This is a genomic window from Vibrio sp. V09_P4A23P171 (assembly GCF_963875615.1).
Lineage (GTDB): Bacteria > Pseudomonadota > Gammaproteobacteria > Enterobacterales > Vibrionaceae > Vibrio > Vibrio anguillarum.
This window is the reverse complement of sequence record NZ_CAWNMR010000011.1, coordinates 230,563-314,502: the sequence shown is the minus strand read 5'-3', so window position 1 is coordinate 314,502 and position 83,940 is coordinate 230,563. Positions and strand designations below refer to the sequence as shown.

Here is an 83,940-nt window from a genome sequence, read left to right as displayed (position 1 = left end):
TCGTGAGACAGTTCGGTCCCTATCTGCCGTGGGCGTTGGAAGATTGAAGGGGGCTGCTCCTAGTACGAGAGGACCGGAGTGGACGAACCGCTGGTGTTCGGGTTGTCATGCCAATGGCATTGCCCGGTAGCTAAGTTCGGAATTGATAAGCGCTGAAAGCATCTAAGCGCGAAGCGAGCCCTGAGATGAGTCTTCCCTGGCACTTTAAGTGTCCTAAAGGGTTGTTCGAGACTAGAACGTTGATAGGTTGGGTGTGTAAGCGCTGCGAGGCGTTGAGCTAACCAATACTAATTGCCCGTGAGGCTTAACCATACAACACCGAAGGGGTTTTGTGGGCTCAATTGAAGAACATTGAATGTGTGAATGAGAACGAAACAGCTTTCCGAATTAAGAAATTTGCTTGGCGACCATAGCGTTGTGGACCCACCTGACTCCATGCCGAACTCAGAAGTGAAACACAACAGCGCCGATGGTAGTGTGGGGTCTCCCCATGTGAGAGTAGGACATCGCCAGGCTTTGAATTTATAAGAGCCCGTTTGTAAGAGCGGGCTTTTTAGTCACTTGTGACACAAGATACAGTGTGCTGATATGGCTCAGTCGGTAGAGCGCATCCTTGGTAAGGATGAGGTCCCCAGTTCGATTCTGGGTATCAGCACCAGTTTTATAGCTCTGTAAGCTAAAAGAATTTGCTTGGCGACCATAGCGTTGTGGACCCACCTGAACCCATGCCGAACTCAGAAGTGAAACACAACAGCGCCGATGGTAGTGTGGGGTCTCCCCATGTGAGAGTAGGACATCGCCAGGTCTGAATTACGAAACCTCAGCAGAAATGCTGAGGTTTTTTTCTATCTATTCGTATCATTCAATGTCCAATCATAGTGATAGCTGATACTCTTTTTCTCGCTTTTTAGTGCCTTGTTGTACTGCACTAAGTGCTCAAATAATTGCTGTTTCGTTCCAAAATCTTCAGCAAACCAGTCATAAATAGAAGACAGAACCCATTTATCATTGGTGACCTTTACTCCTTTTTCGCTATTGATAAACTCAGTGGCTGATTTCTCCAGTAATAATTCAGTATTTTCTGCTGTGAAAGCCTGCTTTTGTAAGTTTGGGCAGCCAAGGCTTGCGCAGTTGACCGCATAATGGGTTCGAGGATCTTTCCAAATGGGTCTTAAAATTCGATGTTCAATATCATTGAGAGTCAGCTCTTTTTGATTGATGGTAATGATCTTTTGTTCCCAAGGGCCAAATGAGAAAAATCCTCCCAGTTTAGTGATGGATGGTATTGGATAATGATCGACGATTAAGTTAACTGTTAAGGCATTATATAAGTTGACCCAGTAAGCATATTGTTCCAGCTTTGCATACTCTCTTGGATCAAGGGCTGATAATTGTGAAATATAGAGCTCTAATTGCTCTTTATCTTTTGAGTTGACCCTTTGATAATCGAAGAGGTTGTTGTGATTTTCTTGGATTAGATAAGTATCAAGTGTTGTCTGCCAAATTTGATGTGAAATGGCTTGTGTATTTTCTTCATTACTAGAGTTCCAATAATCCCATAGCTGTGATTTAGGAGCAGAAAATACATTCGTTGACCCGAGTGTCAAACATAGCGTTAATAGATATTTCATCGTTTACCTCTCATCTCATAGGTTATATGACCTAGGTAGGGATTGATAAATTTCAGATAAAATAAAAGGTTGGTGCATCTACACCAACCTCTGGAAATTAAATCGATACTCGCTATTTCAAAAAGCTAGGAATTTTTGTTTCATAATCAGCGATTTTATCTTCGTGCTGTAGCGTCAAACCGATATTGTCTAATCCATTAAGTAAGCAATGGCGACGAAATTCATCAATTTCAAATGAGTATGTTTTTCCATTGGCTTTAACTTCCATTCGTTCAAGATCTACAGTTAGTTGAGCCCCTTCATTTCCTTCAACAAATTGGAATATTTCATCAACTTCTTGCTCTGTAAGGCGGACTGGAACCATTTGGTTATTGATTGAGTTACCATAAAAAATATCCGCAAAACTGGGTGCAATCATGGCTTTGATGCCGTAATCCGCTAAAGCCCAAGGGGCATGTTCTCGTGAAGAACCACACCCAAAGTTTTCACGAGCAAGTAGAATGCTCGCTCCTTCATAGCGAGGTTTATTCATGACAAAATTTGGATTTGGTTGCTGACCTGCGTCATCTAGAAAACGCCAATCATGAAAAAGGTGTTTGCCAAAACCAGTGCGATTTACTTTCTGTAAAAATTGCTTAGGGATAATGGCATCTGTATCGACGTTCGCTGCATCAAGAGGAACGACCAAACCTGTGTGCTGTTTAAAACCTGACATTGGTGATCCCCTGTTTAGTTGAGTGTTGAAGAATGAATATTACGGATATCGACAAAGTGTCCAGCGATGGCGGCGGCGGCGGCCATTGCAGGACTGACTAAATGTGTACGTCCATCTCGACCTTGGCGGCCTTCAAAATTGCGGTTGGATGTTGATGCACAACGCTCACCTGCACCGAGCCTGTCATTGTTCATAGCCAAGCACATTGAACAGCCCGGCAAGCGCCATTCAAAACCCGCTTCAATAAATATTTTATCCAAGCCTTCCGCTTCCGCTTGCGCCTTAACTTGCTCTGAACCTGGAACAATCAATGCTTGAACATGTGGTGCGACTTTTTTACCTTTCGCGACTTGAGCTGCTGCTCGCATATCTTCAATGCGAGAGTTTGTGCAAGAACCGACAAAGACTTTATCCACTTTATAGTCTGACAAGGATTTACCTGCTTCCAGTCCCATATACGCCAGTGCTTTTTCTGCTGATGCTTTTTCGACAGGATCACTAAAGCTATCAGGAGATGGAATAGTTTCGTCGACAGCAATTACTTGCCCTGGGTTTGTGCCCCACGTTACTTGTGGTTTGATGTCCGCGGCATTTAGGGTAACGACTGCATCGAATTTGGCATTATCATCGGTTTTTAGCGTTGCCCAGTACTCAATGGCGGCTTCTAAATCGCTTCCTTGAGGAGAAAATTTGCGACCTTTAATGTAGTCGAAAGTAGTCTGATCAGGGGCGATAAGACCGGCTTTTGCTCCAAGCTCAATCGCCATATTGCACACCGTCATACGACCTTCCATTGAAAGATCGGTAATCGCTTCACCACAAAATTCAACGACATAGCCTGTACCACCGGCCGCCGTTGTTTTACCTATAATGGCTAGCACGATATCTTTAGCGGTGATGCCTGGAGCGACTTTGCCTGTTACCTCAATTTTCATCGTTTTCGCGCGAGCTTGTTTCAATGTTTGGGTTGCAAGTACGTGCTCAACTTCTGACGTACCGATGCCAAACGCTAACGAGCCAAATGCGCCATGTGTTGCTGTGTGTGAGTCACCGCAGACAATGGTCATACCGGGAAGAGTAATACCTAATTCTGGCCCCATGACATGAACGATGCCTTGGTATTTATGATTTAAGTCGTAGAGTGTTACGCCAAACTCAGCACAGTTCTTTGACAGTGTTTCCATTTGGATTCGAGCCATCTCACCCGAGGCATCAATGTCTTTTGTGGTGGTTGAAACGTTATGGTCCATGGTAGCGAATGTTTTACTCGTCTGACGAACTTTACGTCCCTTTTCGCGTAAACCATCAAATGCTTGCGGTGATGTCACTTCATGAACGAGATGACGATCGATATAAAGGATGGGGGTTTCCCCTTCAGCTGACACCGCAATGTGGGCATCATAAATTTTTTCGTATAAGGTTTTTGCTTGCGACATTGCTTCTTCCTTGAGCTCTTTGAGCTTTATAAAGGACTAGGCGAGCCTAGTCCTACTAATTATGAGTTTAAAATATAGCTGGCAATTTTATCGCCCATTTCAGAGGTTGAAAGTGCCGCTTTACCACTGGCAAGATCTGCGGTGAGTTCGCCTGCGGTAAGCGCTTTTGATACGGCATTTTCGATAGCTTGAGCGGCACTTTCTTCGCCTAAGCTATAACGTAGCATTAAAGCGGCGGAAAGAATTTGTGCAACTGGGTTAGCAATGTTCTTTCCTGCGATATCAGGTGCAGAGCCACCTGCTGGCTCATAGAGACCGAAATTGCTTTCATTAAGGCTAGCGGAAGGTAGCATACCCATTGAGCCTGTGATCATGGCGCATTCATCGGAAATGATGTCACCAAAAATATTAGAGCACAGCATGACATCAAATTGAGAGGGATCTTTAATGAGCTGCATAGTGGCATTATCGATATAAATGTGTGAAAGCTCGACGTCCGGATAATCTTTTGCGATCTCTTCCACGACCTCACGCCATAAGATAGAGCTTTGTAATACGTTCGCTTTATCGACTGAGCATACTTTTTTACGACGTAATCGTGCGGACTCAAACGCTATTTTTGCAATGCGTTCGATTTCGTAGCGGTGGTAAACTTCGGTATCAAATGCTTTTTCATTTGCCCCTTCGCCTTCTCGTCCTTTGGGTTGGCCAAAATAAATACCACCAGTCAATTCCCGAACAACCACAATATCGAAGCCACGATCGGAGATATCGGATCGTAAAGGAGAAAAGCTTTCTAAGCCTGAGTGAATTTGAGCAGGACGCAAGTTACAAAACAGTTGAAAATGTTTGCGAAGCGGTAGGAGAGCGCCGCGTTCTGGTTGGTCGTTGGGTGGTAAATGCTCCCATTTAGGACCGCCTACGGAACCAAACAATACGGCGTCTGCCTCTTCACATCCTTTAATGGTGCTTTCAGGTAGCGGGCAACCGTGGTTATCAATCGCAATCCCGCCGACATCATGTTCTTCTCTGGCAAACCGGATAGCATGTTTTTTTTCAATCGCATCCAATACCTTGTGTGCTTGTTGCATTACTTCTGGGCCGATACCATCACCTGCAAGAACGGCAATTTTGTATGTTTTGTCTGTCATGTTAGTCCTTTACTATTTTTATATTTGCTTGCCCCAGTGAGCTCTAAAGACTGAAAGCTCTAATCTAGGTACGTTAAACGGTTGCCACTTTCTTTTGTTTAATTTCTGCAATTTGATCGGCACGATGAATGCTATTGATCACGTGCAATAAGGCTTGTCCTGATGCTTCGACAATATCCGTAGAGACGCCTGTACCGTGATATTTTCGCCCTTTGTAGTTGGCAATAATATCGGCTTGCCCGAGTCCATCTTCACCTTCGCCCTTGGCGGTAAGGTCAAATTTATCCAATACGATCTCATAGCCAGTTAGACGGTAAATACATTGGTAAAGCGCATCTACAGGGCCATTACCAACGGCAGCTTCACATTTTTCTTCATCACCACAAAGCAATTTAATACTGGTGGTCGCCATAACACTGCCTGATTGAACACTCAAATAGTTCAATTTGTAGAAATCGTCTTCATCACGCAGATTTGAAAAGTGCATCAACGCTTCTAAGTCATAGTCAAACACTTGGCCTTTACGATCTGCCAATTTTAAGAAATCTTCATACAAGGCATTGAGGTTGTATTCGTTTTCATTGTAACCCATGCTATCCATATGGCTTTTTACTGCGGCGCGGCCACTGCGGCTCGTTAAGTTCAGCGCTTGGTTTTTTAGGCCAATTGACTCTGGAGTCATGATTTCGTAAGTGTTTTTGTTTTTCAACATGCCATCTTGATGAATGCCTGACGAGTGGCTAAATGCGTTGGCACCGACAATCGCTTTGTTACTTTGAATCGGCATATTGCACAGTTGGCTAACCAACTTACTGGTGCGGTGGATCTCATCATGCTTTAAACCAGTATGTACGCCGAGGAATTCTTGACGAGTTTTGATGATCATCGCGATCTCTTCCAGTGAACAGTTACCAGCGCGCTCACCAATACCGTTGATGGTGCCTTCTATTTGCCTTGCGCCAGCCTGTACAGCGGCAATCGAGTTTGCGACTGACATTCCCAAGTCATCGTGGCAATGAACGGAAATAATGGCTTTATCTATGTTAGGGACTCGCTCAAACAGCATCTGAATAATGCCACCAAATTCGCTAGGAACAGTATAACCGACCGTGTCTGGAATATTGATGGTCTTAGCTCCGGCATTAATTGCGGCTTCGACCATTCTACAGAGATTATCAATGGGCGTTCGGCCCGCATCTTCACAGGAAAATTCGACGTCATCGGTGTAGTTACGGGCGTGTTTCACCGCACTGACTGCCATCTCGAGCACATCATCATAACTGCGGCGCAATTTATCTTGCACATGAATGGTTGAGGTTGAAATAAACGTATGGATACGAAAAGCATCAGCGACTTTCAGAGCTTCGGCTGCTGCATCAATATCTTTTGCTACCGCGCGAGAAAGCGCGCAGACGCGGCTGTTTTTAATGTGTTTGGCAATCGTTTTGACCGATTCAAAATCACCAGGGGAGGAAACTGGAAAACCTGCTTCAATAACATCAACACCAAGGCGCTCTAATGCGTAAGCAATCTGCAGTTTTTCTTTAACGGTTAAGCTTGCTGACAAAGCTTGTTCGCCATCACGTAATGTGGTGTCGAATATAATGACTTGATTATTCATGTTTGCTCCCTTGCACCGATGGTTAATCGTTTACTTCCTAAATATAGTTATAAAAAAACCCGCATCTCAGTGCGGGCTCTTGTCATCTTGTGTGGTGTTTTTCTTCCACAACCTACCCGCGCGAATGGTTCACGATAAGGAGCAGGCCCAGCAGGATAGAAAAACGGATAGTCATTCGTAACATTCCACAAGATTAAGTTAACAAATTAGTACCGTACTCGACTTAACTCGTCAACCATTAAGTTGTTTTTTTATTCATATCGGATCAGTTTTAGTCAAAAGCGGTAAAAATGAGCAGAATTGGTAGAGAGGATCACTTTTTGTAGCGCGGAATGTTTTCACGCAAGAACGTTTGTCATCGGTTAAATTCATTCATTCTCCAACAAACAGTCACGTATTTGTCATTTTAAACTTCTACGTTTAGAGCGTAAGAGGTTTATGGAATGACAGGAGTCGCTCATGCGTGCCATCGGACAAATTGTTAAGTTTGACGTAGCGTTTTCGCTATTTTGTTTACAGCATCGTTTTAATCAGCCTGTAGCGCAGATCAGCAAAGCTATTTCCCATACTGGGGATGGGCATTTGTACGCGTTGATTGGTGCTTTAGCTTGGTATTTAGACCCGCTTAATGGCCACCTATTCTTAATGGCTGGACTGGCCGCTTTCGCGATTGAACTCCCTATTTATTGGGGATTAAAAAATAGCTTTCAGCGTCGTCGCCCTGAAGAGTTTTCTCCTTCATTCATTGCCTTTATTACCCCTTCGGATCGCTACAGTTTGCCCTCTGGTCATACGGCTGCAGGGTTTGTTATGGCGACATTAATTGGCCACTTCTATCCTCATAGCGATGCTTTTGTTTTGGTTTGGGCTGGCTTAATTGGCGTATCTCGCATCCTACTTGGGGTTCACTTCTTGACGGATATCGTGATTGGCGCGCTGCTTGGTGTAAGCAGCGCAAGATTTGCTTTGTGGTTGGTGGAGAGAGGCTTTTGAAAATTCTGTATGGTGTCCAAGGCACCGGAAATGGCCATATTGCTCGTTCACGAGTGATGAGTGAAGCGTTGAAAGAAGCCAAAATTGATGTGCAATTTCTCTTTTCTGGACGTGAAAAAGAGAAATACTTTTCGATGGAAAGTTTCGGTGATTACCAAACTCGGCGCGGTTTTACTTTTGAAACTGAACAGGGGCACGTAAATTACGTTAAAACGGCGCTGAATAATAATTTGCTGACTTTCGTGAGTGAGACAAAAAACCTCGATTTGTCTCCGTATGATCTGGTCATTAATGACTTTGAACCAGTATCGGCATGGGCGGCTAAACAGCAAGGTATTCCGTGTATTGGGATAAGTCATCAAAATGCATTTCGTTATAATGTGCCTTTGAAAGGGGCAAGTTGGCTGGATAAACAGATTATTCAACAGTTTGCGCCTGCCAACTACCACGTCGGTTTACATTGGTATCATTTTGATCAACCGATCCTTCCTCCGATTATCTATCGTTCAGAGCAGCATACGTCTAGCGAGCATTTCATTTTGGTCTATCTTCCATTTGAGCATGTTGATGATATTCTTGAGTTGCTTTTTCGTTTTTCAAATCAAGCATTTATTTGTTATCACCCTTCTTTAATGGAAGCGCAATCCGTTGAAAATGTTGAGTTGCGTCCCTTATGTCATACCTATTTTCAATATCACTTACATCGCTGCGATGGCGTGATTGCTAATGGTGGCTTTGAATTACCATCAGAAGCACTTTCATTGGGTAAAAAGCTGCTACTTAAGCCACTATCAGGTCAATTTGAGCAGCAAAGTAACGTTGCCACTCTTGAGAATCTCGGGCTTGCTGCATCTATGGAGTTTTTGGACCCGTCGGAGTTACGCCGTTGGTTGGATGAAAAACAGGTCGAGCGCGTTGTCTATCCTAATGTAGCGAAAGCCTTGGTTGAATGGGTACAAAATGGCAAATGGGATAATCATAAAGAGCTGAGCCAGTCTTTATGGCGACAGGTTGATTTCCCTAGTTATGTGTCATTTAGCTAATATTGACGAAATGCTTTGAATTTTGACGTAATTAATTTATTTGGTGAATGTATCAAGGTGAAGGCTTGTTATTCATCACTTGATTCAATGTTTTGAATAAAATGCATAAATTTTTCTGTTTTATGGTTTTTTATAAAAATACATCGTACTGATAAATAAGGACAATCTTTTTGTTTGGATAAAAAAAACTGATATTTTATCAATCTTGTTGCCAATCGATAAATGCTTAGCAGATAGTAGCCTCCACCCAGTTGTGTCTGGGTAAATATAATAAATGGCAGGTTATCTATTCTAAAAAATTACTTTTACGGTATTGACGATAACAACAAGAGGCGTCCCAAAAATGTTAGATAAAAAAGATGCAATGAGCGCTATTGCTAGTTACCGCATGGAAAGCACATTACGTGGTGTAGATTTAAACCTGCTGACGGTTTTTGATGCAGTAATGCAAGAGCAAAATATTACCCGTGCCGCTCATAATTTGGGTATGTCTCAGCCAGCAGTCAGCAATGCTGTAGCGCGTTTGAAGGTAATGTTTAATGATGAACTGTTTATGCGACAAGGGCGAGGTATTCAACCTACTCAACGTGCACGTCAACTGTTCGGTCCGATGCGTCAAGCACTGCAATTAATCCGTAATGAACTGCCAAGTTCGGTGTTTTCTCCTGAAACATCAACCCGCTTATTTAAATTAGCGATTTGCAGTCCTTGTGATATGCGTTTCGCGCCGAAAATTATGTCATCAGTTCATGAACAAGCGCCTTTGGTCCAACTTCATCTTGATGCGGAATTTAACCGTTTGTTAGCCGAGCGTATGCGTTACCAAGAGATCGATTTTGTGATTGATTACGCGCGTTTTGATGAACAAGGGTTCTCCAGTACGGAAATTTTCCAAGATGAATTAGTGGTGGTGGCATCTAAGTCTCATCCACGCATCAATGGCTCTGTTAACGCTGATAGCCTAACAGCTGAAAAGCATGCGAAGTTATCTCGCATCCATGGGCAACGTAGTTTTTCTGAGCAAGCATATCGCGAATTAGACTGTGTTCCTTATTATGAAGGGACCAGTTTGAGCAACGTGCTTTATGTGGTCGGACAATCTGAGTTGGTGACGATTGCACCTCGTTGGATGGTTGAGAATGCGGCTAACCGAGATCAGTTACAAATCCTCGATTTCCCATTTGCAAATGGTCAAATCAGTGGTTATCTCAGTTGGCATGAGTCTAGTGAAAAAGACAAAGGCCATATTTGGCTGCGTGATCAGTTAATGATGATTTGCGGCGAAGTTGTTGCATTAAACTAACGTTTACCCGGTAGTTTGTACGGTGATCTAAACTTAGTGATACGCCTCTTTGAGCCTTGAATTGGTTATATCCATTCAGGGCTTTTTTGTCTGTAGAATTAATTGATAACTTTGACATCCGTCAGTTGCCTTTTTTGCTTCTAAATGTACACTTGTGCGCTCAAAAAGCTTACATGTGTAAGCTACAGGTAAAAAAGATGCCCAATTTAAATTTCCATATCGTAAAAAGAATTCGTGAACAGATTGTCAAAGGTGGCGAGTGCATTGCTCTAAAACACAAAATAGAGAAAGAGTGGCATGGGATAAGCTGGAAGCAATTTGGTCAACGTATCGATGCGATGTCACTTGCACTTTTAACGCAAGGTATAAAAATTCAAGATAAAGTCGGGATTTTTTCGAATAACATGCCGCAGTGGACAATAGCTGACTTGGCTACTTTGCAGTTAAGAGCCGTTACGGTACCTATTTATCCAACTAATACGCCAGCGCAGGCCAGTTACATTATTCAAGATGCTGATGTCAAAGTGCTCTTGGTCGGTGAACAGGCACAATACGATGCGGCACTGGATTTTTTTGATGAGTGCGAACAGCTTGAATTAATTGTCGCCATGAGTGATGGCATTGATCTAAAAAGTTTTCAACATGGCATCCATTGGCAGACTTTTATTGAACAAAATACAGATGGCCAGCAAGCGGAATTAGAGTCTCGCCTTGAACAGGCGAATATGGATGATCTGCTGACGCTCATCTATACCTCTGGCACCACAGGTCAACCTAAAGGCGTGATGCTTGATTACCGTAATATTGGCGCTCAGCTTGAAGGGCATGATGAGCGGTTAAACATCTCTAAGGATGATGTGTCACTCTGTTTTTTACCATTGTCACACGTGTTTGAACGGGCGTGGACTTTTTACATTCTTTACAGCGGTGCAACTAACTGTTATTTGCAGGATACGATGCAAGTACGTGATGCATTGAGTGAGCTAAAGCCAACGGTAATGTGTGCCGTTCCTCGCTTCTACGAGAAAATTTTCTCCGCTATTCACGAAAAAGTCTCGAAAGCGCCGTTACATCGAAAAGTGTTGTTTACTTGGGCGGTCAATATGGGGGCTAAGATGGCTCTTTGTCATCAAGAAAAGCGCCAGCCATCCTTCATGCTGAAAAAGAGCTACGCGTTAGCGGATAAAATCGTATTGTCTAAATTGCGTGCATTGCTTGGTGGGCGGATTAATTTTATGCCTTGCGGCGGCGCGAAATTAGATGAAACCATCGGCCGATTTTTCCATGCCATTGGCATTAACGTGAAGTTGGGTTATGGCATGACGGAAACCACAGCAACGGTTTCTTGTTGGGATGATCGGTGTTTTAATCCTGATTCAATAGGCATGTCGATGCCAGGAGCTCAGGTCAAAATCGGTGACAACAATGAAATTCTTGTTCGCGGACCAATGGTTATGCGCGGCTACTATAAAATGGCAGAAGAAACGGCGTTAGCATTCGATGAACAAGGTTTTCTCAAAACAGGAGATGCTGGACACATTGATGAGCAAGGTAATGTCTTCATTACTGATCGTATCAAAGAGCTGATGAAAACCTCCGGTGGTAAATACATTGCGCCACAAGTTATTGAGGGAGCGATTGGTAAAGATCACTTTATTGAACAGATTGCGGTGATTGCTGACACACGTAAATTTGTATCGGCTTTAATTGTACCTTGTTATGACAGCTTGGAGGTTTACGCCAAGGAGCTCAACATCAAATATCATGACAGATTAGATCTTATCAAGAACAACCAAGTGGTTGAGATGCTGGAAAAACGAGTCAATGATTTGCAAAAAGAGCTAGCCAAATTTGAGCAGGTGAAAAAGTTTAAATTATTACCTAAGGCTTTTTCAATGGACAAAGGTGAGCTGACGCCGACTCAGAAACTGCGTAGAAAAGTCATTAGTGATCGTTACCAAGATGAAATCGAGGAAATGTACAAAGAAAAGACTAAAGGTGAGTAAGATTATCTTAAGATAGTTTTTTCATTGTTTAAAAATCCTCCACTTGCTTTTCAGATAAAGCGTGGGGGATTTTTTATATTACGACGGAAGTTAAACCTCGCTTCCTCATAACGCTACATTGCTGCATGGTAATATTTTTTGCTTTATTTTTGCTAATTACTCATGGATTGAGCTGTTTTTAATGCCAGTTTTACGATAGTTACCTAATAAAATTCCATTTAACCAAACATTTGCCAAAGTGTGCGCTATTTGGCGTTCGACCCGATGATAAGAAAGAGTTACAGTTGTTGCGTTACCTTGTTTTTTGTTATGACAAAAGCAAGACATAGCCGAAAGTGGAAAGTTTTCGAATTAGGCTACAAATAAGCCCTAAACTATGTAAAACCAGGCCCATTGACTGACCATGTGTTGGGTACTGGTAAGGAGAAAAAATGGCAACGCAATCCAATCAACAGATGTTATCTGGCGCAGAGATGGTGGTTCAATCTCTGATCGAAGAAGGTGTAGAGCAAATATTTGGATACCCAGGTGGTTCCGTTCTTGATATTTACGATGCGCTGCACGCAAAAACCGACCAAATTAAACATGTCCTTGTTCGCCACGAGCAAGCGGCCACGCACATGGCAGATGGCTATGCTCGAGCAACCGGAAAAACGGGTGTGGTACTTGTTTGTTCTGGCCCAGGGGCGACGAATACCGTCACAGGGATTGCTACCGCTTACATGGACTCGATTCCAATGATTGTTATTTCAGGCAACGTGCCAAATAACCTCATTGGTAACGATGCGTTTCAAGAATGTGACATCGTTGGGGTTTCTCGTCCGATCGTCAAACACAGTTTTCTTGTAAAAAAAGCTGAAGATATTCCTGAAACCATTAAGAAAGCCTTTTATATTGCCTCAACAGGGCGCCCGGGGCCGGTCGTGATCGATCTGCCTAAAGATGTGATGAATCCTCAGATCAAACTCCCTTACACGTATCCTGAGTCGATCAAACTGCGCTCATACAACCCAACTACTTCTGGTCATAAAGGGCAAATTAAAAAGGCGCTAAAAGCGTTGTTAGAAGCCAAAAAACCCGTATTGTACATTGGTGGTGGCGCTGTTATTTCAGGCGCAGATCAGCACATTTTACAACTGGCTGAAACGCTCAATTTACCCGTAGTCAGCACGTTAATGGGGCTTGGTGCTTTCCCTGGAACTCATAAAAATGCGTTAGGCATGCTTGGAATGCATGGCATGTATGAAGCCAATATGGCGATGCACAATGCGGATTTGATTTTCGGTATTGGCGTGCGTTTTGATGACCGTACAACCAATAATCTAGAAAAGTATTGCCCGAACGCTAAGATCATGCACATTGACATTGATCCTTCGTCGATCTCTAAAAATGTGCCAGTCGATCTGCCGATAGTGGGATCAGCCGAACAAGTACTGGAAACTATGCTGCAATTGCTCTCTGAGCAAGGTGGTTGTAATGATTCGCAGGCGCTTGAACTATGGTGGCAAGATATCCAAAGCTGGCGCGACCGCCAATGCCTAGCTTATGAGAAATCCAGCGAACGCATTAAGCCGCAGCAAGTGATTGAAACTTTACATAAACTGACTAATGGAGACGCATATGTGGCCTCCGATGTTGGTCAGCACCAAATGTTCGCCGCACTTTATTATCCATTCAATAAGCCTCGTCGTTGGATCAACTCTGGCGGTTTGGGCACCATGGGGTTTGGTTTACCCGCTGGAATGGGGGTTAAATTTGCCATGCCAGAAGAAGAGGTAGTGATTGTCACTGGGGATGGTAGTATTCAAATGAATATCCAAGAGCTTTCCACTGCGTTGCAATATGATATTCCAGTGAAAATTATTAACTTAAACAACCGTTTTCTTGGCATGGTAAAACAGTGGCAAGATATTATTTATCAAGGACGCCACTCTAATTCTTATATGAGTTCTGTTCCCGATTTTGCAGCAATTGCAGAAGCTTATGGCCACGTTGGCATCCGTATCTCACAGCCTGATGAACTTGAAGCCGGGCTTAAAAAAGCACTCGATATGAAAGATCGATTGGTTTTTGTTGATATTAATGTGGATGAAACGGAGCACGTCTACCCAATGCAAATTAAAGGCGAAGGTATGGACAAAATGTGGTTAAGCAAAACGGAGAGAACATAATATGAGACACATTATTTCAATATTAATGGAAAACCAATCGGGTGCTTTGTCTCGCGTTGTTGGTCTATTTTCTCAACGTGGTTATAACATTGAATCACTAACGGTTTCGCCAACCGATGATGCAACATTGTCACGCTTAAACATCACCACTAAGACCGATGAAATGCAACTTGAACAAATTCAAAAGCAACTGCATAAGTTGATTGATGTGCTTAAAGTGCAAGAAGTGTCAGAGTGTGAACACATTGAACGTGAGCTGATGATGGTGAAAGTTAAAGCCAGCGGTTTTGCGCGCGCCGAAGTGAAACGTACGGCTGATATTTTCCGTGGGCAGATCGTGGATGTCACTGCGGCGCAATATACTGTGCAGCTTGCTGGAACCAGCGAAAAACTCGATGCCTTTATTCAAGCGTTGTCGGAAGTCACTGAAGTAATCGAAGTCGCGCGAAGTGGTGTGGTAGGTATTGCTCGCGGGGAGCGAGCGCTTAAAGCTTAATTTACTGAGCTCCCTATCGAAATAAGGAAGGCCACATTTTATGTGGCCTTTTTGTTGTTTGGTGCTTTTACTAGAGAAGTGCTTAGTGAAGAATACGCGCACGAATGGTGCCGCTGATGCTTTTCAGCTTAGTAAGAGCTTCCGCAGAGCGAGCGGTCTCTACGTCAATCACTACATAACCGATATCCGCTGACGTTTGTAAATATTGAGCGGCGATATTGATCCCTTCTTCGGCGAAGATGGTGTTGATTTGTGTCAGAATACCCGGACGGTTTTCGTGAATATGCAGTAAACGCGAACTATCACGGTGAATTGGCAGCGATACTTCAGGGAAGTTCACGCTTGATAAGGTTGAGCCGTTATCTGAATATTTTGCCAACTTACCGGCTACTTCAATACCGATATTTTCTTGTGCTTCTTGAGTTGAGCCACCAATGTGCGGTGTCAGAATGACATTATCAAAATGCATCAGTGGGGATTCAAAAGGTTCAGAGTTTGTGGCGGGTTCTTCTGGAAATACATCTATTGCCGCGCCAGCTAGATGGTTTGATGCCAATGCATCGCAGAGTGCGGGAATGTCGACTACCGTTCCGCGTGCTGCGTTGATAAAGATAGAGCCAGGCTTCATGCGTGCAAACTCTTCTTTACCCATCATATTTTTAGTATCTGGAGTTTCAGGCACATGCAGAGAAATGACATCACATTTATTCAGTAGCTCACTCATGGTATGTATTTGCGTTGCATTACCGAGTGAGAGTTTGTTTTCTATGTCATAGAAATAGACTTGCATACCGAGGTTTTCGGCAATGATACCGAGCTGGGTACCAATGTGGCCATAGCCAATAATACCTAAGCGTTTACCGCGTGCCTCATAAGAGTTATCAGCACTTTTTTTCCAAATACCACGATGTGCCAATGCATTTTTTTCAGGAATCCCACGCAGTAGTAGCAGTGTTTGGCCTAAAACGAGTTCAGCAACACTGCGAGTATTCGAAAATGGTGCATTAAAGACAGGAATCCCGCGTTTTGCGGCTGCATTCAGGTCAACTTGGTTGGTGCCAATGCAGAAGCAGCCGATAGCAACCAATTTCTCTGCCGCGTTGATTACCGTTTCAGTCAAATTAGTGCGCGAACGAATTCCGATGAAGTGAGCATCTTTCACCGCTTCGAGCAGTTGTTCATCACCCAGAGAACCTTTGTGATACTCAATATTGCTGTAACCGGCAGATTGCAGTACTTCAACCGTTGAAGGGTGTAGCCCTTCGAGGAGTAAGATTTTGATTTTGTCTTTTTCGAGTGAAACTTTGGCCATTATTCTCGTCCTTAAAAATGGGAAGGTGGGCAAACACGGCGCACATAAAGCAAAAAGGCTAATGTAAAGAGGAAGATTAACCATTTTGTTGGAAGACAAACGTTTTCCTTGTGCGTCTTCTGACCAATAAAGTAACAAACTTTTTTTGTTTTGGGTAAGAAAATTACGAAATAAGGCATGATTTTCTAGGGCATAGCGAAGAAAAACGGCACCCATGGGTGCCGTTTGTAATGAAATAACGGAAAGTAGCCTTATTTTGTGACTTACTCTTCGATTTTGGCACCATTTTCCGTGCCAGTGATGACGACATCAGCACCTCGGTGAGCGAATAAACCGACGGTTACTACGCCGACAATCCCATTAATTTTATCTTCTAATGCTTTGGCATCAGTAATTTTTAATCCGTGCACATCCAAGATAACGTTACCGTTATCCGTTATTACGCCATGGCGATAGGCTGGATCACCACCAAGTTTAACCAGTTGACGTGCCACATAAGAGCGCGCCATTGGGATCACTTCAACTGGAAGTGGGAATTGACCTAGAACATCGACCGCTTTTGTGCCATCAACGATACAAATGAATTTATCCGCAATCGCGGCAACGATTTTTTCTCGAGTGAGCGCAGCGCCGCCTCCTTTGATCATATCGCGCGCAGGGTTGATTTCATCTGCGCCATCAACATAAATATCGAGTTGATCAACATCATTGCAGTCGAACACTTCAATACCTAGGCCTTTTAGCTTCTCTGTTGAGGCGATAGAACTTGAAACCGCACCCTTAATATCATCTTTAATCGAACCCAGTGCATCAATGAAGTGATTCACCGTTGAACCCGTACCCACACCAACGATGCTGCCTTTTTCTACATATTTGAGTGCGGCCCAGCCGGCGGCTTTTTTCATTTCATCTTGAGTCATGCCAATCTCCTGATATCGATTTATAGTGACGGTAATGTTGCGGGGCGATTATAGCCTCAATAATTTATGATTCCCATTGCCAGATTTGGCTTGGAGTCACTATTTGAGGTAAAGGTATATCCCATGCTTCGCTCGGCAGATGAGTCACTTGTTGGCAATCATGAGCTAAGCCTATGGGTAGGGCACCTTTACCCGTTTTAAACCAAGCTTCTAACGTACGATCATAATAGCCGCCGCCCATCCCGAGCCTTTGCCCTGTTTGATCAAAGGCCACCAATGGTGTGCAGATGATATCTAGCTCATTTACTGGTTTGATCAATGTTTGGTTGAGCTTGGGTTCGGCAATGCCGTATTTATTTCGCGTCATTATGGTTTGAGCATCATAGCGCAAGAACAATAAATTCCCACTCGAGAAGGGGTGTAAAACGGGAAGATAGGTCTGTTTGCCTTGTTGCCATAACCACGCTATGAGCGGTTGTGTTTCAAGCTCACCATCGGTTGCCAAGTAGAGGGCAATGTGCTGACTCGTTAAAACTTCAGGCAGTGTTGAAAAACGAGAGACAAGTTCAATTGAAGCGTGTTTTTGCTGCGTAGGTGATAGCTGTTTACGCCGCTGGCGGATGACTTGACGAAGTGTGTGTCGAGTGTTTTGCATAAGGATACCCCAGAGTGCCGTTGCGGATTTTGGCCCTTGAACCAGCTGGTTCAAGGCGGATCAGCAATGGTAACCGCAGGCTTCTCGGTACGAGCCGAGCTTGCTCAATAGCTACCAAGTACTAACCCTTTGGTGTTGCTTATCGGCTCAGGGACTTAAATCCGGCTGACAAACACTCTAGGGTAAATTTGGTTACGCTGGTAAAGACTACTGCTGTCCTAGCTTCACTTTACTGATGGCATCTTCAAGAGATGCAGCGAGCTGTTCCATGCGCTCGGTTAATTGATTTTGTTGGCCTAGGCTCTCATTGTTTTTGGTTTGCAATTCATAACAAATGTTGAGCGCAGCAATCGTGAGTAGCTTTACCTCATTGGTAACTTTAGTACGCTCTGCCATCTCTTTCAATCGGTTATCAAGATCTTGCGCCGCTTGGATTAAAGACTGCTCTTGTCCCGCAGGGCAATTCACACGAGTCAATTTTCCTAAAATTTCTACGTCTACCGCTTGATTACTCATGATGGATGAACTCTTATCGCGCTGTCTAAGATGGTGCCACTCACATGCCCATCGAGGTGGAAACTATAGGTAAAGCGGCCCTAAGATTCAAGCTTTTCAAAGCGAGCAGTAAAAAATGAGGGACTAAAAACACAGTTATTAGGCAAATTGAGTAAAAGCTACCCACAATTAACGCTTTGAGCATTTTCGCATTGGAAGCTAAGTGGTAGGATCGCGCTTATTTGATTTTATTACGAGCTTCCCATGAGCGAAAAAAAACTACCGGATTATCTTTCTCTTGCCACTGCCCTTCAATCTGCAGCACTTGCGGTTAACCCTGCTGAGTTGCATGGGTTGCTAACGGGCATGCTGGCCGGTGGTCTGGGCTTAAATGATAAGAGCTGGCAGCCACTTATTTTTGATTACACTAACGAAGGTATGGGTTGGCCAGATCGTCCGTTGACATTGGCTGAACAAGTACTCACCTTTACAATCGAAGAGCTCACTGGTAGCGGGATGGAGTTGTCACTACTGTTGCCAGATGAAGAGGCGAGTGCCAGTGTATTTGATTTGGCTGATGGCGTAGCCGACTGGGTAAATCACTTTATTTCTGGGCTTGGCTTGATTGGGGTTGTTTTGAAAAAAGCGTCCGCAGAGACTAAAGAGGCCTTGGCTGATCTAGAAGAAATTGCCAAGCTCGGTATCGATGAAGAGGATGACTTGGATGAGCAAGCTCAACTTTTGGAACACGTCATCGAGCATATAAAAGCTTGTGTGTTAACAATTCATGCTGAATTTGGTATCAAACCTCTACAAGAAACTCAGCCGACCGTGCATTAAAGAGAGATGACTGTGAAGCAATTTGATGTGATTATCGCTGGTGGGGCGATGGCCGGTGCAACACTGGCGTTGGCCTTAGATACGCTTTCTCAAGGAAAGCTTGCGATTGCTGTGGTCGAAGCGCATCCGCTGGATGATAAGCTCGCCCATCCCGGCTTTGATTCGCGTTCAATTGCTTTATCCTACGGTAGCGTGCAAATTTTGCAAAATCTCTCCTTGTGGCAGTCGCTGCAAGAGGTCGCCACCCCAATTACACATATTCATGTGTCGGATCGGTCTCATATTGGGATGACCGATATCACTTGTCAGCAACTCGATTTAGAAGCATTAGGTTACGTGGTTGAATTAGCCGATGTTGGGCAGATTTACGCGCAAAAAATGCAGCAGAGCCCGCATATTGAGTTATTTTGCCCAAGCGCGGTTCAGCAAGTGGAACGCAGTATGGATAAGGTCACTGTCACCCTTAACGATCAACGAACGATCCAAGCTAAGTTATTGGTCGCAGCTGATGGGGCGATATCGACCTGCTGCGAGCAAATCGGCCTCATCCAACAAGAGCATGATTTTGAACAGGTCGCGGTTATTGCTAATGTTGTGAGCTCAAAAGCTCACCAAGGACGAGCGTTTGAACGATTTACCGCCGATGGTCCTGTCGCGTTATTACCAATGAGTGATAATCGACTCTCTTTAGTTTGGTGTTTACCTCCCGCGAAAGCCGAGCGAGTTTTTTCACTCAGTGATGAGGGTTTTTTAGCACAGCTTCAAGATGCGTTTGGTTGGCGTTTAGGGCGAATGAATAAAGTGGGCACTCGTGCCTGCTATCCATTACAACTGCGTTATCGAGAGCAGAACATTTCACATCGTTTTGCCATTGTGGGCAATGCCGCTCAGACATTACATCCGATTGCGGGACAAGGTTTTAACTTAGGTATTCGAGATGTGGCAAGTTTGGCGGATGAGCTTATCAAGCAGCAAGCCGATGTTGGCTGCTATCGCGGTTTACAAGCTTTTTCCCAACGCCGAGAAGCGGATCGTGATGCCACCATTAAGCTGACATCATCCCTGGTGCATCTCTTTTCCAATGATTGGTTAACCACTCGTATTGGTCGCAATGTAGGCCTCATGGTGATGGATAATTTACCGTGGCTGAAAATGCCGCTACTGCGCCGAACGCTTGGCGTAGTGAATAGATAAAAGGGTCTGTATATGATGCAAAGTGTCGATATTGTCATTGTGGGTGGCGGAATGGTTGGCCTTGCACTGGCCGCAGCATTAAAGCATAGCGAACTGCGCATCGCCGTGATTGAGGGCCGAGTACCCAGCCTTGAACTTGCAGAGCTGCCGGATGTGCGAGTCTCCGCCTTAAGCCGTTCCAGTGAAATCATGTTGCGAAACCTTGGTGCATGGCAAGGCATCATTTCTCGTCGCTCTGCGCCTTATTCGGCGATGGAAGTGTGGGAACGCGATAGTTTTGCGCGGATCGAATTTAGTGCCAATCAGATGACTCAGCCGGATCTGGGACACATTGTTGAGAACCGCGTCATTCAATTAGCCTTACTCGAACAAGTACAAAAGCAAGCGAATGTGACACTCTTTATGCCCGCTCAATGCCAATCGCTGGCTGTCGGAGAAAGTGAAGCGTGGCTAACGCTCGATAACGGTCAATCACTCACCGCAAAATTGATAGTAGGAGCCGATGGCGCAAACTCTTGGGTTCGTCAGCAGCAAGACATTCCATTAACCCATTGGGATTATGGACACAGTGCGCTGGTGGCAAATGTCCGCACGGTGGAACCACATCAATCGACGGCAAGGCAAGTGTTTACCCCACAAGGTCCGCTGGCCTTTTTACCTATGTCTGATCCTCATATGAGCTCAATCGTTTGGTCTACAGAGCCCAACCGAGCGCAGCGCTTGCTCAGCCTGTCTGAGCTCGAATTCAATAAGATACTGACCGCTGAGTTTGATCATCGTTTAGGTTTGTGTGAGGTGGTCGGTGAACGTGCTGCTTTCCCACTTAAAATGCGTTATGCCCGAGATTTTGCTTTACAACGAATCGCACTCGTTGGTGATGCGGCGCACACCATCCATCCGCTAGCCGGGCAAGGTGTTAATTTAGGTTTACTTGATGCTGCAAGCTTAGCTCAAGAACTACTCGCGTTGTGGCATCAAGGTGAAGACATTGGCTTGCTCAAAAATTTGCGAGGTTATGAACGTTGGCGAAAAACAGAAGCTGCCAAAATGATTGCCGCGATGCAAGGTTTCAAAGACCTTTTTGAAGGTGATAACCCGGCGAAGAAACTGATCCGTGGCATTGGCATGCAGTTGGCTGGACAACTTCCTGGAGCCAAAGATGAGATTATGAAAAGAGCACTGGGTTTAAAAGGTGATTTACCTGATCTTGCCAAGAGTAAAATGGTGCTGCTTGAGCCCTAACAGTGATTAACCTAATGATGGCAAAAGGGCTGGCTTATGGCCAACCCTTTTAAAATTCTTTAATGAAACTCGTATTATGCGTAGGCGCAGCGTAGTCTCATGATTTCCTGATTCACTTCCTTCACCGTCTGAAAGTGGCGCTTGTCTGCGCGCTCTGGCAAGATCAGTTTGCCATTATCGAATTCAAATTTTCCAACCCCGTAAATATAGATTCTTCCTTTAAAAAGCCGACTTACGTGTTTAGCTATCATACCTGGCGTATAGCGCTTAAACAGTCTCATACTTCGATCCTTCTGTTATTCTAACACTGCAAATTATAAATAAATTGCGCCTCTAATAGTGTGATTGCCATAGAGGAATATGCAGTTATTGGTGACTCTTTTGGATATTTGTGCTGCCGTAGGCAAAATGTTGGATAAATACCCATGTTTGCGTGATTATCTCCTCAAAATAGTGCTAACAAAAAATGCTCAGTGCACCATTCACTTGGTGCATATTAAGCACGACAAATATTACACTTTAAAGAATAGCTGCTGTTTATGGAAAGTGTTGAATTTTGGTTAAGAATAGCCTAAAAAAAAGCCCGCTTAAATAATAGGCGGGCGAATAGTCACAGATGCATTACACAAAAAGTGGATGTCCTGAAACAATCAGTGGATTCACTTTTTTGCTGGTCAGGGCAACTTCTCGTTTGTCCTGACCAGCATTGTTAGAGTACGTCAAAATAAACCTGATGACTATTTATGTTTCAATAATGACTAAAAATTCATCCCTAATGTTGTGTGATTTAGAGAGCGATCACGTGCCAATGTAATGGATTACATTATTGCATTCTTTTTCCTGAAATTTATTCGAGATAGGCGAGTGTTAGAAAGCATACGCCTCGTAAAGAGGCGCATGGTCAATATGAGGAAGAAGCTTATTCGTCAGTAAGAGAGTAGGGGAGAGCTTGCATAAACCAACGAGTGTTTGGTTGGCTTGCAAGACGAAACTCAGTTTCTGGCTCGAGATTGTTTGGTAAGACTACTAAACCGATAGCGGTATTATCAGCAAACGTGTAGTGAACCATTAATTGCCCAGCACTACGCCAGTTTTCTCCAACTGAGCGTTCGATCATGATTGGTTGATCATTACTTAGCGGTTGCTCAATATTGCCTTGAAGGATGTACATTGCACGTTTATTAATACCTCGATATTTAGCACGAGCGACGGTTTCTTGACCTGTATAACACCCTTTATTAAAGCTGATACCATTAAAGGCCTGAAGATTAACGGCTTGCGGTATGTGCTCATTTTGATCCGCTTGACCAAGGACGGGGACTGCTTCTTCGATATCAAAGCGAGTCCACGTTTCCTCGGTGACTTTCAGTGCTTCACTTTGCGTCATGAGCTGTTGCGCGGTTTGCTCTGAAACAAGTAATAGCCAACGTTGGGATGAAATTTTGATGGCGCTACCACCGTCAATCAAACGCACCTCACCTTCATCTGCCGTTAATGTGTTGATATATTGCTCAGCTTGTTCGCCCATAACACCCAGTGCGACGTCTTGGCTCTGGCTGATATTGACCTTAGAAAAAATAGCGTATTTTTTCAGCTCTCTTAATTCAGCTTCTATTGCTGATAAAGGCTGGAACATCGCATAACCATCGTGATGGTGGAACAGGCGAAAGACCGACCACACTTTGCCTTTCGCATCACAATGGGCACCTAAGGTTGACTGTGTTGGTTCAAGAGTGACGACATTACAGGTCACTTGGCCTTGCAAATAGGCTTTTTTATCATTGCCTGAAATGATGATAGCGCCCCAGGATGCAAGATGAGTCAGCATCAGTGGTGGAAGTGAGCCATTGGCGGTTACTGCGAGAGGTGTCAATGTGTTTTGCCAGTCCATAGTCGTTACCTAAAGAGAATCTTGAGCCCCATGTTAATCCGGAAATTTTTTTTTGTCAGCTTGAACAGGGACTGTGACTCATCTACTAGTTGTATCTTCATCCAGTTGATACACTCAACGCAAATAAACATAAGGTGAGGAAAACCGATGTACACCACTGAAGAAAAAGCAAGAATCAAGTGGGCATGCCGTCGTGGAATGTTAGAGCTCGATGTGGTTGTGATGCCGTTCTTTGAAGAGTGCTTTGATTCTCTGAATGAAAATGAGCAACGAGATTTCGTTTCCCTACTTGAGTCTGACGACCCTGATCTATTTACTTGGATCATGGGGCATGGTCGTAGCGAAAATCTTGGGCATGCGGCAATGGTGGATAAAATTGTTGCTCACAACCTCAGCAAAGTGCGTTAATTTCGTATTATTTCCTTCCCATTTTGCCCGCATTACTAACTTCATTTTTTTGATGATAGCCGTGTGGGCACTATTGATATCGCCCATTCCACTTGTAACGCTCCCCTTATTTTACGCACCTCTTATCACGGCGCAAAAGAGTACCTCACTGTTAGTCCCTAGCTTAATCGGCCAATTCAAGCTCACGAGTCACGGTGAGTGGCAATGTGCCGACCAGAACCTGTCCATTGAAAAGGTTTCTACACAGTTTGCGTTTATGGTGTTGATCATTTATGCACAACAAGGTAAGCGCTATCTAGTGTGGCGCGACAGTTGTGTGGAAGCGGATTATCGCCGTTTATTGGTGCAGCTTCGGCAGGTTACCCATAACCAATCACCAACAATAAAGGAGCGATAAACGCTCCTTTATTCATTCGGTCAACTTGACGCTAACAGATGATCGTTGGCGAGGTTACTCGTCTGGCGTTAGGATCGTTGGGCCACTATTTTCGGCTAACTCTGGATAATCGAGCGTGTAGTGCAAACCGCGGCTCTCTTTACGTTGCATAGCACAACGCACCATCAACTCTGCCACTTGCAGTAAGTTACGCAGCTCAAGCAGGTTATTTGAAACGCGGAAATGACTATAGTATTCGTGGGTTTCTTGTTGCAGTAATTGAATGCGGCGTAGTGCTCGCTCTAAGCGCTTATCTGTGCGGACAATCCCCATGTAATCCCACATAAATAGGCGCAGTTCATGCCAGTTATGTTGGATTACGACCTCTTCATCAGAGTTATTGACCTTACTTTCATCCCAACCGGGTAAGCTTGGTGGGAGCTGAGCCGTTGGTAATCCTTTTAAAATATCCTTTGCCGCTGACCAGGCATAAACGACGCATTCTAATAGAGAGTTCGACGCCATTCGGTTAGCACCGTGCAAACCGGTGTAGCTAACTTCGCCGATCGCATACAGGTTATGCAGATCCGTTTTACCTTGTTTATTGACAATAACGCCACCACAAGTGTAGTGCGCCGCAGGAACAATCGGAATCGGCTCTTTGGTCATATCAATGCCCAAATCCATCAAGCGTGTATAAATGGTTGGGAAATGTTTTTCAATAAAATCGGCCGGTTTGTGGCTGATGTCCAGATACATACAATCAGCACCTAAACGCTTCATCTCATAGTCGATGGCGCGAGCCACGATATCACGAGGAGCCAGTTCGGCACGTTCATCAAAATCGAGCATGAATCGTGAACCGTCTGGGCGTCTTAAAAAAGCGCCTTCGCCACGTAATGCTTCTGTCAGTAGGAAATTACGTGCTTCAGGGTGGAAAAGACAAGTTGGATGGAATTGATTGAACTCAAGGTTCGCCACTCGGCATCCTGCTCGCCACGCCATTGCGATACCATCACCTGAGGAAACATCAGGGTTAGAGGTATATTGATACACTTTTGAGGCGCCGCCCGTGGCTAAAACGACAAACTTAGCGCGGATCGTTTCAACGTGTTCCTCATTGCGGTTCCAAATATAAGCGCCAACCACTCTTTTTTTATCACCACCGATTTTATCTTCGGTGATTAAATCCAGCGCATTGTGACGTTCAAGGATAGTAATGTTGGGGTGATTATGAACATTGTCTTGCAAGGAGGTTTGCATTGCCATGCCAGTGGCGTCAGCCGCGTGCAAGATGCGGCGATGACTATGGCCGCCTTCACGAGTTAAGTGATAGCGAGGTGCTTCATCACTGTCATTCTCTTCTCTGTCAAAAGGAACGCCGCCATCGATAAGCCACTGAACACACTCTTTAGCATGCTCGGCGATGAAACGGACAGTATCCTCTTCACAGATCCCTGCGCCCGCAATTTGAGTGTCTTCGACGTGTGACTCAATACTGTCTGATTCGTCAAAAACAGCGGCAATCCCCCCTTGGGCGTAATAAGTGGCACCTTCACTGCGTGGTCCCTTACTCAGTACAATGACTTTACTGTGTTTTGCTACGCGTAGTGCGAGCGATAAACCCGCTGCGCCACTGCCTACGACTAATACATCGCATAGATGTTCACGGTTTGCGTTCATAAAACTTTTAAATTCCCGAACTAGAGTAGAGTTGTCCAACTCTCATTTTAAATATGCATTGCATGTATCTATACTCTTGAAGTGATTCAGCCGCAAGGTTTATCCACTAACGGTATCGCTATGGCTTCAAGCCAATAGCAGTAGAGAAAGATTTGATGCAATACTTTGTAAATGCCATTGTCTTTCGTCTTATCGACCCTCACTATATTGGGGATCCCCTATAGTGAAATTAGATCACATTTATTGAATAATGCTTGGCAAATATTTTTAGACAGAATGGAACTTTCTATTCTCCCTTGAGTCACAATAGTGCTCATGTAAGCGGTGGTGTCAATACTACATTTTGCATAATGAATGCCCATATCTGAGAAGGTAAGGGGAATAACAATAGGAGTACAGGCTCGAATGAACGAGCAGCTGACCGATCAAGTATTGATTGAGCGAGTTCAGAGTGGAGATAAGCAAGCATTTAACCTTTTGGTTTTAAGGTACCAAAATAAAGTCTGCAACCTTATTTCTCGGTATGTGAGCAATTCCGGAGATGTAGCCGATGTCGCACAAGAAGCGTTCATCAAAGCGTATCGGGCTATCCCAAGTTTTCGCGGAGAGAGTGCCTTTTACACTTGGCTATACCGTATTGCTGTTAATACCGCTAAGAATCACATTGTAGCCCAAAGTCGTAGACCGCCCGCTAGCGATGTTGATGCTGAAGATGCTGAATATTACGAAAGTGGCAACGCATTAAAAGAAATATCGAACCCTGAGAACATTACGTTGTCGAAAGAATTGCAGCGAGTCGTTTTTGGTGCGATAGAAGCGTTGCCTGAAGATTTGAAAACTGCGATGACCTTGCGTGAACTGGATGGTTTAAGTTACGAGGAAATAGCAGAAGTCATGGATTGTCCTGTAGGAACGGTGCGTTCTCGCATCTTCCGTGCTCGTGAAGCGGTAGAAAAGAAAATTAAACCTCTTTTATAGCGCTCAAACTGGTAACGAAAATGGTGAATAAATAATGGCTGACAAAGAAAGACTTTCAGCACTCATGGATGGGGAAATGGTCGATAAAGCGCTCATTCAAGAATTAGAGCTCGACCAAGAAAGTTTGCAAACGTGGAAAAATTACCATTTGGTTGGTGATGTGATGCGTGGAGATGCCCCAGTCCGAGCTGAGTGGGATATTGCACAGAGCGTTGCGCTAGCATTGGATGACGAACCCGCACACAGTCGTTTACAATCTGCTTCGGTTATTGATTTTCGTGATGCAAGCCGTGAGTCTCAGCCGACGCCAGCTCAAGCTCGTCGGCAGTTACCGGCTTGGCTTTCCCAATTTGGCCAGGTTGCGGTTGCTGCGTGTGTGTCGTTTGTGGTGATTTTAGGTGTTCAACAATACGGTGGCCGTGATTCAGGAGTGAATCAAAACGACCAATTACCCGTACTGCAAACCATTCCGTTGGCTGGCAGCGCAGAGCCAGTTAGTTTAACGCGTGATTCAGTAGAGCGCCAAACCAGCGAAAGCCGCGTGCAAGAACAACGTCGCCGCGTAAACGCATTATTGCAAGACTACGAGCTGCAACTTCGCCTGAACAGTGAAAGTGCAAGCCCACATAACGATGTACTTGAATCGGTAGTTGAATGAATAAATTCCTGATCAGTGCACTGGCGCTGTTCAGTTTGAACTCTACATTAGCCTTTGCAGAAGACCAACCTGCAGAGGCTTTGTTGCTTCAAATGAACGAGGCCAGTCAGCATTTAAATTATGAGCTGTCTTACATTCTGATTAAGAAAAACAGCATCGATCCACTGCTGTATCGTCATGCAAGTCAAGGCGATCAGCAATTTGCGCATCTCGTTTATCTCAGCGGCCCGATCCGTGAAGTGATTCGCCGTGGCAATGAAGTGAGTTACATTGAACCTGGGGTAGAACCGTTCACCATTGAGTCAAGCACTATGGTTGCGCCGACGATTCCGATGCTAACCAGCAATGTCACTGAATTAGGCCGTTACTACGATTTCGTCAAAGTTGGCCGTGCACGTGAAGCGGGCACGGCTTGCCAAGTGGTGCGAGTGGTGCCGAAAGATGGCTTACGCTATTCCTATATTTTGTGGGTAGATGAGACCAGTAACTTGCCATTGCGAGCTGATTTAGTCGATCGCGACGGCGAGGTGCTTGAGCAATATCGCACTATCTCTTACGCCATTAGCGACAAATTAGCGCAGGCGATGCAAGGGCTAAATGACGTTGAGTTACCCGAGGTATTAACGTTACCGAAAGGCAACCTCACGGAAAGTTTTTGGCAAGTGAGTTGGAAACCTGAAGGCTTTGAACCCAAAGAGCTTAACCGTTATCGTATGGCGATTACTGAGCGTTTGGTAGAGAGCCAGATGTTCAGTGATGGGCTATTTAGTTTTTCTGTCTATATTTCCGATAGTGACAACCATTCGCTGAAAGGCCAACTGGTTCGTCAAGGCCGCCGTACCCTGCATAGTGTGGTGAAAGGAAACAATGAAATCTCAGTGGTCGGTGATATTCCACCGGCAACGGCGCAGCGCATTGCTCAATCGGTGACGTTTGTCCAGCCTGCGGTGCCCTCAACAGAGGCAACCAAACCATGATGACGGCGTTAGCAACAGTCACCGCTGTTCAACCTGATGCTAAAGGGTTTCACGTTGAACTCAGTTGTCAGCAGCAGACAAGTTGCAGCAGTTGTTCGTCCTCCAAAAGCTGTGGTACTGGGATCGTATCGAAAGCGATTGGTAACAAAGCGCTGTTATGGCAACTCGATACGAAAAAACCAGTGAAGCAAGGCCAGACGGTTGAAATCGGTTTTCCCGAAAAAAGCTTGCTTCAATCGGCAGCCTTAGTGTATTTGGTGCCGCTTTTTATGATGATGTTTGGCGCTTGGCTGGGTGAGAGCCTCTTGGCCCCTTGGCTCGGTTTAGGTGAGGGCATCGTGATCATCACGGCCGCTGTTTTTATCGCGCTGGGGATCGGAATTGCCAAACGTTGCTCTGTGGTTCTTGAAAAACGATCGCAGCAAGAGGTGGTTTTGGTCCGAGTCCTTGGTGAACCTATCGCCTAATTTATGATGCGAACCCTACCGAAATTGGGTAGAATCGGCCAACTTTATGGAAACGCCGCTTGATGTGGCTTTCTTATGTCCCTTTTTTCAAGAGTTTAGTCATCCCAAATCTATGAAGCACATTCGTAACTTTTCGATTATCGCCCACATCGACCATGGTAAGTCGACCCTATCTGACCGTTTGATCCAAGTTTGTGGTGGATTAAGTGATCGTGAAATGGAATCTCAAGTTCTAGACTCTATGGACCTTGAGCGTGAGCGTGGCATCACCATCAAAGCACAGAGTGTGACGCTCGATTACAAAGCAAACGATGGCGAGACATACCAGCTCAACTTTATCGATACTCCTGGACACGTTGACTTTTCTTATGAAGTTTCCCGTTCTTTAGCCGCCTGTGAAGGTGCTCTATTGGTGGTGGATGCTGGTCAAGGCGTTGAAGCGCAAACATTGGCTAACTGTTATACCGCCATTGAAATGGACCTTGAAGTTGTCCCAATCCTAAATAAGATTGATTTGCCAGCCGCAGAGCCTGAACGCGTAGCGGAAGAAATTGAAGATATCGTCGGTATCGATGCTATTGACGCAGTGCGCTGCTCTGCGAAAACAGGCCTTGGCGTGGATGAAGTGCTAGAAAAAATCGTTTCTGGTATTCCGGCTCCTGAGGGCGATCCTGCTGCGCCGCTGCAAGCGTTAATCATCGATTCTTGGTTTGATAACTACTTAGGTGTTGTCTCTTTAGTGCGAGTGAAAAATGGTGCGCTGAAGAAAAATGACAAGATTAAAGTGATGAGCACAGGCCAAACTTGGGGTATTGACCGTTTAGGTATTTTTACGCCAAAACAAGTCGACAAAACCATGTTGAACACTGGTGAAGTGGGCTGGGTGGTTTGTGGTATTAAAGACATTCTCGGCGCTCCTGTGGGTGATACACTGACCAGCGCGAAAGATCCGTGTGAAAAAGCATTGCCAGGCTTTAAAAAAGTGAAACCGCAGGTGTATGCGGGGCTTTTCCCTGTCTCTTCTGATGATTACGAAAACTTTCGTGATGCGTTAGGTAAACTGAGCCTAAACGATGCCTCGTTATTCTATGAGCCAGAAAGTTCGGCCGCCCTTGGTTTTGGTTTCCGTTGTGGTTTCTTGGGTATGCTCCACATGGAGATTATTCAAGAGCGTTTAGAGCGCGAATACGATCTTGACCTTATCACCACTGCGCCAACGGTAGTCTATGAAGTGAAGAAGACCGATGGCACGATGCTTTATGTTGATAGCCCGGCTAAATTGCCTGCGGTGAACGACATTGAAGAGATTCGTGAACCGATTGCGCGTTGTAACATTTTGACCCCTTCTGAATATTTGGGTAACGTCATTATGTTGTGCGTTGAAAAACGTGGCGTGCAGGTTGATATGGTCTATCACGGTAACCAAGTAGCCTTGACTTATGATGTGCCGATGGCCGAAGTGGTGCTTGATTTCTTTGACCGCTTGAAGTCAACTTCTCGTGGTTATGCATCACTTGATTATGGTTTCCAACGCTTTGAAGCTTCAAGCATGGTCCGTGTGGATATCTTGCTAAATGGTGACAAAGTGGATGCGCTAGCCATCATCACTCACAAAGACAATTCGCAAACGCGTGGTCGTCAAGTGGTTGAGAAAATGAAAGAGTTTATCCCTCGCCAAATGTTTGATATTGCGATTCAAGCGGCGATCGGTAACCACATTATTGCTCGTTCAACCGTGAAGCAGCTGCGTAAAAACGTACTGGCGAAATGTTACGGTGGTGATATTAGCCGTAAGAAAAAACTGCTTAAGAAACAGAAAGAAGGTAAGAAGCGCATGAAGCAAATTGGTAATGTTGAGTTGCCACAAGAAGCCTTCCTTGCCATTTTGCACGTAGGTAAAGATTAAGCATTGCTTTGTTCTTATGCATGCAGCAGTCACCATTTAAGTGAAAGAGTTTCGGCTCTTTCACTTTCGTATTTTTAGATAAGGGAACTCCATGGCGAATACATTTTCACTCATCTTGGTGATCGTCACATTAGTGACCGGCATAGTTTGGGTGCTGGAGAAGTTGGTGTGGGCGAAAAAACGTCAACAGAAGATGGCCGCTATTGAAGCGCAAACCAACGGCTTGGATGACAAACTCAGCGCCAAAATTTCCGCGCAACCTTGGTGGATTGAAAACAGTGTTTCCATCTTCCCTGTGATTGCTTTTGTGCTGGTGCTACGCTCTTTTGTGTACGAACCTTTTCAGATTCCATCTGGCTCAATGATGCCAACGTTGCTGGTGGGCGACTTCATCTTAGTTGAGAAATACGCTTACGGTTTGAAAGACCCAGTATGGCGTACTCAACTGGTCGAAACTGGTAAACCAGAGCGTGGTGATGTCGTGGTCTTTAAATACCCGCCGCAACCAAGCATTGACTACATCAAGCGCGTGGTCGGCATGCCGGGCGACACAGTTCGTTATAGCAGCAACAAAGAGATTTGTATTCAAGCTCAAGGTTCAACAGAATGTAAACAGGTCAAACTGTCCAATGTTGAAGAGAGTGAGTTCAACCAAAATGGCATCCCTTTAATTCAAGTGAATGAAAAGTTAGGTCAGGTTGAACACCAGATTTTGATCAATCCATTGCGTCGTGATCGTGTTGATGCTTATCAGCCACGCCATGGCGTTAATGAATGGGTTGTTCCTCAAGGTCAGTATTTTGTGATGGGTGATAACCGTGACAACAGTGCTGATAGCCGTTACTGGGGCTTTGTTCCAGAAGCAAACTTAGTCGGTAAAGCGGTCGGTATTTGGATAAGTTTTGAGTTTGAACGTGGTGCCGATAGCGTTTTACCTTCGTGGATCCCAACTGGTGTGCGTTTTAACCGCATTGGTGGCATTAACTAGGCTAGCTTTGGCTAGCCATCACTACATCGAGAGAGCATGAATTCTCCAATTAGTAAATTAGAAACTAAACTCGGTTATTCATTTAATGATCCCGAGTTTATTTCCTTAGCACTGACACATCGCAGTGCAAATGGTAAGCACAATGAACGTCTTGAGTTTCTGGGCGATTCAATTTTAAGTTTTGTCATCGCTGATGAGCTGTACCACCGTTTCCCTAAAATTAACGAAGGGGATATGAGTCGTATGCGCGCTACGCTTGTGCGTGGTCACACATTGGCTGAACTGGGCAGAGAATTTTGCCTAGGAGATTACTTAAAATTAGGTCCAGGTGAGTTGAAAAGTGGTGGTTTCCGCCGTGATTCAATCCTTGCTGATGCCGTAGAAGCCATCATTGGTGCGATTTATTTAGACAGCGATACCGAAGTAGTACGACGTATTATTTTGAGCTGGTATCAAGAGCGCCTTGACGCCATTGAGCCGGGCGTATCGCAAAAAGACCCAAAAACTCGCCTACAAGAGTTTCTGCAAGGTAGAAGAAAGCAACTGCCTATCTACACAGTGACTAATATTAAAGGTGAAGCACACAACCAAGAATTTACGGTATCGTGTGATGTAGCAGGAATGGGAACGCCTGTAATTGGTAAAGGCACCAGTCGTCGTAAAGCTGAACAATCGGCGGCTGAAATTGCACTAGAGCAACTGACAAATGGCTGATAACGAATTTGATTTGGATGCGTACTTCGCATCAAACACCAACAGCAATGAAGCAACTCCGGAAAGTGGTGAGCAGCACTGTGGTTTTATCGCCATTGTGGGTCGCCCCAATGTCGGGAAATCAACCCTGCTGAATAACTTACTGGGACAAAAGATATCCATCACATCGCGCAAGCCTCAAACCACTCGTCACCGCATTATGGGTGTCGATACAGAGGGGCCGTACCAAGCGATTTACGTTGATACTCCGGGGTTACACATTGAAGAAAAGCGTGCGATTAACCGCTTGATGAACCGTGCGGCAAGTAGTTCACTCAGTGATGTTAACTTAGTGCTGTTTTTAGTCGATGGCACTCAGTGGACCGCCGATGATGAAATGGTGCTCAACAAACTACGTAATGCTAACTTCCCTGTAGTGTTGTGTGTCAATAAAGTCGATAACGTGAAAGATCGTAACGATGTAATGATGCATATGCTAGAGCTATCGAAGAAAATGGAATTTGTTGATGTCGTGCCGATTGCGGCAAAACATGGCAAAAACGTCGATGTATTGCGTAAACATGTGCGTGAGCATTTACCTCAAACCACGCATCACTTCCCTGAAGAGTATGTGACTGATCGCTCGCAGCGCTTCATGGCTTCCGAGATTGTGCGTGAAAAACTGATGCGCTTTACTGGTGAAGAGCTGCCGTATTCAGTAACCGTTGAAATTGAACGTTTTGACTATAACCCTGAAACCGATGGTTTTCATATCAACGCGTTGATCCTCGTTGAACGCAGCGGCCAGAAAAAAATGGTGATCGGCAAAGGTGGTGAAAAAATCAAAACCATCGGCCGTGAAGCGCGTTTAGACATGGAAGAGTTGTTTGGTCGCAAGGTTTACCTAGAAACTTGGGTGAAAGTGAAATCCGGGTGGGCAGATGATGAACGCGCCCTTCGTAGCCTTGGTTATATTGACGATCTATAACCTCTATTCGAGGTGGGCGAGAACATCGCTCACCTTTGAGTGCTGATATGTCAGACGGTTTACAGCGCTGTTTTGTCCTTCATCGACGTCCTTATAGCGAGTCGAGCCTAATCCTTGATGTGTTTAGCGAGGAGTATGGCCGCGTCACCTTAATGTCCAAAGGCGCACGCAGTAAACGATCGAACTTAAAAGGTGCACTGCAACCTTTTACCCCCTTATTGCTCAAATGGTCAGGCAACGGTTCAATGAAAACCTTGCGCCAAGCAGAACCGATTAGCCTTGGCTTACCGCTCAGTGGTATTCATCTCTATTCTGCCATGTACGTCAATGAGCTGATTGGCCGCGTGCTTGCGCAAGAAGTGCCTTGCCCAGGTCTGTTCCATGATTATCTGCATGCACTCACCGAGTTAGCTCAGTGTGAAAATCCAGAACCAGCACTGCGCCGTTTTGAACTCGCGTTGCTAGCTTCAATGGGTTATGGCGTTGATTTCTTGCATTGCGCCGGAACGGGAGAAGCCATCGATCCTCGCATGACTTATCGCTATCGCGAGCAAAAAGGTTTTATCGCTTCTGTTAGGCGCGATAACCTCACGTTTATGGGCGATGAGTTGATTGCCATTAGTGAGCGGCGCTTTGTCAGTAAAGAGCAGCTTCAAGCGGCAAAACGCTTTACACGCATAGCGTTAAAGCCGTATCTTGGCGGCAAACCTTTAAAAAGCAGGGAGCTTTTCCTGCCCATGTCTAGTTTTTCCAGAGTACGGAGTATAGGAAAATGAGCGCAATTTACTTAGGCGTTAATATCGATCACATCGCCACGTTACGAAATGCCCGCGGTACCAAATACCCAGATCCCGTGCATGCTGCTGAAATGGCAGAGCGTGCCGGAGCCGATGGCATTACTATTCACCTACGTGAAGACCGACGCCATATCAAGGATCGCGATGTGCGTATTTTACGCGAGACGTTGCAAACTCGAATGAACCTCGAGATGGCCGTTACCGACGAAATGATTGATATTGCTCTGCAAACTCAGCCTGAATTTGTGTGTTTAGTGCCTGAAAAGCGTGAAGAACTAACGACGGAAGGTGGGCTGGACGTATTAGGACAGCTTGACAAAGTGAAAGCGGCAACCGAAAAACTGACCGCTGCAGGCATCAAAGTCTCTCTGTTTATTGATGCTGATCGTGAGCAGATTAACGCAGCTAAAACTTGCGGTGCACCGTTTATTGAATTGCATACTGGTCATTACGCCGATGCAACAACCGAAGCGGATCAGCAAGATGAGTTAAAGAAAATTGCGGCGGCTGCGAGCTATGCGAGTGATTTGGGCATTACGGTGAACGCTGGTCATGGTTTGACTTACCACAACGTAGCTGCCATTGCTGCACTGCCTGAAATTTACGAACTCAACATTGGGCACTCGATTATCGGGCGTGCTGTATTTGATGGTTTGGAAAAATCGGTCGCCGATATGAAAGCCATCATGCAAGCGGCTCGCAAATAAGGTCTACCGATGGCGATTATCGGCTTAGGGACTGATATTGCGGAAATTGAACGCATAGAAAAAGCATTGTCACGCAGTGGCGATGCTTTTGCCGAGCGGGTGCTAACCCAAGATGAATTGGCGGTGTTCCATTCGCTCAAGAAAAAAGGGCGCTATTTAGCGAAACGTTTTGCCGCTAAAGAAGCGGCATCTAAAGCGCTTGGTACGGGTATTGCGCATGGCGTTAGCTTTCAGGATTTTACCGTCACCAACGACGCCAACGGAAAACCCGTGCTAACACTATCAGGTAAGGCTAAGCAGTTGGCTGCCACAGCCGGTGTGAATCACATTCACCTAACCATTTCTGATGAGCGTCATTATGCGGTGGCGACGGTGATTTTAGAGTCTTAATCTGTCAATCTTCTCTGCTTGCTGACGAGCAAATACTGCTGAGCGGCAAGCCCCTTTTTTCATTCGGTTAAATTGTCTCTTGGGTTAAATTGCTCATTCGCTTAAATACGGTTTAGCGGTAGCGACCACTTTGTCCATCTCATCTTGTAATTCAAATAACTCCGGTTCGACATCGCTGATGGATTTGCCCGATCGCAATGCCTGTTCGAGCGCTGCGCACACTTTTTTCAAGCGGGGTACGCCACTGTATGAGCAACTGCCGTGCAGTTTATGAATATGGTGCAGTAGATCTTGGGTAGGGTATTCATCATCTTCCAACGCCATGCTGACGACTTGGCTCACCTGTGGAATCGAATCAACTAGCATCTGTAGCAGCTCTTTGGCCAAATCTTCCTTGTTGGCTGATTGTTTGAGTGCATTTTGCCAGTCAATGATAATGGTGTGATTAGGCTGCTCAGCTTCCTGTGACGGCGACGGTATAACTTGTTCTGTGAGTTGTAATTTCTCCAACTGTTTACGGTTGGCGTAGGGGTTCCAGTGTGCTAACACTTGCTGCAAGATGTGCTCTTCAATCGGCTTAGTGAGGTAATCATCCATTCCTTCTTTCAGCAGACGATCGCGCTCTCCGATCATTGCATGAGCCGTTACCGCAATCACGGGCGTTTGGTGATTGAGTACCGTTTTCTTAATTTCCTGGCAAGCGGTGACCCCATCCATCTGTGGCATTTGGATGTCCATCAAAATCATATCAAATTTCTGTCGGCTTGCTTGTTCGACCGCTTCTTGGCCATTCGTACAAGCGATGACGGTTTCAACACGTTCTTGCAGCAGGGCCATGATCAGTTTGAGGTTGGCAGGGTTATCATCCACCGCCATTACTTTCAGGGGCAGTGTATCGAGTGTGATCGGTAGATCTTGAATGGCAGGCTGTACCGGTTGGTGTGCGATTAACAGTTGCAGCAATTTTTTACGCGACAGTGGCTTGGTAATGCACTGCACTGGATGATGCTGCATTAAATAATCGGATAGTGCGAGCTCGGTACTTGGTGTACCGATAATCACGTTGTCGGCAAGCTGAATAGCCTTTGTGACCCACTGCTCAACCAAATCTAAATCAGTCTCTCTACTTGGGGCTAAATTGAGTAATACATAATCGAAGCGATCCGTCTCTTCTGGCATCACCGCTCGATATGTGACGCTCAACCCTGCCTGCACCAACATTTGCTGAATGATGGAGGCGGCTTGCATATTGGGTTCAACGAGCAACAGCTGTTTATTGCTCAAAATATGTGGGTCAAGCCAGTCGCTCATCGGCATTTCAGTGGTATTAAGACGCAGCGTAAACCAGAAGGTGGAACCTTGGTGAAGGCGGCTGGTGAGGCTAATTTCACCGCCCATGTGGCTGACCAATTTCTGAGTAATAACCAAACCAAGTCCAGTGCCGCCGTAGCGACGAGAAATACTGGCATCGGCTTGGCTAAAGGCTTGGAACAGCTGTGCTTGTTGGCGCTCTGAAATACCAATGCCGGTGTCGCGCACCATAAATTGCAGCTCAACCACATTGTCGCGTTGTGAGCGCAATTCAACACTGATGTCGATGTTGCCACGTTCGGTGAACTTAATCGAGTTACCGACAAGGTTGGTCAACACTTGTTGGATACGAAGTGGGTCACCTACCAAGCCTGCTGGGATTTTTTGATCCACTTTAAGAGTAATTTCCAATCCTTTTTCATGAGCACTGGTCGCTTGGAGGTTAACCACCTCTTCCAAACTCTCTTGAAACTCGAACGGAATATTTTCCAGTGCTAACTTACCGGCTTCTAGCTTGGAGAAATCCAAAATGTCATTGATGATGTTCAATAAGTTATTAGCCGATTTTTCAATGGTTTGTAAGTAATCTGCTTGGCTATTCGTCAACTGGGTTTTGAGCATTTGGCGGGTGAAGCCAATGACACCGTTAAGTGGCGTGCGCAACTCATGGGACATGTTAGCAAGAAATTCTGATTTTATGCGCGCGGCTTCTTGGGCGCGTTTTTTGGCAATGTCCAATTCAACGTTTTGGATTTCCAACTGCTCTAAGGTTTCTCGCAAATCCGAGGTGGCTTGGTCGATACTGTGCTGCATTTCGACGTGATATTCCGATAGCGATACCGCCATCGCGTTGATCCCTTTTTTGAGCGAATCTAACTCACCGTGCATTTTGCCTTCGATCCGCACATCAAGGTGGCCGCGACGAATTCTATCCACCATGTTTTTCATGTGTGAGATAGGGCGAGTCACATCGTGCAGGAGTCGGAATGCGAACATCCCTGATAAACCGAGCCCAAGCGCAAGCACTAAAAAGGCGGAAAAGACCTCTTGATATTGTTGTAAACGCAATGAAGAGAGATCCAACTCAATCGCGATATAGCCGAGCGCAGGCGTTGATGTATTGGCATTTATGCCTTCGGTTAGACGGTTTTCAGCCAAAATTGGCGTGCGCAGTATTAAAGTGTTCTCGGTGAGATTTGAGCTGCTTAAAATCGGAATGGGCTTATCTTTTGGATAAGTTAAGCTTTCAAAGTTAGGGTGAAAATTCGAGGTAACAAACAGTTCGTGGTTGGCGTCAAACACCGCAATACTGCGGACAAATTTAGAGTTCTTCCGATGCGCGTAGCTGATAATGCGGCGTACCGACTCACGGCTTTGGTTTTTTAAGGCGTCTTCACTAGCAATGGCCAAGGGCTCGATGATGCTCGCCCCCGCATTGATCACCTGTTTTTCCAGATCATGGTAGCGATTGAATGAGAAAAAAGCACTGAGCAACAAGCCGATAATTAAGGTTGGAGCTAAGGTTAAAGTAATAACGCGCGCGCGTAAGCCATATCTGGTCATTATTGTCTAAACATCGTGGTGTGGATATGGGAAAATAGCCCGCAATTTGATGAGCAAGCCTGTACGAAAATCGTTTAATTGACGGCTAGCTTAATCAAGTCGAGTAAGTTCGACAATCATCCCCGCACTAAATAGTGACGCTAGGGCAAAAAACATCGATTTAATTTTACTTAGGCACAGAGCATGGCACGTTTTTTCCAACCGAAAAAGAAAGCGCAATTAGAAACAAAACATCAAACGGTATTGATTGAACGTCTTGATCATCAAGGTTCTGGTATCGCTTATCAACACAATAAACTGCTTTTTGTTGATGGCGCGCTGCCCGGTGAGCAAGTGCTGATGCAGCTAACTGAAAGCAAAAGTAAATACTCTCGCGGTCAGTTGATTAAAGTCTTAACGGCCAGTGAACAACGCGTGACGCCATTTTGTCGCCATTACGGTCAATGTGGTGGTTGCGATCTGCAGCATTTAGAGCACAGTGCGCAAGTGGCGCACAAAGAGCAAACACTCTCGCAATTGATGAGTAAATTCGCCGGACAAACGTTGGCATTGAGCCCCGCAATAAGTTGCGCTGATAAAGGCTATCGCCGCCGCGCCCGCATCAGCGTGTTGTGGGACAAGAAGCAGCAACAGCTGCAATTTGGTTTTCGCAAAAAGCAGAGCAAGCAAATCGTTAACGTGACGGACTGCCCAGTGCTAGAACCACAACTCAACACGCTACTTACACCTATCCAAGCGCTGTTAACGCAATTTAAATCTCAGCAAGCGATTGGCCATGTTGAATTGGTGCTGGGTGATCAAGGCGCGGTGATGGTGTTGCGCCATCTTCAGCCGCTGCCAAGTGAAGATCACGCGGCGCTGCTGGCGTTTGCTCAGCAGCATCATCTCACTTTGTATGTGATGCCAGAAAGTGATCAGCTCGAACGTCTTCACGGAGAGATGGCAAGCTACCGTGAAACCGGATCAGTTATCGAATTTTTGCCCTCCAACTTTATTCAAGTCAATCGTCAAGTAAACCAAAAAATGGTGGCTCAAGCATTGGAATGGTTAGCCTTGACTGAGGATGACCGAGTGTTGGACCTATTTTGTGGCGTAGGGAACTTTAGTTTGCCGATGGCCCAATACGCTCAATCGGTAGTGGGCATTGAAGGTGTGGATGAGATGGTTGAGCAAGCGACACAAAACGCGCAGCGCAATCAAATCGACAATATCACGTTCTACCAAGCAAATTTGGAACAAGATATGTCAACGCAAGCGTGGGCAAAGCAAAAATTTGCTAAAGTACTACTCGACCCAGCGCGAGCCGGGGCGGCAGGCATTGTCGACCAATTGGCTAAGCTCGGCGCTCAGCGCGTGGTGTACGTTTCTTGTAACCCGGCAACACTGGCAAGAGACAGTCAAAGTTTACTCAGCCAAGGTTATAAGTTGGTAAAACTTGGCATGTTGGATATGTTTCCACACACCAGTCATTTAGAATCGATGGCGCTATTTGTAAAAAGTCGGTAGACAGAGAACTAACTCAGTCGAAGTTAGTCGAATACCACAAACTATAAAACTAGGACGAATCAGATGGTTGCGGTACGAAGCGCACACTTGAATCCAGACGAACAGTTTGAGCTAGATAAATGGATTGCGAGTTTACATCAAGATAAAAGCACAGCTTCTAAACTGACGGACGTATATCGTCAGTGTGAAACGTTATTAGAAGGTCATGCCAAAGGACCGCTACTGCTGTGGCGCGGCCGTGAAATGATCGAAATCCTGATTACCTTATCGATGGATCGCGCCACTTTAGTCGCGGCTCAGCTCTTTCCTATCGTCAGTAGTGGGCTTTTTGACCGTGAAGTATTAGAAGAGACCTATGGTAAAGGCATAGTGAAGCTGATTGATGGTGTCGAAGAGATGGCGGCACTTGGTCAGTTAAATGTTACCTTGCAAGGCAGTGAAGCTTCAGAGCAGGTGGATAACGTTCGCCGCATGCTGCTTGCGATGGTAGATGATTTTCGTTGCGTGGTGATCAAATTAGCGGAGCGCATTTGTAATTTACGTGAAGTAAAAGATGAACCTGACGAAATTCGCCGTGTAGCGGCTAAAGAGTGCGCCAATATCTATGCCCCTTTAGCAAACCGCTTGGGCATTGGTCAGCTCAAATGGGAAATTGAAGATTACGCATTTCGCTACCAGCAGTCCGATACCTACAAACAAATTGCTAAACAGCTTTCCGAGCGCCGCATCGTGCGTGAACAATATATTCACGATTTTGTCGAAGATCTGCGCGCCGAGATGAAGCTTTCTCATATCAATGCCGAAGTGAGTGGCCGTCCGAAACACATCTATAGCATCTGGCGCAAAATGCAGAAGAAAGGGTTGGCTTTCGATGAACTGTTTGATGTGCGTGCAGTTCGCATTATTGCTGATCAACTGCAAGACTGTTACGCCGCCTTGGGCGTTGTTCATACCAAATACAAACACCTGCCTAGCGAATTTGATGATTACGTTGCGAATCCGAAACCGAATGGCTATCAATCCATTCATACGGTGATTTTAGGGCCAGAAGGCAAAACCATCGAAATTCAAATTCGTACTAAGCAGATGCATGAAGAGTCTGAACTTGGGGTTGCTGCGCACTGGAAATATAAAGAGGGCGCAACGGTTGCCCGCAGCGGTTACGATGAGAAAATTACTTGGTTGCGTAAGCTTCTTGATTGGCAAGAAGAGATGTCTGATTCGGGTGAGATGATCGACGAGCTGCGTAGCCAGGTGTTTGATGATCGCGTTTACGCCTTTACACCTCGTGGTGATGTGGTTGATTTACCCATGGGAGCCACGCCGCTCGATTTTGCCTACCATATTCACTCTGAAGTGGGGCATCGCTGCATCGGTGCCAAAGTCGCGGGTCGTATTGTTCCATTTACTCATAAATTATCTATGGGTGATCAAGTCGAAATCATCACTCAGAAAGAGCCGAATCCGTCGCGTGATTGGCTAAATCCAGCAACGGGGTTTGTTCATTCAGGCCGTGCGCGCGCCAAGATTAACGCTTGGTTCCGTAAACAAGGCCGCGAGAAAAACCTTGAAGCCGGACGAGAGATCCTCGAGTCAGAATTAGCTAAAATCGGCGCTACGCTAAAAGATGCCGATAAATACGCGCTCAAACGTTTTAACGTCAATACGCCTGACGAGCTGTACGTCGGCATTGGCAGTGGTGATTTGCGAATCAACCAAATCGTCAATCACATCAATGCTTTGGTGAATAAGCCGACCGCTGAGCAAGAAGATCAACAAGCACTGCAAAAATTGCAAGATGCGCAAACTCGTCCAGCTCAGCCACATCGAGCGCACAAAGATGCCGTTGTAGTGGAAGGGGTAGATAACCTCATGACACACCTAGCGCGCTGTTGCCAACCTATCCCGGGTGATGAGATCAAAGGTTACATTACTCAAGGGCGTGGTATTTCAGTCCATCGCAGTGACTGTGAACAGCTAGAAGAGCTGAGCCATCACGCACCTGAACGCATCATTGATACCGTTTGGGGGCGCGGGTTTGTTGGAACCTATATTTTGACTTTGCGCGTTGAAGCGATGGAGCGAGGTGGGTTACTCAAAGACATTACTACCCTGCTTGCGAATGAGAAAGTGAAAGTCATCAGCATGAAAAGTCGTAGCGACTACAAAAGACAGTTGATCATCATGGATTTTGATCTTGAAGTGAGCAACATCGAAGCGCTGTCACGAGTATCAATGCGAGTAGAGCAGATCAAAGATGTAATGTTGGTGAAACGCCTAGGCTAAATTTCATATCACAGTAACACTCTTATTGGCGTAAATCGCAATTAAATCGCGACGCAAGCGCCTTGGGTTTTCAAAGGCGAGTGGCAATGACTGCTCGCTTTTTTATTTTAAATATTGATGTAAGGAGCGGATAAATGAGCCACCCAATCGAACAACTGGAACAGATCATGGCACAGTTGCGTGACCCAAAAACAGGTTGTCCTTGGGATATCAAGCAAACTTTTGACACGGTTGTTCCTTACACAATCGAAGAGACCTATGAAGTGGTGGAAGCGATCCACAACCAAGATTGGCCTAATCTCAAAGAAGAATTAGGTGACTTGCTATTTCAAGTTATTTTTTATAGTCAAATGGCGAAAGAGCAAGGGTTGTTTGATTTCTCGCAAGTTGTTGAAACGGTGAATGAAAAACTTACGCGCCGCCATCCTCATGTTTTTTCGGGTGCCAAGTTTGAGGATGAAGCGCAAATCAACGCCAATTGGGAAGCTGAAAAAGCCAAAGAAAAAGTACAAGCAGGAAAAAAAGATCAAAGTATTCTAGACTCAATACCACACGCTTTTCCGTCTCTTTTACGTGCTACAAAGATTCAAAAAAAGTGTGCCCAATATGGCTTTGATTGGGATTCTATCGGCCCAGTGGTTGATAAAGTCCAAGAAGAGATCGAAGAAGTCATGGAAGAGGCGTTGCAAATCAACCCTGATCCGGTTCGAGTAGAGGATGAAATGGGCGATCTATTATTTGCCACCGTTAACTTTGCTCGGCACTTAAAAATTGATCCAGAAGTGGCGTTAAATAAAGCAAATCGAAAGTTTTCACGTCGATTTAAAGGCATTGAAATGCTGGTGGCACGTCAGCACAAAACCTTGACCGATTTTTCTCTCGAAGAATTGGATGCGATGTGGAATGAAGTGAAGCGCTTGGAGTCGAAGTAATACCCTGTGTTGGCAATCCACAATAAAACCGACCCATTGAGACAAATTTGACTCATTTGAGTGGTGTGATAAGCCATATCAAGCGGTGCTCTTTGATTTGAAGCAAAAAATAAAAAATGACAGTGTGATAGATTTCACGTTGTAGCGAATAAGGGCTTCTGGTATATTTTTATCCCGTCCAGAAGAAATCCATTTCCCTCATTCAACCAATTTCAGGTTAAACATGACGACAAATTACATTTTTGTTACTGGCGGGGTTGTATCCTCTCTAGGTAAAGGTATTGCGGCAGCATCTCTTGCGGCGATTTTAGAAGCTCGTGGTCTTAAAGTGACTATGATGAAGCTTGACCCTTACATCAACGTTGACCCAGGCACAATGAGCCCAACTCAACATGGTGAAGTGTTTGTCACGGAAGATGGCGCTGAAACTGACCTTGACCTTGGTCACTACGAACGTTTTATTCGTACCAAAATGACCAAGCGCAATAACTTTACTGCTGGTCGTGTTTATGCCGATGTATTGCGTAAAGAGCGCCGTGGTGACTACCTAGGTGCAACGATTCAGGTTATTCCACACATCACTAATGCGATTAAAGATCGCGTTATCGCAGGCTCTGAAGGTCACGATGTCGCTATCGTTGAAGTGGGCGGAACCGTTGGTGATATCGAGTCATTGCCATTTATGGAAGCGATTCGTCAGCTTGCGATTGAAGTGGGCCGTGAACACGCGATGTTTATGCACCTGACTTTAGTTCCTTACCTTGCCGCTGCTGGTGAAGTGAAAACCAAACCGACTCAACATTCAGTTAAAGAGCTGCTTTCTATCGGCATTCAGCCTGATATTTTGGTTTGTCGTAGCGATCGCGTTATCCCAGCGAACGAACGTAAGAAAATTGCTTTGTTCTGTAACGTGCCTGAAAAAGCCGTTATCTCGATGAAAGATGTTGATTCTATCTACAAGATCCCTCAACTGATCAAAGCTCAAGGTTTGGATGATATCGTTTGTAACCGTTTTGGTATTAAAGCACCGGAAGCGGATCTTTCTGAATGGGAACAAGTGATTTACGAAGAGGCTAACCCAACCGCTGAAGTGGTGATCGGGATGGTCGGTAAATACATTGAATTGCCTGATGCTTACAAATCGGTTAACGAAGCACTGAAACACGCAGGTTTGAAAAACCGTTTGAGCGTGAAAATCAAATACATCGATTCTCAAGACGTTGAAACCAAAGGTGCGGAAGTGCTGACTGGTTTGGACGCAATCCTCGTACCTGGCGGTTTTGGTGATCGCGGTATCGAAGGCAAAATTCTTGCTGCGCAATATGCCCGCGAAAACAAAGTTCCTTACCTAGGGATTTGTCTAGGTATGCAAGTGGCGCTGATCGAATACGCGCGTAACGTTGCGGGTATGAAAGGTGCGCATTCAACAGAATTTAACAAAGAGACTCAATACCCTGTGGTAGGCTTGATCACCGAATGGGTAGATGACGAAGGTAACGTAGAAGAGCGTACTGAAAAGTCTGATCTTGGTGGTACTATGCGCCTTGGTTCGCAGCTATGCCACTTAGAGAAAGGCACCAAAGCGTATGAGCTTTACGGTAGTGCAACCATTCATGAACGTCATCGTCACCGTTATGAAGTTAATAATAAACTTCGTCCGCAGATCGAAAAAGCTGGCTTGAAAGTATCAGGTCTGTCTGCTGATAAGAAGCTAGTTGAAGTGATTGAGAACCCTGCTCACCCATGGTTTGTAGCAGCTCAGTTCCACCCAGAATTCACGTCAACCCCTCGTGATGGTCACCCACTATTTGCAGGCTTTATTAAAGCGGCAGGTGAGTTCCAACGCGGTGAATCAGAGAAGTAACAAGGATACGGGCAGTTGCAATTGTTGTGCTGCTGCCCTTTATAGTTTTGACATTTAAATTCAACGAGAGGAAACATTAATGTCTAAGATCGTTAAAGTTCTAGGTCGCGAAATCATCGACTCACGTGGTAACCCAACAGTAGAAGCTGAAGTTCACCTAGAAGGCGGTTTCGTAGGTATGGCAGCTGCGCCATCTGGTGCATCTACTGGTTCTCGCGAAGCTCTTGAGCTACGTGACGGTGACAAATCACGTTTCCTAGGTAAAGGTGTTCTTAAAGCGATTGCAGCTGTAAACGGCCCAATTGCTGATGCTCTAGTTGGTAAAGATGCTAAAGATCAAGCAGCTATCGACCAAGTGATGATCGACCTTGATGGTACTGAAAACAAATCTAACTTCGGTGCGAACGCAATCCTAGCGGTTTCTCTAGCGAACGCAAAAGCGGCTGCGGCTGCGAAAGGCATGCCTCTATACGAGCACATTGCTGAGCTAAACGGTACTGCTGGCCAATTCTCTATGCCTCTACCAATGATGAACATCATCAACGGTGGTGAGCACGCAGATAACAACGTAGACATCCAAGAGTTTATGATCCAACCTGTTGGCGCAAAAACTCTTAAAGAAGCAGTACGTATGGGTGCAGAAGTATTCCATAACCTAGCTAAAGTTCTGAAGTCAAAAGGCTACAACACTGCTGTTGGTGACGAAGGTGGTTTCGCTCCTAACCTAAAATCTAACGCTGAAGCGCTAGAAGTTATCGCAGAAGCGGTTGCAGCGGCTGGCTACGTGCTAGGCAAAGACATCACTCTAGCGATGGACTGTGCAGCATCTGAATTCTTCGACAAAGACGCTGGCATCTACAACATGAAAGGTGAAGGCAAAACGTTCACTTCAGAAGAGTTCAACCACTACCTAGCGGGCCTTGTTGAGCAATTCCCAATCGTTTCTATCGAAGACGGTTTGGACGAGTCTGATTGGACTGGTTTCAAACACCAAACTGAACTTCTAGGCGACAAAATTCAGCTAGTGGGTGATGATCTATTCGTTACTAACACTAAGATCCTTAAAGAAGGTATTGAGAAAGGTATCGTTAACTCAATCCTTATCAAGTTCAACCAAATCGGTTCTCTAACTGAGACTCTAGCTGCAATTAAGATGGCTAAAGATGCTGGTTACACAGCGGTAATCTCTCACCGTTCTGGCGAAACTGAAGATGCAACTATCGCTGATCTAGCAGTAGGTACAGCTGCAGGTCAAATCAAAACGGGTTCTATGAGCCGTTCTGACCGTGTTGCTAAGTACAACCAACTAATCCGTATTGAAGAAGCGCTAGCTGGTCGTGCTCCTTTCAACGGTCTTAAAGAAGTGAAAGGCCAAGCTTAATCCCACGGGGTACAGCTTAGCATCATTACTTTAAAGAACGCCCTGCAATGCAGGGCGTTTTGTTTTTTCTGCTATCGCAACTCGCATTTTGAATTGCGAGTTAAGAAGGGAAAGATTTACACCGCGCTAATCGCTGCGATCCGTCGTTTATCCAGCTCTTCTTTGATCGCTTTCCCTTGAAAACCATCACGGATCACCTGTTGTACATCGACACTCAGTGCCGCTTGATAGGCTTTGAGAAAAATATCGCGTTGCGGATAAGGGGTCTCTTCGCAACCTAATCGACCCGCATGATCGGCCTGACAACAAAGTAAAACGTCCTGCAAGCGCTCAGGCTTGCGCCATGCATCGAGTTTATCGAGTATTTTGAGTTTGGTACTGGGTTTTAATTCTGCCGCTCGATGAATATTGGAGTGCTGCTCGCAGACGAGCAGTGCCAACTCTTTACACTCATTTGGAATACGCACCCGCTCGCACAAGGCTTTAATGATGTTAACTCCTGTGTGACAGTGCATTTTATGGCTGGGCCATTCGCTTTTAGGTGTGACTCCTTTGCCTAAGTCATGCACTTGCGCTGCAAAACGAACCACTATCGATGAAGAGAGCTTCGCCGCTTGCGCTGCAACCATCAAGGTGTGTACTCCGGTATCAATTTCAGGATGCCATTTTTCCGGTTGAGGAACACCAAACAGGCGATCCAGTTCGGGTAATACCACTTTAAGTGCACCGCATTCATATAAAACAGAAAGAAATATTTCTGGATGCTGAGTGGCCAGTGATTTCTGCCACTCTTGCCATACGCGCTCGGCGGTTAAGTGTTGCAACTCACCTGATTGCGTTATTTGTTTCATCAGTGCCATGGTTTCATCGGCAATGGTAAAATCTAAATGTGCGAATTTGGCCGCAAAACGAGCCACGCGAAGGACGCGTAGTGGATCTTCGATAAAGGCATCAGAAACATGGCGCAGTAGGCGATTGTGCAGATCGCGCTGGCCGCCATAGGGGTCAATAAGCTTACCAGCGTTATCTTGTGCAATGGCGTTAATGGTCAGATCGCGGCGGGCGAGATCCTCTTCCAAAGTCACATCAGGTGCGTAGTAGCAGGCAAAGCCTGTGTAGCCAGCGCCAGTTTTGCGCTCAGTGCGAGCAAGGGCATACTCTTGTTTCGTTTTCGGGTGAAGAAATACGGGAAAATCTTTTCCTACAGGAGTAAAACCAGTGGCCAGCATTTGCTCTGGGCTGCTGCCTACTACAACCCAATCTTTGTCATAGATATCAATATGGAGCAACTGATCGCGTACCGCGCCCCCAACTAAGTATACTTGCACCGGATTACCTTAAATATGCTGAAACGCCATTGGCGATTGATGTTAGTAATGGTACTTTTCATCACAGTGAAATGATAGAGACGAGAGAATGTATAAGGAATTTTTTGGATTTACCGAGTCGCCATTTTCAATTGTACCGAGCTCTCGTTACCTATTTTTGAGCCATCGTCATCGTGAAGCGATGCAACATTTACAAGCAGGGCTGGGTGATGGTGGTGGTTTTGCGCTATTAACTGGCGAAGTGGGGACTGGCAAAACAACCATCGCAAGAGCGATGCTTGCGGCACTCGATGATAGTACTCAGGCGGGGTTTATTTTAAATCCAACTTTTTCGAACATCGAGTTGCTTGAAGCGATTTGTGATGAGTTTGCGCTGTCTTACCCATCTTCAGGGAGTTTAAAGGCGCTTAGCCAAGTAATTTATCATCATTTACTGCATAACCACGCGCAAGGGAAACAGACGCTATTAGTGATAGATGAGGCGCAGCATCTGGCCGCCGATGTACTGGAACAGTTGCGACTACTGACTAACCTTGAAACGGAGAGCCGTAAGTTACTTAAGGTTTTATTGATTGGTCAGCCTGAGTTACAACAAAAATTGCAATTACCTCAATTACGCCAACTTGCGCAACGTATTACCGGTCGTTATCACTTGCTGCCTCTCAATGTTCAAGAGACAGAGCAGTACATCCACTTTCGTTTAGCGTTAGCCGGCGGTCACAAGGATTGGTTTGATCAGAAAAGTATCAAATGGATAGCGGAACAGACCCACGGTATTCCGCGTTTAATTAACTTAGTATGCGATGCGAGTTTCAAGTTAGCCTATCAGCAGGGCGTGAAAGCGCTCTCATTTGAATTAGTGCGTACCGCGGGTCAAGAGGTCATGAATTTTCAGTCTTCGGTCTATCAGTCGCCTCATGCTCGCCTCGTACCGTCTTCAATATCGTATCGCTCTCCTCTCATTGCGGGCTTAATGTTAGCTGTGTTCATTGCGTGGTTTAGCCCGCCATGGATTGATCGCATGATGCGCTTTGCGTTGCCTTCCCCTGAATTACCTAAACCGATCACTCAAGTGGTGATCAGTGCTCAATTGGAACAAGATCTAGAACGCTCGAAGGCATTGGAATCGGCCATTAGCGATCTTTATAAAGTGTGGGGTTACAGTGCATCTTTGGCCGATAGTTTTTGTGATGCTCAAGCACAAGGACGCTTTCAATGTCAGCGTATGCAGGGTGATTTCAACCAATTAAAGCAGTTAAATTTGCCAGTGGTGCTCACTTTAGCTGCGGAGCAAACACAAGCTTATGCGGTGCTGTACCAGATCAATGCTGAGCAGGTGCAATTGTTAATGTCAGGAAAGCATGTGCAAATTAACCAAAGTCAGCTCAATGACGTATGGACAGGAGAATATCACTACATTTGGCAGCACGATTTACTCCGAACGTTGAAGCAGGGCATGCAAGGAGATGATGTTGAACTGCTTGACCAAAAATTGTCTCAGTTACTGGGAGAGCAAGCTACAGGGCATCAACAATTTGATGGTGAGGTAAAGCGCAAAGTAGCTTTTTTCCAACGCTGGCAAAAAATGGACAGCGATGGTATTGCTGGGGCTCGCACTATAAGTCGGCTTGAGCTATTGACTCAACACAACGCACCTCGCCTTCTCATTACTAAGGAGCAAGGATAATGTCGCAAGTGCTTAAAGCATTAGAGCAATCAGAGCTGAGCCACCAGAGCAAAAGCTTGCCGCACTCTTCTCATGTGGCAGTGTTTAATCAATCCTTGCCATCTTCATGGTGCTCGAAATCATCGCTTACCGTGTTGTTTGCTCCATCGTTACTCTGCTGCGGTTATCTTATTTATCATTCATACCAAGCTCGAATCGATGAGCTAGAACAATTGAAGCGCAATGCGCCACAAGTTGTGCAACAAGAGGGGGCTTACCAAGTTCTGGAATACCCTGACTTTGGTGAGTTACAAACCAATACACCACGAGTGAAAACACTTACCGAGACAAGCTCTACGCCGCCATTTACTCCTTTACATGGTACCCAGTTGACGACTAGTGAGCCGCGGCGAGATAAAAACGCAGATCAGGAGTTTGGCCTTAATGATCTCGACTTAAGTCAATTATCCCCGGAATTGGTACAACGAGTTGAGTTGGCGATTCAAGGCAAAGATCAAGTCGTACTTGTAGGAGACACATCAAAAGATCATCTTCTGCTCACAGAACATCTTGATACCTTTTCAGGTCGTATCCCAGCGCTGAATTTCCAGACTCACGTTTATTCAAGTCGTACAGATAAACGATGGGTAAAAATTAATGGCGTAGAGCGAAAGGTAGGTGATGATGTGGTGAATGGTGTGCAATTAGTCGAGATTAATCCGCAATCGACCTTGATACGTTTCGATGGTGAATTGATTGAAATCCCAGCTCTTTATGATTGGAAAGGATAAAAAAACGGTCACCTTTCTCTGGTGACCGTTTTTCAAGTGATAGATCCAGTCTGTTAGGGAGATTATGCCCAACCAGAAGGGTGTTTCTTACGGCGTGGGATAATGTGTGGCAAAATTAGTCCAAGTAGCAGACCAATACCCGCTACGCCGCCCCCATAAGTAAAGTATTTAAGCAGTAGATCCTCTTTCTGAGTATCCAGCTTAGCGCGCAGTTCGCGAATTTCAGTTTGTGAATCAGTGAGCTGCTTACTGATATCACTGTAGTTTTGTTCTAACTCTGAAATTTGTTGATTGCGAGCCTCTAATGAATTGGCCAATCCGGCTTTTTCACTGTCTGCATTTTGCTTTGCATTGGCCAATTTACTTTTCACTTCGGCCAGCTCACTCTCCAATTTAGGCAAACGCATCGCCATGCTTTCTTGGCGAGTGACAAAACGGCTTTCAACCCAACCCGTGCGGCCTTTCTCATCGGCAATCTGGCTATAACCAGTATCGTTATTAACATCAAGCAGCTTTACTTTGTCTCCTGCATCGATGCTACCGAGAATGCGAAATTGGTTACTTGGACCTGAATGAATATAAGTAAAGAGTTTGTCCGCAATATAGCGGTCTTGCGCAAACGTTGGCGCAGCCAACATGGTCAGTAAAACCATGCAGATCAGTTTTTTCACGATAAGTCCTTTAGCTATCAAATGAGGTATTAAAATGCTTTCGACAAATATTAAGAAGTTTCGTTGATTGGTGCAACAAAGAAGGGAGGCTAAGCCTCCCTTTCTGTGCGTTTGAGTCAATTAATGACATTGCACTTACAATCTATTGACTTATTGTATTAGCCAAATATTGCTTGCAGGGCATAGAAGAAAATGACCGCAAGTAAAGCGCCTGCTGGCAAGGTGACAATCCATGAAGCAACGATATTACGCACCACACCTAGATTCAATGCCGCAATTCCACGAGCAAAACCAACCCCTAATACCGCACCAACAAGTGTTTGTGTAGTTGAGATTGGAAGGCCAGTACCTGATGCCAATACGACCGTTGACGCTGTTGCCAACTGAGCAGCAAAGCCACGGCTTGGCGTCAGTTCAGTGATACCCGTACCGACCGTCGCCATCACTTTGTGACCAAGGGTAGCTAGGCCAACCACAATACCAAAACCACCCAGTGGCAAAATCCACCAAGCAATTGAGCTTTTAGCACTAACAGCCCCCAAGCTTTCAACAGTTGAAACCACCGCAGACAGAGGACCAATCGCGTTAGCTACATCATTTGAACCATGCGCAAAAGCCATTGCACACGCAGTGATCACCATCAATACGCTAAAGATGCTCTCAACACCGGAAAACCCATGGTCTTCTTCGCGGTTGGCAAATTTTCTCTTGATGTAGTAGTAACCACCGACCATAACAAGGCCTGATAACGCCGCAGAACATAACCATGCTTCACCAGTGCTCAGGTGTAAGCCTATATGTTTAAGGCCTTTTTTGATGGTAACCAGTGCGATCACCATAGTGGTGATGAACATATAAATAGGAACAAAGCGTTTGGCATTCATCAGTGGATTTTCAGTATCGAAAATCAATCGTTGAGCACTGACGAAGATTAAGTAGGCGAACAAACCAGAAATGACTGGGGTGACAATCCAACTGCCTACGATGCCTTTTACTGAGGCCCAATCAACCGCTTCTGGGCCGACAGATATGCAGGCAAATCCGATAATGGCGCCGATGATAGAGTGAGTCGTTGATACAGGCCAACCCATGTATGAAGCCAGCAATAACCATGTTCCGGCGGCGAGAAGTGCAGACATCATGCCATAAACAAGAACGTCGGGTTGGTGAGCGAAAAGTGCGGGTTCGATGACGCTGTTACGAATGGTTTCGGTTACTTCACCACCCGCTAAATATGCACCAGCGAATTCAAAAATCATCGCAATGATAATAGCTTGTTTTACGGTTAGCGCTTTTGAGCCTACTGAAGTTCCCATTGCATTAGCAACATCATTTGCACCAATACCAATCGCCATCATGAAGCCAAAAGCGGCTGCAACAAGAATCAGGACAGTGCCGTAGTTCGCAAGGATATCCATCGTAATACCTAGTCTTTTGATAACAAGCGGAGCATAACTGGACTCATTTTCTCGAAGCGAGTCAAAACCATCAGCGGAGAAAATAATCAACGCCTAAGCTGATGGATCAAGTTTTACTCTTCGTTATTTGGTTAACTTACTGATTTAAGAGCGAGAAAGCATTAGTTCAAGACGAGCGCCAACGCGCTGAGCTTGATCGGCAATGCCGCCCACCCATTCTAGAATTTTGTACAAGAACATTACATCGATCGGATTCATTTTCGACTCAATAGCCATTAATTGTTGGCGGAGTCGAACCTGCATCGCATCGGTGTCATCTTCAATCACATCCAGTTGATTGATCATTTCCGCCACCAGTGTGACTTCACGACCTTTAAATCCTGTTTCCAATAACTCATCGAGCTCATTGATCACTTTTTGCGCTTGATTTGCTGCATCAAGGCAGCGTTTTACGTAGGCAATGAAGTTTTCTTGAAGAGGCTCTGGGATGATCAATTGACGACCGTAGACACGGCCTGCAATATCTTTTGCAAGGTTGGCCAGTTTATCTTGCTGAGTTAACAGCTCTAGCATGTCAGTACGATCGACAGGCATAAATAAACCGCGTGGTAGTTTAAGACGAATTTCACGCTTGAGTACGTCCGCTTCTTTCTCTAAATGAGAAATTTGGGCTCGAATTTCACCTGCTTTCTCCCAGTCACCCTTTGAACAAACTTCAAAGAAATTGACTAAGTGAGAGCAACATTCATTCACACACACAACGTGGCGCTGCAAAGGCTTTATAGGGGACTTTGCAAATAACCCCATAATTGTATTTACTGGCATGGTCGTTCAACCTAAAAAATATAACCTTAAAATAACATACACCATTCATGGCGAAATGTTGAGCGATGGCTATAAAGGCGCGCATGTTAACCCATTAAATCTCTCATTAAAACTGTTTTAGATCATCATTCCGGTGATATTTGTTACTTGCCCCACTGTGCATTAGGCCATATTCTTTCGCTATCTGCTTTGAAAGGGTTAGTTATGGAAACCGAGATAGAACTGAAGTTTTTTGTTTCACCAGAATTTTCGGAAATTTTGCGTTACAAGATCTCTGAAATCAAAGTACTTCAGCACAGTTGTCGAGCGTTAGGGAACACTTACTTCGATACACCTGACAACTGGTTGCGTCAACACGACACAGGGCTTCGTATTCGTCGCTTTGATGATGTGTATGTTCAAACTGTTAAAACGGCGGGTCGAGTCGTTGCAGGGTTGCACCAAAGACCAGAATACAATGCTGAGCACAACAGCAATGAACCGAACTTGACGCTTCATCCGGAAGATATCTGGCCACAAGGTAAAGATATTACGACCTTACAATCTGAACTTATGCCTCTATTTTCGACCAACTTCACACGCGAGCAGTGGTTGATTGGCATGGCCGATGGCAGCCAAGTTGAAGTGGCTTTCGATCAAGGCTTTGTCGTTGCAGGTGAAAAACAAGAACCTATCTGCGAAGTGGAGCTGGAGTTGAAATCGGGGCAAACGGATGCTTTGTTTACGTTAGCTCGCCAGTTTTGTGAGCACGGTGGTATGCGTCTGGGTAACTTGAGTAAAGCGGCGCGAGGCTATCGTCTTGCGTCTGGTTATCAAGGTGATGAAGTTCATGCCTTAACCTTGGTCAATACAATCAGTACTGACAGCGTGGAAGAGTGTTTTATTCACTCGCTAGAGCATGCATTATCCCATTGGCATCACCATGAACAGATCTACACCGAGCGCGATTCAATTCCGGCGTTACATGAGATAAGCCACGCCACCAGTTTTTTACGCCAGATCTTGAGCATTTATGGCGGCATTGTGCCACGTCGCGCCAGCGCTATTTTACGTCAGGAATTAAAATGGTTGGAGCAAGAGTTATCGTGGTTAAAAACTCATGACTACCTAACAAATCTGCTTGAAGATAAAGGCCACGCACTGCGTAAACTGGACGCTCGTAAATTTATCATCGCCGAGTTAAAAGAGCAGCAAGAGGCACTACCTAATCGGGAAGAAAACTTAAAGCTACTCAGTTCGGCGCGGTATACTGGGTTACTGCTTGATCTCAGTCGTTGGATTTTGAGCCGTGGATGGCAACCCTTCTTGGACGATAAAGCCAGAGAAAAAATGGCGCGTAACGTCGGTTCGTTTTCGGTGAAGCAGTTGGATCGCACATGGGCCGAGTTAATGGAAGCTTTTCCTCCTAAAGTTGAGCTAAGCCCTCAAGAGTATATTGATCAGCAGTATCGTTTAATGCGTAATCTCTACACTGGCATCGGTTTTGCGAGCCTTTATGATATTGAAGAACGCAAAAACTTCCGTCTCCCTTGGGCTGATTTACTGCAAGGAATAGATGATTTATTAATGCTCAAGCCGCTAGAGAATTTGATCGACAAGTTGCAAGAAGACGAACAAGAACAACTCAAGCGATGGCTGATTCGCCAACAAAACTCCATTGTTCATGCGATGGAGCAGACGCGACAAATTGGCATTGAAGCCGAGCCTTATTGGCGTAAAAGTCGCTAATCAACATGGCTCACAGCCAAAATGAAAAAGAGATACTGCGGTGTCTCTTTTTTTATATCTCTGCTCATTTAGTTTCATTAATTACAATTGATTTGTGGATGAGATCAAATCTCCAACAGGTTGCACAACGAAACGACTACAGTTCAAAAAATCAGGGTCGATAGAAACCTAACAGGTATCATGATTGACAGAGATGAACAACAAGCCTGAGATCACAAATAATGCCATGAGTGAGTGGATCAGCAACAATAAACACATTGGATTTGTCTCATCTTTGATATCATCTTTTTTCATACGAAGCTCAAAATAAATAGCTTTTTTAGTTTTTGAGTTTGCTTACTTACCGAAATTTCAACATATAAGACATAGTGGAGAACTGACAATGGCAACAATGGCATTTAAGCCATGGGAACGTTTGATTACCGATATTCGTCTCGTTCCTAAAATGGTTATGCTGATGGTGTTTAGTACAGTATTGATCATCGCAAAGCAGCTTTGGGATGCTCGTACTTTTTACGAATCACTGCTTGCAGCAACTCAGAATACCGAAATCGCTCAGCAACACTATGATGCTTATTTGACTCAAGTAGTATGGCAAACGGCATTCATGATCATCGTTTTTGTTGTGCTTTTACTCGCCGCAGCCAAAGTCATGCTACGCCAAACACAATATTTAAGTGATTCAATTAAGTTGATGGCAAGTCGTGATCTTTCCACACCGATTAATATGGAATGTAAAGATGAGTACGGCGACGTTGCGCGAGAGCTTGAGAAAACCCGCCGCCAGTTGCAAGATGTCATTAAGATGCAAGTGGATGCCTCACAAGAGCTTTCGTCACTTACCGAAGTCATGACCATCAGCATGTCAGAAACCAAAGATTCGGCTCAAGAAGAGTTTAACGAAATTGACCAATTGGCCACCGCCATGAGTGAAATGACATCCACGGTGCAAACGGTCGCAGAGCATGCACAAAATGCATCAGCACTAACCGAGCAAGCGTCAGGTCAAGCAGAAACTGGTCAGCGTTTTGTCAAAGGCACCATCACTAAGATGAGTGAGCTATCGAAGGATATCGCGGCATCAGCGCAAGCCGTCAACCAAGTTGAAGAACGAGTGGTTGCGATTGGCAGTGTTGTTGGAACCATCCAAAGTATTTCCGAGCAAACCAACCTACTCGCGCTCAATGCTGCCATTGAAGCGGCTCGGGCTGGTGAAGCTGGGCGTGGTTTTGCGGTGGTGGCCGATGAAGTGCGTAACTTAGCGCAGCGCACCCAAAAAGCGACGATTGAGATCCAAGAGATGATTTCTCAATTACAAAATAGTGCCAATTCAGCTGTTGATTTAATGGAAAAAAGTGTAGTTGAAGCGGCTGAAGGAGTTGAGCTGGTTACGAATGCGGGCACTGAATTAGATGGTATTGTGAATCAAGTGCAACGGATCAATGACATGAATATCCAAATCGCAACGGCCGCTGGGCAGCAAACTAGCGTGGCTCAGGAAATGGACCAAAATCTAACCAATGTGAGGGAGCTCGTTGAAGCCTCAGTAACAGTAGTTGGTGAGTTGCTTGAAACATCAGAGATCATGCAAAGCAACGCTGAAGAGTTAGATCGGAAAATTACGATGTTCAAAGTCTAACTCTGTAGAAATTCGATCCTTCAATCAACGCCCACAATTCTTGTTGTTGGGCGTTTTTTATTGATATAAGTTTGCTATAAATAGCCTTCTAGCGACTGCATTGGTCTCAATTCACAAGGATGTCTCATGTTACTGCCTTCATCACTTCACGCTTTTGCGCACACAACCTATCAACATTTGCTAGAGCAACAACCGAGCATTGCACAGTGGTCCGAGCCATTGAAAAAACAGCTGTTGTATGTGGTCGGGATGAGCCAGTTTATCAATGAAGCATTATTGCGAGATGAACGGTTGTGTATGCAATTACCGGAAATGTTGGCGGGAGAGTCAAGGCTAGAGCATTACCGAGACGATCTCGCTATACAGCTAGAAGAGTGCAAAGATGAAATGTCAGGGCATCGTATTTTGCGTCAGTTTCGTAACCGGGAAATGGTGTACATCGCTTGGCGAGATTTCACCGCCAGTTGGACATTAGAAGAGAGCCTTGCACATCTTTCAGCACTGGCGGAAGCACTCATTTTTGAGACTTACCAGTGGCAGTACGCTGTTTGCTGCTTCGAGTGGGGAACGCCAACTAACGACCAAGGTGAAGCACAACCTATGCTGATCATCGGCATGGGCAAGTTAGGTGGCGGTGAGTTGAACTTCTCATCGGATATCGACCTCATTTTTACTTATCCTGAAAACGGTGAAACACAAGGCGCTCGCCGCAGCATCGCGAATGCGCAATTTTTTACCCGTTTAGGCCAGCGAATCATTAAAGCGTTGGATCAACATACCTTTGACGGTTTTTGCTACCGAGTTGATATGCGTTTGCGTCCTTTTGGTGAAAGTGGCCCACTGGTGATGAGCTATGCGGCGCTCGAAGATTATTACCAAGAGCAAGGGCGTGATTGGGAGCGTTATGCGATGATCAAAGCTCGAGTAATGGGGCGGGAAATGTATCCGCAGTACCAAGAGCTGCGTCAAATGCTGCGACCATTTGTGTTCCGCCGCTACATCGATTTTAGCGCCATTCAATCTCTGCGCCGTATGAAATCGATGATCAGCAGCGAAGTGAGACGTCGAGGGCTGCATAACAACATCAAATTAGGCGCAGGCGGGATCCGCGAAATTGAATTCATCGCACAAGTATTTCAGTTAATTCGTGGTGGACGAGAACCCAGTTTACGTCAGCGTGGACTATTAGAAACACTGGTTGCAATAGAAGAACTTGCCCTGCTCAAACCGCAAGAAGTGGCCGATTTACGACAAGCTTATCTGTTTTTACGTCGCCTTGAGAACCTATTGCAAGCGATGGCCGACAAGCAGATGCAAACCTTTCCAGACAATGAACTGGATCAACTTCGCTTAGCCGTTGCAATGCAATGCACTGACTGGGTAACGCTGTTTCACGAAACGCATCAACACATGACCAAAGTACATCAAGTATTTGCAACTCTGATTGGCGATGATGAAGAAGATGATGACCAGTGCGTTGCTAAACATTTTCACGAGCTGTGGGATATGGCGCACAAGCCTGATGTGCTTGAAACGATTTTTCAACAAGAGCTTACCTGTGATGATCCTGCCGGCATGGTGCATGTATTGATCCAATTTAAAGAGGATTTGGCGAAAAAAACGCTGGGTCCACGCGGACGAGATGTATTAAACCGGTTGATGCCAAAACTGTTCCAAGCGATTTTCATTCATCCAGATGCGCAGTTTGGCTTACCTCGTGTGCTGCATTTGATGTACAAAATTGTGACTCGAACCACTTACCTTGAGCTGCTAGATGAACACCCTGCGGCATTGACGCAGCTGGTGCGTTTATGTACCGCAAGCCCGATGATTTCGGAACAGCTTAGTCGTTACCCCATTTTACTCGATGAACTTATCGACCCGCAGCATCTCTATAATCCAATGGCGTTGTCTGCTTATAAAACTGAACTGCGTGATTTTCTTGCTCGTATTCCCGAAGAGGATATGGAGCAGCAAATGGAAGGATTACGCCAATTTAAGCAGATCTGCATTTTGCGTATTGCTGCTGCTGATATTGCCGGTGCTTTGCCTGTGATGAAAGTGAGCGATCACTTAACCTACCTTGCTGAAGCCATCGTTGAAGCCGTGATCAACCAAGCTTGGCAGCAAGTCAGTGCAAAATACGGCCAACCCACTCATTTAAAAGAGAGGGATGGTAAAGGGTTTGCAGTCGTTGGCTATGGCAAAGTAGGGGGCTGGGAGTTGGGTTACAATTCCGATCTTGATATCGTGTTTCTCCATGACTGCCCGGTGGATTGTTACACCGATGGCGCAAAAGAGATTGATGGCCGTCAGTTTTATTTGCGCTTAGCCCAGCGCGTGATCCACATTTTTGCTACTCGTACCGCTTCTGGTATTTTGTATGAAGTTGATACTCGTTTGCGCCCGTCCGGAGCGTCCGGTTTGTTAGTTAGCCCCGCTGAAGCGTTTGATGAATACCAGCGCAATGAAGCGTGGACGTGGGAACACCAAGCCTTAGTTCGTGCCCGAATGATTTATGGTGATGAGCCACTGCAACAGGCTTTCCATCGCACCCGTCATGAGATTTTGTCATTGGCAAGAGATGAAACCAAGCTCAAGCAGGATGTAGTCGCGATGCGGATAAAAATGCGCGATCATTTGGGGGGAAAGAAAAGTGGCCGCTTTATGCTTAAACAAGATGCTGGTGGCATCACTGATATTGAGTTTTTAGCTCAATATCTAGTGCTGCGTTTTAGCCATGAAAAGCCAAAATTGACGTTTTGGTCAGACAACGTACGCATTTTTGAGTCACTGCTGAACCAAGGTGTTATGGAGGAAGAACAAGCGCTGGCTCTCACCGATGCCTATACCTCAATGCGCAATCAGATCCATCATCGAAACTTGCTTAACTTGGATGCGGATGTTGACGAAAGTAAGTTTGTTGACCTGCGAAAACGAGTCACAAACGCTTGGCAGCAGTGGCTAGGTTGAGTGTTTTAGAGACTCAATGAGCTGTGTTACACTCAGCGCAATAACAAAAATTGGAGATCCACAATGAAACCAATCCTACCTGACTACAATGATGCAGGTGTATTGATTATTGGCGATGTGATGCTTGATCGCTACTGGTATGGCCCAACTGGTCGCATCTCACCAGAAGCCCCCGTTCCTGTAGTAAAAGTAGAGAATAGCGAAGAACGTCCAGGCGGCGCGGCAAACGTTGCAATGAACATTGCTTCGCTGGGCGGTCATGCGCACATTGTTGGTTTAACTGGCGTGGATGAGCCTGCTAACGTTCTGACTGAAACGTTAACAGCGTTGAAAGTGAGTTGTGATTTTGTTGCTCTGCCAAATTATCCAACCATTACAAAATTACGCGTGCTAAGCCGAGGCCAGCAACTGATCCGTTTGGATTTCGAAGATAAGTTTGAGAACACCGATCCAGAACTGATTTTATCTCGCATGGAGCTGGCGTTACCGAAAGTAAAAGCGGTGATCTTGTCCGATTACGCCAAAGGCGCATTAGAGCATGTGCAGCAATTAATCCAAAAAGCACGTGCAGCCAACATTCCCGTTTTTATCGATCCTAAAGGAGCCGATTTCGAACGTTATCGTGGCGCAACATTGCTCACACCTAACATGTCTGAATTTGAACAGGTCGTAGGCAAAGTAAAAACAGAGCAAGAGCTAGTAGAAAAAGGCTTTGCCTTGATTGAACAGTTTGATCTTGGCGCACTGTTGGTGACTCGCAGCGAACATGGCATGACACTGTTACAACGCAATCAGAAGCCATTCCATTTACCAACATTAGCCAAAGAAGTGTATGACGTAACGGGCGCTGGAGATACGGTGATTTCAGTGCTTGCAGCATCAGTTGCAGCAGGTAAACCACTTGATGAAGCGTGTGCATTAGCCAATGCGGCGGCGGGTGTTGTGGTTGGTAAACTGGGCACGTCAACCGTTTCAACCATTGAACTAGCGGAAGCGGTTCACGGTAGCAAAGATACTGATTATGGTGTCATCAGTGAACAAGCCTTAATTGATGCGGTAAAAGTGGCTCAAGCTCAGGGCGAAAAGGTGGTAATGACCAATGGTTGCTTTGATATTTTGCATGCAGGACATGTTTCTTATCTTAACCACGCAGCCAAATTAGGCGATCGCCTGATTGTTGCCGTTAACACGGATGAGTCGGTTAAGCGTTTGAAAGGCCCAGGTCGCCCAGTCAATACAACGGATCGCCGCATGGCGGTGCTGGCTGCATTGGGCGCTGTCGATTGGGTGGTTCCTTTTTCTGAAGATACGCCACAGCGTTTGATTGCGGCTGTACTACCTAACTTACTGGTGAAAGGTGGTGACTATAAACCTGAAGATATCGCTGGTGGTGAAGAAGTGATTGCTGCGGGTGGAGAAGTCAAAGTGTTGAACTTTGAAGATGGTTGCTCAACCACAGAAATTATTGAAGCGATTAAAGGCGGCAGAGGCTAACATCGCGCCGTATCCTTTGGCATTTTGTATAAAATGAGCCAATCACTACAAAAAAGCCGCTGAATTGTCAGCGGCTTTTACTTTTTAGCTGTCTGCTTTTAAGCCAGCGTTGATATCTAAAATATCTTGCTCGCTCAAGGTGCCTACTGCTTGACGCAATTGCAGTACGCTCAGCACATAGTCATAACGTGCGTTAGAGAGATTTTTATTCGCATCGTAGAGACGGCGCGTTGAATCAAGCACATCAACAATAGTCCGCGTACCGACATCAAACCCTGCTTCGGTCGCTTCCAGTGCTGATTTCGCTGAAATAACTGACTGTTCATAAGCACGTAAAGCGCCAATAGAGGCATTGATGTTGTTGTTAAATGCGCGTACATCTTTCACAACGCTGCGATACGTCTGTTCTAAATCTTGGCTTGCAGCAACGTACGCAAATTCAGCTTGTTTGGTTTTCGACGTGGTTTTTCCACCGGTGTACAGCGGCACATTAAGGTTGATCCCAACATTGAAATCGTTGTAATCCCCTTGAGAGTTGCTGTTATCGTTGCTTTCATCACCGTACTTGTAGCCGCCATCAAGAGTCAGTGAGGGTAAGTGCCCTGAACTTGCTAATGAAATATTATCTTTCGCGACATCTTGAGCAATACGAGCGGTCAGCAAAGAGAGATTTTTCTGTTGGGCTTCTTCAAGCAGAGCATCAATCGGCTGCGTTGTTTTGCTGGCTGAAAAACGATTAGTATCCAACACACTTAAATCAGAATGTTCTTGGCCGGTAATTTCACGCAAGGTTTCATAACTATTAGTGAGGCTATTTTTTGCCAAAACTTCATCAGCAAGCACGCCATCGTATTGCGCTTGTGCGTCATGCACGTCAGTAATTGCAGAAAGACCGACTTCAAAACGTTGTTTCGTTTGCTCTAATTGACGAGCCACTGCCGCTTTTTCTGCACGGACAAATGCCAAGTTATCTTTGGCGCGAAGCACTTCAAAATAGGCTTGTGCAACGCGTAAAATTAGACCTTGCTGGGTGGCCGCATAGGCAGAATCCGCTTTGCGTGCATTCTTTTCTGCCGTGTCTAAAGAAACCCAACTTGAACGTTGATAAAGCTGCTGAGAGAAACTGATGCCTGCTGTGAGCTTATCGCTTTCACGTGAATCAGTATCGCTGCGGTTGATATTGTAACCAGCAGTCAGGTTGATCTGTGGTAAAAGATCGCCACGGCTAGATGTTACCGCTTCAAATGCAGCATCACGTTGAGCTGCAGAGCTCAGTAACTGAGGATCATTTTCTTTGGCTTGATTATAGATTTCAGTAAGAGTATCCGCCCATACTGAAGAACTCAGGCTGCCTAATGCTGCGCTGATGAATAGTGGAAGCAGTTTTTTCATTGGTCCTATTCCCTGCCTTAATATGTAAGAAGGTTACTTTTAAGGAGTTTAACTTAAATTGGTGGTAATTCACTCGAAACTTTGCACTTTTTTACACATAACTGTCCATCTGTGCAATAAAATTCGATGCTCGTTTAAAAATAAATATAAAATTTATATAAAAAGTTGAGCAATATCCTTGGTGATGGATGAATTCCATGATTAAACTATGAGATTCACTGAGCGAGGTTTCAAATGCAGCAGTCTGACAAACAGTACAACATTTTTACGCCCCAAGATGTGGACGTCATTTCAAAAGAAACACTGTTCCAAGGTTTTTTCCGCATGGTGAAATACCGCTTTAAACACAAGTTGTTTGAAGGTGGATGGAGTGAGGAGATTGAAAGAGAAATGTTTGAAAGAGGTCATGCTGCGGCTATGCTTCCTTATGATCCTGCGCGTGATGAAGTCGTGATTATAGAGCAAATTCGAGTTGGAGCACTAGAGCACGCCCATCCTTGGCAACTGGAGATTGTTGCTGGAGTCATCGACCCTGATGAAACGTCCGAGCAGGTTATTCGTCGAGAGGCGATGGAAGAGGCGGGAATCGAAGTGAACCGAATTGAAAAAATTAGCTCTTATTATCCATCATCTGGCGGATGCTCTGAATTACTCGACGTCTTTGTTGGTGAAATCGATGCAACGCAAGCTAAAGGCGTACATGGGCTTGACTATGAAGGTGAAGACATCAAAGTTCATGTCATGAGCCGTGAAGAGGCTTACCGCTTAGTGAAAAACGGCCAAATTGAGAATGGTGCCTCAATTATCGCTTTACAATGGTTAGAGCTAAACTATCAACAGTTACAATTGCAATGGCAGAATTAGCATTGAAAAAACCGTATCACGTTGATTTGTCGGAACTAATGCGTGTGTACGAAACTAACTACGCGAAATTGAACGCTTTGTTACCAAGTCAGCCGAGCGTGGGTGACTTACGCTGTTATCAGGCCGCTCAAATGACCTATCAATTACAAGTGCTAGAGGTCACAAAGTACACAACTTTAGTGGAGATTTGTCAGAGTGATGACGTTTCAGTATTTCCATTACCGTCGATGTCTGTCAGGCTTTACCACGATGCACGTGTTTCCGAAGTGTGTGCAAGTGCGCGGATAAATCAGATCAAAGCTCGCTATGATTACCCGAATGAACAAATGATGCAAAAAGATGAGAAAGCGCAAATCAATCGCTTTTTAGGCGATTGGCTTACTTTCTGTTTAAAGCACGGGATTAGTCGAGCTCCAATTTAGTCTTCGTCATAGATGAAAATTAGTCATTCAATTTGGATTAATAAATTTTGAACGTGTCGCCAACTCTAGACAATTCAGACAGCATCAAGCTGCTACAAATTACCGATACGCATCTGTTTGCGCCGGATGATGGCAGCCTGTTGAGTGTTAATACGGTAGATAGCTTTCATGCTGTTGTGGCAGAGATTTGCGCGCAACATGTTGAATTTGATGCAATTCTGGCTACGGGTGACATCTCGCAAGATCATAGTGCTGAGTCTTATCTTCGTTTCTCTCGTGGTATTTCTTCATTAGAAAAAACTTGTTTTTGGCTTCCCGGCAATCACGACTTTAAACCCAATATGGGCGCCGTATTCCCGTCAGAGCAGATTCAACAGTCGGAGCATGTATTACTCGGTGAACACTGGCAGATGGTGATGCTCGATTCTCAAGTGGTGGGCGTACCGCATGGACGGCTGAGCGATCAACAATTGGCTTTACTTGACGAAAAATTATCGACGCACCATCAGCGACACACCTTGATTGTGCTGCATCATCATCCTCTATTGGTGGGGAGCGCCTGGCTCGATCAACATAGCCTTAAAGACAGCGATGCTTTTTGGAATATCGTCACGCAACATCGCAATGTGAAAGCCGTCCTGTGTGGTCATGTTCATCAAAATATGGATAAACTCCATCACGGTGTCCGAGTGATGGCCACTCCCTCGACCTGTGTACAATTTAAGCCCAATTCAGATGATTTTGCTTTGGATCGTACTTCCCCAGGATGGCGTGAATTGACGCTATCTGCTGATGGTCAAATAGAAACTCAGGTCAAACGTTTAGCTAACGGCGCATTCCAACCGGATTTTAACGCTAATGGATACTGAGATGCCTACTCGTCAACCTATGCTGCTTTATATTCACGGCTTTAATAGCTCGCCGCTGTCGCACAAAGCACAAGTGATGGTGAAGTATTGCCAAATGCAGCGTCCTGATATCAAAGTGATGGTGCCTAAGTTACCCAGTTTTCCCGCGCAAGCTGCGGAATATCTACTTGATCTTATTCATCAACATCAAGATCAATATCGTATTGCGCTGGTGGGGAGTTCATTAGGCGGGTATTTGTCTATTTGGTTAAACCATTTGTTTGGTTTTCGTGCCGTGGTGATAAACCCAGCAATCAAACCGTATGAATTATTGGTCAATTTTTTAGGCGAACAAGTCAACCCCTACACGCAAGAGCACTATCGGCTAGAGGCGAAACATATTGAAGAGCTCAAAGCATTAGAGGTTAAAATTAATGACGTCACGTCATTTTGGTTGTTGCAACAAATGGGTGATGAAGTCTTAGATTACCGTCAAGCCGTCGCTAAATTGACGGGAGCAAAACAGACGGTTGAATTTGGCGGCGATCATAGTTTTGTGAACTTTGAGCGATATCCGCGACAAATCATCGAATTCCTAGATCTCTGACCGATTCATTGAGGGGGGAGTCATAATTTTACCTGTAACTTACTTATCTCGCTTGACATAAGCAAGGCTCTTCCAGACTATGTTCTACCTATACTTTTGCAGTTTGTAATGCTGAAAAAATCAGCGTTGTTGTCGTTAATTAATCACAAGCACATCATTGATAAACTGCCGAAAAAGTAACGAATCATTTATCTATAAAAGCATTCCGTATTATGACTGAACAATATAATGCTGGGGCCATTGAAGTTCTTAATGGTTTAGAACCAGTACGTCGCCGACCTGGGATGTATACGGACACCGCGCGACCTAACCATTTAGGCCAAGAAGTTATCGATAACAGTGTCGATGAAGCGCTAGCCGGATATGCCTCCAAGGTACAAGTTATTCTCCACGCAGATCAATCACTTGAAGTGATCGATGATGGGCGTGGTATGCCTGTTGATATTCACCCTGAAGAGAAAATATCAGGCGTTGAGCTTATCTTCTGTAAATTGCATGCGGGTGGTAAGTTTTCAAACAAAAGCTACCAGTTCTCCGGTGGTTTACATGGGGTAGGTATTTCCGTAGTGAATGCCCTATCCAAGCGTGTGGAAGTGACCGTTCGCCGTGATGGGCAAATATATGAAATGGCGTTTGAGCACGGTAATAAAGTCGAGGAATTGACGGTGACTGGCACCTGTGGTCGTCGCAATAAAGGGACGAGTGTCCACTTTTGGCCCGATACCAGCTACTTTGATTCGCCTAACTTTTCAGTGACTCGCCTAATCAATAATTTGCGCGCTAAAGCGGTACTTTGCCCGGGGCTCGAGATCACCTTTAGTGATAAGGTTAACAATCTTGAGCACCGTTGGTACTACGAAGACGGCCTAAAAGATTATCTCGCAGAAGGCGTAAAGGGTTACACCTTATTGCCCGAAGAGCCATTTACGGGTGAGTTTGTCGCTGAAACTGAAGCGGCCAACTGGGCAGTGATTTGGCTACCTGAAGGTGGTGAGATGATCACTGAAAGCTATGTTAACTTAATCCCGACCGCACAAGGTGGTACGCACGTTAACGGCTTACGCCAAGGGTTGCTCGATGCGATGCGTGAATTCTGTGAATTCCGCAACCTGTTGCCGCGTGGCGTTAAGTTAACTGGTGAAGATGTCTTTGACCGCTGTTCTTATGTGTTGTCGGTTAAGATGCAAGACCCACAGTTTGCAGGGCAAACCAAAGAGCGCCTTTCTTCACGTCAAAGCGCGGCTTTTGTTTCAGGTGTGATAAAAGACTCCTTTAGTTTATGGCTGAATGAAAAACCACAACTCGCTGAATTACTTGCCGAAGTGTGCATTGCCAATGCGCATCGCCGCATGCGAGCCAGCAAAAAAGTGGTACGGAAAAAAATCGCATCGGGCCCCGCGCTCCCCGGTAAATTGACCGATTGTTCAGTGCAAGACCTGAGCCGCACGGAAATCTTCTTTGTCGAAGGGGATTCAGCAGGCGGCAGTGCTAAGCAAGCGCGCGATCGTGAATTTCAAGCGGTTATGCCACTGCGTGGGAAAATTTTAAATACGTGGGAAGTGTCGGCAGACCAAGTGCTGGCTTCACAAGAAGTGCATGATATTTCTGTTGCGCTTGGGATTGATCCTGATAACGACGATCTAGATGGATTGCGTTACGGTAAAATCTGTATTCTCGCAGATGCGGACTCTGATGGTTTACATATTGCCACCTTGCTCTGCGCCTTATTTACCAAACATTTCCGAGCACTAGTCAAAGCGGGCCACATTTTTGTTGCGATGCCTCCTTTGTATCGGATTGACTGCGGCAAAGAGGTCTTTTATGCACTCGATGATGCTGAAAAAGAGGGCATTTTAGAGCGACTTAGCCAGAAAAAAGCCAAAATCAACGTCCAACGATTTAAAGGTTTGGGTGAAATGAATCCGCTTCAATTGCGTGAAACAACGATGGATCCAAACACGCGCCGCTTGGTGCAACTGACCATTGATGATGCTGAAGCAACGGATGAGATGATGGACATGTTGCTAGGTAAAAAGCGTGCAGATGACCGCCGCGCATGGTTGCAACGTTATGGCGATATGGCAGAGGTGCAATAAATGTCAACTGAAATAACCTTTGATGGTGTTGAAAAACTGCCGCTGCGTAAGTTCACTGAAGACGCCTATCTCAATTATTCGATGTACGTCATCATGGACCGCGCACTGCCTTATATTGGCGATGGTTTAAAACCGGTACAGCGACGTATTATTTATGCGATGTCGGAGCTTGGACTCTCGGCGTCAGCCAAGTACAAAAAATCAGCGCGTACCGTTGGTGACGTGCTCGGTAAATACCACCCGCACGGTGATTCGGCCTGTTACGAAGCGATGGTATTAATGGCACAACCCTTTTCTTACCGCTACCCATTGGTGGATGGTCAAGGTAACTGGGGTGCTCCGGACGATCCAAAATCCTTCGCGGCGATGCGTTATACCGAAGCGAAACTGTCTAAATTCGCTGAAGTTTTACTGGGTGAGCTTGGACAAGGTAACGTTGATTGGCAGCCTAACTTTGATGGGACAATGCAAGAACCACAAATGCTGCCGGCGCGTTTACCTCATATTTTGCTCAATGGCGTCACGGGAATTGCGGTGGGTATGGCGACCGATATCCCGCCACACAATGTGCGTGAAATTGCCGATGCGACGATTCACCTGATCGATAACCCGGAAGCGCAACTGCATGATGTGATGCAGTACGTGCAAGGGCCAGATTATCCGACCGAAGCGGAAATTATTTCACCCAGAATTGAAATTGAGAAAATATATCGCTCAGGTCGCGGCAGTATCAAAATGCGCGCGGTTTGGCATAAAGAGGGGAGTGATGTTGTGATCACAGCATTACCTCATCAAGTCTCAGGCGCTAAATTGCTCGAACAAATCGCTAACCAAATGCGCGCGAAGAAATTGCCAATGGTTGAAGATTTACGCGATGAATCGGATCACGAGAACCCTACGCGTATTGTTATTGTGCCGCGTTCTAACCGCGTAGATTGTGACTTGTTGATGAGCCACTTATTCGCATCAACCGATCTAGAGAAAAGCTTCCGTGTTAACTTGAACATGATTGGCTTAAACAATCGCCCAGAAGTGAAAGGTTTAGTGACCATTCTTTCTGAGTGGATTGAGTTTCGTCGCACCACGGTTCGCCGCCGCTTACAGTACCGTCTTGATAAAGTCATGGCGCGTTTGCACATCTTGGAAGGTTTGCTCATTGCTTATCTGAATATTGATGAAGTGATTGAAATCATTCGTACTGAAGATGAACCTAAAGCGGTACTGATGGCCCGTTTTGGTATTAGTGCTATTCAAGCCGATGCGATTTTAGATACCAAACTTCGCCACTTAGCCAAACTTGAAGAGATGAAGATTCGTGGTGAGCAAGATGAGCTTGCCAAAGAGCGCGAAAAATTAGAGCAGTTGCTTGGTTCTGAGCGTCGCTTGAACACATTGTTGAAGAAAGAGATCAAAGCGGATGCTGAGAAGTACGGTGATGATCGCCGTTCACCACTGATTGAGCGTGCTGAATCTAAAGCGTTGACTGAGCGTGACCTTGTGCCAAGTGAAGCGATCACCGTTGTGCTTTCGGAAAAAGGCTGGGTACGTCATGCCAAAGGGCATGATGTGGATTGCCAAAGTTTGAGCTACAAATCCGGCGACCAGTATTTGGCTCATGCTTGTGGTAAGAGCAATCAACAGGTCGTATTCTTGGGTAGCGATGGTCGAAGTTATTCGCTTGAAGCTCACTCGCTACCTTCGGCGCGCAGTCAAGGTGAGCCGATTACGGGGCGTCTCAACATCACAGAGGGCTCGTCTATTCGCCAAGTAGTGATGGGGGAAGAGGATCAACTCTGGTTAGTGGGCTCGGATGCCGGTTATGGTTTTGTTTGTAAAGGTGGTGAACTGCTGTCGAAAAACCGTAGTGGTAAAGCCTTAGTTAATTTGCCTGAGAACTCAGAGGTAATGACGCCGCAGGCCATCGGTAATTTGGAGTCTGATGATATTTTAGCGATCACGAATCAGGGCCGAATGTTGCTATTCCCAATCAAAGATTTACCACAGCTAACCAAAGGAAAAGGCAACAAAATAATCAATATTCCTGCGGCTAAGTCCAAAGAGCGTGAAGAGTTTGTGTCACATTTAATCTCCTTGCCTCAAGGAGCGGCTATTACGCTCTATGCCGGCAAACGCAAACTTGGTTTAAAAGCCAGCGATCTAGAGAACTTCCGTGGTGAGCGTGGACGTCGAGGTAGCTTACTGCCGAGAGGGCTACAACGTGTTACTGCGATTGAGATTGAATCAGAACTTAGTGATTCAGATCTTGAGCAAGAGTAAAAGTCTATAAATAAAAGCCCCCTTCGTGAGTTGGGGGCTTTTTTATGTCTCTTTGTTTTTGGTGGCTTAGTTTATTCGCGTAGGTCTTCAACAATTGTCACGGGAAGTGTCATCTCTTCACCTTTACGTAAGATGAGCACATCGACAACGGTACCTGGGCGCAAGTCAGTGACAATTTCCATCACACTCTTGCGACCATTAATTTTTTTACCGCCAATTTTTAGAATAATGTCCCGCTCTTTAAAACCAGCCGTTTCCGCAGGGCCATTGGGGTCAATGCCCAACACAACTATGCCGCCAATATGTTCACTGCCAAGTAAGCGAGATGTTACTGGCGTAATATCTTGCCCATCAATACCGATATAGCCGCGAATCACGCGTCCATCAGCAATGATTTTTTCCATAATGGTATTGGCTAATTTGTAAGGAATCGCGAATGATATACCATCGGTTTTCATTTCAGTTGCTTGTTGAAACGAAGCCGTGTTAATACCTACGAGCTCTCCTTGAGTGTTGACCAAAGCTCCACCGGAATTGCCTTCATTAATGGCCGCATCAGTTTGGATGAAAGCTTGACGTCCATCGGTACTGACTGATGAACGTTCAGTGGCAGAAATGATACCAAAAGTAGTGGTTTGTCCAAGGTTGTATGGATTGCCAATGGCCAGTACCACATCGCCAACTTTCACCGAGTAATTGGGATTTTGTGGAATAACGGGAAGGTTCGTTCCTTCGATTCGCAAAATTGCGATATCCGTGCGTCGATCTTTGCCTACTAATTGCGCGGCTGCGAGACGGCCATCTTGTAAGGCCGCTACGATTTGGTCGGCTTGGGCTACTACGTGATAGTTAGTAATGATGTACCCTTTCTCGCTCACAATCACACCAGAACCTAACCCTTGAATCGACAGTTTACTGCGATCGCTTTCGGTGTATTTTTGGTTGTAAATATTGACTACAGCAGGTGCGGCGCGGCGAACGGCTTGGTTAAACGAAATTTGCAAAGAGAGCGCATTGGGAGACTCTTCGGCCGCGATTTGCGGGAGAACATTTGAACGTAGCGAGGGAACCGCTAGTAAAATAACAACAGCAGCGAGAAGCCCAAGCCCCACTGAACGAAGTAAAAAGTTAAGCATATCTTCCCCAAACAAAACCCGCTATATACTCAGCTTATTTTACACCTGAGCTTGAGAGAGGAAGAATAGCACTACATGATTGAATAAGAAAAGGGCAGCATTCAAATGCTGCCCTGATCGCTCCACAAGCGATTCTCACTAATTAGCGAATAACCAAGTAAATGGTTCTATCACCTCGTTGGATATTCAGCGCAAGTATGCTCGGCTTTTTCTCCAAAATTTCGCGTAATTGTGCGAGGTTTTTCACTCGTTGGCGGTTAACACCAATGATGATGTCCTCTTTTTGTAGTTGATACGCTTCTGCCGCTGACCCTTTCTCTATAGCAGTCACTTTAACGCCAGCGATTGGGTCTTGATCCGTCGTATTGGTCAGTGCCGCACCAGTCAACCCCGAGTGCAGTTGCTCTGCTTTGGTTGTGGTGTTGTTTTCACTCAAGGTTACGTCGAAGGTCTTGCTTTTACCATCGCGGATTACATCGATTGTGATTTTTTTACCTGCACCTAATGTTGCCACTTTGGCTCTTAATTCATTGAAGGTAGAAACGTTTTTTCCATTAATAGCTGTGATGACATCACCCGCTTTGATCCCTGCTTTATCGGCGGCGCTATCTTTGATAACTTGGCTAACAAACGCCCCTTTACTTGACTCATAGCCTAGCGCTTCAGCCAGTTCAGAGGTTATTTCACCCCCTTGAACGCCGAGCACGCCACGTTTTACCTCACCAAATTCTAAGATCTGTTCGGTCAAGTTTTTCATCATATTTGATGGTATTGCAAAACCTATCCCAACGTTGCCACCATTCGGCCCAAGAATCGCGGTATTAATCCCAATCAATTCACCATTGAGATTGACTAAGGCACCACCAGAGTTGCCACTGTTAATCGCGGCATCGGTCTGAATAAAGTTCTCAAAGTTTTCAAGATTAAGTCCACTTCGTCCTAGCGCAGAAACAATGCCGGAAGTCACCGTTTGACCAAGACCAAACGGGTTCCCGATCGCGACAGTGAAATCACCTACACGCAGTTTGTCTGAATCTGCGATACGAATTTGGGTTAAATTTTTTGCTTTTTTGAGTTTGATCAGCGCGACATCGGACATTTTATCGCCACCGACGAGCTCCGCATCGTATTCTCGGCCGTCGTATAGTTTGACGCGAATCTTATCAGCGCCATCGATGACGTGATAATTAGTCACAACATAACCTTTGTCTGCGTCAGTAATGACACCAGAGCCTAATGCTCTAAATGGCCGCTCTTGCGATTGGTCGATTGGGAAGTCAGGACCAAAGAAAAATCGAAACTGCTCGGGTAAACGTTGATGGGAGACTTGAGTTCCCTCAACTGAGATACTCACAACCGCTGGTGTCACTTGCTCTAGCATCGGTGCTAAGCTCGGCAGTGGCTCACCACTGACAGAAAAGGGTAGCGCTGCCATTGCGGGTAGTGGGGTGATGATTGAACTTAAACTTAACGATAGAGCGGTTAAAAGAAGTAAAGGTTTTTTCATCATAAGCTCCTTTGGAATAACTGTGTTCGAAGTTTAATATTTGTACGAAAGACAAAACTTCAACACTCTCGTGAGGTTTATGACTCAAAAACCTTTATAAAGTTCATGAATTCAGATTAAACGGCTTTCACCTTAACCACGTCTGCAGAATGAATGATCTCTTTTTTGGGGGTATTAAAAAGCCCTGTTGCGCCATTGGCATAATCTTTCGGTGGCTGTTCCAAAATGTCATCGTTGCTTTTATCTGTATCATTATGCAGAGCGATTTTTTTGATAAATGGGTTATCTTGCTCTGGCATATTCGGCAGAATTTCGGACGATGTTTTGGCCATGTGTTGATACAGTTTTGTATAATCTTTACCTAGTGTATCGAGTATTTCTGCCGCTTGAGCAAAATGATCCGACAATTCTTGGCGTTGTTGTTCCAAACTAAATTTCGCGTTATCTAATTCTTTTTGTAGAGACTTTTGGTTTTTATATTGAGGCGTAGTCAATCGTGAAATGACCATTCCCAACACGGCCCCTACTAGCAAGCCTACAATGGCATATATCCAAGGCATAACAGCTCCTTATTGTTGTTATTTAACATGTTTTTTACCTGTTGGTTACACACGTCGCTTGGACATGTTACTATGACTGCTCTAGCCAATAAAGCGAAATACACGAAATAGCAGTTTCCATTTTCTTTAGTGCAGTAGGCGGTCATGACACCAAAACAGCGATATGAACACGATGTAAAAAAACTCGGTTTTCAACGAGACTCTGCTCAAGAAAGCGCCGTCGATGCGCTGGATTTACTCTACCATCAGTTTCAGGATTATCTTAACCAACCAGTTAAGCCCTCCGCGGTTTGGACCAAATGGTTTGGCCGCCAACCTAAACAGCCTAACTTACCTAAAGGGCTCTATTTTTGGGGCGGTGTCGGGCGAGGAAAAACCTATCTAATGGATACGTTTTTTGAAGCTCTGCCAACCACTCGCAAAATGCGAGTGCATTTCCACCGTTTTATGTATCGAGTTCATGATGAGCTGAAGGCGCTGGCTGGAGTTGAAGAGCCCTTAGAAAAGGTTGCCGATATTTTAAAGTCTGAAACGGAAATTATCTGTTTTGATGAATTTTTTGTATCAGATATTACCGATGCGATGATTTTGGGTACCTTGTTTCAAGCACTGTTTAAGCGCGGTATTATCTTAGTGGCGACATCGAACATTCCACCGCACGACTTATACCGCAACGGCTTGCAGCGAGCACGCTTTCTCCCTGCAATTGCTTTGATTGAATCACACTGTCATGTGTTGAACGTCGATAGTGGCATTGATTATCGCTTAAGAACATTAGAGCAAGCGGAAATTTACCACTATCCATTGGATGAAGCAGCAAGCCACAATTTACAACATTACTATCGGCAATTGGTTGGTGACGAGAAAAAAGAAGCACGCAGTGAGATTGAAATCAACCATCGCACCCTCCCTGTTGTAAAGGCTAGTGATGGTATTTTACATGCGACATTTGAACAGTTATGCCAAACGGCAAGAAGCCAAAACGATTACATTGAGTTGTCCAAAATTTACCATACAGTACTGCTGGCTGATGTGAAGCAAATGGATCGCGCCATCGATGATGCAGCGCGGCGTTTTATTGCGTTGATTGATGAATTTTATGAACGACATGTAAAAGTAATTATCTCCGCCGAAGTGGCGCTGGACGATCTGTATCTGCATGGGCAACTGGAGTTTGAATTCAAACGTTGTCAGTCGCGGTTAATTGAAATGCAAAGTCATGAGTATTTATCAAGGGAACATCTGGCCTAGCTCAATCCGAACACTTTTAAAGCAAAATAAAAAATTCGTGATTTTGTTCAAAAAGAGGTGATTTTTTCTACTGACTTCCCTATAATCCTGCGACCCACCGTTACTGCAGGCCTGTTTCTGTGAAACGAGAGGCCGAGAGAAACCAAACGCTCGAAGGGGCAACTTTGGACTCTTAGACAGTGGGGGCATTTTAATGCTCCTTTTAGTGTAAATTTTATTTAACGGGTTATTATTAGCATGAAAACTTTCGTTGCTAAACCAGAAACTGTAAAACGCGACTGGTATATCGTAGACGCTGAGGGTAAAACTCTAGGTCGTCTAGCAAGTGAAATTGCATCTCGCCTACGTGGCAAACATAAAGCTGAATACACTCCTCACGTAGACACTGGTGATTACATCATCGTTGTAAACGCTGAGAAAGTTACTGTAACTGGTAACAAAGCAGCAGCTAAAACTTACTACCGTCACACTGAATTTCCAGGCGGCTTAAAATCAATCACTTTCGACAAGCTGATTATTCGTAAGCCAGAGATGGTTATTGAGCTAGCGGTTAAAGGTATGCTACCACGTGGTCCTCTAGGCCGTGCTATGTACCGTAAGCTGAAAGTTTACGCTGGCGCTGAGCACAACCATGCTGCTCAACAACCAAAAGTACTAGACATCTAATTGGGGATTTCGAAAATGGCAGAGAATCAATACTACGGCACTGGCCGTCGCAAAAGCTCAGCTGCACGCGTTTTTATTAAACCAGGCAGCGGCAACATTGTAATCAACAAGCGTAGCCTTGATGTTTACTTTGGTCGTCCAACTTCTCGCATGGTTGTTAAACAACCTCTTGAGCTAGTTGAACTAACTGAGAAACTAGATCTATACATCACTGTTAAAGGTGGTGGTATTTCTGGTCAAGCTGGTGCTATCCGTCACGGTATCACTCGCGCTCTAATGGAATACGACGAATCACTACGTCCTGTTCTACGTGCAGCTGGCTACGTTACTCGCGACGCTCGTTGCGTTGAACGTAAGAAAGTTGGTCTGCGTAAAGCACGTCGTAAACCACAATTCTCTAAGCGTTAATCTTTTTTCAAAAGATTCGCTTCCAGTGTTACTGGATTGTGGTTCAAAAGCCCGGTATTTATACCGGGCTTTTTGTTTTTTGGTGTTAGCAAACACTCATTTTTTTAATCACATCATTTGGTTGTTGCTCTTTAATCTTCCTTTTGTGACCTCACGTGCGATTTACTTCACGAATGTTACGAAAAGGTAGCTTTATCTTGTCAAAAAGTAGGGTTTTATTTATGATTTGCCATCAAATAAATACAACTAGATTCGTATTTTGTTAGCCATGCTCTTGATAAGCGGAATAATAATAATCCACAGGGAGCAAATGGGAGAATGTTTGGATGAGCAATGCGCCTTTAAATAACGGTCGCAGACGTTTCTTAACCGCGACAACAGCCGTTGTCGGAGGGTTAGGAGCCGCTGCTGTCGCCGTTCCTTTTATTAAATCTTGGAACCCAAGTGCCAAAGCCAAAGCGGCTGGAGCCCCCGTTGAAGTTGAAATCGGTAAACTTGAAGAGGGGCAAATGGTTCGTGTTGAGTGGCGAGGAAAACCTGTTTGGGTTGTTCGTCGTTCTCAATCAGTGGTCGATGGGCTAAAAGATATCGAAAACCAACTTCGAGATCCTCAATCGGATGAGCAGCAGCAGCCTAATTATGCGCAAAATGCTTATCGATCGATTAAACCTGAATATTTCGTTGCTGTGGGTATTTGTACTCACCTTGGCTGTTCACCTACTTATTTGCCTGATTCTTTTAGTGAACAAGTTCAAGGGGTTAAATCTGGTTTTTTCTGTCCTTGCCATGGTTCGAAATTTGATATGGCGGGTCGAGTTTTTCAAGGTGTTCCGGCACCACTAAACTTGGTTATCCCTCAATATATGTATCTTAGCGATACTCGTATTGTCATAGGATTAGATGAGACCGGGGAGGCTGCATAATGCAAGTTTTACTTGATTGGGTAGAAAAGCGTTTACCTGCAATGAACGCTTACAAAAAACACCTATCTGAATATCCAATGCCGAAAAACTTTAACTTTTGGTATTTGTTTGGATCGTTAGCCATGTTGGTTCTTGTTAACCAACTGCTCACTGGCGTGTGGCTAACCATGAACTATGTGCCATCAGGTGAAGGGGCTTTTGCATCTGTTGAATACATAATGCGTGATGTTGAGTATGGTTGGTTACTGCGCTATATGCACTCCACTGGCGCTTCAGCTTTCTTTGTGGTGATTTATCTACATATGTTCCGTGGCTTAATTTACGGCTCCTATCAGAAGCCTCGTGAGCTGCTATGGCTATTTGGCATGCTGATCTTCTTAGTGTTGATGGCCGAAGCCTTTATGGGATACTTGCTACCATGGGGACAAATGTCCTATTGGGGAGCGCAAGTTATTATCTCTTTGTTCGGTGCAATCCCCGTTATCGGCGATGATTTAACTCTATGGATACGTGGTGACTACGTTATTTCAGGTGCCACTCTGAACCGTTTCTTTGCACTGCATGTGATTGCTTTACCTATTGTTTTATTGTTGCTAATTGTTCTCCATATATTAGCACTGCATGAAGTCGGCTCTAATAACCCTGACGGTATCGAAACCAAAGTACCAAAAGGGTCGATGGGCGATGATTATAAAACGCAGTTTAAATTTCACGACTACTACACCAAGAAATACGACATCATTGATTCGATTCCATTCCATCCTTACGGGACAGTGAAAGATCTTATTGGTGTAGCCGGTTTCTTAATCCTGTTCTGTTATGTGTTGTTCTTTAACCCAGAGATGGGGGGCTACTTCCTTGAGCCGCCTAACTTTGAAGCGGCAAACCCACTAAAAACGCCAGCACACATCGCACCTGTTTGGTATTTCACGCCTTTCTATGCAATTTTACGTGCTGTTCCTGATAAGTTAATTGGTGTGGCTGCGATGGGTGCATCGATTGTGGTGTTGTTCTTATTGCCATGGCTGGATCGTTGTAAGGTTCGTTCTTACCGTTATCGTAGTAAGTTCCACTTAATCAATATTATTCAGTTCACTATCTGCTTTATTGCGTTAGGTGTTTTAGGTGCGTTACCTGCGACAGCCACTTACACAATGCTTGCACGTATATTTAGCGTTGGTTACTTCATGTTCTTTGTTTTGTTGTTCTTCTACAGCAAAAATGAAGCAACGAAACCATTACCAGAGAGGGTGACATTTAAATGAAAAAGTGGATTGTAATTTTGTTTGCAATGCTGCCATCTCTTGCTTTGGCAGCTGGCGCAAATGTACATTTAGATAAAGCAAATAATGATTTAACAGATCAAGCATCACTGCAGCATGGTGCAAAGCTATTCATGAACTACTGTTTTGGTTGCCACTCAACTCAGTACCAGCGTTATGAGCGTGTAGCGAATGATTTGAATATTCCCTCGGATTTGATGAAAGAGAATTTGATCTTTGATCCGAATGCCAAAATTGGTCAACTGATGGAGAATGCGATTCCAGATAAGTCGGCAGCGAAATGGTTTGGTGCACCGCCACCAGATTTAACGCTTGTGGCTCGTGTTCGAGGAACAGATTGGTTGTATACTTACCTTCGCTCATTTTATGCCGATCCTAGCCGGCCCTTTGGCGTAAACAACATCGTATTCCCAAGTGTCGGTATGCCCCATGTGCTTGAAGAGCTACAAGGGATCCCACAACCAGTTTATGGTACTCATCTTGTCAATGGCGAGGAAGTCAAGGCTGTTATTGGTGCCGAGTCTGATGGAACGGGTGAGCTGAGCCAAAGTGAGTATGATCAAGCGGTCCGTGACATTGTTAACTTCCTTGAATATTCAGCAGAACCAGTCAAGCTTGAACGTCAAACTTTAGGTTGGTGGGTAATGGCATTCCTTGTGCTATTTACTATCGTGGTCGTTCTATTGAAGAAAGAATATTGGCGTGATGTGCATTAATTGTGCTACCATGCGGCGTTAATTTCTAATTTTTAGAATCTTCAATGGAGGCTTGGCCTCCATTGTTTTTATATCTGTAAGTGTGCTGGAGGGCTCCATGGCTGTAGCTGCCAATAAACGTTCTGTGATGACGCTATTTTCGAGTGCATCTGATATGTATAGTCATCAGGTACGTATTGTTCTAGCGGAAAAAGGTGTCAGTGTTGAAGTAGAATTAGTTGATGAAACCAATCTGCCAGCTGACCTTATTGAGCTAAACCCATATAAGACAGTACCAACGTTAGTTGATCGTGAGCTTGCTCTTTATGACTCAAAGATCATCATGGAATACCTAGATGAGCGTTTCCCTCATCCACCGCTGATGCCTGTTTATCCTGTGGCTCGTGGTAATAGCCGTTTGATGATTTACCGTATTGAGAAAAACTGGTACTCACTGGCTGAGAAAGTCGTGAAGGGTAATGCGGAAGAGTCAGAAGCAGCTCGTAATAAATTACGCAATGATCTGCTTACTCTTGGTCCTGTGTTCGCGGAATACGAATATTTCATGAGTGAAGAGTTTAGCCTCATTGACTGTTATTTAGCTCCATTACTATGGCGCTTACCTATTTTGGGTATTGATCTGATTGGTCCTGGCTCTAAAGAGCTTAAAGTATATATGAATCGTGTTTTTGAGCGTGATTCATTCTTGGCTTCTTTAACAGAAGCTGAACGTGAGATGCGTTTAGTTCGTTAAGGCAGTTTGATGGATATCTCTCAAATGACTCCTCGCCGACCTTATATGCTTAGAGCATTTTATGATTGGCTATTAGAAAATGAATTGACTCCTCATGTTGTTGTGGATGCCACTCTTACGGGTGTACGAGTGCCGATGGAGTTTGTGCAAGATGGACAAATTATCCTTAATCTTGCCCCAAGAGCGATAGGTAACCTTGAGCTTGGCAATGAAGCGATTACGTTCAATGCTCGCTTTGGTGGACGTCCTCATTCGGTCATAGTGCCTTTGTACGCAGTGCAAGCTATCTATGCACGTGAAAACGGTGCAGGTACTATGTTTGAACCTGAAGAGGCCTATATCCCTTATCTAGAAGCGGGCATAACAGAGGAATCTGAACAAGAGCCGATGTTAAGCGTTGCTTCTCAAGAAGATGAGGAATTATTAGAGACTCGAGCACAAGAAACCTCTCGGCCGAAGGGAAAACCAAGCCTAAGAGTTATTAAGTAACTCATTTTCACACATTAAGCAGTCATGATCGAAAAAGCAGCGATATTCGCTGCTTTTTTTCTAAAAAAAAAACAAAGGATAACCGAGGTTATTCGCTGTATTGAAATGCCTTAATCACCTGTTTTACGCCTGATATGTTTCGAGCAATATCACTGGCTAGATTAGCCTGTTCCGCCGAGACATAGCCAAGTAAAAATACTTCTCTATTTTCTGTGATTACTTTGATTTTGATTGTGTTCAGTTCAGAATTGGCCAACAGCGCTGATTTTACTTTAGTCGTAATCCAACTGTCGTTACTGATTTCGCCAATTGATAAAGGCGCTTTTATTCTGACTTGATTATGAATGGTTTTGACCCCTTTTGTCTCACGTGCTTTATTTTCAAACTCATTGAGTAATCCGGAGTTTTCAGCTTGTCCCATCAACACGACAATCCCTTGATAAGAACTGGCCGTAATGCGAGTTTTTCCGTTAAAGGGGGCTTTATTGGCGATACCTGCTACTTCAAATTCGATGTTATTATCATTCCAAATTTCTTGAGTGGTTCGAGGGTCTGTTACTAGGCTCGCTGTTGTTGCCGCGCCAGCAAGGATAACTCCTGCACAACCTGATACAGCAAAGCTCAACAGTAGAATGAGTGAAAGTTTTAATCTATTCATTGTCTATTCTTCATGAGAAGGGAAAAGGACTTGATCAATCAAGTCACATAAGCAGTGTAGGGTGACCATATGAACTTCATGGATTCGAGCCGTCCGCTGCGAGGGGATGCGGATCTCCACATCATTTTCACCTAGAAGACCAGCCATTTCTCCACCGTCTTTGCCTGTGAGAGCGATAATCGTCATATCACGAGTCACAGCCGCTTCCATCGCTTTAATGATGTTTTTGCTGTTACCACTGGTTGAAATAGCCAACAAAACATCACCAGGTTGACCAAATGCACGTACCTGTTTAGAGAATATTTCTTGGTAGTGATAGTCGTTAGCAACTGCGGTTAACGTGGTATTGTCTGCGGTTAATGCAATCGCGGGTAAACTCGGACGTTCAGTTTCAAAACGGTTCAGTAAGCAAGAAGAAAAAAGCTGGGCATTGGCCGAAGAGCCACCATTACCGCAACAGAGAATTTTATGACCGTTAAGTAGCGTTGCCACCATGGCTTGTGCAGCATGCGTGATCGCATGGGGTAGTGCTTCAGCAGCCGCAATTTGAATTTGGATGCTTTCGGTAAAACTGTCTTTAATGCTGTCGAGCATCGTTTATCCTTGAGTTATTGCGTTTTTAATCCACTCAATGTGGTGCACATCTTGGTGGATGGCGATCACATCGAAACGAAAATCGGTGTCATAGGGCGATAGGCCATGTTTCAGTAGCCATAAATTCGCGGTTTTCATCAACTTTGCCATTTTTGCGGTAGTAACCATTTCTGCGGCATGCCCATGACATTGGTTTTTTCTGTATTTAACCTCTACGAACACTAAGGTGTTTTTATCTCGCATAATGAGGTCGATTTCACCGACTTTGGTATTGAAGTTTTGTTCAATAAAAGCCAAACCACAACCTAATAAATAGTGTTTGGCTGCGGTTTCATACTGTTGACCAACTGCGCGGCGACTAAAGAGCGCCATGCACCGCCCAACTGATCTCTCTCTGTACCACGCATTGCTCATCAATACTTAATGTGCCTGTTTTGCCATCGATACTATACCCCTCGACGACCTTCATTTGTGGCAACTCAATCATTAACTGATAAGCATCCATACCTAATGCTTGTAAGCGTCGCTCGCTATTGGAGTTCTTTGGCCACAATTGGTTCATTTCATTATCCAGCATTGAATTGGGATGAATGAGTAATGGAATATCGCTATAAGTTACACCAGAGAGGTCTTCATACTGTGTGTTACCACTGTTACTACGAGAGTTTGAGAACAGTTTAGGTGGCTTAGTGTCAGGGTTAATTGCGACCTCGATAAAGGGTTTAATTAAAGTCAATTCTGCGCTGTTAGCCACGATATAAACCGAATCGATATCACGACGACTGCGGGGCAGGCTTTGCAAATCAATACCCATCAACGCATCCATTTGCGCGATATTTTGTTGGCTATCTTGCAGACCAAATACTGAGTTAATGTTGCGTTGCAATTGACGCTTATCACCAAATAGGTTCACCGATACTTTATTCTTGCTGTATTTTTGCCATTCTGCGTTAAACGCTTCTACTACACGCTGGCCGTAATTACCTTGAGGAGCGAGTATTAAAGGGTACTGATAGCCTTGGCTAAACAGATACTTAGCGGCTTGTTCAACCTCTTGCTCTGGCGAAAGTGCAAGATAGCAAGTGTTAGGATGATCTTCAATTTGGTCTGGAATATTCAACGCCAGCGTAGGGATAGAAGCTAAGCGTGCTTGTTGAAGCTTATGTAGATTCTCGATGTTCTCTTTGATGAGTGGCCCAACAATGAAATCAATGTTTTTTTCAATCAGTTGCTTGTCTATGAGCGCGGCGTCTTCGGCATTGGTATCAATCACAGTCAAGGTAGCATTGAGGTCACGGTTACGGTCATTCATCATCGCCATGATAAAGCCATCACGGATCAGTTGAGCTTGCGTGGCAAACTTTCCGGAAAGAGGAAGTAACAACGCGGTGTTAGTGGGCTTGATGATCTCCAGCGCTAGAATATCTTGTATCGCTTTAGGCGTATAACGAGCCGCTGGGTGATTGCTGTTTTCCGCGAGCCATTTTTCGAGCGTATTCTTCAACTGCGGAATATTACTATTGAGCGTTTTCATATATACAGCCAGTTGTAGCCAGCCATCGAGCACGTTTTCGTTAGGCTCTGGATTTAATTGGGTAATTTCACGTTCGCTATAGTGATTGAAATTGAGCCAAATTTGATCGGCAATCGCTTCTTGCTCGGCATCATCAACGTAAGTGCTTAATGCAATAAGCTCCCTACTTGAATCAAAAGGGCGGCTGAGCGCGGTAAAAATATCGGCGCGCATTTGATGGTATTGAGCCCATGTTTCAGGGCTTAGCTTCCACCAAGCCTGAAAATTAAGCTGAGAGAGCGCTTGTGAAAACTGTTCCGCATTACTCAACAACTGCGCCTTAGCCATTTGCCATTCAGCTTGTTGCGCTTCTGAGAGCGACTGTTTGGCTAAGCGCATAATCAACAGTTGTGCTTGTTCGCTGTTGTTTTCGTTAATTGCGGCTTTAAGAGCCATGATCAACCAATCATTTTGCAGTGAACCTTGGCTACTATCTGCTTGCATCAAGTAAGTTTGCGCTGACTTGGTGGGATCTTGCGTAATATCGACTGAGGTGGGCGTCGACGGTGAAGACGAACACGCCGCCAAAGCCATTGCTAATGCAACGGGCGTGAATAAGCGTGGTACACTGAGTCTCGGATGGTTCTTCATAGCCATGAGTTCTTTCGTTATTCCGTGTAAAATTGTCTCTATATTAATCGTTGAAGTGATGGTAAACAAATGACAGATAGCAAAACCTTGCCAGCAGAGATCCCAACTCTCTACATTGTTCCTACGCCAATTGGCAATTTGGGTGATATTACCCAGCGAGCCATTGAAGTACTCTCAAGTGTTGATGTTATCGCTGCGGAAGATACACGCCATACTGGCAGACTTCTCGCTCACTTCAATATCCAGACTAAAACCTTTGCCTTGCATGATCACAACGAACAGCAAAAAGCACAAGTGTTAGTCGATAAATTATTATCAGGGCAATCTATTGCGTTGGTTTCTGATGCAGGAACGCCACTGATCAGTGATCCAGGGTACCATCTTGTCAATCAATGTCGTCAAGCTGGTGTGAGAGTTGTGCCACTTCCGGGCGCTTGTGCTGTGATTACTGCGCTCAGTGCATCAGGCTTGCCTTCTGATCGTTTCAGTTTTGAAGGTTTTTTGCCGCCGAAAAGCAAAGGGCGTAAAGATAAATTCCTAGAGATCGCTAAGGCTGAACGCACCTGTATTTTTTATGAGTCACCACACCGAATTAGCGAATCACTGCAAGATATGTTAGCTATCTTAGGGCCAGATCGTAACGTGGTGCTAGCCCGCGAGCTCACCAAAACCTTCGAGACGATTCAAGGTTTGCCGTTAGGCGAACTGATTAATTGGATTAATGAAGATGAGAACCGCAAGCGTGGTGAAATGGTGTTACTGATCCATGGTTACAGAGAAAGCGTGGACGATAGCTTGCCAGACGAAGCGTTGCGCAGTTTAGCGATTTTGACAAAAGAGCTGCCTCTGAAAAAAGCGGCCGCATTGGCGGCTGAAATTTATAACCTTAAGAAAAATGCCCTTTATAAGTGGGGGCTTGAAAACCTATCTGCTTAATTAGCCAGCGGCATCTTGATGTTTTAAATCGATGGATAATTAAACGCTTAAGCGTGAATTAAACACAGAAGTTGTTTGAGCCTAGACAGTACCTATCTTTCTCTATACAATCCGCCCTCGGAGTTGACTGGGTAGTCGCTGCTTCATTGATGTCCTTTAGCCTTGTGCTGGGGAGACTGATGGAGGGGAGGAAAGTCCGGGCTCCATAGAGCAGGGTGCCAGGTAACGCCTGGGGGGCGAAAGCCTACGACAAGTGCAGCAGAGAGAAGACCGCCGATGGCCCAATTTCTTCGGAATGGGCACAGGTAAGGGTGAAAGGGTGCGGTAAGAGCGCACCGTGCGTCTGGCAACAGTTCGTAGCAAGGTAAACTCCACCCGGAGCAAGACCAAATAGGCTTCCACATTGCGTTGCTCGCGTAAGGAAGCGGGTAGGTTGCTTGAGCCAGTGAGTGATTGCTGGCCTAGACGAATGGCTACTGCCGCGCAAGCGGAACAGAACCCGGCTTATACGTCAACTCCACCTATTGCAGACCCATCATAACTCTTGCGGTTATGATGGGTTTTTTGCTTTTTATTGACGAAAATTATTTCGTAAGCACTAAACTTAGCGCAATATCACGTGATGCCAACGTCAAGTGGTAGCGATGCGGCGTTAAATCAGTAAACTGAATACTTGCGCCGTAGCCGATTGCTATATTTCAGCTTTAGCCCGATGAGAAAACGATGACTGAACCTTTTCAACACATTTCTGTACTACTGAATGAATCCATTGATGGCCTTGCTATCAAACCAGACGGTATTTATATCGACGGCACGTTTGGCCGTGGTGGTCATAGTCGTACAATTCTCTCTAAGTTGGGTGACCATGGTCGTCTGTACAGCATAGATCGCGATCCACAAGCG

General features: G+C 45.1%; 74 protein-coding genes, 1 tRNA gene, 3 rRNA genes and 2 other RNA genes (1 of these 80 only partly in view). 54 read left to right on the top strand and 26 right to left on the bottom strand.

Features of this window, described 5'->3' with window-relative positions; all coding sequences use genetic code 11:
* The 4 genes from AACT23_RS05680 to rrf (AACT23_RS05665) form a co-directional block, all read left to right on the top strand.
* Positions 1-312 (top strand): 23S ribosomal RNA (locus AACT23_RS05680); the annotation flags it as partial.
* An 87-nt stretch (positions 313-399) separates the two neighbouring features.
* A 5S ribosomal RNA gene (gene rrf / locus AACT23_RS05675) occupies positions 400-515 on the top strand.
* 67 nt (positions 516-582) lie between these two features.
* Positions 583-658, top strand: a tRNA-Thr gene (locus AACT23_RS05670).
* 31 nt (positions 659-689) lie between these two features.
* Positions 690-805, top strand: a 5S ribosomal RNA gene (rrf, locus tag AACT23_RS05665).
* Positions 806-845: 40 nt separating this feature from the next.
* Here rrf (AACT23_RS05665) and AACT23_RS05660 read toward each other — a convergent pair.
* The 5 genes from AACT23_RS05660 to leuA form a co-directional block, all read right to left on the bottom strand.
* The gene (locus AACT23_RS05660; protein WP_013856007.1) at positions 846-1,631 is read right to left on the bottom strand and encodes a DUF547 domain-containing protein; all 786 of its coding nucleotides are present in this window, start codon (positions 1,629-1,631) and stop codon (positions 846-848) included.
* Between the two features lie 112 nt (positions 1,632-1,743).
* Positions 1,744-2,346 (bottom strand): 3-isopropylmalate dehydratase small subunit, encoded by a 603-nt coding sequence (leuD, locus tag AACT23_RS05655; RefSeq protein WP_017042706.1) that lies wholly within the window; start codon positions 2,344-2,346, stop codon positions 1,744-1,746.
* A gap of 14 nt (positions 2,347-2,360) precedes the next feature.
* Complete coding sequence (leuC, locus tag AACT23_RS05650) at positions 2,361-3,782, bottom strand: 3-isopropylmalate dehydratase large subunit (protein ID WP_017050484.1); 1,422 nt, start codon at positions 3,780-3,782, stop codon at positions 2,361-2,363.
* A gap of 59 nt (positions 3,783-3,841) precedes the next feature.
* A complete protein-coding gene (gene leuB / locus AACT23_RS05645) occupies positions 3,842-4,933 on the bottom strand; it encodes a 3-isopropylmalate dehydrogenase (RefSeq protein ID WP_019282467.1) in 1,092 nt (363 codons plus the stop codon).
* Positions 4,934-5,006: 73 nt separating this feature from the next.
* Positions 5,007-6,554: a 2-isopropylmalate synthase gene (gene leuA, locus AACT23_RS05640; RefSeq protein WP_013856011.1), complete on the bottom strand. Its 1,548-nt coding sequence runs from the start codon at positions 6,552-6,554 to the stop codon at positions 5,007-5,009.
* Between the two features lie 459 nt (positions 6,555-7,013).
* Between leuA and AACT23_RS05635 the strand changes: the two genes are divergently transcribed.
* The 6 genes from AACT23_RS05635 (at position 7,014) to ilvN (ending at position 14,566) form a co-directional block, all read left to right on the top strand.
* A complete protein-coding gene (locus tag AACT23_RS05635; RefSeq protein ID WP_017048684.1) occupies positions 7,014-7,547 on the top strand; it encodes a phosphatase PAP2 family protein in 534 nt (177 codons plus the stop codon).
* Positions 7,544-8,590 (top strand): MJ1255/VC2487 family glycosyltransferase, encoded by a 1,047-nt coding sequence (locus tag AACT23_RS05630; protein WP_176428367.1) that lies wholly within the window; start codon positions 7,544-7,546, stop codon positions 8,588-8,590. The genes AACT23_RS05635 and AACT23_RS05630 overlap by 4 nt, the downstream gene beginning before the upstream one ends.
* A gap of 343 nt (positions 8,591-8,933) precedes the next feature.
* Positions 8,934-9,893, top strand: a complete 960-nt coding sequence (gene leuO, locus AACT23_RS05625) for a transcriptional regulator LeuO (RefSeq protein WP_026027287.1) — start codon at positions 8,934-8,936, stop codon at positions 9,891-9,893.
* A 197-nt stretch (positions 9,894-10,090) separates the two neighbouring features.
* Positions 10,091-11,899 carry an AMP-dependent synthetase/ligase gene (locus AACT23_RS05620; protein ID WP_026028312.1) on the top strand — a complete coding sequence of 603 codons (1,809 nt, stop codon included), beginning with the start codon at positions 10,091-10,093 and terminating at the stop codon, positions 11,897-11,899.
* A 431-nt stretch (positions 11,900-12,330) separates the two neighbouring features.
* Complete coding sequence (locus AACT23_RS05615) at positions 12,331-14,070, top strand: acetolactate synthase 3 large subunit (RefSeq protein WP_013856017.1); 1,740 nt, start codon at positions 12,331-12,333, stop codon at positions 14,068-14,070.
* Between the two features lies 1 nt (position 14,071).
* Entirely contained in the window at positions 14,072-14,566 is a 495-nt protein-coding gene (gene ilvN, locus AACT23_RS05610; protein ID WP_010319822.1) for an acetolactate synthase small subunit, read from the top strand.
* 82 nt (positions 14,567-14,648) lie between these two features.
* Here ilvN and serA read toward each other — a convergent pair whose 3' ends face one another.
* From serA to AACT23_RS05585, 5 genes are all read right to left on the bottom strand, one after another.
* Positions 14,649-15,878 (bottom strand): phosphoglycerate dehydrogenase, encoded by a 1,230-nt coding sequence (gene serA, locus AACT23_RS05605; protein WP_094129897.1) that lies wholly within the window; start codon positions 15,876-15,878, stop codon positions 14,649-14,651.
* A 263-nt stretch (positions 15,879-16,141) separates the two neighbouring features.
* Positions 16,142-16,798: a ribose-5-phosphate isomerase RpiA gene (rpiA, locus tag AACT23_RS05600; RefSeq protein WP_010319820.1), complete on the bottom strand. Its 657-nt coding sequence runs from the start codon at positions 16,796-16,798 to the stop codon at positions 16,142-16,144.
* Positions 16,799-16,862: 64 nt separating this feature from the next.
* Positions 16,863-17,453, bottom strand: coding sequence for a 5-formyltetrahydrofolate cyclo-ligase (locus AACT23_RS05595; protein ID WP_026027284.1), 591 nt, complete (start codon positions 17,451-17,453; stop codon positions 16,863-16,865).
* A 2-nt stretch (positions 17,454-17,455) separates the two neighbouring features.
* A non-coding RNA gene (gene ssrS, locus AACT23_RS05590) (6S RNA) lies at positions 17,456-17,640 on the bottom strand.
* 20 nt (positions 17,641-17,660) lie between these two features.
* Positions 17,661-17,969, bottom strand: a complete 309-nt coding sequence (locus AACT23_RS05585) for a cell division protein ZapA (RefSeq protein WP_010319818.1) — start codon at positions 17,967-17,969, stop codon at positions 17,661-17,663.
* A 243-nt stretch (positions 17,970-18,212) separates the two neighbouring features.
* Between AACT23_RS05585 and AACT23_RS05580 the strand changes: the two genes are divergently transcribed.
* From AACT23_RS05580 to AACT23_RS05570, 3 genes are read left to right on the top strand one after another with little or no spacing between them, the layout of a single operon-like run.
* Positions 18,213-18,788: a YecA/YgfB family protein gene (locus AACT23_RS05580; RefSeq protein WP_017046479.1), complete on the top strand. Its 576-nt coding sequence runs from the start codon at positions 18,213-18,215 to the stop codon at positions 18,786-18,788.
* Between the two features lie 12 nt (positions 18,789-18,800).
* The gene (gene ubiH / locus AACT23_RS05575; RefSeq protein ID WP_170895604.1) at positions 18,801-19,982 is read left to right on the top strand and encodes a 2-octaprenyl-6-methoxyphenyl hydroxylase; all 1,182 of its coding nucleotides are present in this window, start codon (positions 18,801-18,803) and stop codon (positions 19,980-19,982) included.
* 12 nt (positions 19,983-19,994) lie between these two features.
* Complete coding sequence (locus tag AACT23_RS05570; RefSeq protein WP_013856022.1) at positions 19,995-21,224, top strand: FAD-dependent 2-octaprenylphenol hydroxylase; 1,230 nt, start codon at positions 19,995-19,997, stop codon at positions 21,222-21,224.
* Positions 21,225-21,298: 74 nt separating this feature from the next.
* Here the strand turns inward: AACT23_RS05570 and AACT23_RS05565 are convergent, their stop codons facing one another.
* Complete coding sequence (locus AACT23_RS05565; RefSeq protein WP_010319814.1) at positions 21,299-21,505, bottom strand: DUF1107 domain-containing protein; 207 nt, start codon at positions 21,503-21,505, stop codon at positions 21,299-21,301.
* A gap of 638 nt (positions 21,506-22,143) precedes the next feature.
* Positions 22,144-23,115: a tRNA-modifying protein YgfZ gene (gene ygfZ, locus AACT23_RS05560; protein ID WP_017048690.1), complete on the bottom strand. Its 972-nt coding sequence runs from the start codon at positions 23,113-23,115 to the stop codon at positions 22,144-22,146.
* 147 nt (positions 23,116-23,262) lie between these two features.
* On the opposite strand from ygfZ, the gene AACT23_RS05555 reads away from it, so the two are divergent.
* Entirely contained in the window at positions 23,263-23,523 is a 261-nt protein-coding gene (locus tag AACT23_RS05555; protein WP_010319812.1) for an FAD assembly factor SdhE, read from the top strand.
* The gene (locus AACT23_RS05550; RefSeq protein ID WP_338141143.1) at positions 23,447-23,920 is read left to right on the top strand and encodes a protein YgfX; all 474 of its coding nucleotides are present in this window, start codon (positions 23,447-23,449) and stop codon (positions 23,918-23,920) included. Before AACT23_RS05555 ends, AACT23_RS05550 begins: the two co-directional genes overlap by 77 nt.
* A gap of 54 nt (positions 23,921-23,974) precedes the next feature.
* Here the strand turns inward: AACT23_RS05550 and nadB are convergent, their stop codons facing one another.
* Positions 23,975-25,582 (bottom strand): L-aspartate oxidase, encoded by a 1,608-nt coding sequence (gene nadB / locus AACT23_RS05545; protein ID WP_017046483.1) that lies wholly within the window; start codon positions 25,580-25,582, stop codon positions 23,975-23,977.
* 405 nt (positions 25,583-25,987) lie between these two features.
* Between nadB and rpoE the strand changes: the two genes are divergently transcribed.
* The 11 genes from rpoE to acpS all read left to right on the top strand — a co-directional run bounded on the left by rpoE (position 25,988) and on the right by acpS (position 35,131).
* Complete coding sequence (gene rpoE / locus AACT23_RS05540) at positions 25,988-26,560, top strand: RNA polymerase sigma factor RpoE (RefSeq protein WP_026027282.1); 573 nt, start codon at positions 25,988-25,990, stop codon at positions 26,558-26,560.
* A 34-nt stretch (positions 26,561-26,594) separates the two neighbouring features.
* A complete protein-coding gene (locus AACT23_RS05535; protein WP_017046484.1) occupies positions 26,595-27,218 on the top strand; it encodes a sigma-E factor negative regulatory protein in 624 nt (207 codons plus the stop codon).
* Positions 27,215-28,195, top strand: coding sequence for a sigma-E factor regulatory protein RseB (gene rseB / locus AACT23_RS05530; protein ID WP_019283333.1), 981 nt, complete (start codon positions 27,215-27,217; stop codon positions 28,193-28,195). Before AACT23_RS05535 ends, rseB begins: the two co-directional genes overlap by 4 nt.
* Positions 28,192-28,662 (top strand): SoxR reducing system RseC family protein, encoded by a 471-nt coding sequence (locus AACT23_RS05525; protein WP_017046485.1) that lies wholly within the window; start codon positions 28,192-28,194, stop codon positions 28,660-28,662. The genes rseB and AACT23_RS05525 overlap by 4 nt, the downstream gene beginning before the upstream one ends.
* A gap of 112 nt (positions 28,663-28,774) precedes the next feature.
* Complete coding sequence (gene lepA / locus AACT23_RS05520) at positions 28,775-30,568, top strand: translation elongation factor 4 (RefSeq protein WP_026027281.1); 1,794 nt, start codon at positions 28,775-28,777, stop codon at positions 30,566-30,568.
* Between the two features lie 91 nt (positions 30,569-30,659).
* Positions 30,660-31,556: a signal peptidase I gene (gene lepB / locus AACT23_RS05515; protein WP_013856032.1), complete on the top strand. Its 897-nt coding sequence runs from the start codon at positions 30,660-30,662 to the stop codon at positions 31,554-31,556.
* A 36-nt stretch (positions 31,557-31,592) separates the two neighbouring features.
* Complete coding sequence (rnc, locus tag AACT23_RS05510) at positions 31,593-32,270, top strand: ribonuclease III (RefSeq protein ID WP_010319803.1); 678 nt, start codon at positions 31,593-31,595, stop codon at positions 32,268-32,270.
* Positions 32,263-33,237 (top strand): GTPase Era, encoded by a 975-nt coding sequence (gene era, locus AACT23_RS05505; protein WP_094129891.1) that lies wholly within the window; start codon positions 32,263-32,265, stop codon positions 33,235-33,237. The genes rnc and era overlap by 8 nt, the downstream gene beginning before the upstream one ends.
* A 47-nt stretch (positions 33,238-33,284) precedes the next feature.
* A complete protein-coding gene (gene recO / locus AACT23_RS05500; RefSeq protein WP_026027280.1) occupies positions 33,285-34,013 on the top strand; it encodes a DNA repair protein RecO in 729 nt (242 codons plus the stop codon).
* On the top strand, positions 34,010-34,741 hold the full coding sequence (gene pdxJ, locus AACT23_RS05495) for a pyridoxine 5'-phosphate synthase (RefSeq protein ID WP_013856034.1): 732 nt from the start codon (positions 34,010-34,012) through the stop codon (positions 34,739-34,741). Before recO ends, pdxJ begins: the two co-directional genes overlap by 4 nt.
* Before the next feature lie 9 nt (positions 34,742-34,750).
* Positions 34,751-35,131: a holo-ACP synthase gene (gene acpS / locus AACT23_RS05490; RefSeq protein ID WP_017042685.1), complete on the top strand. Its 381-nt coding sequence runs from the start codon at positions 34,751-34,753 to the stop codon at positions 35,129-35,131.
* A gap of 93 nt (positions 35,132-35,224) precedes the next feature.
* Here the strand turns inward: acpS and barA are convergent, their stop codons facing one another.
* Entirely contained in the window at positions 35,225-38,005 is a 2,781-nt protein-coding gene (barA, locus tag AACT23_RS05485; protein WP_094124176.1) for a two-component sensor histidine kinase BarA, read from the bottom strand.
* Between the two features lie 183 nt (positions 38,006-38,188).
* Between barA and rlmD the strand changes: the two genes are divergently transcribed.
* The 5 genes from rlmD (at position 38,189) to eno (ending at position 45,974) form a co-directional block, all read left to right on the top strand.
* Positions 38,189-39,511, top strand: coding sequence for a 23S rRNA (uracil(1939)-C(5))-methyltransferase RlmD (rlmD, locus tag AACT23_RS05480; RefSeq protein ID WP_094129888.1), 1,323 nt, complete (start codon positions 38,189-38,191; stop codon positions 39,509-39,511).
* A 63-nt stretch (positions 39,512-39,574) separates the two neighbouring features.
* The gene (gene relA, locus AACT23_RS05475) at positions 39,575-41,797 is read left to right on the top strand and encodes a GTP diphosphokinase (protein ID WP_017046490.1); all 2,223 of its coding nucleotides are present in this window, start codon (positions 39,575-39,577) and stop codon (positions 41,795-41,797) included.
* 134 nt (positions 41,798-41,931) lie between these two features.
* Complete coding sequence (gene mazG / locus AACT23_RS05470) at positions 41,932-42,729, top strand: nucleoside triphosphate pyrophosphohydrolase (protein ID WP_088732852.1); 798 nt, start codon at positions 41,932-41,934, stop codon at positions 42,727-42,729.
* 223 nt (positions 42,730-42,952) lie between these two features.
* Positions 42,953-44,593 (top strand): CTP synthase, encoded by a 1,641-nt coding sequence (locus AACT23_RS05465; RefSeq protein WP_013856040.1) that lies wholly within the window; start codon positions 42,953-42,955, stop codon positions 44,591-44,593.
* 79 nt (positions 44,594-44,672) lie between these two features.
* A complete protein-coding gene (gene eno / locus AACT23_RS05460; RefSeq protein ID WP_013856041.1) occupies positions 44,673-45,974 on the top strand; it encodes a phosphopyruvate hydratase in 1,302 nt (433 codons plus the stop codon).
* A 116-nt stretch (positions 45,975-46,090) separates the two neighbouring features.
* Here the strand turns inward: eno and AACT23_RS05455 are convergent, their stop codons facing one another.
* The gene (locus AACT23_RS05455) at positions 46,091-47,302 is read right to left on the bottom strand and encodes a multifunctional CCA addition/repair protein (RefSeq protein ID WP_094129885.1); all 1,212 of its coding nucleotides are present in this window, start codon (positions 47,300-47,302) and stop codon (positions 46,091-46,093) included.
* Between the two features lie 88 nt (positions 47,303-47,390).
* On the opposite strand from AACT23_RS05455, the gene AACT23_RS05450 reads away from it, so the two are divergent.
* Both AACT23_RS05450 and AACT23_RS05445 read left to right on the top strand, forming a co-directional pair.
* Positions 47,391-48,989: an ExeA family protein gene (locus AACT23_RS05450; protein ID WP_094129882.1), complete on the top strand. Its 1,599-nt coding sequence runs from the start codon at positions 47,391-47,393 to the stop codon at positions 48,987-48,989.
* Positions 48,989-49,759 carry a general secretion pathway protein GspB gene (locus AACT23_RS05445; RefSeq protein WP_094129879.1) on the top strand — a complete coding sequence of 257 codons (771 nt, stop codon included), beginning with the start codon at positions 48,989-48,991 and terminating at the stop codon, positions 49,757-49,759. The genes AACT23_RS05450 and AACT23_RS05445 overlap by 1 nt, the downstream gene beginning before the upstream one ends.
* Positions 49,760-49,821: 62 nt before the next feature.
* On the opposite strand, the gene AACT23_RS05440 is transcribed toward AACT23_RS05445, so the two are convergent.
* From AACT23_RS05440 to AACT23_RS05430, 3 genes are all read right to left on the bottom strand, one after another.
* A complete protein-coding gene (locus AACT23_RS05440; RefSeq protein ID WP_026029138.1) occupies positions 49,822-50,430 on the bottom strand; it encodes a TIGR04211 family SH3 domain-containing protein in 609 nt (202 codons plus the stop codon).
* 158 nt (positions 50,431-50,588) lie between these two features.
* Positions 50,589-51,848, bottom strand: a complete 1,260-nt coding sequence (locus tag AACT23_RS05435; protein WP_026027278.1) for an inorganic phosphate transporter — start codon at positions 51,846-51,848, stop codon at positions 50,589-50,591.
* A 144-nt stretch (positions 51,849-51,992) separates the two neighbouring features.
* On the bottom strand, positions 51,993-52,673 hold the full coding sequence (locus AACT23_RS05430; RefSeq protein ID WP_013856047.1) for a TIGR00153 family protein: 681 nt from the start codon (positions 52,671-52,673) through the stop codon (positions 51,993-51,995).
* Between the two features lie 204 nt (positions 52,674-52,877).
* On the opposite strand from AACT23_RS05430, the gene AACT23_RS05425 reads away from it, so the two are divergent.
* The 4 genes from AACT23_RS05425 (at position 52,878) to hldE (ending at position 60,507) form a co-directional block, all read left to right on the top strand.
* Positions 52,878-54,401, top strand: coding sequence for a CYTH and CHAD domain-containing protein (locus AACT23_RS05425; protein WP_026027277.1), 1,524 nt, complete (start codon positions 52,878-52,880; stop codon positions 54,399-54,401).
* A gap of 382 nt (positions 54,402-54,783) precedes the next feature.
* Positions 54,784-56,040, top strand: a complete 1,257-nt coding sequence (locus tag AACT23_RS05420; RefSeq protein WP_013856051.1) for a methyl-accepting chemotaxis protein — start codon at positions 54,784-54,786, stop codon at positions 56,038-56,040.
* Positions 56,041-56,166: 126 nt separating this feature from the next.
* Positions 56,167-59,013 (top strand): bifunctional [glutamate--ammonia ligase]-adenylyl-L-tyrosine phosphorylase/[glutamate--ammonia-ligase] adenylyltransferase, encoded by a 2,847-nt coding sequence (gene glnE / locus AACT23_RS05415; RefSeq protein ID WP_094129876.1) that lies wholly within the window; start codon positions 56,167-56,169, stop codon positions 59,011-59,013.
* A 63-nt stretch (positions 59,014-59,076) separates the two neighbouring features.
* Positions 59,077-60,507 carry a bifunctional D-glycero-beta-D-manno-heptose-7-phosphate kinase/D-glycero-beta-D-manno-heptose 1-phosphate adenylyltransferase HldE gene (gene hldE, locus AACT23_RS05410; RefSeq protein WP_017050463.1) on the top strand — a complete coding sequence of 477 codons (1,431 nt, stop codon included), beginning with the start codon at positions 59,077-59,079 and terminating at the stop codon, positions 60,505-60,507.
* 84 nt (positions 60,508-60,591) lie between these two features.
* Here hldE and tolC read toward each other — a convergent pair whose 3' ends face one another.
* A complete protein-coding gene (gene tolC, locus AACT23_RS05405) occupies positions 60,592-61,899 on the bottom strand; it encodes an outer membrane channel protein TolC (RefSeq protein WP_064625882.1) in 1,308 nt (435 codons plus the stop codon).
* Between the two features lie 234 nt (positions 61,900-62,133).
* Here tolC and nudF point away from each other — a divergent pair, with 234 nt between their 5' ends.
* From nudF to parC, 6 genes are all read left to right on the top strand, one after another.
* Positions 62,134-62,763 (top strand): ADP-ribose diphosphatase, encoded by a 630-nt coding sequence (gene nudF, locus AACT23_RS05400; protein WP_017047451.1) that lies wholly within the window; start codon positions 62,134-62,136, stop codon positions 62,761-62,763.
* Positions 62,751-63,185: a DUF1249 family protein gene (locus AACT23_RS05395; RefSeq protein WP_017042669.1), complete on the top strand. Its 435-nt coding sequence runs from the start codon at positions 62,751-62,753 to the stop codon at positions 63,183-63,185. Before nudF ends, AACT23_RS05395 begins: the two co-directional genes overlap by 13 nt.
* 47 nt (positions 63,186-63,232) lie before the next feature.
* Complete coding sequence (gene cpdA, locus AACT23_RS05390; protein ID WP_013856058.1) at positions 63,233-64,054, top strand: 3',5'-cyclic-AMP phosphodiesterase; 822 nt, start codon at positions 63,233-63,235, stop codon at positions 64,052-64,054.
* Entirely contained in the window at positions 64,044-64,640 is a 597-nt protein-coding gene (gene yqiA / locus AACT23_RS05385) for an esterase YqiA (protein WP_017042667.1), read from the top strand. Before cpdA ends, yqiA begins: the two co-directional genes overlap by 11 nt.
* A 212-nt stretch (positions 64,641-64,852) precedes the next feature.
* Complete coding sequence (gene parE / locus AACT23_RS05380) at positions 64,853-66,736, top strand: DNA topoisomerase IV subunit B (protein ID WP_094129873.1); 1,884 nt, start codon at positions 64,853-64,855, stop codon at positions 66,734-66,736.
* Positions 66,737-69,013 carry a DNA topoisomerase IV subunit A gene (parC, locus tag AACT23_RS05375; protein WP_017042665.1) on the top strand — a complete coding sequence of 759 codons (2,277 nt, stop codon included), beginning with the start codon at positions 66,737-66,739 and terminating at the stop codon, positions 69,011-69,013. It begins immediately after the preceding gene.
* Between the two features lie 71 nt (positions 69,014-69,084).
* Here parC and degS read toward each other — a convergent pair whose 3' ends face one another.
* The 3 genes from degS to zapG form a co-directional block, all read right to left on the bottom strand.
* The gene (gene degS, locus AACT23_RS05370) at positions 69,085-70,149 is read right to left on the bottom strand and encodes an outer membrane-stress sensor serine endopeptidase DegS (RefSeq protein WP_026027274.1); all 1,065 of its coding nucleotides are present in this window, start codon (positions 70,147-70,149) and stop codon (positions 69,085-69,087) included.
* A 142-nt stretch (positions 70,150-70,291) separates the two neighbouring features.
* Positions 70,292-71,656 (bottom strand): Do family serine endopeptidase, encoded by a 1,365-nt coding sequence (locus tag AACT23_RS05365; protein ID WP_026027948.1) that lies wholly within the window; start codon positions 71,654-71,656, stop codon positions 70,292-70,294.
* A 116-nt stretch (positions 71,657-71,772) separates the two neighbouring features.
* Positions 71,773-72,216 (bottom strand): Z-ring associated protein ZapG, encoded by a 444-nt coding sequence (zapG, locus tag AACT23_RS05360; protein WP_013856064.1) that lies wholly within the window; start codon positions 72,214-72,216, stop codon positions 71,773-71,775.
* A 144-nt stretch (positions 72,217-72,360) separates the two neighbouring features.
* On the opposite strand from zapG, the gene zapE reads away from it, so the two are divergent.
* The 8 genes from zapE (at position 72,361) to sspB (ending at position 78,685) form a co-directional block, all read left to right on the top strand.
* Positions 72,361-73,467 carry a cell division protein ZapE gene (zapE, locus tag AACT23_RS05355; RefSeq protein ID WP_094129870.1) on the top strand — a complete coding sequence of 369 codons (1,107 nt, stop codon included), beginning with the start codon at positions 72,361-72,363 and terminating at the stop codon, positions 73,465-73,467.
* Positions 73,468-73,704: 237 nt separating this feature from the next.
* Positions 73,705-74,133, top strand: coding sequence for a 50S ribosomal protein L13 (rplM, locus tag AACT23_RS05350; RefSeq protein ID WP_013856066.1), 429 nt, complete (start codon positions 73,705-73,707; stop codon positions 74,131-74,133).
* Positions 74,134-74,148: 15 nt separating this feature from the next.
* Positions 74,149-74,541, top strand: a complete 393-nt coding sequence (gene rpsI / locus AACT23_RS05345; RefSeq protein ID WP_010318040.1) for a 30S ribosomal protein S9 — start codon at positions 74,149-74,151, stop codon at positions 74,539-74,541.
* 326 nt (positions 74,542-74,867) lie between these two features.
* Complete coding sequence (petA, locus tag AACT23_RS05340; protein WP_010318038.1) at positions 74,868-75,464, top strand: ubiquinol-cytochrome c reductase iron-sulfur subunit; 597 nt, start codon at positions 74,868-74,870, stop codon at positions 75,462-75,464.
* Positions 75,464-76,729 carry a cytochrome b gene (locus AACT23_RS05335; RefSeq protein ID WP_017046505.1) on the top strand — a complete coding sequence of 422 codons (1,266 nt, stop codon included), beginning with the start codon at positions 75,464-75,466 and terminating at the stop codon, positions 76,727-76,729. Before petA ends, AACT23_RS05335 begins: the two co-directional genes overlap by 1 nt.
* Positions 76,726-77,463, top strand: coding sequence for a cytochrome c1 (locus tag AACT23_RS05330; RefSeq protein ID WP_017046506.1), 738 nt, complete (start codon positions 76,726-76,728; stop codon positions 77,461-77,463). The genes AACT23_RS05335 and AACT23_RS05330 overlap by 4 nt, the downstream gene beginning before the upstream one ends.
* A 97-nt stretch (positions 77,464-77,560) precedes the next feature.
* Positions 77,561-78,196 (top strand): stringent starvation protein SspA, encoded by a 636-nt coding sequence (gene sspA / locus AACT23_RS05325; RefSeq protein ID WP_026027272.1) that lies wholly within the window; start codon positions 77,561-77,563, stop codon positions 78,194-78,196.
* A 9-nt stretch (positions 78,197-78,205) separates the two neighbouring features.
* Positions 78,206-78,685, top strand: a complete 480-nt coding sequence (gene sspB, locus AACT23_RS05320) for a ClpXP protease specificity-enhancing factor (RefSeq protein WP_026027949.1) — start codon at positions 78,206-78,208, stop codon at positions 78,683-78,685.
* An 88-nt stretch (positions 78,686-78,773) separates the two neighbouring features.
* Here the strand turns inward: sspB and AACT23_RS05315 are convergent, their stop codons facing one another.
* Genes AACT23_RS05315 through AACT23_RS05300 form a run of 4 tightly spaced genes read right to left on the bottom strand, consistent with a single transcriptional unit; the run spans position 78,774 to position 82,101 of the window.
* Complete coding sequence (locus AACT23_RS05315; protein WP_017042658.1) at positions 78,774-79,343, bottom strand: BON domain-containing protein; 570 nt, start codon at positions 79,341-79,343, stop codon at positions 78,774-78,776.
* Positions 79,344-79,346: 3 nt separating this feature from the next.
* Positions 79,347-79,937: a phosphoheptose isomerase gene (locus AACT23_RS05310; protein WP_010318025.1), complete on the bottom strand. Its 591-nt coding sequence runs from the start codon at positions 79,935-79,937 to the stop codon at positions 79,347-79,349.
* 3 nt (positions 79,938-79,940) lie between these two features.
* Positions 79,941-80,309, bottom strand: coding sequence for a YraN family protein (locus AACT23_RS05305; RefSeq protein WP_017046509.1), 369 nt, complete (start codon positions 80,307-80,309; stop codon positions 79,941-79,943).
* A complete protein-coding gene (locus AACT23_RS05300; RefSeq protein ID WP_029388462.1) occupies positions 80,296-82,101 on the bottom strand; it encodes a penicillin-binding protein activator in 1,806 nt (601 codons plus the stop codon). The genes AACT23_RS05305 and AACT23_RS05300 overlap by 14 nt, the downstream gene beginning before the upstream one ends.
* Positions 82,102-82,170: 69 nt before the next feature.
* On the opposite strand from AACT23_RS05300, the gene rsmI reads away from it, so the two are divergent.
* The 3 genes from rsmI to rsmH form a co-directional block, all read left to right on the top strand.
* Positions 82,171-83,037, top strand: coding sequence for a 16S rRNA (cytidine(1402)-2'-O)-methyltransferase (gene rsmI / locus AACT23_RS05295; protein ID WP_013856074.1), 867 nt, complete (start codon positions 82,171-82,173; stop codon positions 83,035-83,037).
* Between the two features lie 119 nt (positions 83,038-83,156).
* An RNA gene (rnpB, locus tag AACT23_RS05290) (RNase P RNA component class A) lies at positions 83,157-83,560 on the top strand.
* Positions 83,561-83,760: 200 nt separating this feature from the next.
* A protein-coding gene (gene rsmH, locus AACT23_RS05285) for a 16S rRNA (cytosine(1402)-N(4))-methyltransferase RsmH (RefSeq protein WP_047691553.1) crosses the window boundary here: on the top strand, positions 83,761-83,940 show its beginning. 771 nt of this gene lie beyond the right edge of the window; only the first 180 of its 951 coding nucleotides appear in the window; its start codon is at positions 83,761-83,763; its stop codon lies off the right edge, out of view.

Coding starts and splice junctions, on each gene's coding strand:
- lepB (WP_013856032.1), top strand. CDS start 30,660: ATGGCGAATACATTTTCACTCATCTTGGTGATCGTCACATTAGTGACC.
- AACT23_RS05595 (WP_026027284.1), bottom strand. CDS start 17,453: ATGCAAAACACTCGACACACACTTCGTCAAGTCATCCGCCAGCGGCGT.
- AACT23_RS05435 (WP_026027278.1), bottom strand. CDS start 51,848: ATGGATATCCTTGCGAACTACGGCACTGTCCTGATTCTTGTTGCAGCC.
- AACT23_RS05365 (WP_026027948.1), bottom strand. CDS start 71,656: ATGAAAAAACCTTTACTTCTTTTAACCGCTCTATCGTTAAGTTTAAGT.
- AACT23_RS05425 (WP_026027277.1), top strand. CDS start 52,878: ATGGAAACCGAGATAGAACTGAAGTTTTTTGTTTCACCAGAATTTTCG.
- AACT23_RS05445 (WP_094129879.1), top strand. CDS start 48,989: ATGTCGCAAGTGCTTAAAGCATTAGAGCAATCAGAGCTGAGCCACCAG.
- AACT23_RS05570 (WP_013856022.1), top strand. CDS start 19,995: ATGATGCAAAGTGTCGATATTGTCATTGTGGGTGGCGGAATGGTTGGC.
- pdxJ (WP_013856034.1), top strand. CDS start 34,010: ATGAGCGCAATTTACTTAGGCGTTAATATCGATCACATCGCCACGTTA.
- zapG (WP_013856064.1), bottom strand. CDS start 72,216: ATGCCTTGGATATATGCCATTGTAGGCTTGCTAGTAGGGGCCGTGTTG.
- lepA (WP_026027281.1), top strand. CDS start 28,775: ATGAAGCACATTCGTAACTTTTCGATTATCGCCCACATCGACCATGGT.
- AACT23_RS05465 (WP_013856040.1), top strand. CDS start 42,953: ATGACGACAAATTACATTTTTGTTACTGGCGGGGTTGTATCCTCTCTA.
- rsmI (WP_013856074.1), top strand. CDS start 82,171: ATGACAGATAGCAAAACCTTGCCAGCAGAGATCCCAACTCTCTACATT.
- leuC (WP_017050484.1), bottom strand. CDS start 3,782: ATGTCGCAAGCAAAAACCTTATACGAAAAAATTTATGATGCCCACATT.
- AACT23_RS05525 (WP_017046485.1), top strand. CDS start 28,192: ATGATGACGGCGTTAGCAACAGTCACCGCTGTTCAACCTGATGCTAAA.
- rseB (WP_019283333.1), top strand. CDS start 27,215: ATGAATAAATTCCTGATCAGTGCACTGGCGCTGTTCAGTTTGAACTCT.
- zapE (WP_094129870.1), top strand. CDS start 72,361: ATGACACCAAAACAGCGATATGAACACGATGTAAAAAAACTCGGTTTT.
- AACT23_RS05300 (WP_029388462.1), bottom strand. CDS start 82,101: ATGAAGAACCATCCGAGACTCAGTGTACCACGCTTATTCACGCCCGTT.
- ygfZ (WP_017048690.1), bottom strand. CDS start 23,115: ATGGACTGGCAAAACACATTGACACCTCTCGCAGTAACCGCCAATGGC.
- degS (WP_026027274.1), bottom strand. CDS start 70,149: ATGCTTAACTTTTTACTTCGTTCAGTGGGGCTTGGGCTTCTCGCTGCT.
- AACT23_RS05565 (WP_010319814.1), bottom strand. CDS start 21,505: ATGAGACTGTTTAAGCGCTATACGCCAGGTATGATAGCTAAACACGTA.
- AACT23_RS05550 (WP_338141143.1), top strand. CDS start 23,447: ATGGTCGTAGCGAAAATCTTGGGCATGCGGCAATGGTGGATAAAATTG.
- AACT23_RS05395 (WP_017042669.1), top strand. CDS start 62,751: ATGGCAGAATTAGCATTGAAAAAACCGTATCACGTTGATTTGTCGGAA.
- ilvN (WP_010319822.1), top strand. CDS start 14,072: ATGAGACACATTATTTCAATATTAATGGAAAACCAATCGGGTGCTTTG.
- AACT23_RS05310 (WP_010318025.1), bottom strand. CDS start 79,937: ATGCTCGACAGCATTAAAGACAGTTTTACCGAAAGCATCCAAATTCAA.
- relA (WP_017046490.1), top strand. CDS start 39,575: ATGGTTGCGGTACGAAGCGCACACTTGAATCCAGACGAACAGTTTGAG.
- AACT23_RS05535 (WP_017046484.1), top strand. CDS start 26,595: ATGGCTGACAAAGAAAGACTTTCAGCACTCATGGATGGGGAAATGGTC.
- AACT23_RS05555 (WP_010319812.1), top strand. CDS start 23,263: ATGTACACCACTGAAGAAAAAGCAAGAATCAAGTGGGCATGCCGTCGT.
- AACT23_RS05330 (WP_017046506.1), top strand. CDS start 76,726: ATGAAAAAGTGGATTGTAATTTTGTTTGCAATGCTGCCATCTCTTGCT.
- AACT23_RS05580 (WP_017046479.1), top strand. CDS start 18,213: ATGAGCGAAAAAAAACTACCGGATTATCTTTCTCTTGCCACTGCCCTT.
- parE (WP_094129873.1), top strand. CDS start 64,853: ATGACTGAACAATATAATGCTGGGGCCATTGAAGTTCTTAATGGTTTA.
- tolC (WP_064625882.1), bottom strand. CDS start 61,899: ATGAAAAAACTGCTTCCACTATTCATCAGCGCAGCATTAGGCAGCCTG.
- eno (WP_013856041.1), top strand. CDS start 44,673: ATGTCTAAGATCGTTAAAGTTCTAGGTCGCGAAATCATCGACTCACGT.
- rpiA (WP_010319820.1), bottom strand. CDS start 16,798: ATGACTCAAGATGAAATGAAAAAAGCCGCCGGCTGGGCCGCACTCAAA.
- yqiA (WP_017042667.1), top strand. CDS start 64,044: ATGGATACTGAGATGCCTACTCGTCAACCTATGCTGCTTTATATTCAC.
- recO (WP_026027280.1), top strand. CDS start 33,285: ATGTCAGACGGTTTACAGCGCTGTTTTGTCCTTCATCGACGTCCTTAT.
- AACT23_RS05615 (WP_013856017.1), top strand. CDS start 12,331: ATGGCAACGCAATCCAATCAACAGATGTTATCTGGCGCAGAGATGGTG.
- rplM (WP_013856066.1), top strand. CDS start 73,705: ATGAAAACTTTCGTTGCTAAACCAGAAACTGTAAAACGCGACTGGTAT.
- leuO (WP_026027287.1), top strand. CDS start 8,934: ATGTTAGATAAAAAAGATGCAATGAGCGCTATTGCTAGTTACCGCATG.
- petA (WP_010318038.1), top strand. CDS start 74,868: ATGAGCAATGCGCCTTTAAATAACGGTCGCAGACGTTTCTTAACCGCG.
- AACT23_RS05335 (WP_017046505.1), top strand. CDS start 75,464: ATGCAAGTTTTACTTGATTGGGTAGAAAAGCGTTTACCTGCAATGAAC.
- sspA (WP_026027272.1), top strand. CDS start 77,561: ATGGCTGTAGCTGCCAATAAACGTTCTGTGATGACGCTATTTTCGAGT.
- acpS (WP_017042685.1), top strand. CDS start 34,751: ATGGCGATTATCGGCTTAGGGACTGATATTGCGGAAATTGAACGCATA.
- AACT23_RS05620 (WP_026028312.1), top strand. CDS start 10,091: ATGCCCAATTTAAATTTCCATATCGTAAAAAGAATTCGTGAACAGATT.
- rpsI (WP_010318040.1), top strand. CDS start 74,149: ATGGCAGAGAATCAATACTACGGCACTGGCCGTCGCAAAAGCTCAGCT.
- AACT23_RS05430 (WP_013856047.1), bottom strand. CDS start 52,673: ATGCCAGTAAATACAATTATGGGGTTATTTGCAAAGTCCCCTATAAAG.
- AACT23_RS05305 (WP_017046509.1), bottom strand. CDS start 80,309: ATGGCGCTCTTTAGTCGCCGCGCAGTTGGTCAACAGTATGAAACCGCA.
- rlmD (WP_094129888.1), top strand. CDS start 38,189: ATGGCACGTTTTTTCCAACCGAAAAAGAAAGCGCAATTAGAAACAAAA.
- rpoE (WP_026027282.1), top strand. CDS start 25,988: ATGAACGAGCAGCTGACCGATCAAGTATTGATTGAGCGAGTTCAGAGT.
- AACT23_RS05635 (WP_017048684.1), top strand. CDS start 7,014: ATGCGTGCCATCGGACAAATTGTTAAGTTTGACGTAGCGTTTTCGCTA.
- leuB (WP_019282467.1), bottom strand. CDS start 4,933: ATGACAGACAAAACATACAAAATTGCCGTTCTTGCAGGTGATGGTATC.
- leuD (WP_017042706.1), bottom strand. CDS start 2,346: ATGTCAGGTTTTAAACAGCACACAGGTTTGGTCGTTCCTCTTGATGCA.
- rnc (WP_010319803.1), top strand. CDS start 31,593: ATGAATTCTCCAATTAGTAAATTAGAAACTAAACTCGGTTATTCATTT.
- nudF (WP_017047451.1), top strand. CDS start 62,134: ATGCAGCAGTCTGACAAACAGTACAACATTTTTACGCCCCAAGATGTG.
- AACT23_RS05585 (WP_010319818.1), bottom strand. CDS start 17,969: ATGAGTAATCAAGCGGTAGACGTAGAAATTTTAGGAAAATTGACTCGT.
- AACT23_RS05450 (WP_094129882.1), top strand. CDS start 47,391: ATGTATAAGGAATTTTTTGGATTTACCGAGTCGCCATTTTCAATTGTA.
- serA (WP_094129897.1), bottom strand. CDS start 15,878: ATGGCCAAAGTTTCACTCGAAAAAGACAAAATCAAAATCTTACTCCTC.
- leuA (WP_013856011.1), bottom strand. CDS start 6,554: ATGAATAATCAAGTCATTATATTCGACACCACATTACGTGATGGCGAA.
- barA (WP_094124176.1), bottom strand. CDS start 38,005: ATGACCAGATATGGCTTACGCGCGCGCGTTATTACTTTAACCTTAGCT.
- hldE (WP_017050463.1), top strand. CDS start 59,077: ATGAAACCAATCCTACCTGACTACAATGATGCAGGTGTATTGATTATT.
- AACT23_RS05420 (WP_013856051.1), top strand. CDS start 54,784: ATGGCAACAATGGCATTTAAGCCATGGGAACGTTTGATTACCGATATT.
- sspB (WP_026027949.1), top strand. CDS start 78,206: ATGGATATCTCTCAAATGACTCCTCGCCGACCTTATATGCTTAGAGCA.
- parC (WP_017042665.1), top strand. CDS start 66,737: ATGTCAACTGAAATAACCTTTGATGGTGTTGAAAAACTGCCGCTGCGT.
- era (WP_094129891.1), top strand. CDS start 32,263: ATGGCTGATAACGAATTTGATTTGGATGCGTACTTCGCATCAAACACC.
- nadB (WP_017046483.1), bottom strand. CDS start 25,582: ATGAACGCAAACCGTGAACATCTATGCGATGTATTAGTCGTAGGCAGT.
- glnE (WP_094129876.1), top strand. CDS start 56,167: ATGTTACTGCCTTCATCACTTCACGCTTTTGCGCACACAACCTATCAA.
- AACT23_RS05660 (WP_013856007.1), bottom strand. CDS start 1,631: ATGAAATATCTATTAACGCTATGTTTGACACTCGGGTCAACGAATGTA.
- mazG (WP_088732852.1), top strand. CDS start 41,932: ATGAGCCACCCAATCGAACAACTGGAACAGATCATGGCACAGTTGCGT.
- AACT23_RS05315 (WP_017042658.1), bottom strand. CDS start 79,343: ATGAATAGATTAAAACTTTCACTCATTCTACTGTTGAGCTTTGCTGTA.